This window comes from Danxiaibacter flavus, assembly GCF_041060425.1.
Taxonomy (GTDB): Bacteria; Bacteroidota; Bacteroidia; order Chitinophagales; family Chitinophagaceae; genus Danxiaibacter; species Danxiaibacter flavus.
On the sequence record NZ_JAULBC010000001.1, the window covers coordinates 1,200,621 to 1,315,963 of the forward strand.

Consider the following 115,343-nt stretch of genomic DNA (forward strand, 5'->3'; position numbering starts at 1 on the left):
AGATCGCGGGTCGATAAAGACATTCTTTTAGATCAACGTTAGTGGTAGGATAAAAGCTGAAAGCTTATGTAATCGTTCCTGAGGCGATTGCCTTATTCTGCGGCTTGTTGATGTCCTACGGACAAGAAGGGCTAATAGGTTGTTCGCTCTATTGAGCTTTATGCCCTACGGGCAAAAATTAAGGCCGCGGGTCGATAAAGAAATTAGTCTGGATGCAACGTTAGTGGTAGGATAAAAGCTCAAAGCTTATGTAATCGTTTTTGAGGCGATTGCCTTATTCTTCGGCTTGTTTATGTCCTACGGGCAATAAGGGCTAATAGGTTGTTTGTTCTATTGAGCTTTATGCCCTACGGGCAAAATTAAGATAGCGGGTCCATAACGAAATTAGTCTGGATGCAACGTTAAACAGAGTGGCACTAAAAGTTGAAAGCTAAATGATTATAAAATCGTGCCTGAGGCTTTCTCTGTGCAACTCAGTGGCTCCTCCGTGCAACTCCGTGTAACTGTATTTTAAATTAAAAAAGCGGAGCTTTTCAAAAAACTCCGCTTCAATCATTTTCAATTATCCATTATCAACTTTCAATTACTTACATTCTCTCCGGAACAGCTATTCCTAACATATTCATGCCTCTCTTAATTGTCTGCGCTGTTAATGCTGCAAGTTGCAAACGCAATGATTTTTTTTCTTCACTTTCAGCATTGCCAATAGAATGTTTTGTATAGAAGGAATTAAATACTTGCGCCAGGTTGAAAATATAAATAGCTATTTTGGATGGATCGTGCTCTTTTGCTGCTTCCTGAATTGTTTCAGGGAACTGCTCCAATGTGTTGATCACACTTTTTTCAAGCTCCAGCAAAGATCTGTCATTCACCAGCGGTTGTGCATTGCCGCTGAATGATTCCTTACGCAAGATACTTTTGATCCTTGCATGTGTGTATTGAATAAAAGGACCGGTAAAACCGTGGAAGTCGATGCTTTCCTCAGGATTGAAGATCATTTTCTTTTTAGGATCAACTCTCAGTAAAAAGAATTTAAGCGCACCAATGCCGATCGTATCGTACAAGCCGGTTAATTCATCTTCATTAAAGTCTTTCACCTTTCCAAGCTCTTCAGTTTTTTGTTGAGCGATGTTTACCATTTCATCTACCAGGTCGTCAGCATCAACAACAGTTCCTTCACGGCTCTTCATCTTCCCTGTAGGAAGTTCAACCATGCCATAGCTTAAATGAAAAATGCCGTCAGCAGATGGTAAACCTAATTTTTGAGCAATCAGCTTCAATACTTTAAAATGATAGTTCTGTTCGTCACCCACTACATAAATGCTCTGATCGCATTTATATTCTTCGTATTTGTGAACGGCAAGACCAATGTCCTGCGTCATGTATACGGAAGTGCCATCTCTTCTTCTTACAATCTTTTGATCCAGGCCATCTGATGTAAGATCGATCCAAACGCTGCCGTCTTCCTTTTGAAAGAAAACACCTTTGTTCAGGCCGGTCTCAACAAGGTCTTTACCTAACAGGTAAGTCTGACTCTCGTAATATATTTTATCAAAATTACTTCCTATGCGTTTGTAGGTCTCGTCAAAACCCTTGTAAACCCAGCTATTCATGTTGCTCCACAATTCAATCACCTCAGGTTTTCCTGCTTCCCAGTCAACCAGCATTTGTTGAGCAGCTTTCATGATCGGTGCTTCTTTTTCAGCATCATCTTTTGACATGCCGGAAGCAATAAGCTCTTCAACTTCTTTCTTATAAGCATCGTTGAATTTTACATAATAATCCCCAACAAAATGATCGCCTTTTACGCCGGTACTTTCCGGCGTGGCACCATTCGCAAACAGTTGCCAGGCTATCATGCTTTTACAGATATGGATGCCCCTGTCGTTCACGATACAAGTTTTTACGATGTCGTAACCGGCTGCTTCCAGCACAGAGGCAACACTCCATCCAAGAAAATTATTTCTAAGGTGCCCCAGGTGCAGTGGCTTGTTGGTGTTGGGCGAAGAATACTCAACCATAACTTTTTGCCCGGTTTTAGGGAGCAGGCCAAATGATGGGTTAGCATGTTCCTTTTGAAGGAAATCAATCCAGTATGCATCTGCAACAACAAGGTTCAAAAAGCCTTTTATGATATTAAAACCGTAGTAAAAATCAGGGTAGTTTTCCTGCAAATAGCTGCCAATTTCGTTGCCCAGTGCCTCCGGCGACTTTTTCAGTTGCTTTACAAAAGCAAATAATACAATGGTGTAGTCGCCCTCAAATTCCGGTTTGGTGGCATTTACCAATATGGTATCGCTTTGTATATCAATATTATATAATGCTTTGATAGCCTCGGCAGCGGACTGTTTTATTTGCGCAACAACACTCATTTTTAATTATTTGGGTGGCAAAAATAACAATTGCAGGGCTACAATAAAACTCTAAATACGGGTGCCGCCAGGCAAACGAGAATAAAAGACAAAATTGATTTATCTTAGGTAAGAAATTATTCATGCTGATTTTCGACCCTCGACTGTAAATGGAGAGCTGAGTGAGATGGGTAAACATTTTGAAACGGGAAGAAGCTAACAAAGACCGGAATGTTCTACTTTTAATGACAGGCGTATGAGATTAAATTTTTACAGATTAACTACACTTATCGTATTTTTTTTACTACTGATAAATAACGGGGTTGGATTTGCGCAGAAAAAGAAAAGTACCAGTCCAAATGTAATAACCGAACCCGCCAGGAAAAAATATACCAGCCTTTTATGGGAAATAACAGGGAATGGTTTATCCAGACCGTCCTATCTTTTTGGAACAATGCATATAAGCAACAAGCTGGTGTTTAATTTAAGTGATTCCTTCTATTCCGCCATTCGAAATGTTGATGTTGTTGCACTTGAACAAAATCCCGAAGTGTGGCAGGAAGAATGGTCCCTCAGTAACAATAATGATGACAATGCGTCTTTTTTAAAAGGAACAGACTACTCCAGCATAGCAGACGACAGACTTACCATACAAACATTTGCCATCAATAATTATGATGCAAAACTAAAAGCAGCCCTCGCTTCCGAAGCGCGGCTTGTAAACGGTATGCTTTACCGGAACAATGTTGGCATGGAGGATTTTGAAGAAGAAACCTATCTGGATATGTATATATACCGGTTGGGCAGGAAGTTGAATAAAGTGGTGACTGGTGTAGAAGATTACAAACAATCCAACAAGCTTGTGCGCGAAGCTTATGTGGCCCTGTATAAAGACAAGAACAGGAAACAAAGTTCGTTTAATGGTTACAGTGACAGGAAGCGTATGGAAGACGCCTACAGAAGGGGTGATCTTGATGTGCTTGACTCCCTGCAAATGCTAAGCATTGTATCGGAAGCTTTCCAGGAAAAGTTTATGTACAGGCGGAATGTGATCCAGGCAAATTCTATTGATACAATCATAAAACACAGATCCCTTTTTGTAGGCGTTGGAGCGGCGCATCTTCCCGGTGAAAGGGGAGTGATCGAACTGCTGCGCAAGAAAGGTTATACGCTAAGACCTGTTTACACAGGCAGGCGCGACAGCGACGAGAAAGAACGCGTAGAAAAGATCCGCGTGCCCGTAGTTTTTACACGTCAGTATGCTGAGGACAGTTTGTTTAGCGTGGAAATACCCGGCAAAAAATTATACCGTTACAATAGTTATGGTAATCTGAATATGGTGCAGTATGCTGATATGGGTAATGGAAGCTACTACATGGTTACACGTGTTAAAACAAACGCCGTGCTGCTGGGCCAGCAGCAGTCAATAGTGCTTAAAAAAGTAGACAGCCTGTTGTATGAAAATATTCCCGGCAAAATAGTAAGCAAACGTGCAATTGTTAAAAATGGCTACAACGGTTTTGATATTACCAACAGAACACGAAAAGGTGACGAACAACGGTACAATATTTATATACTTCCGGATGAGATCATCATCTTCAAAGTGAGTGGTATTAATGACTATATTACTGATGGTAAGGAGGCCGATCAGTTTTTTGCTTCCGTGAACATAAGAACGACGGACAATTCGATTGCAAATAATTTTCAACCATTGTACGGTGGTTTTAAAATTGATTTTCCCGTCAAACCGTTATACGTTCCTGACGAAAGAAACAATAAAAAGAGAAGTGAGTGGCTGGCATCTGATAAAAATGGCAATGCATGGTTTGTTTATAAAGCAAACCTGCATCAGTATGACTATGTTGAAGCCGACAGTTTTGAGCTGGGCCTGATGAAAGAAAGTTTTAGTACAGCAAGGGTAATTAAGAAGAATATTAATAGCATAGCCGGCAACTTGAATAAATATCCATTTTACGATAATGTTTATTTGCACGAAGATGGATCCTTTGTTAAAGTCAGGTTTCTTATTCAGGGCAATAATTATTTTGTTATTGGTTCGAAGTACAGGAATGATGAAAAAACAGCGGATGCATTCATCAGGTCTTTTGCTATAACTCCATTTGTGTACGTACAGGCGACGGAAAGAAAAGATACAGCGTTGGGCTTTACGGTAAAGAGTCCGTTCTTTTATAAGATAAATACCGATACCAACAACGTTTCCATTGCAGATCTATATGGTTCGGGCGATGACGATGATGAGTCTGCGACTGTTAGTGAAGCGATGAGCAATTTTTCGATAAAGGTTGTCGAGAATGATACAACAGGAGAACATGTCGCTGTTCTTTCCTTCAAAATGCCTAAATACATGTATCTGAAAGACTCCGCTGATTTCAAAAAAACAATGAATTTTTTCTCTGGCAGGGATTCAACTTACGTCATCCGCTCTAAAACCCAACGCCTGACAAGAGACAACTGGCTGGTAAATAATCTTGTATATGGCGATACTGCAAGCAGCAGGATTTTGACACTGCAGTCTTATTACAAGAACGGAGTGTACTTCTATTTGGCAAACCAGGGCGACACCATTTCAGCCCCCAGCAGTTTTGTAAAAGAATTTTTTGATACGTTCACGCCTGCAGATACATTTAAAACGTTCAATGCTTTTGAAAAGAAATCCAAACTCTTTTTCTCAGATTATTATAGTACTGACAGCAGTGTGGCAAAGAAAGCCAGGCGTTATATTAAAGGACCTTTATTTGATTCTTCCGATCTGCCTCAAATAAAAAATGCTATTGCCAGACTATCGTGGAAAGACAAGAATTATATCTATCTGAAAAAGAAATGGATCGATGTCGTCGGAAGTTTTGATGATACAGCTTCCGTTAATTACCTGGCTTCATTATATACTGCAGTAAAGGATACAATAGATCTTCAGAACGGAGTGCTTGATGCATTACTGGACATGAAGACAAAGGCTTCTTTTGAGACATTTAAAAAGCTTGTGCTGAATGATCCTCCTGCCATACTTTCATCTGCAGATGATGATTATTCTTTTAATTATTCAAACCGGAGTATTAAAAGCAAAAGAGCCTACCTTAATTACAAGTGGAATCAATTGTATGATACTTTGTCTCTTTCTGCTGCTATAATACCAGACTTGCTGGATTTAATGGTGCTTGAAGATTATAAATATGATGCAGAAAGATTACTGCGTTATGCTGTTGATAGCGGGTACATAAAAGCCGCGCAATACAAACAATACCAGACAAAATTTTTGCTGGAAGCCAAACAGGCATTGAAGAAACAAATAGCTAAGGAGGATAAGGCTGAAATGAGCAAGCTTAATGACCGGAATTATAATAACAGGGATGATGACGATGCTTCCGATTATGTAAGGAGTGCCACAAGCAATGCTTTAAGTAATTATATAGGTCTGTTGATTCCGTTTTGGGATCAGTCACAGGATGTGCAATTATTTTTTGATAAGCTGTTACATTTAAAAAACAAGCGGATAAAAATGGACGCCGTAGTTGCCATGATAAAAAACAACCGGCCGGTGAACGATAGCGTAACGGGTGCCATTGCCGCTGATGATAAACTCAGATTAGCTTTTTATAAAGCAATGAGCAGTCTTAATAAACTACAGTTATTTCCTAAAGCTTATAAGGCGCAGCCACAAATGGCGCTTAGTATACTGAAAAATGCTTCGGTTTATATGAGTGCAGATTCAATTGTGTATTTAGACAGGATAAGCGTTCAGCAGGGTAAATATAAGGGATGGGCATACCTGTATAAATACAAGAAAGATAAAGGCGATACCGAATGGCAAATCGCCATATCCGGGTTGCAACCTGCTGACACAACAAAGATCAGCGTTGATGAAGATATGCTTACAAGTGATGAAATTGATACTGACAGGATTTTTATCCGTTACACTGACGATATTGTTAGAAAGGAAGAGCCGCTTGCTCCTCAGCTGCAGAAGGTTGTCAAAAAATCGTTGTATGCGCTGAAGCCCAGTTCGGCAAGATTTTTACAAAATTCCAATGATAGCGACGATGAAGACAGCTATGTTGCTGATGCGGTAAAGGCGAGGAGATATGAGTGAATGGGCGACTTTGCAAATGTGCGAATGAGTAAATGTGCAAATGTGCAAATGTATCGGGTTGGAGGATAATGTTTCAGTGACGTTTCGCGAAGCCTTTGGTTTCGTGGATTACTCAATCGCCTCTGGCGATTGCAATTAACGCGAATTATGAATGGGCTTAAATAATACAGGAAGCCTTTAGACCTTGGGGATAGCACTTATCAATTGTTGTGTGTAAGCCTGTTGCGGATGGTTGTAAAGATCTTCTGCATTGCCCTCTTCAATAATGCTGCCTTTGTGCATTACAAAAATTCTGTCGCTGGTGTACTTTACAACAGACAGATCATGCGAGATGAAAATAGCTGTGAATCCGAAATCTTTCTTTAAATCATTCAACAGGTTCAGAACCTGTGCCTGCACACTAACGTCAAGTGCAGAAACACTTTCATCACAAATAATAAATCTTGGTTGTAAGGCAAGTGCCCTTGCAATTACAATGCGCTGACGCTGTCCTCCGCTGAATTCATGCGGGTAGCGGTGATAATGCTCCGGCTTTAAGTTTACTTTTTCCAACAACTCAATTACTTTTTCTTTTCGGATTGCTTTCGTTGGATAAATATTGTGAACCCGGAGCGGCTCTGCGATGGCATCACCGATTTTTTTTCGTGGATGCAGCGATGAATAAGGATCCTGGAAAATGATCTGGATATCTTTTCTAAACGCATTCCATTGAGATTTGGATGCAGTAACAATATCGGTACCGTCAAAAAAGATTTTGCCTTCATCAGGTTTTATTAAGCCTGCGATACTTCTTCCAACAGTTGTTTTGCCACATCCGGATTCACCCACAAGTCCAATGGTCTCGCCTTCAAAAACGCTACAGCTAATATTGTTTACCGCTGTATTGTATTTCAGAACTTTTCCGAGGAAGGTCTTTTTAGTGGCGAATCGTACTGTGAGATCCCGGATGTCCAATATTTTCTTTTCCGGTTTTGGTTGATGTTGTTCTGAAATTGCCGGCACTCCCCGGATGTTAAACTGTTTTTCGAAGATATTTCCTTCGGCATCTACTTCCATGAAGTCACTGACAACGGGAAGTCTTTGTTGCTTTTCATATAACGCGGGGCGACATGCAAGAAGTGCTTTTGTGTAGGGGTGTTGCGCATTGTTGAAAATCTGTTTGCGCGTTCCTCGTTCTACAACGCGGCCTTTATACATTACAACAATCCTGTCTGCAATTTCTGAAATGACTCCAAGATCATGCGAAATAAATATCACGCCCATATTGTTCTGTAACTGCAGCTGTTTGATCAGCTCCAACACACTTTTTTGAACTGTGACATCCAGTGCAGTGGTCGGCTCGTCGCATATAAGCAGGGTAGGAGAACAGCTCATAGCCATGGCTATCATCACGCGCTGTTTCTGTCCACCGCTTATTTCATGCGGATATTTGGTGAAAATGCCTTCCGGATCTGGTAGTTTCACTTGCCGAAAAAGTCCGATTGTTTCTTTTTTTGCTGCCTCTTCTGTTAGATTCTTGTGGAGTTTAATCGCTTCCTTCACCTGGTTGCCGCATGTGTGCACAGGATTTAGTGATGTCATTGGTTCCTGGAAGATCATCGCTATTTTATTTCCGCGAATGTTCTCAAGCTCATCCTCACTGCATTTCAATAAGTCAATTGTAGCATCCCCTTCCGTAAACACAATTTTACCGCTGGTAAAAACGGCAGGCGGTGTGGGCAATAATTGCAGAACCGATAATGAAGTGACAGATTTTCCTGATCCGGACTCTCCAACAATTGCAACCAGCTCGCCCTTGCACACATCAATAGAAACATCATGCAACGCCTGTGTAGCCGCCCCATCCTGTATAAACTCAACGCTCAGATGCTGTATAGATAAAAGTGGCTTCATGCGTAATTGATTGGACTTTTAAGTTATGCTTCCGAAACCTATAACGTACAACTTATAACGTACAACGTAGAACTTCTAAAATTGCAAATGCCTAACCGTTAGCCCATTGTTGATGAGTTGCTTCAATGAGTCTATTCCGATTTTTAAATGTTGCTCCACATATTGCGTAGTAACTTTTTTATCGCTTTCTTCAGTTTTTACACCTTCCGGTATCATTGGCTGATCGCTTACCAGCAGCAAGGCGCCTGTTGGAATTTTATTGGCAAACCCAACCATAAAAATAGTGGCGGTTTCCATATCTATAGCATACGCTCTGATGCGTTGCAGGTATTTTTTAAACTCCTCATCATGTTCCCAAACCCGTCTGTTAGTCGTATATACGGGACCTGTCCAGTAATCAACTTTATACTCGCGTATTGTTGTGGAGATCGCCTTTTGTAAGGCGAATGCCGGCAGTGCCGGAACTTCTGGTGGAAAATAATCGTTGGAGGTACCTTCGCCTCTTATCGCTGCAATGGGCAATATAAGATCTCCGATATTATTTCTTTTTTTCAAACCACCACATTTGCCAAGAAATAAAACCGCTTTAGGTGAAATCGCAGCCAGTAGATCCATTACCGTAGCCGCTCCCGGGCTTCCCATTCCAAAATTTATAATCGTGATACCTTCGGCGGTTGCACATTGAAAAGGTTTATCTTCACCAACAATCTGAACATTGTTCCATTCTGCAAACATGTGAACATAATTGCTAAAGTTGGTAAGCAGTACATATTTTCCAAAATTGTTCAGTTTTTCCCCGGTATATCTCGGCAACCAGTTGTTTACAATTTCATCTTTCGTTTTCATCCTTTTATATTTTATCAGTTATTCAGGGCAATACTAGCCTCCATTTTATCAGCAGCCTGGGAAAGGGGATGACGTCTGGTTTGTAAATATAGATAAAAGGGGCATAAGGTGAGGTCTGAGGTGGCAGGTATCAGGTATCAGGGATAAGGTGTAAGGCATAAGATGCGAGGTATGAGATGTAGGGTAGGAATCAGGTTTGAAGCGTAAGTCGAGTATAAAGAATGAGGTGCCAGTGTCAGGTATATTTTCGAAACACCGTACACCGTACACCGTACACCGTACACCGTACACCGTACACCGTACACCGTACATCGTACATCGTACATCGTACACCGTACATCTTACATCATACATTGTCCTAAATTAACATTGCTGAGAAGAAATACCTGATAGCTGACCGCTGATAGCTTACAGCTACCTACTTTTGTCGCATGTTGCAAATACTGTATCCGGATCATCCGTATAAAATAAAACAAGAGGATAATAAAGAATGGATATTTGACGAAGTGCGCAAAAAATGGCTTCGTTTAACGCCGGAAGAGTGGGTAAGGCAAAATTTTGTTCAGTACCTGATACAGCAAAAAATGTATCCCGCGTCTCTTATAGGGATAGAGAAAGAACTATTGTTGAACGATATTAAAAAGCGTTGCGATATTCTTGTCTTCAAGAACGGACTGCCCTTTATGCTGGTAGAATGCAAAGAGATGAATGTGCCGCTCTCAGATAATGTGTTGCAGCAGATACTGGCGTATAACGTAGCCATGCCAGTGAAATATTTATGTGTTACCAATGGAACATATTGTTACTTGTGGTTGTTAGATAACGGGACTGTGACTATGCTGACCTCATTTCCGGGATGGAATGAGCTGTAAATACTGTATCCCGGTCGTCAATTGAATTTTTTGTAAATCACTTCCATTTTTGAGAAAAACTTTACAATTTCATGGTCCAATTGTTACTACATTTAGACGATTATTAAAATACATCAATATGAAAAAATACATGCTTCTTTGTTTCCTGCTCGCAGCTTCGTTTGTGCAGGCCCAAAATCCTATTTTTTATCTCCTCATAGGGACGTACACAAAAAATCAGAAGGATGGTATTTATGTATATCGATTTAATCCCAACAAAACAGAGGCTACGTTTGTAAGTAAAACTTCAGGTGTAGAAAATCCATCTTATCTCGCTATCTCAAAAGACCAGAAATTCGTTTATGCTGTAAATGAAAATGGCGATGATAAAGGCGCCGTAAGCTCTTTTGCGCTCGACAAAAAGAAAGGTGAGCTTACTTTTTTGAATAAACAATCCAGCGGTGGGGATGCTCCTTGCTATGTGACTGTTGATTCAACCGGTAAAAATGTGATCGCGGCAAATTATAGCGGGGGTAATTTTTCTGTTTTTAAAACGAACGCAGACGGCTCTTTGCAGCCATCAACCCAGGTGATAGCTCATGAAGGATATGGTGTGAATGTGAAAAGACAGGAGCAACCGCACGTTCATAGCGTGGTTCTTTCACCGGACCAAAAATTTTTATTTGTAGCAGATCTGGGTAACGACAGGTTATATCGTTATTCATTTGATGCAAGTGATGCCAAAGAGCCGGTTAAGCCGCTTGATCCCGCTTATTATGAGTTGCCCGACAATTCCGGTCCGAGACACCTGGCGTTTCATCCCAATGGAAAATTCGCTTATTTAATGACAGAATTAAGCGGTAAAGTGGTGGTTTACCAGTATGACAATGGTAACCTAACCGAAATTCAAACCGTAAATTCCGACAATAGTGGGAGTAAAGATGATAAAGGCGGCGCCGATGTCCACGTTACGCCGAACGGAAAATTTGCGTATTCGTCCAATCGTGTTACGGCAAATGATATTACTGTTTACCGGGTAGGTAGTGATGGAAAACTAACTGAAGCCGAGCATAAGAAAACCGGTATGCATCCGCGTAATTTTATGATCGATCCTACAGGGAGATTCCTCCTGGTTGCAAATAAGGACAGCAACAATATCCAGATCTTTGTGATCAATAAAAATTACGGTCTGCTGGAAGATACCGGTGTTACGATTAATGTAGATCAACCGGTTTGTCTTAAGATGGTTCCGGTTAATTGATTGATACTGAATTAAAATATATATAATGTAAAAGCATATTTATCCGCGGAGCTGGTTAAATATGCTTTTTGCTTTCTTTTGCGTTATAGTGCAGAGAACGCTTTTTATTCATTACATGGCAACATTTGGCCATTTTTTGGGGTCTTAGTAAGCAATATGTCAAGATTTTTGGTGCTCATATGTCTGTTTGCCGTAGCAGTATCATCGCTACGGGCGCAACAAGTCTGTTCGGCACTTGGTCAAAATTCATCCAGCGCTTTTCCGGTTTGCGGTACCGCTGTTTTTAAACAGACCTCTGTGCCAATTTGCGGAGGCAAACCCGTTCCCGGCCCATGTATATTTGATCATCTTACAGATAAAAACCCATTTTGGTATAGATTCACTTGTTTTAAGGGTGGAACATTGGGGTTTCTTATAACGCCAAATACATTGAGTGAAGATTATGACTGGCAACTATTTGATATAACAGGGCATGATCCTGTTGATGTTTTTCTTGTCCGCTCCCTGTTTGTATCATGCAACTGGAGTGGAGAACCGGGGTTGACGGGCGCTTCTTCAAACGGCACACAAAATGATGTTTGCGCCGGTTTCGGGAAGCCTAAATTTAGTTCAATGCCCAATCTGATTGAAGGACATCAATACTTGCTGCTTATCAGTCATTTTAGTGATAGTCAAAGCGGATATAGTCTTTCTTTTGGGGGAGGGACTGCAAGTATAATCGATCCGCTTGATCCGGCATTGTCTGAAGCTACTGCCTATTGTGGCGGATTAACCATACGAATTAAAGTAAACAAAAAAATGCGTTGCACATCTTTGGCCGCAGACGGAAGCGATTTTTCTGTTTCTACGGCAGCAGGCAAGATTGTAAGCGCAACCGGTGTTAGTTGTACTACCGGCTTTGATATGGATTTAATTGACCTCAAATTAAGCAACCCGCTACCTCCGGGAGATTATACTATTAATATGAAAAGGGGCGCGGATAATAATACTTTGCTCGACTATTGCGATAGGGAAATTCCAGAGGGAAGTAGCCTTAAAGTTACTGTCTATCCGTTGGAGCCTACGCCAATGGACAGTGTAAAGCCGGTTGTTTGTGCGCCTGATCAGTTAGAACTTGTATTCAGAAGTCCGATGCTATGTAGTAGTATAGCCAAAGATGGAAGTGATTTTGTTGTCTCCGGTCCGTCGGCAGTAACTATAAAAAGCGCTGCGGGCGTTTGTGACGATCAGGGGAGCACTACAAGCATTAAGCTTCAGTTATCCGAAGCAATAAAGGTCGGAGGACTTTATACGATTAAACTGCAGCATGGAACTGATGGAAATTCCATTTTTGACGTCTGCTCTAAAGAAACGCCCGTTGGATCATCCATCGATCTAAAAGTTGCAGATGTTGTTAATGCAAGTTATACGATGAATGTAAGTTATGGTTGCAAGCAGGATACTGTGTACTTAATTAACGATGGCAGTGGCGGTGTAAATAAATGGAACTGGTTTATTGATAGTACATCTTTTAGTCAGCAGCAATCACCGGTAATGTTCTTTTCTGATTTTGGTGATCATTCTATTACCCTTGCAGTTTCTAACGGAGTTTGTAGTGATACTGTCTCCGGAATGTTGCAACTAAACAATAAACTAAAAGCAGTTTTTGAAGCACCGACAGATGTTTGTCCGGGTGATCTGGTTACGATAAAAAACAACAGCATCGGCAATATAACTTCCTTTACCTGGGACTTTGATAACGGAACAAGAAGCACGCAAAGCAGCCCGCAGCCGCAATCTTTTGCACCTCCTCAAAGAGGGTTGGAAAAATGGTATACCTTAAGCCTGGTAGTACAGAACCAATACAATTGTTTTGATACGGCAACACAGAAAATCCGCGCACTCGCAAGTTGTTTTGTTGCTGTGCCTACTGCATTTACACCCAACAATGACGGATTAAATGACTTTCTATACCCATTGAATGGTTACAAAACAACCGACCTGGAATTCAAAGTATACAATCGTTTGGGGCAGTTGGTATTTGAAACAAGAAACTGGACCAACAAGTGGGATGGAACCTACAAAGGCAATCCACAACCGACAGGCACTTATGTATGGATGTTGACCTATACAGATGTAGAAACCAAACAGAAGTATAGTTATAAGGGGACTTCGCTGCTGATGAGGTGAGGGAAGCTTAAAGCCTAAAGCTTAAAGCTTAGAACCTGGGTGATGACTTGAATGTTGTTTTTTCTTCTTTTTTAGTAATTAATACTGATTGAAGGGCATTTGAGGCGTCTCTGTGGCAAATAGAAGAAGGCTTAAAGCCTAAAGCTCAAAGCTTAGAACCGGGGTGATAACTGCGATTAAATATCTTCTCTTTTTTGATAACTAAAGTCTGCTGAACGCATCTGGTTTTGCAAATATAAATTTGCTGTATTTTATAAAACAAAAAACTGCGGAACAATCATTCCGCAGTCTGTATATATCATCAGGCGACAAGTTTTAAGTTTTAAGCTTTGAGCTTTAGGCTTTAAGCTTAACGCATCATCCACTCTTTCAATGCATCAAATCCTGCTTTCATTTCAATACTTTGTTTTGATTTGCCCTGCAGGTATTGCACACTTTCAGGAAATTCAATTTTTGTATTGGTTGACTGCTCCACTACTTCAGGGAACTTTACAGGATGCGCAGTCTCAAGGAAAAATCCTTTTTGATCGCTGTGTTCAGAGAGATATTCGTTCAAAGCATAATAGCCCACTGCGCCATGCGGGTCCAAAGTATAATGATGCTCGTTGTATACTTTTTTTATTGTGGCAGCAGTTGTCGCATCATCAATGCTGGTACTGCTGAATATCTTTTTCAGATCAGAGACTTCCTGTCCGAATAATTCCATTATACGCACAAAGTTGCTTGGATTACCCACATCCATTGCATTAGAAATGGTTGCGATAGCAGCCTTTGGCTTATATTCTCCGGTTTGTAAAAAGTTGGGAACAACATCATTTACGTTGCAGGCAGCTATAAAATGCTCTACAGGTAATCCGGATTTATAAGCGATCACGCCGGCGCAGATGTTTCCAAAATTACCGCTGGGTACGCATATAACGGGTGCGCCACTATGCTGCCACTGCTGATATGCAAAGAAGTAATACAATTGCTGTGGCAGCCAGCGCGCCACATTGATGGAGTTTGCAGATGTTAAAGAATACTTTTCGTTAAGATCAGTATCAGCAAAAGCCTGCTTTACCATTGCCTGACAGTCATCAAATGTACCTTCAACTTCAAGAGCAGTGATGTTTTGTCCGAGTGTGGTAAGCTGAAGTTCCTGGATTGGACTTACTTTTCCCTGAGGATAAAGTATAACTACATCAACGCCCTCAACCCCTAAAAAGCCATTAGCCACAGCTCCGCCGGTATCACCGGATGTTGCCACCAGTACTGTTGTGTGTTGATTGCTGTTTCGATTAAAATAACCCAGGCAGCGGCTCATAAAACGTGCACCTACATCTTTGAATGCAAGTGTTGGTCCGTGGAAAAGTTCCAATGAAGAAATGCGTTCTGTAACAGGAACCAATGGAAACTCAAAATTGATCGTCTCGCTTACAATTTTTTGCAAAACTTCATCCGGAATGCTTCCTGCAACATAAGGCTTCATTACGGTAAAGCCAATCTCATCTTTTGAGTAAGACTTTATGTTGGCAACAAAATCTTTTGGTAACGAAGGAATACTTTCAGGAAAGTATAAACCTTTATCGGGAGCCTGTCCTTTAACTGCAGCTTCAGCAAAGCTTACCGCGGGTGACTGTTTTTGTAGACTATAATAGTTCATTGTTAGTTGGATGATGAAAAAAGTGAATGGTGAAAAGTGAATGGTCAATAGTGAATAGTCAATGTTGTTCTTAACGTACAACGTATAACTTATAACTTCTCTACGCTCCTCACTCTCACACCTTCAGTATTAATGCTTGTTACATGTGTATGGAAATCGATACCGATGCGTGTGTAAACCTGCTCCATTGCAAGAGATACTTGTTTCGCTGTTTCCGCATCTTTACTAAGCATAAAAATAGAAGGGCCGGAGCCGGAAATACCACCGCCCAATGCGCCTGCTTCTTTGCTCAGTTTCTTTACTTCGTCAAAACCAGGAATCAGGATACTGCGTACCGGTTCTATAATAACATCTTCAAGTGAACGGCCGATCAGATCATAATCACCTTTAATAAAACCAGCTACGAGACCTGCAATATTGCCCCATTGTCTGATGGCATCACGCAGCAATACATTTTGCCTGAGGATTTGCCGTGCATCAGCCGTCCGCACTTCAATCTGCGGGTGCACAACTGTTACATGCAACGGCGGAGCCTCTATGCTCACAATATCAAGCGGGTGTATCGATCTGATGAGTGTAACGCCGCCAAAAATGCAAGGTGCAATATTATCAGCGTGTTTCACACCGCTGGCAACTTTTTCACCAAACATCGCAAAGCGAACAAGGTCATCTTTTGAAAAGCGATTGTCGAGGAGGTGATTGGCAGCAACAACGGCACCAGCCGCGCTTGCTGCGCTGGAACCAATACCACTGCCTGGTTTAATGATCTTTTTGCTTACTAACGTAAGACCCTTTACGTCCGGAGTTTCATCCAGCAACGCCAGTAAAGCAGCGCCGCTTACATTTTTTTCAGCTTCAGTCGGAAGGTCATAATCATCATTGTTGATAATATGAACGCCCGGTTCATCGCTCAGGTAAACGGCAAGCTCGTCGCAAGGTTCATTCAATGCAAAGCCCAGTATATCAAACCCGCACACAACATTCGCCACAGTTGCAGAGGGATAAGCAACAGCTCCCGCACCGGTTATATTCATCATGGTTGTTACTTGTTGGTTGTTTGGTAACATCGGTTAAAATTTAAATTCAAAAGTCAAAATTCAAAAGCCAAAATCAAGGCCGCCTAAAATGACGTGTGATCAAGTTATGTGTTTTTAACTTTTTAATTTTGACTTTTTACTTTCTACGGTGCTGCAATTCTTAATATATCCGCAAACACACCGCTGGCAGTTACATCTGCTCCGGCACCTGCACCTTTAACCACCAAAGGCTGGTCAGTATAGCGCTGGGTATAGAATAATACTATATTATCCTTGCCATACAGGTGGTAAAAATCAGAGTGTGACGGTATATGTTGCAGGCCAACATTCGCCTTGCCATTTTCGAAAGATGCAACAAATTTCAGCTTGCAATTTTTAGCGGCTGCTTCTTCGTATAAAGCTTTGAAGTGTGCTTCCTGGTTGGCCATTTCTTTGTAAAAATCATCTACACTTCCGTCAAAACAGCTGGCTGGCAAGAAGTAATTGTTGGTAATATCATCCATTTCAATTTGTTCCCCTGCTTCACGGGCAAGTATCATTATTTTACGCATCACGTCAGTGCCGCCAAGATCAAGTCTTGGATCCGGTTCTGTATAGCCTTCATCCTGTGCCTGCTTAACAACTTCGGCAAACGGACGGCTTCCATCATAATTATTGAACACAAAGTTCAGTGTGCCCGATAATACCGCTTGTATTTTATTCACCTGGTCACCACTTCTTCTCAAATCGTTCAGCGTTCCTATAACCGGTAATCCTGCTCCAACATTTGTTTCGAAACGGTATTCAGCGTTAAATTCTCTTGCCGTAGATTTTAATTGTGAATAATTGCTATACGGTGATGACGCTGCAATTTTGTTACACGCAACAATCGAAATACTTTTTTCAAGCAGCCTGTTGTAAACCGCAGCTACATCAGCGTTTGCGGTAACATCAACAAATACTGAGTTACGTAGATTTTTATCTATAACAGTATCTACAAAGCGCTCCAACTCCATTGGTTGTGCATTTTTTAAAGCCTCTTTCCAACTGCGGAGATCAATCTCGTTACCATTATCGACAAACAGCATTTGTTTGCTGTTGGCAATACCGGTAACGCGCACTTGCAGGTTAAGATGTTCCAGTAAGAATTGTTTCTGCTGGTTGAGTTGTTCCATCAGCTTGCCACCAACATTGCCAACTCCAACTATAAATACGTTTAACTGTTTGTGGACAGATTCGAAGAATGCTTCGTGTAAAACGTTCACACCTTTCTTCACATCAGCAACTGAAATCACTGCTGAAATGTTTCTTTCAGAAGATCCTTGTGCTATAGCTCTTATATTGATACCGTTTCTACCAAGGGCGCCAAACATTTTTCCGGCTATGCCCGGATGGCTTTTCATTTTATCTCCAACCAGTGCAATGATTGCATGGCCCTCTTCAACCTTTAATGGATCAACCTTCTTCTGATTCAATTCTGTTTCGAATGCAGCATCAACAACATTTTTTGCCTTGGCTGCATCTGCGGCATTGATCGCAACGCAGATAGAATGTTCAGAAGAGCTTTGCGTGATAAGGATCACATTGATCTTTTCATTAGCCAACGCTTCAAACAATCTTTTTGAAAAACCCGGAATACCTACCATGCCGCTACCTTCCAGGCTTAGTAATGTAACACTGTTTATGCTGGAAATGCCGGTAATGATTTCGCTGCCATCATGCTCGCCGGCGCTTTCAATCACAGTGCCGGCTTCATTTGGTGCAAAAGTGTTTTTAACCCAGGTAGGTATATTCTTTTGCATTACAGGTTGTATAGTAGGAGGGTAAATTACTTTGGCACCAAAATGCGAAAGTTCCATCGCTTCCTGGTATGAAGTGCGGTTGATGGTTTTGGCGTTGGCCACCCATCTTGGGTCAGCAGTCATCATACCTGTTACATCTGTCCATATTTCAAGAGCGGAAGCATCAAGGGCTGCTGCAAAGATGGCGGCAGTGTAATCAGAGCCACCTCTTCCTAACGTAGTAGTATTGCTGTTGGCGTCAGATGCTATAAATCCGGGAGCGAGAAATGCCTGTTTTCCGGAAGCAGCAACTGTGGAACTGATGATTTCATTTGTATCCTTAAAGTTAACTGCTGCAAAACCGAAGTTATTGTTGGTTTTGATCAGTTTACGGCTGTCCAGCCATTCATGTTGAATATTGGCTGAAGACATGAATGCTGAAATGATCTTTGAAGAAAGCAGTTCACCAAAGCTGATGATACGGTCTTTGGTGCGAAGTGACAGTTCTCTTATATAGAATACACTATTGCATATTTCGTCCAGCTCATTAAAGTGCTGTTTTACCATGCTAAGGCAACTGCTCTGATGTGTAACCGGCAGTAAAGCTCTGGCTGTGTCGAGATGCTTGGTTTCTAAGGCCTGAAGCACTTCTTTATAACTTTCGTCGCCCTTTTCTGCAAGGGTTCCCGCATTGATCAGTTGATCCGTAACGCCGCCCAATGCTGATACTACAACTACTTTTGGTTGTTGTTCATTTTTTACTATCTGAACAACTTTCTGTATGTTTTCCGCATTGGCAACAGATGAGCCGCCGAATTTTAATACTTTCATATAGATGCTCCCCGAAGATGGAACAGGGTGATTTGCGTTTGGAAATAAGATTAGTTAGTTTGCACTTTTATTTTGAAATACCAGTAAAACAAAGGTTTCTTTTCAAAAGTCAGCTTAAAAAAGCCCCGATGGTGATATGATGAATTGCAACCCTTTACAGGGTTGTAATAATAATTGTAGTTGTAGCTGAAATAGCTACAGGCGTTGATGAGAAGATATGGTAGTTAGAAGTTGTCATTTTTTTATAACGGTGGTGAAGTTAAGCGACCGTATTTTTATAACAAGCGTTAGTATCAATGTTTTTTGCTTTTAAACAAAATATCTGCTGAATTAGCCGTTTGCAGGTTGAATTAAAAAATCAGCCGGAATTACACCGATTGCATCAATTACGCAATCGTTTGATATTATTTTTTGGGTGAACAATGAGTAATATAGCAAACGATTATTTGCGCCGTGACTGAAAACAATACACCACAGCTTTTATTCCAGCAACTTGCCAACGGAGACCAGCGATCGCTTGAAATGCTTTACAAGATGTATTATTCACGCCTGACCGGATTTGTTACAGGGTTTGTAAAGAACAAGGAATCTGCTGAAGAAGTTGTGTCTGATGTTTTTGTAAGCATCTGGCAGCAACGGGAAAAACTACCATCCATAGAGCATCCATCTACTTATCTTTTTACCTGTGCAAGAAACGCAGCACTCAATTACATCCGCAAGTTTGGTAACAGCAGGGTTGTTTTTATGGAAGATAGCGGCTGCGCGGTATTAACCGAAAATACCGATCCATCAAAAGAGCTTGAAAAGAAAGAGCTCATGATAAAAATGGATCGTGCTATCGAGTCCCTTCCACTGCAGTGCAAAACAATTTTCAGGCTCGTCAAAGAACAAGGCTTTAAGTGCCGCGAAGTCGCAGAAATAATGAATCTTTCTACACGTACTGTTGAAACGCAAGTATACAAAGCTGTTAAAAAGCTGGATGAAGTACTATCCGAACGCCACACGTCATCTAATAAGCCATCGAACAAGGGCTCTTTTTTCTCCCTATTATTTTTTTTCTCTTTTTTTTAATTCCGCGTACGTAGTTTTTCAAAAACGCGTGTCTGTATAGTTGCGCATAACAATCAACAACGTTTTCTGAAAGGGGCAAACATCGCCTGTTTTAGAGTAACAAGATTGAATAACCTAATGCCCAAGGGCAATTATCAGACTGATATGGACAATGATCAATTTTTGCTACTTGTGAGTAAACACATGGCCGGAACCATTCTTCCTGAGGAAACTGAGTTGCTGCAAAAAACAATTGAGACGGATAGCAATTACAAAGAGAAGTTTGTTCTGCTGGAAGAATATTGTTCGCAGAACAAGCAGGAAGAAGCGATGGCACAATATGCCTTTGACAAGATATTGGCGAGAATAAAAAATGCAGACCTTGTTGAGACAGCACCTGTGCGCAGGATGTCTACGTGGCGAAAAATCGTGATAGCCGGCGCGGCAGCTGCAGTTGTCATCATGGTGGTATTGGTAACTTTTTTAGTAAAACACAATACACTACAGCGCGACGTGGTGCTTGCTAACAAAGAGATACATAACGATGTTGGGAAACAATCAATGCTTACACTGGATGATGGCACAAAGATCTGGTTGAATGAAAGAAGCAAGGTTTCTTATAATGATGCGTTTGGTAAAACCCGCAGGGAAATATATCTGAGCGGCGAAGCTTTTTTTGACGTAGCTAAAAATGAGCATGTGCCATTGGTTATTCATGCCCGGAACATTGACATCAGGGTTAAGGGAACGGCCTTCAATGTTTCAGCGTATAATGAAGATGATGTTATCGAAACATCTTTAATACGTGGCATTGTAGAGGTTGTAAACAAAGCCGACGCTGACAGGGCTATTATTCTAAAGCCAAATGAAAAACTGGTAATAAAAGCAGTGAACTCGTCGGGTGGAGAGGCTGTGAAAAAGCTGCAGGATGAGGCAGTAACCCAATCGTACACAATTCAATCATTGCATGTAGAGCCTACGAGTTCACTTGTGCCCGAATTATCCTGGATGAATAAAAAGCTGGTTTTTTACAAAGAGAGCTTTGATAAACTGGTCGAAAAAATGGAACGCCGCTACCTTGTTAAAATTCATATTGTTGATGCAGATCTAAAGCAACAAAAATTCACCGGTGTTTTTGACACGGAAAGTCTTGACCAGGCGTTAAAGGCGCTGCAATACTCGTACTACTTTAAATATTCAATAAAAAACAAAGAAGTATTTATCACCAAAAACTAATGCATTAAAAATCTACTGCCTATGACGTAAGGAGATACATAAAAAAGGGAGAACTGACTTCTCCCTAAGCCGGTAAATAAAGCGGAAAGCGGTTTACAGATTGGCGTCTACACCTCTTTCCTATTACTTAATTAACAGCATTTAAAATTATGAAGAAAATCGCTTTGCTTGATCATCTGCCCCAAAAAAGGCAGGTGGTAAAAATTCTACTGCTTATGAAACTGGTAATGTTCCTGCTAACTGTTGTTTGCCTGCAGGCATATTCCAAAGGAATTTCCCAGGAAAAGATCAGCATTTCAGTTGAGAAAAAAAATCTGAAAGAAGTGCTGGCAATTATTCAGCAAAAAAGTGCGTACCGCATTTTATATAACGACAATATTGTGGGTAATGACTGGCAGGTTACACTGTCTCTAAAGGATGCAAATGTTGCGGAAGTGCTCGAAAAAGTACTGGCCAATACATCGCTTAACTACAAATTGTTAGATAATAACCTGATTGTTATCAGCCAGTCTGCTTATGTTGCCAGGAATGTAATAAAGGGTTCTGTTGCGGACGACAAGGGTAATCCGTTAGCAGGGGTGTCTGTTACTATTAAAAATTCACAAAGGGGCGTTGTTAGCTCTGCGGATGGCCTTTTTTCGATTGAGGCAGATAAGGGAGATATATTGGAGTTTTCGCTCATCGGTCACAAGACCGTCACAATCGAAATTAAAAATGACAACGATCTGGCTGTTACACTCGCACAGGAAGCAGCAAGTCTTAATGATATTATAGTTGTTGGATATGGTACACAAAAGAAAGGCGATCTGACCGGTTCTGTAGGTGTTGTTAAGACAGAGCAGGCTTTGAAATCAAGACCGGCAACAAACGTTCAGGAACTGTTTGCAGGGTCTGTGCCCGGTTTGAATGTTACGAAAAGTTCCGGTGCAGTGGGGTCGGGAGGAAGCCTGAATATTCGCGGCGTATCTACAATAGGAGGCAGTTCCGGGGTATTGGTATTGATAGATGGAACACCCGGAAATATTTACACCCTAAACCCTAATGATATAGAAAGTGTTTCGGTACTGAAGGATGCTGCATCTGCTGCTATCTATGGATCGCGAGCTGCAAACGGCGTATTGCTCATTACTACCAAAACAGGCAAAGGCGTTATTAACAGTAAGCCGGTAGTTGAGGTAGCGTCAAGCGTAGGTTTGCAAAGCCCCCAATTTAGATTGGATTTTGTTGGTGCGGCTGATTATATGAAGTTGTGGGATCAGGCACTGGTTAATGATGGCAAAGATCCATTGTATGGAGAGCAGGGGCTTGCAGACCTTAAGGCGGGCAAGTATGCCGACAATAAATGGTACAAAGAGATCTATAAAAAGAGTACCATCATCAACAATAACTACATGTCAGTTTCGGGTAAGGCGGATTACATCACCTATAGAATCTCCGGTTCTTATGATTACCAGGATGGAACATTGCCTAATAATAATTACAACCGGTACATCATCCGTCCCGATCTCTCGATAAAGCTTGCAAAAAATCTTACACTGGGTGCAAATGTGCAGTACACTGAAACAAAAATTAATCAGCCCCAGGGTGGAACAGAGATCTGGCAAACGCAGTCGGCAAGAGTTTCTCCCATCAGCTTTATCTATAACAAACAAGGTCAGTATGGTGCAGGATCAGCTATGGCGGGCAATCCCATTGCCGGCGTGAACGAAGGTGGTTATAATCTGCAAAAGGTGAAGGAGCTGCTGAACATTTTTGATCTCACCTATACACCTGTTAAAAACCTTAACCTGAAAGGAAGCTTTTCATCTTATTCATTTGATTCACGTACAACAAATAAGGTGAACACGTACAACCTGTATAATGATGACGGCACCATTTATTCCGTGCAAAACCAGGTAAACAGCCTTAGTGAAGCATCTGGCAATAACAGGCGCAACATGCTGCAATTAACAGCGGATTATGGCGTTCAGGTTAATCGTCATAGTATAAAAGCGCTTGTAGGCTATTCGCAGGAGTATTACAAACAAACTTCGTTCTCCGCCTCCAGGGACAATATGCCGTTTGATGGTATAGATGTGCTTGATGTAGGTATAGCAAACAAGCAAAATAACGGAACTGCAAGCGATGTGGCTATTCAGTCGGTTTTTGGAAGAATTAACTATGATTATGACGGAAAGTATTTGTTGCAGGTTAATGCAAGAGGAGACGGATCGTCACGTTTTGCTCCTGGTCACAGGTGGGGTTATTTCCCCTCTTTCTCGGCAGGATGGAATATGCATCGTGAAAAATTTCTTAGTGATGTTAAGTGGCTTTCCCAGTTAAAGCTTCGTGCATCGTGGGGTACATTGGGCGATGCTGAAAAAGTGGCGTATTATCCAACAGCCGCGGTGCTGGCTTTTTCACCAAATATCTATGCTTTTAACGGGGCAATCGTGCCAGGTGCATGGAACAATGTTGCGGTAAATCCAAATATAACATGGGAAAAAGCAGAAGTAACCAACTTTGGTGTAGACGCGGGTTTCTTTAAGCAGAAACTGCAGGTAACCGTAGAGTATTTTATCAATAAGCGCAGTAATATTTTGTACCAGGCACCCGTACCAACGGAGTTTGGCTTGCCGGCGCCGTTGAGCAACCTGCTTAAAATGCAAAACAAAGGGCTTGATGCATCTGTAAGTTACAATGACAGAAGCGGTAATTTTTATTGGGGTATTGATGCCAATGCAAGCTTCTCCCGTAACAAGGTGCTTGACCTGCATGGCACTGGTCCATGGATAGGTGGCAGCACTTATACGGCTGAAGGATTGCCTTACAATCTTCCTTATGGCCTACAGGCCGTAGGTTTGTTCCAGAGTGATGCTGATGTTGCAAAAAATCCTTCACAGGGAACCAACGTGTTTGCAGGCAACATCCAGTATAAAAATCAGAATGGAGATAACCAGATTGATGGCAGCGACAGGATTATTCTCAATAAAAATGTAGTGCCCATTAACTACGGTTCTAATTTAAGTTTTGGATGGAAGAATATTGACTTATCTATGAACCTGTATGGTGTATATAATCAATATCGATACATGCAGGGATATGAAGGATGGGCATTTTATCTTTCTCAGAATGCGCGCCCTATGCACATGGATGCGTGGACTCCGCAAAATCCTAATGCATCTTACCCGAGATTGTCTATCCAATATACGTCCAATGATACAAAGTATTCAAGTTACTGGTTGAGAAAAGCATCTTACCTCAAACTGCAGAACCTTCAGGTGGGCTATACGCTGCCAAGGCAGGTATTGAGCAAAATGCATGTGAACTATGTACGTTTTTATGTGTCAGCGCAAAACCTGGCCACGCTCACAAATTACCCGGGGTTTGATCCGGAAGGTAATTATTATCCAATCTCAAGAACGGTATCATTTGGCGTAAATCTTAAATTCTAACTACCATGAAGAGGCTTTTATATATCATCATACCTGTTGTAGGTCTGTTTGCAGCAGGATGCAACAAGTTTTTAGATCGCCAACCGCTGGCGCAGGCATCAGAGAGTACATTCTGGAAAACCGCAGCTGATGCAGATAAAGGATTAAATGCGGTCTATTCTACACTTCCTGACAGCCGTGATTTCTGGCGCGATTGCCATAGCGATAATTCTGTTATGACGAATGCATGGGGTGAAGGAGGAATGGGTTATATCTGCCAGGGTACACAATCCCCGACAGATGGTTATATCAGTGAGGAATGGGCATATAGCAAATTGCGAATGGCACTTTATTTTTTGGACAAACTAAAAGGTATGTCCATTGATGAGAATTTGAAAAAACGTTATGAAGGTGAAGCGAGATTTATTTTGGCCATCCGTTATTTCCGTATGGTGAGATTGTTTGGCGATATTCCGCTAATCAAGGAAGCTCCAGTCAGCCTGGAGGACGCAGCACTACCGAGAAGTCCGGCAAGTGAAGTGTTGAATTATGTAATTAGCAATGTAGAAACTGCTGTGGCAAATTTACCCGTTACTTATCCAAATAACGATGCGGGGAGAATAACGAAAGGTGCTGCATTAATGCTCAAGGCAGATGTTTACCTGTACATGGCGAGCATTAAGAAATTTCATCAGAACCAGGACGATGCCAGTCTTTGGAAACAGGCAGCAGATGCAGCACAGACGGTAATTGATCTTGGTGCAGGGTATGATCTGGAAAGTGATTATTCTTATCTCTTTAAACACGAATCAAATAACAATAATAAAGAAGTGATCCTGGCTTATCAGTATGTGAAAAACGAGATCACCAATATGTTGCCGGTACTGGCTTCTCCAACTGGAACCGGTATAACAGGAGAGGGCTGGGCTAGCTTTTGCCCCACAAGAGATCTCGTAGATTCTTATTTGTGTACAGACGGTAAGTCTATTAAAACATCTTCGTTGTATGATAAGAATAATCCGTGGGCAAATCGTGATAAACGCCTGCAGCAGACATTCCTTTTGCCGGGTGTGCCATGTCTCAGACCAGACGGAACATATCAGCCTTATCAGCCACATCCTTCTTACGGAAATCCCGAGCGCATGAACAACGAAGGTGGAGGCCTTACCGGATACATGTATTTGAAGTTTGCTGAGCCAACCAATCCTGATCCGGAAAATGCGTATATGAACTTTCCTTTGTACCGCTTTGCTGAAACTTATCTGATGCTGGCAGAAGCATTAAATGAATACGAGCCGGGCAATGGAAAAATTGCATGGGCAATGGATAAGGTACGTGCGAGATCTGGTCTTCCGGGAGTAGATGACCTGCAGGGTAATCAATCTGCAATGCGTGATGCTATTCGTGAAGAACGTCGCCATGAATTTGTTGCTGAGCATAAACGTTATTTCGATATTCTTCGTTGGAAAATTGCAGAGAATGTATTGAATAAGCCGGCCTACGGCATTAACAGTAATGTGAATGACCCGATCGGTGACTGGTCAAAGCCGCAGTTTATGGCCCAGAACCGTGTCTTCGATCCCAATAAGCATTACCTGTGGCCCGTACCCCAAACGGCGCTTGATAAGAACAAGAACCTGACACAGAATAAGGGTTGGTAATAGTGAATTGCGGCAAAGGAATGGTGAATATCAACTAATGTTGATTTGTGCGTCATTGCGAACTTGCAGAGGTGGCTAAGCCGTTGGATGAGTAAGTTGAATTTTTAATTCATTCAACGGCATTAGTCAGAAATACTTTGAACTTATAATTGCCTAACTCTGAATCTTTAAGAAATGATCCTAAAACCGAATGTCACTAAACCGAATGTTGCAGCGCAGCAATCCTCGCCGTTTCACAAAATCATTAGCTGGAGTTAATGAGGATTTGCTATAGATGATTGATTCCGGTTCATTGACAAAATAAATACTATGTTACGTGTAATAGCTTTTCTGCGTATTGTTGGCGTCGTTTGTTTGATGGTTTTTATTGGTTGTAAAATCCTGGGTTATCATCAGGTGGCAAATTATGTTATCAGGGTAACCCTGGTTAGTTTTTCAGTAATTATCGCTTTACAGTTGTACTATAGGTATATCCGTGATTATTTTGGAAAAAAGGATGTTGATGCAGATGAATGTAATGTAAGTTGACTTTAATTTGAAACTCAATAGAAAAATATGAAGCGTAGGTCTTTTTTAAAACAAGGCAGCCTGGTTGTAGGTGGCGTCATAGGCGGCACTTCCTTCCTTAAAGGTTTTGCAACACCATTTGTTGCAGATTATCCTTTGCACAATATCCCTGTGAACAAAGGACTTGATGCAAAATGGATTAAGTCGTTATACGAAACGGGAAGAGCAAGCACCTATTGCAAAACAAAAAATGAATTGAAATACATCGGTATGCCCGCCGGTGGTTTGCATAGCGGCACGTTGTATATGGGTGGAGACGGACGTTTGTGGCTTTGGGGTATTTATAATGATGACCGTGAAGGTGTGGATCCGCGGGAAGTGTATTGGAATGATGGAACAAAGGAACGCAAGATTCGCCCGCGTGATGGGGCGAACTACGTTGAGCCAACGTTGGCCAGTAATAAAAGAATACTGGAGCAGGGAATTGCCGTTAAGATAACCTACGGAGGTGTTACCGTTATAAAGCAACTGAATGAAGATGATTGGGATGATGTGATCTTTGAAGCAACCTACCCATTGGCAACGGTGAAGTATGTTGACAAGAAATTGCCCGTTGAAGTGGTGTTAAAGGGCGGTGCTTTTTTTGTGCCGCTAAATACTGATTACAGTGAGTTGCCTGCTACTTTCCAGGATATTGAAGTTAAAAATATTTCTTCTTCTAATGTGGAGATAGTTATTGCCGGATGGTTAGAAAACGGAGCTAACAAGATAACCGCTAAACCCGGTGACGGGCGACGCAAGAACGAAGTGAAGCTGCAGGCCCGATATTCCTCGATACTATCTTCCTTCATTGCATCGAAGGAGGACGCTAATACACAGCGCGATGCAGGAACCATGTGCTTTTCAGTAATGAATCAAAAAAGCGTGGTAAACACTTCAGCCGATCCCTTCCCTGTTAAAGATGCATTTTTCTCTGAAAGTAAACAAGATGCTTCGGAGAAGGATATTGATGAAAAACTGGTGGCAAGTATATCCGTACCCGGAACAATTGCGCCGGGAAAGACATTTTCCGCCAGTTTTGTTATCGCCTGGCATTTTAATCATTCCCTGAAGAAATTGAATGGCCGGATGCCGGAAAGTAAAGATGGCTATTACTACGCTACCCGTTTTAAAGATGCAGGGGAAGTGATGAATTATGTTGCCAGAAACTTTAAAACCATTCATGACAATACTTTGCTGTGGCAAAAAACATTTTATGATTCCAGTCTGCCAAAATGGTTTCTCGAAAGAACTTTTTTAAACATCGGAACGATAGCAACGGCCAATACCTATCGCTTTGCAAGCGGACGTTTCTGGGGATGGGAAGGCGTGAATGCCTGCGAGGGAACCTGTACGCATGTGTGGCAGTATGGTCATACGCTTGGCCGTATGTTTCCATCGCTGGAACGCGATACCAGGGAGCGTGTTGATCTTGGTGTTGCGATGCAGCAGGATGGTGGGATCATCTTCCGCGGAGAATTCGAAGAGCGCCCTGCAATAGATGGACAAGCAGGCACAATATTGCGGATCTATCGCGAGCATCAGATGTCTGCTGATAATTCTTTCCTTAACAATAACTGGAACAAGATAAAAAAAGCTGTAACCTTTATGTTGCAGCAGGATAAGAACGGTGATGGATTGACAGATACTCCAATGGAAAATACACTGGATGCTGTTTGGGAGGGTGAAATTGCATGGATTGCCGGACTTTGCATTGCTGCAGCCAAAGCTGCACAGTTGATGGCGGAAGAAATGGGTGATACTTCTTTTGCAGAGACATGTAAAGATTATGTATCAAAGGGAGGAAAGAATATGAGTGAGCTGTTCAATGGAGAATATTTTATTCACCGGCCAGATGCCAAAGAGGGACGTAAAAAATTGGGCTCTTATAACACGTGTCATATAGACCAGGTTTACGGACAAAGCTGGGCTTTCCAGGTTGGGCTCGGTAGATTGTGGGATAAAGAAAAAACATTGTCGGCTTTACGAAGCCTGTGGAAATACAATTTTGCGCCTGATGTTGGTCCGTATATTAAGACGCATACTGGCGGAAGGCCTTATGCATTGCCAGGAGAGGCAGGCCTGATCATGAATACAAACCCACACAATGAGCCGAAGGCATACGGTGAAGATGTGACCTGGCAGCTCGGTTATTTTCATGAATGTATGTCCGGCTTTGAACACCAGGTTGCGGCGCACATGATGGCTGAAGGTATGACGGATGAAGCGTTGGTGCTGACAAAGTCAATCCATGACCGGTATCATGCTGCAAAAAGAAATCCGTATAATGAAATTGAGTGCAGCGACCATTATGCCCGTGCAATGGCCAGCTACGGTACGTTTATAACAGCCTGCGGATTTGAGTATCATGGCCCGAAAGGTTATATGCGGTTTGCGCCGGCATTTAATGCGGCAAACTTTAAAGCGCCTTTTACTGCTGCGCAGGGATGGGGTACATATGAACAAAGCATTGGTGGTGGTATACAAAAACATAGCTTTAATGTGAAGTACGGTGAGCTTGTATTGCAGACAATAAGTATTCAGAAAAAAGATGCATCGCCGGTTGCAAAGGTTTCAGTATTTCTTGGTTCGCAGAAAATACCTGCAAGGTTTAAACAAAATGGCAAGGATGTAACTATTGAGTTAAGCAATAAGATAACTATACAACCCAATCAAACACTGGCGATTGTTGTATAATTTTTTGTTACACAGAGAAAATACAGGAGAAGACACGGAGTTGCACAGAGAAAAGCCTCTGTGTAACTCCGTGCCTTCTTTGTGTAACTCCGTGTAACTGTATTCCTCTAATATTTAAACCTTTTGATGCCATTCTTTAATAACAGCACATTGAAATTTATCAGTAGTCCTATCGGTTTGTTTGCAAACTTCATATAAGTCAATATTTGCGCTTCGTGAACGGGTGCCAGAGCATCTACAGATTTTAGTTCCAGGACCAGCGTCTTCTCCACTAAAATATCAATTCTGTAACCGCAGTTTAAGTGTATTTGCTTATAGATGACCGGGACCGGTGCCTGCCTTTCAATTTGTAATCCAGCCTTCATTAGTTCAAATGCCAGACATTCTTCGTGTGCAGATTCTAATAAGCCAGGCCCGAGACTTTTGTGTATTTCAATTGCACAGCCGATCACTTTGTTTGTTATGGCGTTTATGTCCATGATAAAATGAGTTTAAGGTGCGCGCAATATAATTGAGCAGTTGCGTTTAATCTATGATTAAGGTTCCCTTTTTTGATTTGTCACCAATATCCGATAACTTAAGTGTATCAAAACTGAACGAGGTATGACCATCCATCTGCCAACTAACCGTGTCGCTGCTATTGATGTCACGCGGGCTTTAACCATGCTCCTGATGATCTTTGTAAATGATCTTTGGTCATTAAGAGATATCCCCGGTTGGTTGGAACATGTTGCAGCAAAAGACGACGGAATGGGTTTAGCAGATACTGTTTTTCCTGCATTTCTTTTTATCGTGGGATTATCCATTCCATTTGCGATTGCGGCCAGAATAAAAAAGGGAGATGATAATCCCCATATAGTCAAACACATACTTTCGCGTTCGCTTGCATTGCTGGTGATGGGTGTTTTTCTTGTGAACGGAGAAGAAATAAACGAAGCAGCTACCGGTATGCCAAGGGTTGTATGGAACATCATTTGCTGTACTTGTTTCATTGTACTTTGGAACGTTTATCCCAAATCAGCTAATAAACGAATGATTAATGTGGGCAAGTCTGTTGCCCTTGTTCTTTTAGTTGTGCTTGCTATTTTTTATCGTGGCGGCAAAGCGCCCGATGTTCATTATTTTTCAACCTCCTGGTGGGGAATATTGGGTCTCATCGGATGGTCTTATTTAGTGGGAAGTTTAGCCTGTTTTATAGCTCGTGAGAAAATTATCATAACAGTTATTTTTTGGCTGCTTTTTCTCGGTTTATGCATTGCGCGGCATGCACATGTTTTACCTCAAAACCTGGTGTTGCACGCGATTGTTGGTCCGCTCGGAGAGGGTGGCCTCGCTGCATTGGTTTTAGGAGGAGTAATAACAGGACAAATATTCCGCTACTTTATGTCAGGACAGCAATGGCAAAAGATGTTACTGACTTATTTGGTGCTTGCTATCCTGTTACTGGTTGCAGGTTTTGGCGTGCGGCCGCTAGACGGTATATCCAAGATTCGCGCCACACCAAGCTGGGTACTTATTTGCAGCTCAATTACGTTGTTTCTTTTCATAGTAGTATTCCTTGTTGCAGATGTTTGGGGTAAAGCATCCTTGTTTAACCCAATCAAGCCTGCAGGAACAGATACCTTACTGTGTTACCTCATGCCTTATTATGCCTATGCGATTGTCGTTTTGTTCAATCTGGGTTTGCCGGGGCCATTGCTCGTCGGAGCCGTTGGATTGTTGAAATCTTTCTTTTTCTCATTAATCATGATCTGGTGCGCTGGCGGATTGAACAGGATTGGCATCAAGCTCAAACTTTAATTTAATTGATAATGGAAAAGAGAAAATTGAAAATGAATATGCGAATGAGTGGATGTGCAAATGGGTAAATATGCGAATGTGCGAATGAGCTATGGAAATTGCCTGGTTCTAATTTTGTGTACACTTCGCTACGATCATTTTCAATTTTCCCCGCCTGAATGACATCAGTCGGGCAGGAACTTTCAATTATCCATTATCTAAAAACCATTCCGCAGTTTCTTTTATTGCTTGCTCATACGAAGTCGGCGTAAAAGCAAATGCTTTCTGGAATTTGGATGAATCAAATTCAAATGGATAGTCGTTCTGACACATCATTTCATTCATCTCTTTCATAAATCTGTTAAACAGGCCTGAAACAGACAGCAGCCATTTGGGTACAACCTGTACGTTGTTCTTTGCTTTCATGTATTTAGCAGCCAGATCAACAAATTGTTTTCCTGTAAGCGCCGGCGATACGGCCGGAAGATGCCAGGTTTGACCATAGGCTTTTTCGCTTGTCGCCAGCATATATAAGGCCTTTGCTGCATCCGGTGTATAGTTAAATGATCTTGGAACATTTGCATTGCCCAGCCATTGCGCGGTTTTTCCGTTCTTCATTCTTTCAAATACCATTAGTCCTGTAGCGCTTTTATCAATGCATCTTGGTCCGTAGAAGTCAACTGCTTTTGCTATTGCAGCTTTAATTCTGCCTGCATTCATTTCATCTAAAAGCATCTGGTCAATTTCGGCTCTTAATGCGCCTTTTTTACTTATGGGTTTGAAAGGCGTTTCTTCGGTGATCTTTCCATCAACGCGGCCATACATATAAGCATTGTCAAAGAAAACAAGTTTGGCTTTGCACGCCTTACATGCTTCAATTACATTTCTCATTATAACGGGCCAGCTTTTGCGCCAGACATGAATGTTATATTCCAGGCCGACTAATAAATAGACTATATCAGAACCATTCACGGCTTTCAATACCTGTTGATAGTTTAAAACGTCTGCAGCCATGGTTTCTGCACCGGCTACGGCTTTGGGATTCCTTGATACGAGGCGGATGTTTTCTTTGTTTGCCAATAATACAGGAACCAGTTCTGTAGCGATTGTTCCATTTGCGCCGAGAAGAGTATGAAGTGCCATAGTTTGTTTGTTTTGTTAACACAAAGCTATGGCCGTTATGAGGCGGAAATCGTTGACTTTGGTTAAGAAAAAATCCGCTGCATTCTTCTTTTTCTGATGCGGCTGAGCGATTCAGGCGTGATGCCCAGGAATGATGCAATGTAATGTTGGGGAATGCGATGGATATGTTCGCCATTGTCTTCAATGGCTTTAATATAGCGCTGCTCAGGAGTTTTTAACAGCATGCTGTGCAATCTTTCTTCAAGACATGAAACAAGATATTCAGCAATGTATCGTCCAAAAAGCTCAATTCCTGGATGATGCTTGTAAAGCCATTGCAGATCGTTGTATTGAATAGCAAGGATCTCTGAATTTTCGATTGCCTCAACAGTAGCATATGATGGCGCTTGTTTAAGAAAGCTGTTATATGAACTTACCCAGTTATTTTCGAACGAGAAATATGTGGTGATCTCTTTTCCATCGATGGTCTGGTAATACCTGAAACTTCCGCTAAGTATAAATGCTACTTCCTTGCATACCTTTCCCTCGGTAACAAATTTCTCTTTACGGCGGATGGTTTTATGTTGCAGCCTTTCTTCAAGATCTTTCCAGGCTTCATCATCAATGTTAACCATCTTCTTCAGGTATTCGTATAACGGAGCTGTATTCATGCTTCAACCAGATTGGTAATAAATCAACTACAATAGTTAAAAGATAAAGAAAAAAAACTAGATGCCCAGCACCTCTTTCATTCGCGCATAGCCTGCTTTACTCACTGGTAAGCGGGCGCCGGTATTCAGCAGCACAAGGTGACTGTCTTTCTCGTAAGGATCGATACGTGTGATCAGTTGTGTGTTTACAATGTATGAACGATGAACGCGAACGAATTGCTGCGACGGCAAACTTTGTTCAAAAAAAGTCATCGTTTTCTTTTTAAGAAAGGAGCCTTCTGCTGTATATATTTTTACATAATCATCGGCGGCCTCAAGGTATTGGATCTGTGCAACGGGAATAATTTTGATCTTCCCGCCGTCTTTTAAAACGATGCGGCTGCTTTGTGTTGGAGAAAGGGATGCTGTTTCAAGAATAGCTTCAGTTTTTTCAACAGATGGTTTCGCCTGTTGCAATAACTTCTGCATGGCTTTGTCAAATCTTTCTTTACTAAAGGGTTTGAGAAGATAATCTACGGCGTGCGCTTCAAACGCCTTGATTGCATATTCTTCGAAAGCAGTTGTGAAGATAACGTTAGGCGGAGTTTCAATCAATTCCAGCATTTCAAAGCCGTTTATCTTCGGCATTTGGATATCGAGGAAAATCAGGTCCGGCTGGTGTTGCTGAATAGCCTTTACACCTTCGAAACCATCATTGCATTCCTGCACAATTTCTATTTCAGGATATCCTTGCAAATATTCTCTTACAATCACTCTTGCCAGTGGTTCATCATCTATTAATATAGCTTTCATCTGTGTTGTATTTAAAGCGCAAAGCTTAAAGCGTAAAGCTCAAAGCTTAGTGCCAACCGTTAAAATAATATGCTTCAACTACTAGTTTTTCGTCCTTTTGTGTTTGTCACTTTCTTTTTCTTGAAAAAAAGAAAGTAACCAAAGAAAATTCAAGGCAAACCCGATCCCTCCGGGCGTTTTGCCGGGCCATCTCCTCCCCATGTGCAACTTACATCACGAATTAAGTCAGCTTTTGTTGTCCGTCATTGATTGGATGAGGTTTTTCGCTAAAGTCAGAGACGCTTGCCAAAACCAAACGACCCGCATTTTCAATTGTCAACTTTCAATTGTCAATTATAAATTCTCAATTCTCAATTCTCCATTCTCACTCATCTGCGGCACTACTATCGTTGTTATAAATGTGTCATTATGTTTTTCTGTCTGCAAAAGGTCCTGTCTTGCATACAGCAGAAATAATCTTCTTTTTATAGAGGCAAGTCCGAAGCCTGTTCCCTGTAGTGGTTGAGAAGTCTCAGGATCAAAAGGATTACTTACAGAAATAACCAGGTGCCCGTTTTCGCTTGCAGCATTAATGCGGATGATTACTTCTCCTACAGTATCATACAACCCAAATTTAATGGCGTTTTCCACAACCGGTTGCAACAGCAGGGGAGGGATCTTCATTTGAAGTGAAGCTTCATCATGTTTTAATTCTGTTTGTAACCGGTAGCCAAAACGTACTTTTTCAATATCCAGGTATAGTTGCAGGTATTCCAGTTCTTCAGAAAGATTGGTTAGCTGCTGATCATCCCTGCGTAATGTTCCCCTCAAAAAATCGCTCAACTGCTGTATCATATGCCTCGCTTTTTCCGGTTGCATTCCGGTAAGCGCACTTATTGAATTTAAGCTGTTAAACAAAAAGTGAGGTTGCAGCTGCTGCCTGAGTTTAAATAATTCAGCTTCTCTTGTAAGTCTTTCCGCTTCAGCATTCCGGGCGTCAATACGTTTCTGTTCTTCCTGTGTGTACCAAAGCAGGCTGATAAATGCCATACAGCTTACCATTGAGAATGCAATGGCAAAACGGATTGGCAATGATTTGCTGTACAATGTTAAATAATGTTCGTCATCAGGAAACAAATGAACCAAAATCAGCCTTGAGATACACAGCCAGACAGAACTTATGCCTATACCCACGATCAGCACATACCAGTATTTTTCCCGCCTCGGCAGGTAATACTTCATGTTATTAAAAATAAGCAGGCAGCCCGCTGAGAGCAGCACATTGCTAATAAGGCTGTCAGTAATAACCTGTACGTTAGTCAGTTCAAAGTTGGTTAACGCAATCGCGTGGATGATACTTATTGTTGTCCACCAGATTGCGTTAATCAGCAAAAGTCTTTTTTGTGACGAAGCGGTAAGTGTGTTCAAATGAATGTTAATTTAACCTGATGCACTGATGCGTACTGTTCTCCAGTAAGTGTGTTGCTTTCAGTTTCGTTACACGAATATAAATATCGGCATCGTCTTCTTCATGAATGCGGGAATACATTTCCGCGCCGTCAATAAGATCATCCAGTTTAAATACTTCAGGAACATCAATAAACTTCCAGTGAACCGGTTTTTGTGAAGCGTTCAAAAAGTTGTCCTGCTCTCTTTCGCCAATCTTCCTGGCTTTATAAAAAGCATGTAGTTCATCATCGGCCATTACAAGCCTGAGTTGTTCATCAAACTGAGGAGTGTGAGAACCATCTCCACAAATTATCCGGTAAACGAGTTTGGCGAGATACCATTGCATAGCTTGGAATTTTTGTAGTCAGACAATTGAATTATGAAGGTGTTATATGCTTAGAAAAGCGCTGAAAACAGTCTTTTGAAAAAGCCCGGTTTCGGCATAACATTATTGTGCAGTGATGTTATTTTCCATTCGCCATCCTGCAGTATAAGAACATGGGTGTGATAAGCGTACGTTGAGCTGGCAACCTTTGCCTGCCATCTGTTGTATAAAGCAAGCTTAACATGAACTATGGCAGTGTTGCTGTTCAATATTTTCACTTTGCTTATATCGGCAGAAAGTGTAGTGCCGTCATCATTGTGATTGAGCAATTTATCATATTTGGCGGAAGCGCCTGAGCATCCTGAAACCTGGTTCTGAAAATTCACAAAATCACAGTCGTTTGTAAAGCAGGAAGTAAAGCGTGCTTTGTCGTTATTACTCCATGCCTCTCTGAGTGTCTCATACACTTTGCGAACATTCCTTTCATCTGCGGACATGACCATTTCATTTACAGTCACTGCATAATACCTGTCAACAGGTGCTTGTACTGATGATTGAAGGGAGATTGTCATAACGTCTACTTTGTGTGTTAGCAATAATGGCTTTTACAGGGATGTTGGGTTGGTATGTTACCGATTAGTAGCTATTGATTTCAATACCTCCAAAGACGCATGTGCCTTTTATGATAAGGATCTTGTTGCTGTCAATCTCGGTGTTAATAAACTGTCTTTTGTCCTCGATTCCGCCAAATACAGCTGCCATTTCGCTTTTCACATCCCAGTTGGAAGGGACGATCAGTTTTGTGCCGCCGAATATGTTGGTTACGTCTATGATCACTCTTCCCTGGATATCTGCTTTTGTAAGATCAATTTCAGATCCGCCCATAAAGCTGGTGATATCGCCGCCTTTAAAGTTTTTTGAAAGGATCACTTTTTTTGTTGATCCGAAGACCGCTGTTGCGTCCAGGTATTCACCATCGCCGGAATTGATTACATCTGCCGCCGTTTGATGGTGCTGCTCCATTTTTTCACGCCATTCATCACGCCATTGTTGTTTAAAACGGTCTTTCCATTCGTCTCTGTGACGGAAATGTTTCGGGCGGAAGATAAGCACGAGACCCACTGCCATAATACAGATCGGCGCAATGTAGTTGTGAAGGTTAATGTCCTGCACATATTTATCAGCAATAAATAAACCGCCGATAAGTAACAGGATATATCCGCCTATATTTCTGAAACGATGTTTTATAAGTGTTATAAGTCCGATAACCACCAGGATCATTGGCCATTCAAAAATCCAGCCCGGAATGCCAGCGCCCATCTTGTAAGCCAGTAATAAGGCGCCACCAATGAGAAAAAATATGCCGACTAATGCTCCACCGCCTCTGCGCCCTCTTAGTCTATTAGGTTCCATACAAGTCATTTTTATTTTTTTGTTTGATAGAACAAAGCTATTACGCTGATAGCCACCGACAAACGGCTAATAGGGCGTTAAGCTGAAATGGTAGGTAAATGGCGGAAAATGGTAGGCGAAAGAAGAAGACCGTAAGAGAGGAAGACGTGTAAGACCGTAAGACCGTAAGAGAGTAAGACGTGTAAGACGTGTAAGACAAGAAAAGACCCGTAAGATAGTAAGAGAGTAAGACAGTAAGAGGTGTGCCGTGTGTCTCAAGCCTTAAACCTTACGCCTGACACCCGAAAAGAAAAACCTGCCTACAAAAAGTAAACGGCTCTGGAATATGGAAAAGCTGATAGCTGACTGCTGATAGCTGACAGCTATTCTGATACCTCAAAAAAAAGCCGCCTACCAAAAGTAAACGGCTCTCAAATATGGAAAAAGCTGATAGCTCACAGCTAATAGCTGACAGCTACTACACGCTTACATTAAAGTCTCTCAACGCGTCGTTGAGGCTGGTTTTAAGATCGGTGCTGGGCTTGCGCTGACCAATGATCAGGGCGCAGCTAACGCCGAAGGAACCAGCAGCAAAATCTTTGTTGTAAGTACCGGGGATAACTACGCTTCTTGCCGGAACATGTCCTTTGTATTCAACGGGTTCGCTGCCGGTTACATCTATGATCTTTGTTGATTTTGTTAATACCACGTTGGCGCCCAATACAGCTTCTTTTTCAACAACAACACCTTCAACAACTATGCAACGGCTTCCGATGAAACATCCATCTTCAATAATTACCGGGGTTGCCTGTAATGGCTCTAAAACGCCTCCAATGCCTACGCCGCCGCTCAGGTGAACGTTTTTACCTATCTGCGCGCAGCTTCCTACTGTTGCCCATGTATCAACCATTGTTCCTTCGTCCACGTAAGCGCCGATGTTTACATAGCTTGGCATAAGAACAACATTGCGGCCCAAAAATGCGCCATAACGCGCTACTGCGTGCGGTACGGCACGTACACCAAGGTCTTTGTAATTATGTTTTAATTTCATTTTGTCATAGAACTCAAATGGAGGTAGGTCCCAGGTCCTCATCTGCTGAATACCAAAGTACATCAGTATCGCCTGTTTAACCCATTCGTTTGCCACCCAGCCGTTTTCAGTAGGTTCTGCAGTTCTCAATCTACCCTTATCCAATTCCTCTATAACGGTTTTAACAGCCTCGGTATAGTCATTTTCCTTCACCAGCTCCCTGTTTTGCCAGGCTTCCTGTATTAGTTGTTTCAATTCCATTATGCAAAATTTTTTGCGAAAATAAGGATTATGAGGATGTGGGGATGGGTAAATGTGCGAATGGGGAGGAATTGAAAATTGAAAGTTGAAAATTGAAAATGAATGTGCGAATGGGTGAATGTGCAAATATGCGAATGGAATTGAAAATGTGAACTTTGCCTTCAAATTGTTCAGATATGTTAAGAAGACTAAAATCCTAAATTTCAAATCTCAAATTCCCACCTGATACCTGACGCCTGATACCTGATACCCCGTGGTTCATAGCTGATAGCTCATAGCTCAAAGCTCACCGCTAATAGCCTTTCATTCCGTAATATTGTTCCCTAAATCGCTAATCATGAGTTTGGATTTTATGATGGATGTAGAAAAATGTATCGAAGTGTTGTCTGCAGGCGGAGTGATATTATATCCTACTGATACAGTCTGGGGACTTGGCTGCGATGCAACAAATGAGGCGGCTGTTGATAAAATAATGGCTATTAAGGAAAGACCGGCAAATAAAAGTTTCGTTGTTTTAGTGGCAAGCGAAAGACAGGTAATGCAACACGCTGCAAGTGTAGATTTGGCTGTGTTTGATTATTTACAAAGCGTTAATCACCCAACAACTGTTATTTATGAACATGCACTTGGTATCGCTGAAAATGCGCTTGCTGCAGATGGCTCAGTTGCCATGCGTATATGCAATGAAGAATTTTGCAAACACATGATTAAACGATTTAGAAAACCCATTATAAGTACCTCTGCAAATATAAGTGGTGCGCCTGCGGCAGCAACATTCCCAGAGATAAGCGACGTGATTAAAGAGCGTGTGGACTATATTGTTGAATATAGACGTGATGATGTTTCAACTAAACTTCCATCTGCTATTATAAAATGGGAGAATGGTAACATAATAAAGCTTCGATAATTTTCTGAAAATGTTTATACTGAATGTATTAGAAGATGTGTGAAAATTTCTCACTCAAATTCAGCAATATTTAACTTGCATTATTGGCATTCTGGTTGTAGATTATATTTAATTTAAACAGACATGCCGAAAATCATTCTCGATATTCCCGTTAATAAAATGCATCCGGTGTTAAGCCTGATCGCAGAGATGGGATTAGAACCAAAGGGGACTGACAGCGGTTATGAGACCTACAAGTGGAACAGTAAAAAAAGTGAATCAGTTTTAAACAATAAGCTGAACACTTTTGCTCTGCTGTTTGACTGGGAGTTTTTTGAAAACGAGCTGGAGTTTGAGTAGACCAGTAAGCACTTGTTGCCGGTGTTTAAAACATTAAATCCACTCCGAACTATCGTTTTTTAATTACAACAGTATCTCTCATAAATCAGTACGCGTAATACTGGTGCCGGTTATCACTGCTTCTCTTTTTCTGATCGTATTTACTGTGGCATTAGGTGTAGCATCAATTTTTTGAGTGCGCCTTTCAAACCCTTTGCGGTTCCGGAAATCTTTGTCCACATGCGCACATAAGGTGTTTCAAAACCGGACATAGTAATTTAATTTTACTATGTAATCTACCTATTTTCAATAAAGTGCATAATGGCTTATAGTTGGTAGTGTACAACGAACTAAACAGCATTTTATGTTCGGTAACTACTTTAAAATTGCATGGAGAAGTCTAATTCGAAATAAAGCATTTTCTTTTATAAACATCTTCGGGTTGGCACTTGGTTTAATGTGTAGCATACTCATCATGTTATGGGTAAATGATGAGTATAGTGTAGACAGGTTCCACAGCAACGGGGACTATCTTTACCAGATTTATGAACGTCAGTATTATGATGGAAAAATTAATGCAGGTTATTCTACGCAAGGTCTGCTTGCGGATGAACTAAAAAAGAATGTTCCTGAATTGCAATATGCAAGTGCTATGGATCGGGCTGCAGCACCGGGTGCGAGCTCTACATTCGAAGCCGGTAACAAAATAAATAAGATGGACGGCTATTTTGCAGGCAGTGATTTCTTCAGCATGTTTAGTTATCCCTTATTAAAAGGTAAAGCAGATGCAGCGCTAAGTTCTCCGTCAGCCATTGCCATTTCACGAAAAATGGCTGATATGTTTTTTGGTGATGCTGCTAATGCAATAGGCAAAACAATCCGGTATGAAAACAAAGAAGATCTTGAGGTTACAGCAGTATTTGACGATCTCCCGGCTAACTCTTCCATGCAGTTTGATTTTGTCAGAAGCTGGATAGCCTACGTTAGAGACAATGCCTGGGTAAAAAACTGGGGCAACACAAGCCCGTCTACATATATCCAGCTCCGTAAGGATGCTGAGCCCAAAAAAGTAGAAGCGAAGATCAAACACTTTATTTATAATTATCGACAGAAAGATCCTGCATCGCGCACTGAACTTGCACTACAATCATATCCTGATAAATATCTGCATTCAAACTTTAGTGATGGTCAGATCAATGGCGGCCGGATCGAATATGTACACCTGTTTACATTGGTTGCAATTTTTACGTTGCTTATTGCGTGCATTAATTTTATGAACCTTGCAACAGCGCAATCAGGTAAACGTGCAAAAGAAGTGGGGCTGCGTAAAGTAATAGGCGCAGTCCGTTCTTCGTTGATAGGTCAGTTTATTGGTGAAGCAGTGCTGCTTACCCTGGTTTCTATTTTCATAGCGATACTATTGGTCGTATTGCTTTTGCCTGCCTTTAATAGTGTAACGGGTAAACAACTTTCATTGCCATTTAATTATCCAATGTTCTGGATCATTTTGGCCGGACTTATAGTCGTAACGGGTCTTACTGCAGGGAGCTATCCTGCTATCTTTCTGTCATCAATGAATCCTGTCCAAGTATTTAAAAGTGGTATTAAAGCAGGATGGGGAGCAGTATTTTTCCGGAAGGTTCTTGTCGTATTTCAGTTTTCGCTTTCAGTATTACTTATTGTAGGGATGATTGTCATCTATCGCCAGATGAACTACATACAGAGCAGAAACCTTGGGTACGATCGCGATAATTTGATCTATGTTCCGATAGAAGGAGATCTTGTGAAAAATTATAGTGTGTTTAAAAATAAGGCTGCTAATGTGCCCGGTATTATAAATGTTTCAAAGATGCGTAATTCTCCAACGATCATTGAACATCACACAGGCAGCATTTACTGGCAGGGTAAAGATCCCAATCTTGAAGTGTCTTTTGCCGACGGTGTTGTAGGATATGATTTTGTAAAGACGATGAAACTTGAAATGGCTGCGGGAAGAGATTTTTCAAAAGAATTCAGCAGCGATTCAACTGCCTATATCATTAATGAAACTGCAGCAAAAAGAATAGGTTACCAGGATCCTGTGGGACAGACAATCAAATGGGGCAACCATCCTGGGACAATCATTGGCGTTGTAAAAGATTTTCATTTTAACTCACTGCATCAGGCAATTGATCCGCTGATCATGCGTCTCGATGAAAATTGGTCGTGGGGCACTATTCTGATTCGTGTGCAAGGTGGAAAAACGAAAGATGTACTGACTCAATTAGAAAAAATATGCAAAGAGTTAAATCCCAAGTTTCCATTTGCATATCAATTCTCAGATCTCGAATATGCCAGGCTGTATAAGAGCGAGCAAGTGGTAAGTAAACTTTCTGGCTTCTTTGCATTCCTTGCCATATTTATTTCGTGTTTAGGCTTGTTTGGACTGGCTACTTTTACAGCTGCGCAACGTACAAAAGAAATTGGTGTGCGAAAAGTGTTAGGCGCATCTGTTGCGAATATAGCAGGAATGTTGTCCGGTGATTTTTTAAAGCTGGTTGGTATAGCTTTTATTATTGCATTTCCTGTCGCATGGCTGGTGATGAATAACTGGTTGCAGAATTTCGCTTATAAGATCAATATCGAATGGTGGATGTTTGCTGTGGCAGGTTTTGCTACTGTTTGCATTGCGCTGCTAACCGTCTCTTATCAGAGCATTAAAGCAGCCTTGAACAATCCGGTAAATAGCTTGAGGACTGAATAGTTAATTGGCTGATGCTGCTAAAGTTTGATGGCAGTATCAGCTTCTCTTTATACATTTTTTCTAACAAGCCCTATCCCTAAAACAAGCAATCCGAAAGCCAGTATAACAGCTCCTGCAAAAGCCAGGTATATAAAGCCGTTTGGTTCTGTGGCATCAGGTTTTAAAACAGAAAAGAAGAACGCCGCAGGAAGGAGTATTGCAGACGCCGGAATGCAGCTTCGTACGATCGTTTTCCAGTTTTCAGAAAGTGCAGTTTCATCAACATATATGAGTGCTACCAGCGAGAGGATCAGCAGTACACCGGCATGTGCATGGCCTGCTCTGAATAAATTTTGCCTCAGCTGGTTTTGCATATAACGTGGATCATTAATGAGAAAGTTCAAAAGACTTACTCCTCCATAAATCACTGTAGGAAGTACAATCAACAAAATTCCTGCAGTGCGTTTTGATCTTGTAGTCATAACTATATTTTTGAAGCATGGAAATTCTTTGATACTCCGGATGCCGCATCATTTCTTTTCTGCAAACTTTTCCAGTGCCTTTCTTTCTTTGGCTGTCAGACTGGCCATTCCCTTTGTATTTATTTTGTCAAGGATCCGGTCAATTTCCTGTTGTGTTTCATGTTTAGCTATGTTGTATTTCTGATCGATGGTAACGTTCCGGTAATGACGATTAAAGAAGTTATTGTCAACAAAAAGCAAATGCGGCCGTGTTATAATTATGTATAAAAAAACTGCAGCCGGCGTTATGATCAATAATATCGGACGATAGTTTTCCATGATGGATGACGGATGCATTAGTATTGCAACGACCATTCCAATGATTGCTCCTCCGAGATGAGCGTCGTGCCCAACATTGTCTTTTCTTGAGCGAACGGCATAGATGGAAAATAACACATACCCAAGTCCGTAAACCCATGCCGGAAAACTGATAGGTAATAAAAAGAAACCGATCTGCATTGAAGGGAACAATGCGATGCTTGCAAATATAACGGCACACACGGCGCCCGAAGCTCCCACTGCGGAATAATCATCGTGATACCTGTGAATAAATAATGACAAAAGATTACCGCCTATTAAACCTGAAAAATAAATGACCAGAAATTTAAAGCTGCCGAGATACGCTTCTACGTTGTAACTGAAAATGTACAGGGAAAGCATGTTGAAGATCAGGTGCATCCAGCTGATATGCAGGAAGCCTGAGGTAATAAGTCTCTTATAATCCTTGTAAATAAGAATTTTATCGATTTCAAATGTGTACTTGTAATAAAAAGACTGGTCTTTAAATCCCCTGTAAGAAATTACAAAGGTCAGCGCAATCAGAAGAAACGTTATAATGCCGATGTCACTCATTGGATAACAAATTGTAAAAAATTAATAGCTCAGACAGCCCGATTTCCTGGTTATAAATTGTTTTTAAATTTAAAAATGAAAAGGCAATATTCGCGCGAAAGACAAGAAAGTTTTATGATTTTTTGAACAGAATGTTTGTGGGTTGTAAATGGGTTTCTTTGACTTTGCCGGGTTACGTAATTAAAAGCAATTTTTGATCGGACGCGAGGGGGATCTTACAAATAAAAATTGTGTAATGTGTTGTTGGTATGTTTCGCTCATTTCGTTATCATATATCAACGGCCGGGTGCAAAATGTCAAAAGGCAGAAAAAGTTTCGCGACTTTCCTGCCTTTTGATAACTGTCCTTTTTTAATACTTCAGTAGCTCGGATTAGGTGACATTCATTTTAGTCATTCCAGGTTTTTACATCTCCTTCCATTTTCTTTAATGTCTCACTGTACTGTTTTTGATCAGGACCTGCTGCGGCCACAGCTTTTTTCTGCCATTCTATGGCTTCATCTTTTCTACCTAATTTATATAACAGGTTGGCGTAAGTATCAATATACATAGCAACATCTTTGTCTTTAAAAGTCTGTTTGCTCCACTCAAGCGCCTGACGTAAGCAAGCTTCATCTTTACAATTTTGAAAAACGCTCCACGCATATTCGTTGAGATCTTCAATCGTTATTTTGTCGCCGTATTTGCTTACATATTCGGTGATACTTGTTTGATAATTTGCCCAATCTCCCTTAATCCTATAAAATGTGACCCTGATATATGCTAATATTTCGGGTGCTTTATCCTGATATCTTTGACTGATTAGCTCATTTAGTTTTGTCCAGGCGGAATCTTGCACTGTCTTGTTAAAGAGCAACGGTGTAGCCTCCTCCCTGAAGATAACGCGATTAACAACGGACTCTGCCCTGCCTTTGCCAAGTATATTATTTACTTTTTCCGGGTGGTACAAGAAGATGGTGAAACCAGTATCTTTAATAGAATTAGTAAAATCCCGAAGAAACTGTATATTATCTTTGGTGTATAAGTCTTGTTGTGTTTTCAGGTAAGCGTTTGCAAGCATTCTAGCCTTATCTCTGTCAAATGCTTCCATAGCTGCATACGCAACCGACTTAATGGATTCCGGATTCTTGGCGCCATTCTCAAAGTTTTTTAACAAAGTGTAATATTGTTTGGAAGGATCCAGTGCATTTGACGCTCGCTGAATGAATTGATCTGCTTCCCCACCGCCAACCATTCTATGTACTAATGTGCCGTTTGGGGCAAAAAATAAGAACGTGGGAAATGCCTGAATTTTATATTTAGTCATTATATCATGTCCATCTGCATACCATTTTTTAATTTCTTCATTGTCGCTGGCGGTAGTGTCAAGCTGCACTTTTACATTAATAAAATTGGCGTTAAAATAGTCGCCGACTTTTTCCTGCGGGAAGACGGTGTTGGTCATATATCTACACGGGCCACACCACGTGGTAAAACAGTCCATGAAGATGTACTTATTTTCTGCTTTTGCTTTAGCCAGTATCTGCTTCCAGCTATTACCGTGTTCAAAATGAATGCCTTTCTCCTGGGCCAGACATACGAAAGGCAATGAAAGAAGAAAAATAAAAAGCTGTTTCATAATAAAGGGATTTAGTTAAATGGGTGATTAATATCAAGTAGGTGAAAATTGCGTACCTAGTTAAAAGTATTCTGAAAAAGATGATCTGTCAAAATTAGTTATGAAATAAAAAGTTAATGTAATGGATATATAAGCGTGCCTGAAATAAAAAGCGAGATGGAAATTGTTGCCATCTCGCTTTTTACATTTTCAATTTTCCCCGCCTGACTGACGTTAGCCGGGCAGGAATTCTCCACTTTCAATTACTATAACTAACTCCCATGTTATACAACATGAAAGCCCATTTGTCAGCCTGTTCCTCAATGATCTTAGATGTTGGTTTTCCTGCTCCATGACCGGCCTTTGATTCAATTCTTATAATGACAGGATTGTTGCAGCTTTGTGCAGCCTGTAATGTTGCTGCAAACTTGAATGAATGCGCCGGAACAACACGGTCATCATGATCGGCAGTGGTAACCATTGTTGCCGGATAACAAGTGCCTTTATTAATGGCATGAACGGGAGAGTATTTATGCAGGTACTCAAACATTTCCTTGTTATCATCTGCGGTGCCGTAATCATAAGACCAGCCGGCGCCGGCGGTGAATTTGTGATAACGGAGCATATCCATTACGCCAACAGCCGGGAAACACACTTTATAGAGGTCCGGACGTTGCGTCATACATGCGCCGACAAGGAGCCCTCCATTAGAACCGCCTGATATTGCCAGGTAATCTTTGCTGGTATATTTTTCTTTTATCAGGTATTCTGCCGCAGCAATAAAATCATCAAATACATTTTGTTTTTGCAATTTGGTTCCGGCTTTGTGCCAGTCATCTCCATACTCGCCGCCACCGCGTAAGTTCGGAACTGCATAGATGCCGCCATTCTCCATAAACACCAGGTTGCTTACGCTAAAGCCGGGTGTAAGGCTAATATTAAATCCGCCATAACCGTACAGCATTAAAGGATTGTGGCCGTTTAGCTGAATGCCTTTTTTGTGCGTAATGATCATGGGAATTTTCGTGCCGTCCTTTGAAGTATAAAATACCTGTTTGCTTTCAAAGTTGTCAGGATTAAACTGAACCGCCGGCTTTTTATAGAGTTCACTTTTTCCGGTAGCTATATCGTACTTAAATAACGTATACGGATATATGTAGGAGGTAAAGCTGTAGTATACTTCCTTTTCCGTTTCTTTACCGCTAAAGCCGCCTGCAGAACCAAGTCCTGGCAATGCAATTGTATGTTCCTTTTTTCCGGAGAGATCATATTGCACAATTTCTGAAACAGCGTCTTTCAAATATTGGGCAAACAGTTTTTTACCACAGGTAGAAATGCTCAGTGGAAATTTCGTTTCCGGAATCAGATCCTTCCAGTGATCAGATGTTGGTGTTGCTGCGTCTGTAATAACCAGTTTTCTGTTAGGAGCGTTCAGGTTAGTTACAATAAACAGCTCGCCATTCTGCGCGTAGGCAACATGCTGTTCGTTGTCAAAACCCGTAACAACAGGCACTATAGGTGCATCCCTTTTTGAAAGATCTTTGATGTATAGTTCATTTCCGTATGTGGCATTAGAGGCGGTGATTACAAGAAAATGCTGGTCCTCGGTAACATAGCCGCCGATATATCTGCGTGGTGCAGTTTCGCCGCCAAAAATTAGTTGGTCTTCAGACTGTGCAGTGCCAAGTTTATGAAAATACAATTTGTGACGTTCCGTTTTGGCAGAAAGCTGGCTGCCCTTCGGCTTGTCGTAACTGCTGTAAAAAAAGCCTTCATTCTTATACCAGGAAAGGCCACTGAATTTTACATCGATCAATGTATCATCCAGTTGCTTTTTTGTTTCTGCAGTCAAAATAATAACCTTGCGCCAGTCCGAACCACCTTCAGAGATCTGGTAGGCGAGGAGCGAGCCATCATGCGTAAAATCCAGCCCCGCAAGGGATGTCGTGCCATCTGCTGAAAACCTGTTCGGATCAAGAAAAACTTCTGTGGTCCCGTTTTTCTGACGGTACAAAACAGATTGGTTCTGCAATCCGTCATTTTTACTGAAGTAGGTGTAATTTCCTTCTTTTGATGGTGACGAATATTTTTCGTAGTTCCATAAAGTTGTCAGCCGCTTTTTAATAGCCTCTCTGAAAGGTATTTGCGAGAGGTAAGCGTTGGTAACAACATTTTGTTGCTGAACCCAGTCTTTAGTGTCCGATGCTGTATCATTTTCAAGCCAGCGATAAGGGTCGCTCACTTCCGATCCAAAAAAATTATCAGTCTGCTGTACTGTTTTTGTGGCCGGGTAAGCACCTTTAAAAGCGGCCGGTTGTTGAGCCATTGTGTTCATACAAACCATTAAAGCGGTTAAACTGTAAGTAATATATCTCATGCCGGTTAAGGATTTTATTTCGTAATGAGTTCAGCAAAATAGGAAAAATCGCTGATGTCTGATTTGAAGATCGCTGATTTGTTCAGGTGTAGCACCAAAAATAGTCGGGTAATTCTTGATTATTGATTTGCTGATGTTTGATTTGAAGATCGCTGATTTGTTCAGGTGCAACACCAAAATTAGTCGGGTAATTCTTGATTATTGATTTGCTGATGTTTGATTTATGCACGTGTAACATTCAAACCGGAGTGATTTCGGTTTTGATTGATTTGTCGGTGTCGGATTTTTTAATGAACCCCAACTGGCATCCGGTGCCCTGGATCAGCGATCTTCAAATCAGCGATCCTCAAATCTCTTGAAATGTTACCGTCTTACATGTCTAACGCGTCTTACACGTCTTACACGTCTTACCATCTTACGGTCTTACTATCTTATCTTTGCCCGCATGCAGATTGATTGCACAGAAAGGGAATTATTTATTTTTAAGAAGATAGCCAATGCTTCCGAAGCTATTCACGTGCAGAGCTATCTTATTGGTGGATTTGTTCGCGATAAGATTATCGGGCGGGCCACTAAAGATGCGGATATAGTTTGTCTTGGTGATGGCATAGAGCTCGCCAACGCTGTCGCGCAACGCTTTAGCCCGATTCCGAATGTGGCATTTTTTAAAAATTTTGGCACTGCACAGATCAAACTTCCTGACTTTGAAGTGGAATTTGTTGGTGCCAGAAAAGAGAGTTATCGCTATCATAGCCGTAAACCCGACGTTGAACCAGGTACGTTGGAAGATGACCAGAACAGGCGTGATTTTACCATCAATGCGCTTGCTATCAGCCTGAATAAGGAAGATTACGGAACATTAATTGATCCGTTTAATGGTATTCAGCATATCCGGGAACAAAAGATACAAACACCCTTGCCGCCAGCCCAAACCTTCAGCGATGATCCGCTGCGCATGATGCGTGCCATCCGGTTTGCTACCCAGCTGGGTTTTACTATTGAGGAGGAAACATTTGTTGCCATCCAGGAAAATGCAAGCAGGATTAAAATAGTGTCACAGGAAAGGATCACGGATGAGATCAATAAGATCATGTTGAGTCCGAAGCCGTCAATAGGATGGGATCTGCTTTCAAAAAGCGGATTGTTGCAAATTATTTTCCCGCAAATGATGGCCCTGCATGGCGCGGAATATGTAGATGGCATGGGACATAAGGATAATTTTTATCATACATTACAGGTGCTAGACAATGTCGCTGCAAAGTCCGATGATCTCTGGCTACGCTGGGCCGCATTGTTGCATGATATTGGCAAACCCCCTACAAAGAAATTTGAGCAGGGGCATGGCTGGACTTTTCATGGCCACGAGGTAGTTGGTGCACGCATGGTGCCTAAAATTTTTGCAAAACTTAAGCTGCCGCTGTATGATAAAATGCGTTTTGTACAAAAACTGGTAGAGCTGCACCTGCGCCCAATTAGCCTTACAAAGGAGAATATTACGGATAGTGCGATACGCCGGTTATTGTTTGATGCCGCAGATGATTTGGAGCCCCTAATGTCGTTGTGTGAAGCGGATATAACCAGCAAAAATAAATTTAAGGTAAAACGCTATCTGCAAAATTTTACGCTTGTACGTGAACGGCTTGCCGCAGTTGAAGAGAGCGACCGGATAAGAAACTGGCAACCTCCTATAACGGGCGAAATGATTATGCAGACATTTGGGTTGACTCCAGGTAAAAATGTGGGCGTTATTAAGGATGCAATTCGCGAAGCGATACTAGACGGTGAAATTCCAAATGAATACGATGCAGCCTTTGCGTTCATGCTTCAAAAAGGGGAGGCCCTAAATTTGAAACCCGTTGAATAAAATGTATTTTCGTAGAGCAGCCTCCCGTTGAATTAGCACTAACCGGTTTACGGGCTTCAGTACTATTGTTTTACGCATAATCAATTCGCCGGGAGATTCAAAAGTTATATTGTTTTTTTATTTAAGTTAAATTACTTTGCTTTGATATTGTTATCACTTTTGTGAATTGCTGTAACTTTTAACAAACAACAACCAACAGTTTAAGAATGGCTATTTTAAAATTCAGAGTGTTTTTCGAGGAAGATGATGCCGTATATCGCGACGTTGTTATAAAGCATACTCAGACTTTTTTTGATTTGCATAACGTTATCTTAAAGGCATATGAATTTGATAACAAGCATCAGGCTACTTTTTACAGAAGCAATGTTAACTGGCAGCGTGGACGTGAGATTAGTCTGCAGAAATATGATAAACCTTACCAGGCAGAGCCGTTGATAATGGAATCCACAACCATTGGCAGCGAAATCCGTGATACCAGCCAGAAATTTATTTATGTGTATGATTTTGCAAAAAACTGGACTTTCCTGGTAGAACTGATTAATGTAAGCAAAGAAGAAAGCAGCAAGGTAACTTATCCTTCATTGAGCCGGGCCGAAGGTATTGGTCCGCAGCAATACGGAACAAGAAGTTTACTGGGTAATAAATTTGCCGATATCGAAGAAAAATATGACCTTGATAAAGGAGCTGAGGGTTTTGGTGAAGAAGGCGATGATGACAATGGCAGTGACGATATGGTTGATGATGGCGGTGGAGAGAACGGAGGTGATGAATATTAAGAAACTGTAAATAATGTATTAAGCTTTTTTTGTTTCTTCAGCATTCTTATATTGAGATGGTAATTTGATCATCAAAAAATAAGAATCAGGGAATGAAAGTTCTGATAACGGGCGGAAATGGATTTTTAGGGCAGCATTTAACACGCTTCCTTTCCGCTCAGAATTTTGAAGTATATGTAGTGAGCCGTGGAGAATGCCGTATTCCTGATGGAGGCAGTTTCACTTACTTCGACGTTGATTTGCGTAACAGCAACGAGCTGGCTGCAATTGTCAACGAAGTTCAGCCCGGCGTAATTATTCATGCTGCAGCAATGAGTAAACCGGATGAATGTAAAAATAACCCGCAAGCCTGCCTGCAATTGAATGTAGATGCCACCAGGGATTTACTGAATGCCTTTAATGCAACACAACAGCCATCTTTGTTTATTTATATTTCAACGGATTTTGTATTTGGTGAGAATGGCCCGCACAGCGAAGATGAAGAAAAAGGACCACTAAACTTTTATGGTGAAAGTAAATATACAGCCGAACAACTGGTAGAGGGAAGTAACCTTCCACACGCGATTGTGAGACCTGTTTTTATTTACGGACCAACATGGAACGGACTCAGACCTTCTTTTTTGCATTGGGTGAAAAACAGCCTGGAACAGAATAAACAAATTAAGGTTGTAAGTGATCAACTACGGACACCCACTTATGTAGTTGATATTTGTAAAGGAATCGCCGAAATTATTAATAGAAAAAAAGAGGGTGTGTATCATCTCGCTGGTAAAGATTTTTTATCTCCATACGAAATGGCGGTAAAAACAGCGGGCATACTTGGACTTGATGCAACATTGATACAAAATGTAACGTCTGAATGTTTTGATGAACCTGTGATCAGGGCAAAACGTTCGGGACTGAAAATTGATAAGGCTATGAAAGAGCTGGATTATGTGCCGGTAAGTTTTGAAGATGGTATCCGTTATACCTTCAATATATAAAAACAATGCACACTCCACTGCAGAAATATTTTGCGCAGCGTGTAAAGAACCTGTTCAATCATTTTCATGATTTTGAATTGAACGGGGATGATGTTTCATTGCACGATCTCAGGGTGGAAATGAAAAAGCTGAGGTCAATTATCAGGTTTCTTCAGCAAATTTACCCCAAACAAAAACTGAAAAGACCCTCCCATTTATTGCGTTCCATTTTCCAGGTGGGAGGAGAGATAAGAGAAGCGCAGTTAATGGCACAATGGTTACAAAAGAATAACGCATACATTATAGAGAAAGAATATTTTCCGCCAGAAAGGCTTAAACACATGACCGAGGCGTTCATGCTGCGGTCAGATGATTACAAGAAAGATCTGAAAGAGGTGGTCGACTCACTCGACGAGTTTGTGAACACAACAAATGAAATTCTGGCTGAACAATATTTTATTGATCTGAATGCACGTGTTGAAAGCATGTGCAGGAAGAACTTATTAAAAACCGACTGGCATGAATTGCGGAAATTGATTAAACTGCGGATCTATGCCTATAACTGGGTGCAGCACGAAGAAGATTTTGAGGATTCAGTTTTTCCTTATTACAACAAACTGCAGGAAGCTATCGGACAGTGGCATGACCTGGAAATAGTGAAAGACAATTTCTCCCAAAAACAGATCTATCTCTCCCAGGATCTTGAAGTGCAGAAAGATTTTAATCTTGTGTGGGACAAGCTAACTACCTCACTAAAACAAAAAGAAAAAATTATAGAAGATTTGTTGTCGAGACAGGTGGTTGCGGATTAGAAGACCGTAAGATAGTAAGACAGTAAGACCGTAAGATAGTAAGACCGTAAGATAGTAAGATCACAAGATAGTAAGATCGTAGGAAAGCAAAACTGCTAATAGCTCATAGCTGATAGCTTACCTGAAAACCGGCTTATGAATAATTAACCTGCTTCACCTTTCACTATTCACTATTCACTATTCACTATTCACCTTTCACTATTCACTATTCACCATTCACCATTCTCCATTCACTACTTGAGCCAATTACTTCCAAACACAATATAATACGCCCAGGTATCCGGTCCTTTAGCCAGATCAATGCCCATGCGTAAATTGAATTTGCGGGCTATAAGATAGCGAAAACCGGTGCCATAGGAGAGAACCCATTTGGCGCTTCCAAAATCACTCCACTCATCAAATGCTTTACCCGCACCGGAATATAGCATGATGCTCCATCGCCGGTAAAAATCCCAGCGAAATTCAAGTTCAGATAAAATATCCGCTTTGCCCTGGTATCGGTTTGCTGCAACGCCACGCATATCGATGTAGGGAAGCAGATAGAAAGGCACATCACCAAAGGTTTGCTGGCCATCTATGCGTAAACCGCCAATGAGTTTCTTCGTTAAAGGTCTGTACATGTAAGTGTAATAGTTCATCCGCCAATAGTTATAATCACTGCCAAAAAAATTGTCAGATCTTATACCATCAATGTGCAGTTTCATTCCTCTGTCGGGCGTAAAAACATTGTCCCGGTTATCCAACTCAACAATCGCTCCCAGCTGGCTCACAATGCTGTTATATTCGATCGGCTTTACAAAAACAGGAGTGTCACCGCCGCCTTTGTACTTAACATCGGTACTTACAAAGAAATATTTGAGACCGGCATACCAATGCGAATAACCAATTCTTCTAATCGCCTGCAGGGTAGCGGTGTAGGCATTTATGTTGAACTCAAACTCCTTCTCACCTTTGTCAGGGATCGTCCGGTAATAGTTCATGTTAATGCTTCCCAGGCCTCCGCCGGCAATATATTTTATCCTGCTTTTTACAAAAGTCCCCGAGCGGAAAAGTCCGGTAAACCAGCTTCCATTAACAGTATACATGCCCGCGCCGCCAGTAATATCCGGAGCTATTGGGGTGATTTTCTGTTCTCCCTTTATTGAGTCTATGTATGGCGGCCTCTTTTTTATAAACACAGGAATAAGTGCTCCGCCAAAGCCGCCCAGCGCCGGCTCAGTAATAATATATGGAACCGGAACAAAACCATTTGCATCAATAATGTAATCACTCAGGTCAAAGGCTCCATCCGTTGAGTCACGCAATGAGATATGTGGCTTTTTATTTTCCTGCGCAAAGCAGGCAGCTGCAAAGAATAGCGCACACAGTAGCAGTAATTTTTTTATATGCCTTTTTCTGTTCATCATAATAATCATTGCAGCTCAGTTTACAGGTGAAGCTGCTGCATGTTCAGCTTTCATTTTTTCGGCCTTACCAGCTCCTATCGGAATAAATACGTTGAACAACCAGCCGGATGAAAGTTGGTTGCCCGCCTGTAATTTGGATATGTCAGTCAACCCGGTAAAGTACCTTAAGCCAAAAGCAAGGCTTGTATTTTTCTTCAGCTTATATACCAGTCCTCCGGCCACGCCCACTTCAAACCGTGTGTATTCATCTTTTATTTGATTGGTATAAGTCAGTTCGTTGTCATCAGCTTCTTTTTTGAAAATATCTTTCACATTAGTGATAAGATCTATTTGTGGTCCGGCTTCAACATACAATAATCCGGCAATCCGGTATCTTACAAGCAGAGGTACACTGATCGCTTTGATGCTTCTTTTTATTGATGCTCCATTCATTAAGGTATCAAGACCAATATTGCCTGTGCTGTAGAAGTCAATGCCTTTTGCACCCATCGCTGATTTAGGTATCGCTTCGGGATGCAGCACCAGCCTGTCGCTTATATTTACGTTGAAGTACAGGCCAAGATTTAATCCCGGCTTTAGCTTGCTGTTGATATTGCTGATCTGTGTTAGAGTAGGCCCGGTCATTAATCCAAACTCCAGCTTGCCCGTATTCAGCTTATTGCCGAATACAAGTGCTATTAATACCTGCGAGGAAGCTGTTTGTGCATTGCAACAAAAAAGCATACAAAGCAGGCCGGTAATTATGGATCTGATTTTATTTGTATGAATGATCTTTTTATGCACGGATCATGATTTATGTAAGTAGAGTTTATTTTCTAACTGGATGCTAGTTCTAATCGTTGTACAACATGCATCATAACTAACGTTATTCAGGGAAAACAAAAGTCAAAACAGCTCTGAAGCCAAATTTTGCTTTGCTTTCGGGAGGGCCTGCCACAGGTATTCTGGGTCCCACTGCCAGCTGTATCGTTTGTGTTCCCAGTTTAGTAACCCCTGAAACTATAGGGTTGATGAATGCTGTGGCATTGCCTGCCTGCCAGTTAGAGGTTATTTCAGCGTTCAAACCAAGCCCGGCACCACTTTTCCAGTTGTGCGTAAAGAATGGCTGAATAAACATCTGGTTCACATCAGTTCTGTCTTTGTCACCTGCGAATGACCATATCTGGTTCATCAAAACACCAAATGTTAATCCCTTCGCTTGTTTTAACACAAGTGCAGTAGGGCCAATACCCCATTTTTTTGTTGTCAAGAAATCATTGGTTCCTATGGGTACAAGAAATGCCGGTCCCACGCCCCATATCAATCCGTTTTTGGTAGTCGATGGAGCAAAGAATGCACTAAGCGTTGCATCGCTTAAGCCGAACTGGTGGGTTTTATCTCCGGTTACATCCCGTTGATCAATTACCGGTACAATATACCGGGTAATCAGGTTAAGCCTTTTATTTAGCTGAATAGGTATAACAGGTTGTACGTTTAATGTGTTTTTTGATCCGTTGAACTCGCCAATACCATAGTCCGTGTTGTTTTGTAGCGGAACGCTAATCAGGCTTGCCACAGGATTGGCCAGTTTGTTTGCCAGTTCTTGCGCACTTTGTGCCTGGGCTGCCGGTTGTTTCTGTTGCCCTTCAACTTTCAATAATGCTATTGCGAGCATAAAGGCTAACAAGGTGTGTTTCTTCATATCGGTTCTTTGGCTCGTATAACAGATCGTCTTGCTCTGTTCGCCGCAATTGGAAATGCAGGGAATAAAAAAAGGGCCGGCTAAAGGGGAGTTGCGTTGTATTGCTCTAACCAGCCCACTCTTGTTTGGCACTACTTAACCTTAGTAACAGTTCCGTCTGGTGTCAGGTAAACTTTCTTCTTTTCGTCGCCTTTGGTAGCAACTATTTCGTAATAAGATTTTGATTTGTCGTAGTTAACCTGGTGGAAGTATGTTTTTGACTGAAGTTTCCAGCCTTTATAGTCTTCTCCTGCCATTTTTTTCAATGTGGCTTTAACTGCGTCTGGTAGTGCAGCATCTGTTTCCTGCATTTTTGACATAATTAAAGTGCCATCTGCCTTATAGAGTCCGTAATACTTCATGTTGTCTCTCTTGAAGCTTATGGTGTATCTGTCTATGCTGGAACCTGGATCCAGGTTGTCTTCTTCTGTAACGGTCCAGCCTCTTTTAACAACATTTGAGTCAACTTGAAAATATTCTACTGCTTTGGCATCCGGAAAGCGTTTATGTAGTGAGTCTACTACAGCTTTAGGGGCAAGTTCTTCGGTTACTTTTTTTGTTCCCGTAATAACTATGTCGTTTTGAGCAAAGGCTATTGCAGAACTGATCATAGTGGCGGAAAGTAATAGCAACTTTTTCATTGTGTTTTTTTTATGAAGTGATTGAATGGTGTGAGTAATTTTGTTTTATTTGAAAAGCGAAATAATGTCAGATGTACGGTGTACGATGTACGATGCGGTTAAGCGTTTTTTTACATCGTACACCGCACATCTTACATCGTACATCAAAAAATGGTTTTCCAGTCGTCTTTCATACTTATAACCGTCCAGTTGTATTTTTTTGCCCAGTCCAATGATTTGTTGTCCTTTTCCTGGTAATAGGTTTCCCTGTCTTTGTCATCGTGGTTCACAATAAGCTGCAGCGAGGAGTATTGGTTTCCTTGCGAAAAGCGCAGCATATAGATATCTCCGGCTCCTCCTTCATTGCCACAAGCAAGTATGGGACGCTTGCCTATGTGATACTGAATGTTCACCGGCTTCTCCTGTTTGTCGTTAAAAGAAAGCATAGAAGGCATACGTACAAGATCGTTAATGCCTGCGCTGTCTTTATAAACATATTTGAATTTGGTGCCAATAACCTGCTCGGGAGGAATGCCATAATACAGTTGCGTTACAGGACGCATAAAGTCTATATCGCCGCCGCTGCAAATAAATGTCTTGAAGCCGTTTGCACGCAGGTATTGTAATAACTCCACCTGTGGCTTATAAACAAGTTCTGCAATGGCTTTTCCCGAAGGAGATTTTGCTGTGGCAAAAAACGCTGCTGCACTTTTGTCGAACTCACCTGCGGTCATACCGGTATGTGTAGCAACAACCAGTTTTATCAGGTCCTGTTCACTCAGTGTTTTCAGGTATGCCATGTCGTTTGCGGCGATGGCCTTATACGGCTGCTTTTCTTTTAATGCGGGCTTTTTATCGATCATTTTTTTTGCCAGATAAAAGGCAAATAATCCCTGTATCAATGGCTTTTCGCACCATAACGTACCATCATTGTCGAAGGTGGCAACGCGGTCTTCTGCCGGAACAAATTTTGGTGAACCTTCAGTAGTTACATTCTTTACGAAGTCTATAATTGACTGTTTGGTTTTACCATCATTCCATGAAGGCAGCGGGTCCTGCGCATGCAAGCCACGTCCGAATGCAGATGCTACAATTGTAAGTGCAATAATTAGAACGTATCTCATAATGTCATGTTTAATACTTGCGCATCAAAACTTAAAGCATGATACACATGAGCCTGCCGAAGGTTGCTTTGTTATGCCGCTAATGACTAACTTGTAACCCTGGTTGCAGCAGCGGTTGTTGAAGCTTGTCATCTTTTTTGCAGTGCCGGTCTGCTGTTATTTATTATGTGACGTGCCCATTTTTTTCAATTGTTCATTTTTTAATTCGATCTCCAATGCTTGTTCGGCAATAATTCTCTTTAACCGTACATTTTCTTCAGCTAATTGTCTTAGCTCGGAACGTGCACGGTTTGGAGAATAAGATGATGATGAACTATTTGAATTAGGCACGAATTTCTTTTTCCATTTCGCAAACACACTGTAAGAAAGATTATGCTCACGCAATACAGCAATTACGCCCTGCTGGCTGACCTGCTGTATTATGTCCAGCTTTTGTTGATCAGTAAATTTTCTTCTTTGCGTTGCCATAATGGTGTTTGAATAGTGTTGCATTATTCATTCTGAACGGGCATGAGGAGCTGTATGCTCCTGAAATTATGTTAACGCTTATTTTGCCGGCTTCATGGCAACACCTGCATTGGGAAAGCTTTCCATTATTTTGCCCATTGCTTCGCCTATAGCTGCGTCAGGATCTTTTGATGGCTTATCAATTTCTTTGTTGCCAATGCCCTGCCAAACCAGCTTTTTGGTATTTGCATCTATTACGTCTACTATTATTGAGCCGTCTTTATAATGCTGTACATCATAAGTTGTGGTAGAAGATGCTCCAAAACCACCACCATATGCATATGGTCTGTAGTATCCGCCATAGCCATAATAGTTGGTGTTTGCGCTAACAGATTTCATGTCTTTCAGAATAGCTGTGGTATTAACCCATACATCAGGAGTAGAGCTTTCTGTGTAGCCTTTTTGGGTCATTTGCGCTTTAACGGCATTGATAATGCGATCCTGGTTTAAGGAACTGATCGAGCTCTTGATGGTATCATTATGGTAGATGGCGAAAGTCTTGTAGTTTTGAAAGCTTACATTTTTATCATAGTCCGAAGTAACTTTCAAACTTGGTGCACATGATACCAAACTGATTACTACGAAAAGCAGCATTGCTGCATAGATAGATGTTTTCATACGTGATGTTATTTTGGTGATGTTTAAAACGTTATAAAAATGGTTTCTCACAGTCAAATCAGATCGTTCTCCAATTGTAGTTCTCAATAAAAGAAGTTTAGAATATTCCGGCTATGCCGATGTTTACACAGAATTGTTTAAGGCCATTAATATCGAATTCGTCGTTTTTATTGGTTGCTATATTATAGCTTACACCAACAAGGCCTGCAACACCTCTTCCAAACTGCAACAATGCGCCAACTTCAGGCCGTGCAACAAAGCCCCAGTTGTTACTTGTTAAGCCGTAAATGTTGAAGTAGGCATTTTGTTCCGCATATTGACCGCCAAGACCAATGCCAACATAAGGTTTAAATATTTTGTTGTCTGTTTGAAAATAATAGTGCCCTGTAAGTGTTATTGGCAGCGTATAAACCTCCCGTATCATATCAGTGGTTACTGCCCCGCGATGCCCATCGTCGTAAGTTTTAGTGCCAACGTACTGCTCAAAGGAATTCCAGCTGATTGCAGCGCCGATGGAAAATTGTTTATTGACCATTCTTCTGTACTCAACTCTTCCTCCGGCCCAACTTGTTTTGTCGAGGTAGTTGCTGTTTGTTGGAAATGCTACCTCCCATGAGATCGCGGCTATGTTCGGATGCGTTTGTGCATGGCTGGATGCAAAACTTACCATTCCCAGCACAAACAATAATAATTTTATCTGCTTCATATCAATGAGTTTAAGTGTATGTGGTTAGTTTGCATTAATGTATGGTGATTGTTTAAATGACGTGTTGATGGCATCAACTCCTCTTTGAACGTTTGTGCCTACGTCAGAACCCACTGCTCCGCCCATATAGCCGTTCCATAATACACGAAGCTGTTGTTTACTGTTGGCGTCTTTAAGGTCTACCATGTCTAAAATAACTGTGCCTGTAGTAACCACATAAGTTATTGACCATGGATAGTAGTAAGGGTAATACCATCCCCAATACCAGGGATCCCACCAGCCGGGATATCCCCACCACCAGCCAGGATAGCTCACGCCAACGTTAAGCGTTTTAACAACGCCAAGGTTAAAACCAATGTCAGGATGGTTGTTTTTTGCCACGAAGGAATATCCCCTGGCATTCATGTTGTCCTTTACTGCCTGTACAAGTTTCTTTGCATTATCATCAAACAAAATGGTATCTTTTGACGAACTGGATAAGTAGGTTATAGTATCCGAAATGTAATAGGTTTTAAACGAATTAAAAGCAACAGATGTATCCGCATTTGTAATAACAACAAAGTTGGATGAAAGCTGGTCGTAATCAGGGGACTTTCTGCACGATGCCGTTAAAAGTCCTGCAGCAATAAGAAAAATTAAAAGGTTTCTCTTCATAACAAAGATTTAATGTGAACGAAAAATCCGACGCGTTTTTTTAAGCCGGGTTTGATGTTTTTTTATTTATGACATTGACAATGCCTGTATTAACCTGTTTTAGCAGCCGGTCTGTTTAAGATCATCAGCTAAGAGGTATCTCTGCTTCCTCACTATCTCTTCCATTGATCTTCTTACGCTATATCGGCCGGCTATTGGCTGCATCATTCCGAATTGATTTTGAGCATCCGGAATGACCTCAATTGCCAGAACGATTACATGCTTTGTTTAACCGGTACAGAATACACCGTTACAGCTTTCGATAAGGGGGATTAGCCATGTGGTTGTGAAGAGGGGTAGAATAAATACACTATTTATCCTGGTCGCTATACTATCTCTTAGTATCTCTGAGAATTTTATAGCTATCTCTATTTAACAAAAGAGTTTTTCTTTTGTTTAATTAGGAAGGAATTTTTTATCGCCGCAACAATTTTTAATCTTTTTGATGAATATAATAAGGTTGACCCTGATAGTCTTTTATCTTTTCTGTGTCTGTTCTATTTGCGGGCAGTCCAAAGATTCCCTGTATTTAAATAATGGACAGATACTCGTGGGAGATATAAAAGGGATAGACCTGGGGGTACTGACGATTGATGATCTGGATCTGAAACTGGTTAAGATTAAATTGTATAAGATCAGGCGTTTGCAGTCAATGCATGTTTTCAGAATAGAGACCAATTCCCGGAAGGGTTATTATGGCAGGCTTATAAGCGATTCCGTCGCCGGCAAGGTTGTTATTATTTCAGCTGATGAACGGGAATCTGTTTGGTTAACAGATATTAATGAATTGATTCCGTTGGACAGAAGTGTTTTGGGAAGGCTGGATGGAAATCTTACTGTTGGTTTCAGCTATTCAAAATCAAGCGGTATAGGACAGGTTAACTTAAGTTCATCAGTGCTTTATTTGTCAAGAAGATTTGAGCATCAATTAACGGCAACGGGATTGTATTCAATTGATTCGGCAGGATTGTCCCGCGATCGCGAAGATGTAGCATTGTTCAGTACATATAGTTTTACACCAACCTGGTTTGCCGCCGGTGCGGTTAATTATCAGAGAAACCTCGAACTGTCAATTGCAAGAAGATTCCAGGAAATGATAGGCGGCGGCAATAAGATAATTCTAAAGAAAGAGCTTCAATTACTGCTCATAACAGGCTTAACCTTTACGCAGGAAACGAGTACGGAAGGGGTTTCGCGGGGACTTTTGCTGGAATGGCCGGTTATGTTCCGGTTTAATTTTTTCAGGTTCCGTAATCCGAATATTCAGGTCAGTACTTCACAAACATTTTATACGGGAATAACGGAGGCTGGCCGCTTTAGGTTTGATGGATCTACAGGCTTCTCATGGGAGCTTGTTACAAACTTTTCGCTGTCCTTAAACTTTTATAACAACTATGACAGCAGACCGCCGGGCAACACCAAAAGCAACGCAGATTTTGGTACAGTGGTAGGTATTACGTATAAGTTTTGAGTTAAAAAGTTTCAACAAGATTAAGGTACAGTCCTTTTGATTTGTTCAGCCCCCATGCATAGTCCGCAGTAATGTTTGTTCCTGTTTTTTTATCCAGCAGGATACGCACACCAAAGCCATAACCCGGATCTATATATTGAAAAAGTTTGATGGACTTATCGTCTTTTGATGCAGTGGTAGCATTGATGAACCAGACGCCGCTGAGCAGGCCATTGCGATTGATAGGAAAACGATGCTCCATTTCCAGGTACATCATGTTTGGTCCGCGAAATCTTCCCTGTACATATCCCCGGCCGGAACGATTATAAGTATCCCATGTTATTGAAGGAGTGGCGAGATAAGGTAATTTGCCATTTAACAACAGAGAGGTCCAGTACCAGAATGCAAGTATATTGGTCGGGGTTTTATGGGATAAGCTAATATATTTTCGTGCATCAAAAAATAATTGTGTAGCGCTTCCAGAGCTTGTTAAAAAAGATGGGTAGAAATTAAAAGCAAGGTTTGTATAATAGCCTTTTGTGGGGCGTATGGTATTGTCCCTTCCTTCCTTTATGGCGGTAATGCCAATGCCGGTTAGTACACTACTGCTGGTAGATGTAATGCCGTTCCGCGTATTGTATGCTGCGTAGTTGGTTGGATGACCGCCCGAATCGGCATTTGCTCTCGAATCATCAATAGCGAAATGGTAATCCAGGTTGAGTGAAACACCTACATAGGTTTTATAGGCAACTTTTTTTAGTATGGAATTGTACAATCGCATGTATTTATACTTCATGTTTTGGGCGTAGGTTATCGCATCATTTTTTACGCCGTTTATGTCAGTTTCAGCACCGTTGCCATTACTGTACGGATCTCCTGTTCCCAAACCGTAAGTGTTCTGGTTAAAAACCATCAGTCTCCAGTCTGTCTTAACAAGCCAGCTATCTTCTTTCAGGAAAAGATTGCTTTTTGCCTGTAAGATGATTTGCTTGTTTGTTGTGAGGTTTGCGCCATAATTGATGGTAGATAAATGCACTTTGTCAGGATTGCCCAGCGATATAGCCTGTGCTACAGCAATGCCCAGCATAAATCCCTGGGCAGGGTTGTAGCCCATAAATGGTAATATGTTGGTGTACATTTTATGTGGTACAATGGCCGCATTAGCACCACCCCCGCCAGGCTTTTTAAGAAATTTTACATAGTCTGACAGATCTTTTATTCCGCTTGTATCCCTGGGTTTTATAGTGATAGTATCCGTTATCGGGCTGGTATTTTGCGCTGAAGCAATATAGGCCGGCAGACAGGCTGCAACCAGCAGTAGCGGCTTCATAACATATTTGAGAATGAAATAGCCGATACCTGCATCAGGTATAATTGAAGTAGTGTTTTGGTGCATGAAACGCATTATTTGTTCATTGCAAATGGCGTAATTTGATTGTGCAGATTGCACAGAATAAAAAGGCCGCATGTTATTGATAACATGCAGTTGCGGAAATTGTTTTGAAAATTTATAATTAAGGCATTAAAACTGTGTCAATTACATGTATAACACCATTGCTTTGATATACGTCCTTAATCGCGCCCCTGGCTTTATTTCCCCGGAATCTTTCAGCCATGAATTTTTCCATCCATCACAAAACCGATCCTTTCTCCCCTGACAGTGGTCGCGGGTTGCAGTTTTTATTCTTTGAATTCTGCTCCTTAAGCATTTTGTTGTCCCATTTGCCTGCAATCGCATTGTTTAGCAGTGCCTGGTGTTGGTTGATTTTTGTCGGATGAGATCATTTGCGGGAAAAGCATCTTCGCCGATTCGGTTGTGAAAAATTTTTGGAGCGCAAACAAAAAGCGCCCTTATTAAAGGGCGCCTTTAAAAGTATCGAATAATAATGTTTGATTACTTTTTGAACAAGGGCATGATAACAAACCGGAGTATCATAATAATTAATGCAATGAGGAACATGAAAATGGAAATGCGGTTCATGCCATGCATATATTTTACATAACGATTGGGTGGCGGTGTGCCAGGTTCTCTTTTCCTGATGTATAAATATTCTGCTATTTGCCTGAAGAAACCCATGGTGTTTTTTATTTACAAAGCTAGGATTTTTTCGGGGAACCACGGAGACAGGGCGACACGGGCGAAACACGGCTTTTTGCCACGAAGCCGCAAAGCCGTAAAGTAGCACAAAGAAAGCGGCGGAAGAAATTGTTAAAACAGGTACGCCTGATTAAGCAACGACGAGCATATTTTATTATGAAATCCGGTCACATTTCACCAAGGGCGATTGTGTAAACGTAAATGCATGTACACATTGTCAATTTTCAATTCTTCAATTGTCAATTAATTAACGGGGGCACATGTTTTGTAACAATTTAGGCGGGCAACCTTAATCGCAGCCTTTCAAATAATGGATCATGAGAATGTACAATTTCATATTCCTACTGTTAATTGTGCCACAGCTTTCAATCGCACAGTTAAAGGATAGCCTGCCGCCGCCACATGCGACCAAATCGCATATGAACTTCAGCCACGTCACAGGATGGAAGAACGGGAAGAAGCCTATGGCTCCCGAAGGTTTTGTTGTAGAGCTATATTATGAGGGTTTGCAAAACCCGAGATGGATGTATGTTTTGCCAAACGGAGATGTACTGGTAGCTGAAGCCAATTCTCATCATAGCTTTTTCGAAAAAATAGGTGCAGCTATTGTCGGTGCAAACCAATCCAACAGCATGAAAAAAAGTGCTGATCGCATTACACTGCTTCGTGACGAGGATCATGACGGAAAACCGGAAATAAAAACTACATTTTTAAGTGGACTCAATCAGCCATTCGGCATGTTGCTTATAAACAACCATTTTTATGTGGGCAATACCAATGCAGTGATGCGTTACACTTATGAAATCAATGCTACTGGCATCACCTCACAGGGAGAAAAAATAACAGATCTGCCTGACGGCAAAATAAACAGGCACTGGACAAGGAACCTTATTGCTAATAAGAACAATACCAAAATATATATTGCTGTAGGTTCAGGAACTGATCACGGTGAAAAGGGATTGGAGCATGAAAAGCTAAGAGGAAATATATTAGAGATCAATTCTGATGGAAGCGATTTGCGTGTCTATGCAAGCGGTCTTCGTAATCCTGTAGGCATGGGCCGGGCGCCTGAAACCGGAACATTATGGGCCGCGGTAAATGAACGTGATGAGCTGGGTGATAATCTTGTGCCTGATTATATTACCAGCATTAAGGAAAATGGCTTCTACGGCTGGCCCTATTCTTACTATGGGCAACATCCTGATCCACGCGTGGATCAAACAGCTCCTGACCTGGTTCAGCGGGCAATTGTCCCCGATGTTTCCCTGGGTGCTCACACGGCTTCGCTGGGACTGGCATTTTACGATAAAACGGCTTTCCCTGAAAAATACCGTAATGGGGCATTTGTTGCACAGCATGGTTCGTGGAACCGCAAGCCTATTGCTGGTTATAAGGTTGTATTTGTTCCTTTTAAAAACGGTAAACCTTCCGGTGATCCCGAGGATTTCTTAACAGGGTTTATAGAAAATCCAGGCGGTAAAAAAGTGCATGGGCGCCCTGTAGGCATTGTCGTTTTACCGGACGGCTCAATGCTTATTGCTGATGATACCAGTAATAAGATCTGGAGAGTAATGTATAAAACAAATAGGAATTAGCAATTCAATATCGTTTAGTTAAGAATGCATAGTCAACTTTGGGAGATATTTCCTGTTGTGCAAGACAACAAATTTTACAACAAACACCGCATCGTTGCCCCTCTGCGTTCGCCGCGTGAAACCAAAAACACATACATTTTGATTAATTCGCATAAAGTTTCAGCCTTCTGGCAAGTCGCTGCGTCTCTGCCTCTTTGCGGTTCGCCCGCGCTAGACTGCAAATACAAGCTTTTTTCCTTAACTCCTATAAAGTTCAGCTTTCTGGTAAATCGCCGCGTCGTTGTTCCTTTGCGTTCGCCGCGTGAAACCCTAACCTCTGAACCCGTGGCCGCCGCGTGAAACCAACAAACTCATGCTTCGTCCTTCGTCAAGCGTATGCCGTTATCTTCAAATGCGATCTTATGCTGTTTGTATAAGTTGCCGGTGGTCATTTTAAATGTCTTTTTGCTCATGCCAAAAAAACTATAGATGTCATCCGCGGGTGATTTATCATGATAAGGCAAAAAGCCATTGTTCTCATTTAACAGCCGCATGATCTTTGCGCCTTCATCTTCAACTCTTTTGTACCCTGAAGTTCCTGCAGCTACATCAATTTTGTTATCCTCACGGATCTGCTTGATAAAGCCTTTGAATTTGTCACCGATCGCAATATCCCGGTACACTTCATTAAAATGAAGTAAGCCAATGTGTTTGTTATTGATGATAACTGCATACCCTATTTCCGTGCGACGGTATACAGTCAGCTCCACTTCATCCATTTCTTTCACAGTGAGATCATCGTTGCTGAGAAAGAAATCAATCTTTTCAGTTGCTGCTGCACGGCCGGTTTGTTCATCAATGTAAATCTTAACCAGGTAATCCGCACCAGGAAGCATGCGGCTTTTCTGTTTTGATTTAGGAACAAATAAGTCTTTCATCAGGCCCCAATCCAGGAATGCGCCTTGTGGTGTGCTGGCCACCGCTCTAAGCAGCACAATATCACCCACTACACCTTTGGGCTTTTGGGTTGTTGCTATCACCCTGTTCTCGGAATCATGATACACGAATACTGTAAGTATGTCGTCAACCTTAACATTCTCAGGAACAAATCTCTTGGGTAACAGCACATCTTCCTTGCCATCTGAAAGATAAGCGCCAAAATCGAACATGCGTTTTACCTGTAGCTGGTTGTATTCACCTATGTTAATCATGCCGCGAAGGTAGAGAAAAGCTGCGAGCTGTTAGCTATTGGCTTGGGGTATCAGGTGTCAGGTGTCAGGTATCAGGTGTTAGGAATAAGGTATGGGGTATGAGGTTTGAGGAGTTATATGTTAGTTTGAAGGATCTGATAAGGAAGTAAAGACGTTGCGCCGCTGCTCCGTTGCGCTCGCCGCGTGAAACATAACACCCGTGGGGGAAACGTCGCGTCGTTGCCTCTTTGCGCCCGTTGCGTGAAACATGGCACCCAGTGGAGAAAACATTGCGCTGCTGCTTCTTTGCCTTCGTTGCGAGAAACATAACACCGGTGGCGGGAAACGTTGCGCCGCCGCTTCTTAGCGTTCGCCGCGTGAAACAAAGCCCGTTTCCTGAAACAGGGCTCTAGCGTAGCTATTGCGAGAAACATAACACCGGTAGCGGGAAACGTTGCGTCGCTGCTTCTTTGCGCCCGTTGCGTGAAACAAAGCCCGTTTCCTGAGACAGGGCTTTAGCGTAGCCATTGCGGGAAACATTGCGCCGCTGTTTCTTAGCGTTCGCCGCGTGAAACTATCCGTTGCCTGGAAACATAATACCGCAGTCAGCCCCGGCGTCCTATCTTTGCTTTATGCAGAAAAAGATTAAGCTGAGTGTGCTCGATCAGTCTATTGTTCGTAAAGGTGCCACAGCAAGGCAGGCAGTACAGGAAACCATCGCCACTGCAAAGCTCGCGGAAGAATTAGGCTACTACCGTTTTTGGGTATCAGAACATCATAACTCAAATGTCATTGCAGGATCAACACCGGAAGTATTGATCGTTAAACTGGCTGACGAAACCCAGCATATCCGCATTGGCTCTGGTGGTATTATGCTCCCTAATCATAGTGCGTTAAAAGTGGCAGAGAATTTCCGCATGCTGGAAACATTGTTTCCCGGTCGTATAGATCTCGGAATGGGTCGTGCGCCAGGAGGCGACAGGGTTACGACCACATTGCTCAATCCATCCAACGATTTTAAGGAAGAAAGCTATCTGCGCCAGCTTGAACATTTGCAGGCTTATTTTCAGGATGCAGCTGCAACCAGTTACGGACCGGTCCTGGCCGTTCCGGTTTCAGATACCATTCCCGATCAATGGATCTTAAGTTCTACCGGCGGTAGTAGTCATATAGCTGCTCAGTTTGGCATGGGACTCGCCGTTGCACGTTTTATAAATGGGTTTGCACAACCCGATGTTGCAGACATCTACAGACGCAATTTTAAGCCGTCACTACACATGAAAGAACCGCAGGTTTTGCTTGCGATAAGTGTATTGTGCGCTGAAAATGAAGCAAAGGCCAGGCAGTTAAGAAAACAAACCGATTATTTCTTCCTGCAGTTTGAAAAAGGTGTTTTCGCACCTCCACCCGATTACGAATCTATCCGCGATTACGATTTTTCATCAACAGAACTGGAAATTATTAAACGCAACAGCGGCCGAATTGTTTCAGGCACAAAAGACGAGGTTAAAGAAAAATTAACACAGCTGGCAAACGATTTTGATGTAGATGAAATCATGATCACCACAATGACGCATTCGGCCTCCGATCGCATCACTTCTTTCAGGTTGCTGGCAGAGGCGTTTGAGTTGTGAGGAGTAGGTGTAAGGTATCAGGTATCAGGTGTCAGGCTTGAGGCGTAAGGCTTGAGGTTAAGCTATCAGCTATTGGCTATTAGCTGTCAGCAAAGCCAATGTCTTGTTATTTTTTTTTCTTTCTTTTTTCTCTCTTGCAATATTACTACACTCATTTTCCCACTCCTCTTACGATCTTACGGTCTTACGATCTTACTGTCTTACATGTCTTACCGTCTTCTCTTGCACTTTCAAACATTCATTTCTATCTTTAATAAACAAACACCTAAGCTATGGGCTCACCATCTATTCCAACCGGTTATCATGTGGATACACATCTCGATGGCGGTGTTGCGACGCATCTTGATGGCAACCTCACAACTACGCTTGCCGGCGCGGTACACACAGATCTTGGCGGAAATCTCACAACTGATTCAACTGCAAAAGTGATCGGCGATCCCGCTCAGCCTGTTGCTACATTGCTGATAGGAGATCCGGCTAAACCGATTGCTACCGACAGTAAAGTCGAGTTGCTTAATCTGCCGCGGTTTACTTTGCAGGATATAAAGGATATGATGAAAGTGCGTGTTCGCATTCCCAACTATTCGCAGGTTTGTTTTAAGCTGTTTGGGCAGGAGATCTTTTCGGTTTGCGTAAGTGGTGAAGGCCAGGTGATAACTGAGCCTTATGTGCCAAATTCACTCGAGCGCTGTGAGAATGATTGTTGCGAGCCTGATACCCGTCCTTTCCCGGGTGATGAAACAAGGGGTGATAATCCGCCCGGTACACCGCCTCCTCCAGTTCCGGGATCTAACTCCTGAATAGACCGGTTTCCTCACTTTAAAAAGTGTGATATGATTACCGTTACAGCCAATGCTTTTCATGAAAAGCTGCATATTGAAGAAGATGAGATTGTACTTAACGGACCTCCTGCATTTTTATCCGGTTATGTATTCTTAAGCAATAACGAAAACGAGACATTGTTTATAAGAGATTTACCTGTACTAAAAACTGCAGCGGCAAAGGGTGCGGCACCTATGCCGGAAGCTATAAGGTTCATCACTTCATTGCTGCCGGGTGAACAGAAAAAACACCGGCTTCGTCACCAGTTGCCGCGCACCACACCGCCCGGCGTTTACGAAAGTGTGGTTAATGTAGGAGGCAAGGAGAAAAAGCTGAGGCTGATTGTTCAGCAAAATATTGAAATAGAACTTAATCCTACCGATTTGTTCTTTCAGGGTGTAAAACCCGGGCAAAAGTATAGCACGCTGTTATCCTGCAGCAATATTGGAAATGTTGCTTTTGCCATTCCTGATATAAAACACGTAACAACCCTTGATGCTGATTATTTGTGCCGTGCAGCTTCTATTGCTATGCGGGATAAAGGCTCGGAAGGATTTAATGCCATGATGGATGAACTTACAAAAAATGTATATAAAGACATGGCCGGCTGGGCGGTCGTTGATATTGAAGAAAGTGGTAAAGTGCTGCAGCCCGGAGAAAGTATTCAATTGCATTTTAACATAACCCTGCCTGATAATGTAGATCCGAAAAGAGACTACCAGGGTAACGTACGCTTTTGGAATAAAACAATTTCATACAGCATAAAGTCGCACACCGTAGAGCAGCCGAAAAGTAAATAATGTAAAGACACTGTTTTGATTAAAAGGCTGGGTTGACTCATGTTGTCAACAGATTTTCTGCATATATAATTTTCAAACTCCGCAATATGGAAAATAAAGCTTCTAACCAGCGCCTCCAGCAAAGCATAACCGATAATATGCAAAAGCTGGCAGATCTTTCTATTGCCACGTTAAAATCTTCTGTTGAAAATGTTTCTACTAATGTGAGCGAGCTTGGCAAAATGGCGGGAAATCTTGGTATTGGTCCGTTTAAGCTGCCTTTTATGAAGACTGGCGGCTCTTGCAATTGTTGTCCGCCGGAACATGACTGCCCACCGCACTGCATTCTGGAATTGGTAAGGCATGCCGTAGCGGGTGAGCGGATAATAGTGCCTTTTGCGATAAAAAACACTTGTGGTGCAGCAAAGAGATACAGGGTTGGTATAAGAGAATTGAAGAGCCTGGATGGCAGCCAGGCACCTGCGCAACCAGTTTTGAATAAAAAGGATGTAAGCCTGCAACCTGGCGAAACCCAGGAGGTTGAAATGACGCTGGATCTGGCGAATTTTTCCGCCGGCAACACATACGCAGCGGAGATTGTTGTAAGGGAAAAAGAGATCAATCAGAACATTTGCTTTACGCTTATTGTTGATGGAAATAAAAATGTACCTGTTGCCCTGCCCCTCGATGAGAAAAAATATCACCTGCGCTGGCAAAGCTGGCAAAGTCATTTTTATTGCGAGGGAAAATAAGTCGTAGCGAATTGGAGTAATCAGATCAATCGTGGAAAATAATTTGTAACTCAAGACAGACTTCCCAATGAACGAAAAACAACCAACCATAACGCAGGAGCTTGAGCAGCTTTTTCAGAAAACTGCAGAAGCAAACAAGATCTTCTTTAAAGAAAGTACCAGGTTCGTACAGCAACTGGGCTCTTCAGGCCAGTCTGGTGAAGACCTGTTTAATAAACAAAAACAATTATTCGGTGATGCCCTCAAATCGCTCGTGCAACTGAATATTCAGCATGCCTCCAATTTGTTGGATCTGGGCATTGCCGTGGCGAAAAGATTTAATCAATCATCAAATACTTCAGGAGCTGACGTTTCATCAACAGATGAGAATGCGGTGGTAACGGAGCCCGCATTTGTATTAACTGCTGTAACCTCTCCCGGAGAAACGGCTAATGTTCAGTTTATGCTTGACAGCAGCAAGGCAGAGCCCGTGTCTTGCAAATTGATTAAAAATAAATTTATCCTTCAGGAAGATCGTTCTGTGCAAGCAGATTTTGAAACACTGTTTACGCCACAGTCATTTCAGTTGTTACCGGGCGAACAGCAAAGAGTAGAAATATCAGTACAAGTGCCCGGCGATGTCCGTCCGGGAATTTATATAAGCGATATACGTGTTGAAGGCTTTGAACATATTTTCTTTCAATTAAACCTGACCATCAATCCTATTGCTAATCCTGACAAATAAAAGCCTGGCATGAAAGACTCCCGGACAAGTTCATCAAACGGTAATAAGAGGAAACCTTCAGACAAAAAATGGTTCACGGGCATAGATCCCAACGGCGTTATGAATAATGCGCAGCGCATCCTGAATACAGCGGTTGAAGTGCTGGAAGAAGAGATTGCTGCAGGAATACTTGCAGCAAAGAAGATAGAGAAAAAAGTAATTGACGTAGATGAGGTCCGTAGTGGCAATGCAGAGGAGTTAATGAGCCGTATAAGAAGAGATACGCATGATGCGGTTGATATATTTCTTGATGCGCTATCGGTGATTGCCAATTATGTAAACGGCCTCTCGGAAACAATAGAAAAAACAAAAAAGAATGGTGTCGCAAAAGAAGCACCCAACCCTGTAAGTGGTTACCAGGTGCCTACTGTTAAAAATGACCTGCCGGTTAAAGCAGGCGAGTCAATGGATATCACAATAGAACTGAGTAATGATAATGAAAAACCGATGGAGGTTTCCCTGAGAAAAGCTGCGCTTGTTGGTCCGGATGAGAATAAGATTGCTGCCAAAAATATTATCATTTCGCCGCAGACATTCACCTTAAAGCCACTTAGTAAACAAAAAGTGCATATTGCAGTTAAGGTGCCGGTAATATGTAAGCCCGGCAGCTATTCGGGCTTGTTTATTGATAATAAAAATACCCGCATTTGCACCGTTGTAGTTGTTGACGTAATTAAATAAAATGCTATGCAGGATGCTGTTATGAAATCAATGCTTTCCGAATATGCCGGCTATGCGTTGCAGGGCATCATGCATATTATCCCTGATAAGGAACCCAAAAAATATTTGTACGATCTTATAGCCGATTATCCCACCCGCGGCGGTAAAGGCTTCCGGCCGGGACTTTGCATTGCAACGTGCAGAGCCTTTGGGGGAAGGTTGGACCAGGCGCTGAATTCAGCTACCGCCCTGGAGCTTTTTCACAATGCTTTTTTAGTGCATGATGATGTTGAAGACGTGAGTTATGTTCGCCGCAATAAGCCCACAATGCATCAGTACAACAATATGGGTATAGCTGTAAATGTGGGAGATGCAATGAATGTGCTGAGTCTTAAACCTCTTCTGAAAAATAAAGAAGTATTGGGGCCGGCGCTGGCTATGAAGATATTCGAAGAAATAGAACATATGGTAGCGGAAACAGTAGAGGGGCAGGCAATAGAGCTGGGTTGGAGAAAAGATAACGTATGCCGGCTTGACGATGCTGACTATATGCGTATGATACTTAAAAAGACCTGCTGGTACACCTGTATTCATCCTGTAAGAATAGGAGCGATGATTGGTAGCTGCGGAAAGGTGGCCGTAGACAAGTTCAACAGGTTCGGCTATTTTATGGGTACAGCATTCCAGATCCAGGATGACATCTTAAACCTGGTTGCAGAAGAAAATAAATATGGTAAAGAGATTGGCGGAGATATTATTGAAGGCAAGCGAACCTTAATGCTCATTCATCTCTTTAAGACATGTAATAAAAAAGAGCTGGAAAAATTAGCGTTGTTTTTGTCAGACACGCAGGCCGATGGCAACCATGAAATTGCCGCATGGATAATGCGGCTAATGGATAAGTACGGAAGCATTGACCATTGTCGCAAAGTTGCAAAATATATGGCTGGTGCGGCATTGAAGGAATTTTGTTCTGTATTTGCGGCTTTACCTGATTCGAAAGACAAAAAATTTATTGAAGAGCTGATTGTTTATATGATAAACAGGGATTATTAAATACCATTGCAATGATTAATATCCAGGTTGTTCATCCATATGATTGTGACGTGTTAATAGCGGGCGGAGGCCCGGCTGGAAGTGCATTGGCCAGTCATCTTGCACAAAAAGGGGTAAATGTTATTGTTATTGAAGCTCAACGCTTCCCGCGCGACAAAGTGTGTGGTGATGGTGTCAGTCCCATTGCCTTAGCAGAATTGCATCATATTGGTATTACAGGGTTGGATGGGTTTGCCGAGGCGAATGAGATCAATAAGGTAGGGTTGTTTATTCGGGAAGATAAAGTCTACATAGATCTTGAAAAAGAAGATCACCTGCCTTATCATGCAAGAATAATTCCACGGCTGCAACTGGATAACTGGATACATGAAGCTGCACTTAAAAATGGCGCAGTTTATTGGGAAGAAGCAAGAGTTGCTGATTACTTTATTACGGATAATATGGTTGTTGCAGAAATTAAGCGCAACGATACAACCGTGCGGGTAAAGGCGAAAGTTATCGTAGGAGCCGACGGTAGTAACAGTACCATTGCACGGATACTTAACGGTTCCAAACCTTCTGATGAATACCAGTTGTTAGGCTTGCGTGCTTATTATGAAAACGTAAATGGCCCTCGTGATCGCGTAGATATTTTTTTTAGTGATGAAAATTATCCTGGTATTTACTGGATGTTTCCGCTGGGACAAAATGAAGCCAATATTGGTTTAGCCATGGTGGCATCAACGCTGCCAAAAAAAGAAGTGCATGTAAAAAAGTTGCTGACAGATCATATTGAAAAAAATAAGTGTATACGTGAGAGAATTGGCAACGGAACAATTAAAGGAAGAATCTATGGGTGGCCGCTTAATTTTTTTAATCCGGCAAATCGTATAACCGCAAACAGGTTATTACTTGTGGGTGATGCGGCAGGACTCATCAATCCGCTAAGCGGTGATGGTATTCAATATGCAGTACTTAGCGCAAGACGGGCAGCCGAAAGCCTTTTGAAGTGTTTTGCACAAAATGATTTTTCTGCAACTGCATTATCTTCTTATCACTCCAAAGTGAAAGATGAACTTGCGTACGATTTTTCGCTGTCAAATTTGCTGATACAGTTTGCCCGCAATAAAGCACTCACACCCTTGTGGATGGAGATTATGGTTGTACTGATAGAGCGTGCAAAGGTTGATAAAAGTTATGCGCATATTATAGCAAGTATATTTGAAGGAACTTATCCATCATACAAAGCACTTACTCCTTCTTTCATAGGCAAGTCCGTTTTACAGGGCGGCTTGCATGTTGGCTTAAGCACCGCAACAGGCATGCTGCAGGGCCCTGACTACTGGATGAAAAAAGGAAAAGATATCAGCCGCATAGCCGGAGATATTGCAAACAGCATAAAGCACAATCCGTCAGGTAACATAAAATGGCTGTCCGGCCTTTTTAAAAATGGAGCCGGCGTAGCAGGTCATGTAATCAAAAGCATGAGGAAAAGTGGTTAGTCTGCAAACTAAAATACTTTTTCCCCTGTGAGGTTACTGGTCAGGTTGCCTGCATAATATCGCATGATTAGCACTACTCGTGCAGCAATGGTTAAACCCTGATTTGCAAAATAAATTTTCAAAATACCGTTGAACTACTGCTTTTGCTTTTTTATTTGATATCCGGGCAATCTTTAATGCGCTCTATTAGAAACAGTGATGGCAGACGGCTGGTATACCATAGTTTAGCCTGGAAAAGTAGAAATTTCTACAGCGTGTAATTAATTGCCAATAGACCCTGCACGATCACAATTTCATAAATGAGCAGTTAATCCAAAACAATTTATCGTTTGTTCATTGTATCTGATTGTTTATCAAATCTGTTTTAATAACCATACATGCAAATTCAAGGTGTGGCACAACATCTGCATTTTCCTAAATTACTTACGCTCAAAGAAGATATATGATTAGACGTGATTCTTACACAACAAGTATTTGGCAGGCCAATGTAGATCCTTACGTTAGTACCTCATCGCCGGGAAAAAATGAATTATATGACGTTATTGTCATTGGGGGCGGGATTACCGGAATTACTACTGGGTTGTTGTTACAGGAAGCAGGAAAAAAATGTTTGCTGCTGGAAGCGGAAAATATTTGTTTTGGAACTACGGGAGGAACTACTGCACACATCAATACATTACTTGATACCCCTTATTCAGCAATTCAGAAAAATTTTAATAAGAGTATTGCAAAACAAGTGGCAGATGCCGCCCGGGATGCCGTTAATCTCATCAAAAACAATATTGATAAGTATAAGATCGACTGCGATTTCAATAATGCGGCGGCATATCTTTTTGCGAAAAATGATAATGAGGCTAAAGAACTACAAACGATTTATGAAGCCTGCGAGCAGGTTGAATTGAATGTTAGTTATGTTGATGAAATGCCGATTCGGGTTGCTTTTGCCCAAGCTATACGTGTTGAAGGGCAAGCGAAATTTAATCCTTTAAAGTATGTATATGCATTGGCTGCTGCCTTTGAAAAAGCTGGCGGCTGTATTATGCAACATTGCAGGGTTACATCGTTAAAGCCTGATAGTCCGCTAGAGGTTGAAACCAGTTGTGGTATTTTCCATGGAGGTAGCGTTATATATGCAACACATATTCCGCCGGGGGTAAACCTGCTGCACTTACGTTGTACGCCTTATCGTACTTATGCAATGGCCGTGAAGCTCGAAGACGATACATATCCTGAAGATCTGACCTATGATATGGAGAATCCTTATCATTACTATCGTACACAAGAAATAAATGGTGAAAAATATTTGATTGCTGGCGGTAAAGATCATAAGACCGGACAGGAAGAAAATACAGAATACAGATTTACCATGCTGGAAGCAACCCTTCGCGAAAATTTCAAAGTAAAGGACATACCATACAAATGGTCTTCCCAATATTTTGAACCTACAGACGGGTTGCCTTATATCGGTCATTTGCCCGGACACCCTGAAAACATTTTTGTCGCTACCGGTTTGGGCGGAAATGGAATGACGTACAGCCATGTTGCTGCAATAACACTCAAAAGTATTCTTACAAACGATCATCATCCCGACATAGAATTGTTTAATCCAAACCGGGTTAAACCTGTCGCAGGTTTTGCTAATTTTTTATCCCACAATATTGATGCGGTTAAAAATTTTGTAGGAAGATTATTTCCGGGAGAAAAGTTGCATGAACTTGCCGGTCTTGCTCCGGGCGAAGGAGAAGTTGTTAATTATGACCATGAAAAAATTGCGCTGTATAAAGATGAAGACGGAATGTTGCATGCAGTTAGTCCTGTATGTAAACATTTGAAATGCGAAGTAAAATGGAACAGTGCAGAACGTTCCTGGGATTGCCCCTGCCATGGTGCAAGATATGATTATGACGGTAACGTATTAACGGGGCCGGCAGATCATTCTCTCGAAGTAATTTCATTAGATACCAGCGCTGAAAATAAGTCTTAGCGCTACATGCGTTTTATTAAGTAAAGAAAAATGTGACTGTATGAACAGTAAGAAAAAAATGAACAAAGTATTTGCGCGTAAGTTTGATGCGTTTTCTACAAGAGTTACCAAAATAACAGGAAGCCCCCGGGCTTTTTTTCTTGCATTGCTGGCCATTGTGGTATGGGGGATCACCGGACCGGTCTTTCATTTTTCAGATACATGGCAGCTGGTTATTAATACCGGAACCACCATTATAACTTTTCTGATGGTGTTTATCATTCAACAATCGCAAAATAAAGATACTATAGCTATACACCTAAAGTTGAATGAGATTATTGCTTCACTGGACAGGGCAAGTAACCGCATGATTGATGTGGAAGATCTTACAGCTGAAGAGCTTGAAACGGTAAAACGGTATTATATAAAACTTTCTGAACTGGCGGAAAAAGAAATCGGTCTTAAAAAATCGCACTCAATAGATGATGCAGAGAAACTACATCACATGAAAATGCATGCTTACGATAAATCATCAAAGCTGTAAATAGTCCTGCGGATTTTCTTTCCAAAGCTATAAAATATTTGTTGGCGATTGTAAATGCGTATTTTTATCGGAAATGCTGCCGAATGAATAAACGTAACGGACTTACATTTGCTTTCTTACTTTGTTTTATTCTTTTTAGTTCGACCAGTTTTGCCCAATCTCTCGACTCGATAAAAGTTGTTGCACGCGGGGCTGAAGTAAAACATGTCGCCAATAATTTCGGATTTACAGAAGGACCAGCCGTGGACAAATCCGGTAATATTTACTTCACCGATCAGCCGAACGATAATATCTGGAAGTACGATACTGACGGAAAACTTTCGCTTTTTATGCATGGCGCCGGGCGGTCCAATGGTTTGTATTTTGATCATAACGGAAACCTGATTTCTTGTGCAGATGAGCATAATGAACTTTGGTCCATCAATATGCAAAAGAAAAAAACAGTATTGCTCACAAATTTCCGTGGGCATTTAATGAATGGCCCAAATGATCTTTGGATAGATGCAAGCGGTGGCATCTATTTTACAGACCCATATTACCCACGTGATTACTGGACCCGTAAGAATTCTGAAATCAAAGAGCAGGTGTATTATCTGCCAAAAGGAAGGAAAGATGCAGTGATTGTAGATAGCACTATTGTGAAGCCCAATGGAATTGTTGGGACGCCAGACGGGAAACATCTTTTTGTTGCGGATATTGGCGATAGTAAAATCTACAAATACGATATCGGTAGCGACGGAAAGTTGCTCAACAGACGGCTTTTTGCCCCGCAGGGTTGTGACGGTATGACACTGGACAACCAGGGTAATCTATACCTGGCGGGTAACGGAGTGACCATTTACGACGCAGCAGGTAATAAAATAGGCAATATACCTGTGCCATCTTCATGGTCGGCTAACGTATGCTTCGGGGGGAAAAACAGAGATGTTTTGTTGATCACTGCTTCTGAATCTGTGTATACCGTAAAGATGAGTGTGAAAGGAGTAGAGTAGTTTGGAAATTCGCCGCGCCTGAAAAAGCACTGCGGTTTAGCAAGAAAGACTGCAGCGCAATTAATACTACAGGAGGGTATTTTAATAGTCAGATTTTAATTTTATATTTAATACCTGTCCTGGCTGTGAAAATTGATCCGCAGGGCCTGGGATGAATTCCTAACTCTAAAACTTTTGGAAAAGCTTTATGAAAATACTCCTGATGTTAGCCTTCCTGGCGCCGGCCATCAGTTGCTGTGCACAACCGGAAGATGAAAAAAGGTCAAGGGATCAATGGGAACCCTTGGTGTACATTGATTCGCTCAAGCTGAGCTACGGTCAGTTCCAGTCGTTGTATTTTAGCCCGGACAAAATTTCAAATATCGATCTTGTTAATAATTACTATGATTCAGGTAGCCATGTGCATGGAAAAATTGTTATCAGGACAAAAAATCCAAAGGAATTAAAATTGCTGACGCTGGAGGATATTGAACGCAGGTATGCACTTTCTAACGCAGAGCCTACGCTTGTTATGGTAGATAATGACATTGTTAAGGATGTAAGCACAGTTCGGGTTGATTCGTCTTATATACTTCGTGTTGAAGTTCTGCATGCAGATGATCTTGACTATATGAAAGACTCCGGACAGGAAGTTCGTGTAGTGAAAATATGCACTAAGGCGTTGACGTATTCAAACAAAGAAGCCAGATTCTATATAAAAGAGGATGTGGCCGGATCTGAATAATGTTACAAATAAACTCCGGCTGCTGATAATTTGAAAAAATATGAAACCAAAACATTATTTAAGTTGCCTGTTGTTACTAACGCTCTCCGCCTTTATGCAGCCTTGTTTATATGGACAGTCTTCTTCTGTAAAAGATATCTTTCCCGAAGGCACCGAAATTCACAGTGATATTCCCTACGCAAATGATACAGTCAGCAAACACCTGCTTGATATTTATTTACCGGCAAAAACGACAAAAGATCTTCCGCTCGTTGTCTGGATTCATGGCGGTGCATGGATGTTAAACGATAAGCATGCTGATATGAGTTATATGCGGAACACCGTCAGGGAATTTATTGAGAATGGGTATGCATTGGCTTCTATAAACTACCGGTACAGTACAGAGGCCATTTTTCCCGCACAACTTCAGGATTGTAACCAGGCCCTTGAATTTCTCTACCAACATGCGTCGCAATACCATATTAACAGAAGCCGGATTGCATTGATTGGCTTTTCTGCCGGCGGACATCTTGCATCTTTGTTGGGTTTATCTGCGAATAATAATGTGAAAGATTTTTATCCCGGCGGAAACAGTCCGCATTTTAAAATAAAATGTGTGCTTGATTTTTATGGCCCGTCAGATCTGATTGCTATTGCAAGCATGCCGGATACTTCGGCAGCTCCCGCCGTGAGTCCTGTTTCAATATTGCTTGGGCATTCGCCAATAGAACGGCCTGATGTGGCGCGTAAAGCCAGCCCCGTTAGTTATGTGGATAAGGATGATCCACCTTTCTTTATAGTGCAGGGTGAAAAAGATGAATCTGTGCCTAATACCCAGTCGAAGTTGTTGAGTTCCTGGCTAACCATCACAGGCGTGAAAAATCAACTCATTATTGTTCCTGGTGCACCTCATTTTGGTAAGATGTTCGACGCGGATGATATAAGACTTAAGTTGTTTAGTTTTTTGAATAGCTATATGAAATAGAGCAAACTGTCAACAATACCGATTCATTTAATGGATAATTGAAAATTGATAGTTGAAAATGATCCGCCTTGTCTTTCAATTGTCCATTGTCAATTTTCAATTGTCCATTAAGCTATTTTAGGCGTCACATTGCGTTTGTTTAAATAAAACGGTATTTTGGAATCGACGTTGTTTTCATTCATCACAAAACAAAAGTCGATGGAAGAACGAAGTAATATTCCGCGGCATCTGTCAGTAGTATTGCTTTATCCTGCAGTTTTGGGTTATTTTTTCTTTGAAATAGTTCAGTCTGCAACGCTTGGCAGCCATCTGCAGGAAATGGATACCATCTTTCGCGGAAAATGGATGCTGGAATTGGGGAAATGGATATTGATCATTGAAACGTTTCTGTTCTATTGTTGTGATTTTTTAGGGTCATGCTACGTGCCGGAATATACCAGGTGGAACTTTATCAGCGATATAGCATTTTTAACAATGATCATTGTTACATTACACTCGCTCAGTGTGAGTGAAGAGGTTGGCGGCGATTATCTTGATGTTCACATTTTCAGCACTTGTTTTTGTTCGTTTATGCTTATCTATTTACTGCGTTATTTTGCCAAGAACAGATACTACACAGAGGCGGAAAAAAGAAGGTACCGGCGACTTGCAATTATTGAAGCAGCGTTTTTACTTTTTTTTCTGGGGTTGCTTATGTGGAGTCCCGTTGGCTGGTTATTGTATCTGCAGCTCTTACTACTCATACTTGCCATAGCTTACCTGGTGTACGAGTACGCCAAAGAAATACGGAGCATGCTTGCAGGTTAAAGTTGAGCCCGGCTTACTAACGATGTACCTTTTATGTATTTTACATTAATGTTGATTTGCCAGGAAGTTTTTTATTCTTTCTTTTTGCCTGAGATGATGGCGCAAGTGCATGTCTGCAAATTGTAACCATTCCGGGCCACTAAAATAACCAAGACCGGGATGCTGCGTTTTACCTGTAGCAGTAGTATTAACCAGGGATTGTGCCGCGCGATTCATTCGTTGTTTTAGTGCAAGCATGTCATCGTGCAAACCTGTCTTGCTTTGCGGTTGTTGTATTTTATCTGTAGAGGCGGGGTCTCCTTTGATTTTGACTTCCGGAAAAGCATTGCTGCGGAACATTGACTTGCCAATATCTGTCATCTCTTGTGAAAGATTTGCATTATTGTTGGTGGATGCTTCTATCTGTTCTATGTAATAATCAGTTTCGTTGATCAGGTGCATATAAACCTGTCCGAGTGACCAGCTTTCGGCATCAGGCTTTGTGATCAGTTTTTCAAAATCAAATGTACCCAGTTCGGCAATCCATGCATCAATGGTATTGTTGAAGTCGTTAATAAGTTTAGTTAAACATTGCATTGACGATAAAGATAGCCATATTTCTTTTTTGTGACGTTGACTGATTACATAGTGTTAACTACCCCATTTCAGGTTACGCATTGAATTGCCGCAGATGATGATCTGTGTGCTTGTATGCAAGATAGCCTGTCTGTTCCATATTCATTTTCCCGAAGAAAGGATGCATGAGCTCAATGTTGGAGATATGGGCATATTCTTCAATGAGCGCGATCCATTTCTTTTTTTCGTCGGTAACATCACCGGTTTCTTTTATTACCAGTTCAGGAATAGTGGGGGAGTTGCGCCTTATTGGCTGCTCATCCTTCAATAAACTTCTCATCGCCATTTTGCCAAATATCCGGCCCATTAATACACGTTTGTATTGTGTTTTGCCCAATGCCATTTCTTCCCATAACCGGCAATGCTTTATCATCTGGTACACATTCATTTTTCCCCATTGAGCTGTGTTGCTCTCCGAAAGCGTGTTTATGCGACGGATTAATTCATTTCTTGTATAGTTGTCAAATACTGTTTGCATGTTATATAATTTGTTGGTGATGAGCTTAGCCCAATTGTGCGAGAGAGAACCAGTTGCCTGAATCATCCTTAAAAATGGCTTCGGTTCCGTAGAATTCTTTCCTGGGAGGTTTGGTAAACTCTACACCTTTGGCCTTCAATTCTTCATAAGTGGCGAAAATATCTTTGCTTGTAAATAAGCCCACACCAAATGTTCCTTTGGAAACAAGCTCTTTCAGCATCTCTGCAGTTTCACTGCTGTACATGCTTTTTGATATTGGCGAAAGAATAATTTCGAATCCTGGTTGATCCGGCGGACAAACGGTGAGCCATCTTCCGTCTTCACCCATTGGTACATCAGTTATTACCTTAAAGCCGAGTTTATTTGTGTAGAAATCGAAAGCGCTGTCCTGGTTAAGTACATGGATGCTAACATGTGTCATTTTTGTGATCATACTTTGCAAATTGAATGTTATGCAAAGAAAAAATGATAGCTAGGCTTTTGCTTCTTCAAAATTGCTATTTTTCAACCATCCGTTTTTTTCGGCGAAGCAACCTGGAATAAACGTGAGCGGTGCTTTATTGATTTGTTTTTGTAGCTGTTGCTGCTGGGCAAGATATAAGGATGGAGAAATGCCTACGATGCGTTTAAATAATCCGCTGAAAGAACTAAGGCTTTCAAATCCTACTGAATAACAAACATCAGATACCGGCTGCAACGATCTAAGCAATTGTAATGCTTTTTCAATTCTCACAGCTATCAGGTATTGATGTGGTGTTTTGCCGTAGATCCTTTTAAAAAGTCTGATGAAATGAAATTTTGAAAAATATGCCTCATCTGCAATGTTGTCCAGTTCAATCGTATCTGCATAATTATTGTCTATAAAAAGCTTCGCCTGGACAATCCGCCGGTATAAGTAAATATTTGGATATTGCTCTGCAAACATTTTGAACGGTGTTGACGGTTAGAAAACCTGGTGGTAATATCAGTTAAAGATATAAAAAATATGACGACGATTCCTGGGAGATTGAATATATGTGTTTTAAATAAGAGCATGCGGACCAGCCGTCTTTTTCCCTATTAGAAATACACTTATAATCAATATCCACAAAAAGAATAGTCCGGCTGCAATGGGTATGTTCCAGCCGTTAACGCTGTAAAAATCCAGTGGCGTCGTCATGAAGAAAATAGTGGGCACAAATGCCAGGTTATAAACGGCGAATATATAACCGAGAACGGCCGTCCATTTGGGGAACAAATTCGTTTTTATAATCAGTGTACTGCCTGTGAAGAGAATGATGGTATTAAGTAACCGGTTAATTGGCCCGTAGATCAGTAATGCACCTTCGGCTCCATAGCCAACCCAGGTTGGATTTACCGGCTTATTATTGGCGATCCATATGCTTCCGCTTTGTATAGCATCTGCAATCAATGATACTATTGCAAATGCAAGCCCGCAGGAAAATAAAAAATCGCCAATTCGAATGTGATCGGGGTGAAGTTGTGCTACAATATATTTGAACTGGCTAAAGAAGCCAATGAGGCCGGCGCAGATAAACAGGTCAAGAAGAATACGTATAAGCACAGTGTTCGGCGGCGGAGTTCCCTCCGGAGTTGGTGTGTAAACAAAGTATAAATGTATTTCCGCAAGTACAAGAAGGTACAATACAATTCCGGTAACTCCTGTGTTGCGCAGTAATGTTGACTTAATCATGATCGTATGTTTTGTCAACAAGTGTATTCATTTTGTGAGAGACATTTGTTACATTAGAAGGAGTATTAGTTACAAAATACGGAGCAATGTCTTTTGAAGTAAAAGGGATTTCAGATAATCATTTTCATCACCTGAATCAATTTTTTAAGAATGGTTTTGATGGTAATGAATTGTTGGAGCAGTCACAACAAATCCAGCATCCCCTTGTAGACGGGTATTCTTCAGAGTGGTATTTTGATGGCATACGAATGGGGTATTCTGACTGGCATTATAAGAAGCCGGTGGCGCTTGCATGGAATTATGATATTGACGTAGAATTGGTGACTTTTCAGGCGAATCTCAAAGGATCTGTATTAATGGGAAAGGACAGTGCAAATGCCGTTCCGTTATTTAATAATTTGCAGCACAATCTTTTTTATGCGGGAACAGGGGATGTCAATGAAGGTGTTTTAAAGGGCGATCGCTTAGCATCAAGCATGTTCTTTATCCAGTTTACAAAAAATGCTTTTTTGCGCCTTGCAGCAGATGGAAATGATACCTTGAACCGTTTTAATGAACATGTTCAAAATGGAAGGTCTGCTGTGTTGACGCCACATAATCTGTATGTCAACGCAAATATGTTAAGCCTGATAAAAAGTATTGTTCATTGCAAGTATAAAAATAATTTGAAGAAAATGTTCCTTCTCTCCAAAGCTATAGAACTGCTGGTACTTCAGGCAGAAGCTGGTAGCGAAGCTTTGAATCCTTCTTACAAATACATCAGGAGCAGTTATGATAGGGAACGCATTATGTACGCACGCGAATACATAATGAGTCATTTGGATGTGCCACCCAGCCTGACTGAACTTTCAAGGATCGTCGGTATAAATGAGTACAAGCTAAAGCGCGGTTTTAAAGAAATGTTTAGCAATACCGTATTTGGCTATTTAGCTGATGCTCGACTTGAGCTTGCCAAAAACGATCTTTTGGAAAACAGGCAGTCCATTGCAGAAATTGCATTTGCCCTTGGGTACTCATCACTTCAACATTTTAGCTACGCATTTAAAAAGAAGTTTGGGATGTCTCCAAGTAAATTGAGGCGGTGATTTGTTATGCTGCGTTCCCCTGATTCTTTATAGTTGAAAACACATTGTCCTGCGAAAAGGAAGAATTAGTTTGATGATAAATATTTTTCTTTGATGACAGCTACGTGATGCTGCTCATGACCGACGGTTGCTTTTAAAAATTCTTCTACTGTAAGCTCGAACTTCCATGCCATGCCAGTGAGCTTCAGTTGTTCCGGCGACAGAGACTGAATAAAACTCAGTGTTGCATTGCGAACATTTTCAAAGTCATTTAATAGTTGTGACAAACTTAGCTCATCGAACCGGCTATTTTCAACAAGCAGATTCTGATCATAACCAGGTAAAGTGGTTTTGTCCTTTCTGCTAAAGCGGAGGGCCCTGTAGGTCATAATTCTTTCGTGGTCTGTCATATGACCAACAATTTGTTTGATGCTCCATTTGTTTGGTGCATAACGGTAGGTGGCTTTGCTTTCTCTTAGTGATTTAAGAAGGTCAATTGCTTCTTTGGATGCAAATAATTGCTGGTAGTCTTTCCCTTCCACCAACTCGATGTAGTAGGGGAATCCGTCATTTACAGTGTGCTTCATTTGTGAAATGGTTGGTTGAAAAGTTGTTTACATTTTGGTGAGGCAAAAATATAATAATTGATAATTGAAATTTGAAAATTGAAAATGAAACCCCTGTGGATCTCCGTGTCTACTCTTGTCTTTTCTCAGTGTAACAAAAAGTTTTTATTGTATTCATTATCAATTTTCAAATTTCAATTGTCAATTAGTTTCTACATATTTTGCCAGTTTTTCAAGCGATGAAATTGTACCGGCTTCATTATCTGCCGGTTTTATTCCAGCGGGAATACCGGTAAATAAAAACGTGACACGTGTGCCCATTTCAACAGGCTCAAATGTTATTTCAATCATCATCTCGCCAGCAAAATCAGGATCGGTTGTATTAAATTGAACAGCTTCAACTATTTTCCGATTAGGGATCAGTTCAATAAATCTGGCTGTATATCTATCTTCTTTGTCTGCGGTTTTTCCTGCATGTATGGTTGCTTTATCAGGATAAAACAGGGACATTTCGTAGCCTCCTCCAACCCTTAGATCAAAGTGGTGAATCTTCGCAGTCATATCACCGGGCGCCTGCCAGATTTCCAAAGCCGAAGGGTCAGTAAAAGCATTGTATAACTTTTCCGGAGTAGCGTTAATGTCCCGATAGTTTTTAGTTGATTGTTTCATTTATGAAAGACAGTTTTTTTAAGCTAACAATATGTATAATAGTTTTGCTAATTACGATCTTAATCTTTCTCAACATAGAAACTCGCAACCTGTGTAATTACGGCTAATGCTGCCATTGCAATTGCCATTGTTTTCAGATCAAGCAAAAATAAAAACAGTGCAGCAGTTAGAAACATTCCACATCTGAATAGTCCAAGGTAAGGCATGTTAAGTCTTTTTGCTGATTTCGGCGCAGCAAATACTCCCCATAAAATGATACAACCTGCGGTGAGCAGGATCGCCAAAGTATAATGTGTAAGCGTATTAGATCCGGCTTTATAGGCGAAAAAACCGAAAGAATATAACATCACTAATTCCATTATGAACACAATAACCTGGAAGATTGCCTTTAGCATGCGCTTTTGATGAGTTTGATTAACTGATCAAAAATATTGTTTTTTGAATATTGCAGATGCCAGGGAGAAGAAAGAATATCGATTGTTAAGCTTATTGATGGCATTATAGCAAAAAATTATAACGCCCCGTAGTTGCAGTACGCTTTCGCTATGATGCAAAATTTAGAACCTGGCGATTTATAATTTACGCGGTCTGTAAATATCTGTAATGAGAAATTTTATAGTGGTATTGCCAATATTTGTTCCGGAGTCAATCAGCGGGCCACTAATCAAAGCCATGCCAGTCGGGAAAGTAAGTGTATCGCGCCTGCCTGTAGCCTTTGTGTACAATGCAACCTTGCCGCCTTGCAAAACATAAGCTGTGTGATCAGGATGGGCATGCAGCGCGCAAGTCTCGCCCGGCTTTAGTGTGAATTCATAGACTTTAATGCCTAGCGTGTCGCCCAGTTTTTTAACAAAAGTTCCTCCCATTATATAACTATCCATGGCAGGGTTGTAGTTGGGCATAAACGCTGTATCTACAGTAGCAACAGCTAAAGTGTCCTTAGTCTCTTTTCGTAAGGTGTTAGCAGTTTCGCCGCAGCCATTCAAAAACAAGACTGAAGCCAGTAAATTTAGCATTAAGAAAGTTTTGATTAGTTGCATGGCTGTGATTTTAGAAATGATCAATTTGCCATTCCAGGTACGATCGCAGCGGGGGACGTTCGCGTTCTGTATTTTGGCCTGGCGGAGTATGGAATGCTTTAGTAACTTGCGAATGGCAGATAAAGGTACAAAAGTTTGTTGTTGGCGAATAGCTGTTTTTATGCCCGCGTCGCCCGTTCTCTCATCAATTGAGCCCCAAAAATGTTGGAATAAGTAGTTGTCGAAATGATTGTATTGTCAATTTCGATCCATCCAAAAACATCGTATATTCATTCTGTTAATAAATGCCTGAAACCTCATACAGATTGTCTTGCCATGTTTCATCAAGTATATCGCAATTATATAATCGTTTTTATAATCTTTTTCATTCCTCTGGCTATCTATTGTCAAAAAGATAAAGATCTCTACTCGCCGGATAGTCTTATAAAGGTTCATTTAGCCATTTCAAATAAATGCAGCTATGCTATATTTTATAACGGACAGCCACTTATGCTTCCTTCAGCAATTGATTTGGAGCTGGGAGACGGCACGCGGTTGTCCAGTCACCTGGAAAAACTAAAAATCTCATCACGAAGTATCCATGAAGAAATTATTTCTCCTGTTCCGGAGAAGCGAAGGCATATTCCAGATGTGTACAATGAACTAACTGTTCATGCAGGTGATAAGTTCTCGATTATTTTTCGCGCTTACAATGATGGAGTTGCATACCGCATAGCCACGAAATTCAAGGACAGTATTGTTATTAAGAGCGAAAGGGCTGAATTTAATTTTACCGCTCAAACAAACGCATACTATCCCGAAGTGAAAAAGCGTAATAACCAGGATATCTATCACACCAGTTTTGAAGAACCTTATCAATATAAGCCACTGGATAGCATCTCCAATAAAATCCTTGCATTTAGTCCTGTGCTGGTAGTTCCATCAACTGGTCCGAAAGTATGTATCACAGAGTCCGATCTGGAAGATTATCCCGGTATGTTTATCGCCGGTACGGGAAGCAATTCGTTACGTGGTGGTTTCGCACCATATCCTAAAAAGGAAGTGATATTAAAAGGTGAATATTCGCAGGTGTATGTTTCTGAAAGAGAAGATTATATCGCCAATACCAAAGGTACGCGCAGCTTTCCCTGGCGTGTATTAATGATTGCGCCTCATGATAAAGATCTTCCGGCAAATGATCTTGTCTACCGGCTTGCTTCACCATCAAAAGTAAAAGATGTTTCATGGGTTCGGCCGGGAAAAGCGACTGATGAGTGGATCATTACCGAGAATTTGTTTAACGTGCCTTTCAGGAGCGGCATTAATACTGCGACGTATAAGTATTATATCGATTTCGCAAAACGTTTTGGGTTTGACCGGATCATGATGGATGCCGGTTGGAGCGATAACAATGATCTGTTCGCCGTTACGCCATCCCTCAACATGGATGAAATTGCTGCTTATGCAAAACAACAAGGTGTTGGTTTAAGCATGTGGACACTTGCCATGACGCTGGATAAGCAGCTGGAACCAGCGTTGCAGCAGTTTAAGAAGTGGGGTGTTGATTTTATCATGACCGATTTTATTGATCGTGACGATCAAAAAGCTGTTCAGTTTTATTACAAGATTGCCGAAGCCTGTGCAAGGCATCAGATCATGATTATGTTTCATGGTGCTTTTAAACCTGCTGGTTTTAATCGCACGTATCCGAATGCAATTACAAGAGAAGCAGTATTGGGTTCAGAGTACAACATCTGGAGTGATAAGGCTAATCCACGTCATAACCTGCTATTGCCTTTTATCCGCATGACCGCTGGTCCGATGGATTACGAACCTGGAATGCTGGATAATGGAACGGAAAAAACATTCAGACCAATAGCTGAAAAAGTAATGTCGTTGGGAACGCGTTGTCAGCAACTGGCAATGTTTGTCGTGTATGATAGCCCGATGCAATTCTTCGCAGGAAATCCTTCCCAGGGTTTGCTTGAACCTCAGTTTATGGAATTGTTGGGAAGTATACCAACAGTGTGGGATACAACAATTGTACTTGAAGGAAGGGTAGGTGAGCACATCGTTACCGCGCGGAGAAAAAATAATGATTGGTATATCGGAGCAATGACGAATATGCATGAAAAGACGTTCGTCATTCCATTAGATTTTCTTGATAACCGAATTTACAATGCCACTATTTGTGAAGATGGTGTAAATGCAGACAGGTATGCGTCTGACTATAAACTGTACAGCAAGGAAGTCTCTTCAAATGATTCGCTTACTATTAAGATGGCTCCCGGAGGCGGGTACATGGTGAGGTTAAAGAGGAAATAAATAACAGAAAATGAATGCCGAGATTTTTGCCTCTGAAGCACCGAAGCGCAGGATTTTTACCACAGAGGACACAGAATTTTTTTTCACAGAGTTACATTGAGAAAAGTTTTGGAGGCATTAATTTTATATAGATTGCAATATTGGGGATATAATAGTTTTGAAGTGCGTCGTCGATGAAGCGCTGAAATCCGCACAGATGTTTTATTCCAAATCAGTCCCCAATTTACTGTGCTCTCTGTGAAAAAAAACTCCATGTCCTCTGTGGTTAAATGTTTTACACTAATAAAGGCTCTTTGCCTGTTTCTTATTCCATAAAATACCTGCCAGCACAAAGAAGATGCCTGCGAACGTGAACGATTCACATAATCCCATTCTGTCGCTTGCATCTGTTGGGTGTGCAATAAGCCTTGGGATATGTAACAATAGAAACCATCCGGTCAACATAATACCCGAAAGCAATGAAGCCCACTTACTAATACCCGGAACAAAAATTCCAATGCCGCCGGCAATAAGACAAACTCCGCAGAAATAAGCCCAGAATGTGCGAAAAGGAATATAGGCAGGAATGAAATCTGTTACAAATCCGGCGAACTTAAAATGTGCATAACCTGATGCAACGAAAAATGTAGAGAGAAACAGTTTTCCTGTTAAAATAAAAATGTTCCGCTGGCTTTGGGTGTTGCCTGTATAACGCTGCGGATCGTCCAATATAAAAGTGCTGCCAACAATAAGTGCACCGCCAAACAGCGCCACAGATTTATAAGTGTTTAGCCAGTCATTCATAAATTGCGGTATATGCCGCAAAACAGAAAATATAAAGATCAGCGCAGCAATTGCCATTGATGCCCTTGCGCCTTTTTTGTTTATTATAATTGCTACAGAGGCTGTGATAAGAATTGCACCTGATATATACGCAACGATTGAAGTTAAATTGAACGGCAGACTCCATGCAGGCGGACGTCCCACAATAAAGTCTTTATAAACAAAACATAGAATAGCCAATCCGGCAATGCCTATCGCAAACATAACACGTCCAGGTAGTATGAGTTTATTCATTCTTAATGGATTTAGTGGAAAAGGCTAGCGAAACATAAAGTACGTATTTTCTGTTAGTAATGCAAGATGCAGAAGGCGAGAGTGTGTAAGATGTTAGATGTACGATGAAACCAATGTACGATGTGCGGTGTTAGATGTACGATGTGGGTGGATGAAATTACAAGTACGAATTATGAAGTACGAAGTACGGATGCCGCAAAGTTTTACCTGAACAATTTTAAAGTTACCACGGTTGACGTTTTTTTGTCTGTAGAAAATTAAAGCCTCAATTTCAAAAGACCAATGGCTAATAGCTCATAGCTGCCTGAAACCTTACGCCTCACGCCTCACCCCTCATCTATCCCTTCAACAACTTAAAGTAAGGCGACTTCTTAACCTGTAACACCAGCTTGGCTACGCATTCAGATTTTTTCTTTCTTGCATAGCCATAACTGATCTTAAAAATGCGGGCGACTTCTTCCATGGAAATGCCACTCCAGCAAAGTTGTAAGAACTCTTTGTTGCTTTGGCCGATCGTATCCAGCTTTTCAGTTAGCAGATCTCTGCGTGCTTGCTGCATAAGACATTCATCCGCCAGTTTATTGCTATTGTCGTCGATGTTTTCGTATTGGGTAGTATCTGTCAATAACAGTTTTTGCGCTTTTCTTTTGTGAAGCTGGCTCAGCCAAAGGTTTTTGCAGACCATATAAAAATAGGCATCGAACGGACAGGTTAAGATAAAACCTTTCGTTTTAGCTCTGTGATAAATGGATAAAAGTGCATCCTGGAACACATCCGGAATATCAGCTTCCGTGCCATTGTTCTGAAGAATCATCCATTTGATCTTTCCGGAAAATCTTTGATACAATTCATTAAGTACTTCAGCGTTGTTGGTGAGTAATGCGTCAATATATTTTTGATCAGGGTGGGGAGCAGGTTGAGTATTAGTCTTTCCAGGCAGGCCTGCGTCTTCTTTAAAAGTAGCCTGGGGAGAATGACCTCCGGTGACGTTTAGTGTGACTTGCATACGGCGGTTTTTATAAGTTTTGAACTAAAAAGCAAGATGATGGATCGTGCAATAATCAGGGTGTAAAAGTAGCGCTGTGAAAGCCCGTTGAACAGGGGGAAATGACTGTTTTTTGAGTGGGAAATAACCGTCAAAGAGCAGGTGGTATTTCACAATTTAAATGGTGCAAAACACACAGTTTTTCCTGGAAAATAAGGTCAATTATCCCGGCCAAAATCGTGTCTTAACTTAGATTAGAAAGAATATTATTTATTATCAGGGAGTTAGCTTCCAAATTTTCACGGACGGAGGTATAAACGTTTTTTTGGTAATATGGAATAGACGCTTATTTTTGCATCCCCGCGAGGGAAAGTTCCTGGTTTAATGGGGAATTAGCTCAGCTGGCTAGAGCGCTTGCATGGCATGCAAGAGGTCACCGGTTCGACTCCGGTATTCTCCACAGACTTTTAAAAGCCTTGGTCATCAAGGCTTTTATTTTTTAATGTAATTTCGATCTCCCGCAGAGTGCCAATGCTATTGTGACATAATTGAAAACGATTATTGCTACCAGCACTTAGAGAACAGCATAGCTCTTAAAACTTAACCTGGTTAGATTTTTTGTCAAAAAAATAAGATTGCAAAAATTGTAATGCATCCGAACATGCAAGCTTTCAACGCATTCTTTTTTCGCCGAACCAACCTGCGCAGATAGAAATGAACCAGGGACCATATTAATCTTCCAGGAACACTTAACATGTACAGTAATTCGTAATTGGCCAACTGATTCGCGTTTTTACAAAAGGGAAAAAGTCTTCATTTATTCAACAGCAGAGCCATATTCATAATTTTCTTTTACTCATGGGCGTTTACCAATAATCAATTATCAAAAGCCTCAAAGCATATTAACAGAATAATTTTGCTGCTTGTACTGACCCGGTGTTAAACTGGTTTTTTTCTTGAACACTTTTGAAAAATAAGGAAGGTTATCAAAGCCTGTTTCCTCCGCAATTTGAGCCAAAGGCATGTCAGAAATTGTTATCAGATATTGAGCTCTTTCGATTCTTTTACTGTGAATATAGGAAAGCGGTCGCTCGCCAGTAAGTTGTAAAAACAACCTGGAAAAATAGTCAGGATGCAGGTTTACTTTTTCTGCCAGGTTAGTAACTGTAAGTCTTCTGTTTAAATTAAGCTGAATAAAGCCTATTAGATTTACAACTTTTGATGGTATAGCACTAACATCTTTATGCAGGAACATTTTCGAACTCAAAAACCTGGAAAGCAACTGCAAGATAATGCCCTGTGTTTCCAGAAATGCAGAATCACTTTGCATGTTATTCAGTTCTTCATATTCTTTGTAAAAAATGTTCTTCTCATAAACTTTCGGGTTATCCGAACGATTGATTTTTCTGAAAGGATTAATCTGTAAGAGTCTCTTATAATTAGTAATATCCATATCAGCAGCTTTTATTTTTATAATGGTTCGGTTATTATGAAAAAGTGAAATTCCATCAGGTGAATCTTCAAAGAAATGAATAAAATACTGGCTCATATAAGCGGGGCACTTCAAATTGCATAAAGTGAAGCTTGGTATAATATACATATACCCAGGTTCTAATAACCAGGTTTCTTTTTCGTTGTAAACATATCCCGTTCCTTCATCTATGAGATACAATCGAAAATATGGACTAATTACATTTTTGTAATTCCATTTTGTGTTCAACTGTACATGATCAACGTTAAGTAATGTGAACGAATGTTTTAAAATCCTTCTGCTCATTCAGCTTAATAATAAAAGATTGTCAATAATTAAAAGTCGGATTTGTATAATACAAAGTCGAATCTATAGAATATTTTCCGCATCTCGCCAACATAAGTTTGCGTAACGATTGTTAATAGCAAATACTGAAAAATGGTTGTTGTAAAAAGAAACTGTAAGATATACGACTATCTCTGAAACTCTTGCTATAAAAGGATGCCCTCTGGATTTTCTGAATGGAATTATAAAAGAAGTTCATAAAACAGGATACGAATTACTAACGAAAATTGTTATAGCTCCTCAGCATAGTTAAGAAGGAAAGGCAACGAAACATATAAAGCCTGATATAACGGTATTATATAATGGCGTTTGCAAATCAAAAAATACAGCTAAACACTTTATCCTGGTAAAAGCCGGGAAGTGTAAGAGAACTTATTCTTTCACAAAAATATTAGTATGCCATCATACTTTATTGTTAGCCCGAAATTATTATATTATCTAACAAAGATTTACCATACAAAATGTAATGAATGGTAACTCAATTTTCCTGGTAGTAATTTTATTAATAACAACAGCCTTACAGGTTATGAATAGAAGAAAGTTAATTAAAAACGCTGTGGCCTTGATGCCTGCTTTATGGTTAAAGAATCAGAACCTCAATGCCGGCTTTCTATCGTCATCACATGCTTATACAGAAGGTCCTTTTAAACCGGACTGGGCATCTCTTGAACAGTATCAGACACCTGACTGGTTTCGGAATGCCAAGTTTGGCATCTGGGCCCACTGGGGGGCACAATGCCAGCCTGAATATGGTGACTGGTATGCCCGCGGCATGTACCAGGAAGGTAGCGAACAGTACAAATACCATCTTAAAACCTATGGACATCCTTCTAAATTCGGATTTAAGGATGTAATTCATGAATGGAAGGCAGAAAACTGGAATCCTGAAGAGCTCATTGGTCTATACAAAGCAGCAGGTGCAAAATATTGTGTGGCGATGGCCAATCATCACGACAATTTTGATAATTACAATAGCCGGTATCAGCCCTGGAATTCGGTTAAGCTCGGGCCCAAAAAAGATATCATTGACGGTTGGGCGAAAGCTGTGAAGAAAAACGGTCTTCACTTCGGGGTCAGTGTTCATGCCGCCCACGCATGGCTTTTCTATGAGGCCGCCCAGCGCAGCGATAAAGACGGTGCTATGAAAGGTATTCCCTACGATGGTACTTTAAAAACGCCAGCTGGAAAAGGTAAATGGTGGAACGGTTATGATCCCCAGGATTTATACGCACAGAATCACCCTTTAAGTAAGGATAGTTTCAATGATGGCATCATTGGAAAACAATGGGATTGGGGTAATGGGGTTACACCACCATCAAAAGAATATATCGAAAACATATATAACCGCACAATTGAACTGATTGATAACTACGAGCCCGATCTCGTGTATTTCGATGATACTGCACTGCCATTCTATCCCATCAGCGATGCAGGCTTGCACATAGCCGCTCACATGTACAATACCAATATTAAAAAGCATGGCACATTGCAGGCTGTTATCACGGGAAAAATATTAAACGAGCAGCAACGCAAATGCATGGTGTGGGATATTGAAAGAGGCCAGAGTAATAAAATAGAGCCGCTGCCGTGGCAAACAGATACCTGCATCGGGAATTGGCATTATGACAAGCGTGTGTTTGAAAACCATAATTATAAAACGGCAACAACGGTCATTCATACACTCGTTGATGTAGTGAGTAAAAACGGCAATCTACTGCTAAATATTCCTGTAAAAGGCGATGGTACGATAGACAGCGATGAAAAAGAAGTTGTAAAAGGAATTACTGCCTGGATGAAAGTAAATAGCGAAAGTATTTACGGTACTCGCCCTTACTCCGTAATGGGAGAAGGTCCGGCAATGCAGCAGGCAGCCGCTTTGACAGACCAGGGATTTAATGAGGGAAAAGGAAAACCATTTACTGCAGAAGACATTCGTTTTGCGCAGAAAGAAAATCTTTTATATGCTACAACATTAGGCGTTCCACAAAAAGAAGTATTGATCAAAACCTTAGCCGGAAAGCCTGTTGATGATGTAAAGTTGATTGGCTATCCTGATACACTAAATTGGAAAAATACACCAGGCGGCTTATTAATCTCAACTCCAGACAAAATGCCTACTGATATATCTTCTGTATTTGTAATTACTGGTGTGGTTTAACTACGCACGATCAAACATCATCAAAAGCAGTTTAAAACTATGAAAAGATATTGCCTTGCGCTTGATTTAAAAGATGATCCACGGCTGATAAAAGAATATGAGCATTGGCATAAAAAAGAAAATAGTTGGCAGGAAGTGAACGATAGTATCCTCAAGGCTGGTATTGTTAACATGGAAATTTATCGTACCGGTAACCGGCTTGTGATGATTATGGAGACAGATGATTCTTTTGATCCCATAGTGAAAGCACAAATGGATGCCAGCAACCCAAAAGTGCAGGAATGGGAAGCGTTGATGTGGAAATTTCAGCAGCCGCTGCCCTGGGCAAATGATGGCGAGAAGTGGGTAGAGATGAAAAGAATTTTTTAAATTAATTAGTGTGTCCTGAAGATTGATCCGGATCAGCATTTCTGAATTGTGATCTCTTTCGCTATGGTTTTACCATAAGAACATAACAGTTGTATTGATGCCAGGATTTTCCCGACAACTAGGGGCATGCTTATGTGCTTGAGGGGGCAATTGACGGGAAAGCATGTCGGACATGAAGATACAAAGTTACAATCGCCACATACCGATGATGTAATGAATAAAAGCGCTCGTTATCTTAGAATTAAGGTGCTGAAAGGAATTCCCGGAATCTGGGAATTTATTAGTTGTAAAAGCAAAATCGTGATGAAAAATATATTGGTCATAATCTGTTGTTTGCTTATTACCATTTGTTCTGTTGGTCAGCAGCAGGTTGAATGGGGGAAATGGAAAATTTGGGGCGACCAGGGTAACGGAATTTACGTCAATCCGATTATCCCATCAGACTATAGTGATATTGACTGCATTCGGGTTAGTAATGATTACTATGCAATATCATCTACATTCCAGTTCTCTCCCGGTATGACCATTCTGCATTCCAGGGACCTGGTAAACTGGGAAATAAGCGGAAACATCATAGACGACTTAACGCAAATAAGCAATGAACTGAGCTGGACACACATGAATCGCTATGGCAAGGGAGTATGGGCCGGGACCCTTAGATACCATAACGAACGTTTTTACCTGTTCTTTGGAACACCCGATGAAGGATACTTCATGACATCTGCTCCCACCGTCAAGGGACCGTGGGAACCACTGACGCAGCTCCTGTCGGAAGCAGGTTGGGATGATTGTACTACTATGTGGGACGATGACGGGCAAGCGTGCTTCATAGGAACTCATTTTTCAGATGGGTATAAGACGTATATGTTCAAAATGTCTGTGGATGGAAAAAGTATAGATCGGAAATCTGCTGTTTTAATTAACTCGGGGGACGGAAGAGAGGCTAATAAGCTGATAAAAATAAACGGATGGTATTATTTGGTTTTTAGTGAGTATAAAGCAGGATTGGGACGTTATGTGATGGCAAAACGTTCCCGGAAAATGATGGGACCTTATTACGAGGAGAAACAACTGGCTTTGTCAAATCGTGAGGCTATGGAACCAAATCAGGGGGGTATCATACAAGGTATGGATAATAAATGGTATTTCTTGACACACCATGGAACAGGCGACTGGAGCGGCCGGATTGTGAGCCTGTTACCTGTTACGTGGGTTGATGATTGGCCAATCATAGGCGAAGTTCTTCCGGGGAGTATTGGAAGGATGAAATGGAGCGGCGCTATGCCTTTTATAGACAAGAAAAAATTAAATATTAATCGAACTGATGACTTTGGCGATGGAAAACTTTCTCCGCAATGGCAATGGAATTACCAGCCGCGACAAGAAATGTTCTCTCTGTCGGTACGTCCGGGATGGTTGCGTCTGAAAGCTTATACGCCTTTAAAGGTCAATAAATTGATGACTGCCGGCAATACACTCACTCAGCGTTGTTTTAGAAAACAGGACAATGATGTTATTGTCAAAATGGACATTACAAATATGGCAGACGGGCAAAAGAATGGCCTGTGCCATTTTTCTTCGCAGCACGCAGCCCTTGGTATAGTAAAAGAAGGGAAAAACAGCTATCTCGAATACAGGAAAAATGACAGTATAACAAGGGGACCTCAAGTCCATTCGCCATTTATTTGGTTGAAGTCTCAGTGGGGATTAGACGGTAACTCACGGTTCTTCTACAGTCTCGACGGAGATAATTTCATAGCCTTTGGTGAATCTTACCAATTGGTATGGGGAAATTATCGGGGTGATCGTCTTGGAATTTATTGCTTTAATGATAACAATGAAAAGGGATTTGTAGATATTGATTATTTCCATTATCAATAGATGAACAAGTTTGTATACTTGTTTAGAAAGCTACTCTTATCGGTTAAGGTATAAACCAATTCAGCATCCCAAAACTTGCATGGCATGCAAGAGGTCACCGGTTCGACTCCGGTATTCTCCACAAAAAGGCTGTAAACGAATAGTTTGCAGCCTTTTTTTTTGGTGCTCGATGCATGGCGAGCAAGGGTGTCCACTTTGAAGTGGAATCTGAAGGAAGCTTAAGGCAAAGTTCCGGCCCGAGGAACAGGCTGGATATGTGTTTCTGACAGACCGTTACCTGAATGCACGGAAACTAAATTAAGAAACCGCCGTATACCGAACGGTACGTACGGTGGTGTGAGAGGACAGAAAAACAAAATAGATTCCGGTGATTAGATAATCAACAACTTGTAACGCTAATTTCTTATAGTTTCGACAGATTCTTAATATAGGTACCTTTTATGCGCATGAAATTTAAAAAGCGATAGCACAATTTGTTTAGCATAAAACGGTGAAAATATTATAAGGAAGCTCGTAAATCACGTAAATTAGTTTCCGTTTGCTGCTATAACCGACACAGGAGTTGGACAAGCGCTTTTAAAGTCAAAAAAGTAATAGCATTCATTTTACTGTAATAAAATATCTTAAGACTGATTAATGGATTTCTTCAAATTAGAACAACATCAATCTGAGTTACTCCGCCCATTTCCCGAGATTTTTGAATTCGGTTACGAGAAGTATAGTACGATACGTTTAGGCTCATTGGAGCGACATTTGAACCCGGGCATTGAGATTTGTTTCATCAAAAAAGGCCGCTATAACTGGGTTATTGAAAACGAACAATACCTGCTTTATCCTAAAAATGCATCGGTAACAATGCCGTGGGAATATCATGGCAGTAAAGAAGGCTTTTTAGATATAGGTACCTTGTTTTGGGTAATTATTACGCCCAGGTCCTTTACCCCTGACGGCAAACTGCAGTTAAGCAACTCATTTTCTCAAGATCAACATCTCACAGAGGCAATTGGGAAAGTATTCGTCTCACGTAAACAACCCGTACTTCAGAATGGATCTGCACTTGGAAAAATTTTTGAAGAAATGGCCATCGAAATTACCCAGCAACCGTTGGGATTTAAAACGAGAGTATATTACTTGCTATATGACCTAATGCTTACCATGGCAAGAAATCTTCTTGAGGAAATGCCGATGAAAAAACATACGGCAACAGACCTGCAGAAGCTAAACAGCGTTTTGCATGAAACTCTTGATCACGATTGGAGCGTGGAAGAGATGGCTGCAGTGGTTGGCAAGAAAGTTACTTCATTTACCTCCTTTTTAAAAAACAAAACCGGGCTTACTCCGATCAATTATCTGATAGAACTTCGTATACAGGAAGCCAAAAAGTTATTGCTTGATGAAAAAAATAAAATTTCTGATGTGGCGTGGGAATGTGGGTTCTCGTCAACACAGCATTTTTCAAACACTTTTCGTCAAAAAACCGGCGTTTCTCCGTCTACATTTATTAAGGATAACCATAAAGTTTGAAAGTCATCTGCGTCGTGGGTCTGAAACATTCCAATGGAATGACAGTTTCTACATGCAGAGCAAGGTGTATTAATGAATGGCAGTTCAATAGACTTCCCGGGCAAAGCAAAAGATCAATAGACGAGAGCCATTACCTGCGTAATTTTCCCCTGCCCCTCACTTAAAAAAGGGGCAAGGATAAAATTATTTTTGGTCCGTCAACCTGGTCTGGAACTACATACTTAAAAGTTCCCTGAAGCAGAATGTACTTTTAGATAGAAGTATAAAGCCCAATCCTGGTCATTAGCGTAAGGATCATAGAATTTGCCCTGTATTCCATCCACCGTAGCCGGGTATATATACGCACAACTTGCGCGGCCATCTTCTTTGAAATTGAGAAAATTGTTATCAAGGATCTTTAATGCCATTTCCCTATATCTCTTTTTTCCTGTACACTCATAATAAAGGAAAAATGCATCAGCCGAAGTAGTACTCCAATAATGAGGCATAACATCTCCCCACATCTCCCGCTTGCCGAACCAATAGCCATCCCAATGGCGTATACCAATTTCATTTAAATGAACATCAGGTTGTTTGCCTCCAAATGCCTCTAATGAAGGCATCTGCGCTTCCGCTCCGTGTAAATATTTTTCATCCCTGGTTACCAGATATAGTTCACATAGAAAGGCGACAGAGGGGCCGACAATTGATTGTTCATAATTCACCTCGTGCTTTGGGTAGAATATTCCGTTTGCAATATTGTGATCGCCCATTAATTTGAAGTCATTCAAAAGAGTATCATATTCAGCTTTTAGCCCTTCTTTCAGAAGTGCATTTAAACCTCTTCGCGGTTCAATACAAAGCGCATAAAACTCATGTCCAAATTCTTTATAAAATCTCCTGAGTGTTCCATAGTAGTCCATTAAGTAAGACCTGTTCCCCGTGAGTTGATAGGTTTCAAGATACAAAGCAGCGACAAAAGGATAGTTGTAACCACGGTGCCTACTCGTTTTAGTAGCATTTGAAAAAACCTTGTAATCAGGCGTCTGAAGACGCTGCCGGACAAATTGAGTGTACTTCATCAGTGAATTATACACCGCTGAATCCTGATGAGTTTGCAGCCATTTTGCAACTACCGCACCCATTGCAAGTCGCTCGGCTCCTTCATCGTGATCTGCGGATTCTGCATTCAGGAGAATTTCATTCGTTTCATTGTCATAAACCATGTATGCCCCATAGCGCTTGTCATTAACATCATTCATTTGCTGGCGGCTTACAATAAAATGAACCCGTTTGCTGATCAGATCTTCCGGCTTGCTGATGACCAGGTAGTTTAACCATGTGCTCATCCCTTTGCCATACGGGATTGTGAAGGTTTGCTCACCCGGGGTTTCCGCAGGAATTTTTAATACCTTCTGCTCTTTGTCTGATGAGACTGTTGCAACCAAAGTATCACCCAGGTTTACTACATATTTTGAAGCTTCCACCTGCTGAAATCCCAACGATCTTGCTTTTGCAAAAAAGTCATTCCAGTCATTGTGCCAAAAAAGCTTCCATTGCAAAACATATTCTTCACCGGCTGGTATTGTAGTATCTGCAATGTTCAAAACTATTGTACCTCTTACATTACTCGAAGAATATGCACCTCCGCCATCTTTACCTCTATTTTCAATTGAGTAACTCTTCAGTGCACCTTGCGTCAACACCAAACCCAGGTGCGGCCCAATGCCATCCATTCTTACTGCGTTGACGTATGATGAATTCATTCCGGGCCATATATGCGTGTTGCATCTGTTGGTCGCACATGTTTTGGCGTCCGGATAGTTGTCATTATAAGGCGTATAGATTCCGAACTCACTTACATTAATTGCGTTTTTGGAAGTGTTGGTAAATGTATATGTTTCGTTAGCCAGCGTACCGCTCCAATTTCGTTCCACTTTTATTCGCAAACCCTGAACTTCATAAACAGCATTTGAAGATGTTTTATGAATTGATAACGATTTTGGGTCGGCCCAGGAATATTTCTGACCATTCACTGTAACTTTCCCCAAACCCCAGTCTTCATACGGCTGCTGCCAGGTGGGAATCGAATCCCGGGATGACATGATCCAATTCATGTTATTTTTATCCCTGGCGGATGAAATGTTTGTAATGGCGCCGGAAGTGGAGTCTACATGAATGGAAAACTGGCCATAGCCGAGAATACCAAGGAATGCCTGCGTGATAACCAGAACTATATACTTCATCGTTTGAAATCTTTTTTTAATTATATCCCGGATTCTGTTTAATAATACCATTACTTTGATTTACAACATTTCTTGGGAGCGGGTATAGTAACACATGCTCATCAACGTTAAACCCGTCATCTTTTGCACGCTGGATATACATTCCCCAACGGATTAGATCGTCCCTTCTTACTCCCTCCGCCCACAATTCGAACAGACGTTCATTTTGGATCGCAGTTCTAAATGTCCCGTTGTTGAACGCGGTTATTGAATAAGGTGGCAATTTACCATGCGTAACATGCACGTCGTTTAATAAGTTCAATGCCTCTTGTGTCGGTCCGTTATTCTGTTCATTAAGCGCCTCTGCTAAAAGTAACTCCACATCAGCATAACGCATCACAACATAATTAACACCGCTGTTCTGTTGATCCGCATCTGAAGGATCGGGGCCGTATTTTATCATTGCGGCTCCGATATCTCCGGCAGCTTCTGCGTCCTTGTGAGTTGTCGCGCTGGTTGGATAGACTTTCAATACATATTTTAGTCGATAATCTGACGGATCAAATTTATGATATGTTTTCCATGGCATCCGGTATCCTCCCCACTGGTAACTATTACCTCCTGTAGTATCATAATAATCCGACGGGAGATAGTGCGGCCGGTAGATATTGACATAGTCTCCGCCAGTTGGCGAGCAAACTATTGCGAGTATAATTTCGCGAGGGTCAGTATTCTTGTTATTAATATTAAACAAGTCTCCGTATTGAGGTTCCAAACTATAACCCATTGCCTGTACTGCTTTTCCTGCATTTATTGCATCGCTCCATCTTTTCTCCTGCATATATAATTTCATTAAGCTGGTGTAGCAGGCTGCCTTAGAAAATCTTCCATAATTGTCGCCGGTAAATTTGTCCGGCAATACAGCAATTGCGTCTTTAAAGTCCTTTTCAATATATCCGATCATTTCCTCTTTTGTGGGTCTTGCCAAAACAGGTGCATTTGGATTGTTCACCTCATCTGCATTTAGCCTGGCCGGCACTGGCCCATAGTAGAGATAAAGTATTTGCATATAATAGGCCCTTAAAGCTTTTAGTTCGCCTATATATTGAGCTTGCAAAGACGCATCCATCGAAATACCCGGAATTTTTGAAAGGCTTACTGTTATCTGAGATATATATTGAATTAAGCGGCTGTAGTGCCCGGTAACCGAACCGAAATCTGGTGTAAACTCAAGCCTGTTCAATGCTTTCCACGAACCACCATCATCCCAGTTACACACCGCTTCATCGGTGGTTTGCCCGGCCTGTGTTGAGAATGAGCCTTGTGCCGAGCCCCAACCAGAGCCCCAGGCGGACATCAACCCCGGATATGCTGCATTTACTGCAGCTTTTGCATCATTCGCTGTTTTATAAAAGTTTGTCTCAGATAAAGATCCATAAATCTCTGGCTCTAATTTTTTGGAGCACGCAGTAAATAACAGCGGGATAAAAATCATCAAAAGACAACCGGTAAGCAGTTGTAGCCTATTTAAAATGCTTTTCATAATTTCTAAAAATTTTTTCTTTTAAAAAGGGCTAGAATGTCATGTTAACTCCTAAAACATAGCTCTTTGCAAGAGGATAATAATTGCCCTGGTCTAATTCAGGATCTAAGCCCGGATATTTTGTGATAGTAAAGGGGTTTTGTACATCAAATGATACCCTTAGTCCTGTAAAAACATGCTGTTTTTGTGTTATTGAGTTTGGCAGAGTATACCCAAGCGTGATATTCCGGCAACGCAAAAAGCTCCGGTCAATTATCCAATAGCTTGCACTGTTTTGAAATTGCGCATATTTTGGATCGCTTAGTCCGGTTGGAAAATCTCCATTAGGATTCGCAAAGCTCCATCTTGTAAGGCTCACCGGCATCGTGTTCCAACCATATGTACCCATAAGCGCTGCCAGGCTGGCTATTCTGTATTGGCCATTTGGTGAGTAGGGGCTAACTCCTTTACCAGAAAGACCCGAGAAGAAAATGGTGAAATCAAAATCTTTATACCTAAGCGTATTTCCTATACCAAAATTAAATTTGGGATCTCTGTTGCCTAAAAGTGTTTGGTCGGCACTTGTTATTTTACCATCGGCGCCGGTAAGGTTGCCAGCTGCATCATACCCGTGAATATCTTTAATAACCAGTCCTCCCGGAATCATATCAGGCATGAGTGCCGACTTCTCTCCATTGCCCTTGTATATGCCCTCAGAGAGGTAACCATATATTCCATTAAAAAGAGCATTTTTGCCTGTTGGCTCTTTGAAGCGCTCCAGGACAGCCAATGCTTCCGGAGCTCTTTTTATCCAATAATTAAGATAGTGCGAAAAGGTAATATTCGTGGTCCATGTAAAGCCGCCCGCTTTTTTACTTACAATGTTTCTTGATTGTAATCCTATATCATAGCCCACAGATCGTGTGGTGCCGGCATTGCTCCAAACTCCTCCAACTGTAAAGTCGGCAGGAAATGGTACGTACGATAACAGGTTCCTGATAGTTTTATTAAAATAATCAAGCGATCCTGAAAGTCTGTTATCAAATAACCCAAAGTCTACTCCCACGTTAAGATCACTTGCAGTTTCCCATGTTAAGTTTGCGTTATTCGCCTGGGTAAGGGAAATAGCTGTATTTGGGACGTTATTGCCAAACAATGGGCTGGAAACAACACCGTATGCTGCAAATGCATTATTTCCAATATTACTGTTACCCAGTTCACCATATGAAACTCTGAGCTTTAGTAAGCTTACAGGTTTTACCGCTGACATAAAGTTTTCATCTGAAATCAACCAACTGGCAGCCGTACCAAAAAAGTTACCCCATTTCTTGTTGTCTGCAAATTTATCTGAGCCATCTCTTCTAAAGCTTGCCTGCAAGGAGTATTTATTTTTTAGCGTATAAATAACCCTGCCTACATAGGACGCCCAAATATTCTTGTATTTTCCTGATCCTACGGTGGGTTTGGCGCTTTGTCCGGCCCCCAGATTATAATAACTGAAAACGTCTGATACAAAATTTTGGTTTGATCCGGACAGGTTATCCCCACTCAGTACGTTATAAGAGTATCCGGCAAAAGCATTCAAAGTTTGGTACTTGCCTAAATCGCGACTGTAGCTTAAGGTATACTCCGTGAGGGCTATATTAGAATTATTATTTGCCCTGCTGGCCGAGCCGCCATTGGCCGCTGATGCCGAAAATGTAGATGGCAAATAGGCATCCCTGTTAGCAACAGATTGGTCATAACTGAAAAGGGCCTTTGCTTTTAAATTCTTTATAACCTCCCACTCTATAAACCCTGAAGTTAGCAAACGAGAAGTATGCACTACGTTGTCCACCAGCTGATAAGACAATGGGTTGGGAACAGAAGTATACCGTGGATTAAGCGGAAAACTTCCGTCAGGGTTTTGCAGCGGCAGATGAGCGGGATAATATAATGCCGCACTTATTATCCCTCCATTTTCATATAACCCCCCGGTACCTGTGGTATGGGAAACAGAATTAGATGTAATTAAATTGACCCCTGCTTTTAGCTTATCAGAGATCGCCTGATCAATATTGATTCGCGAATTATACCGCTTATAATCGGTACCAAGTAAGACACCTTTTTGATCCAGGTAGTTTCCTGAAATGAAATAGGAAGTTTTGCCATTCCCGCCGGATAAGGATAAGTCATACTGAGTAATATAGCCATTGCGCTGAATTGCCTCCATTGCATTGGGCCGCATAGGTGTTGTGTCGATTTCATGTTGGCTGAACCGAGGTGTAAATCCCGGGGAAACAGCATCGGCGGGTACCGCTCCATAGTAAGGAGCAACATTATTTGATTGCATCCATCTTTCCAGATCTATAAGGTTTACCTGGTTCATGTATGTTTTTGTATCCAGTACTTCAAACATTTTCGCGGTCTTTTGTACCCCGTAATTCCCATTGTACTGTATCCTAACCTTTCCCGATTTTCCTTTCTTTGTAGTAATAAGAACTACACCAGCACCCGCCCTTGCTCCATAAATTGAGGCTGATGCTGCATCTTTTAAAAATTCAATTGATTCAATATCATTAGGGTTGATAAAATTAAGCTCACTTTGATCCGTTCCTCCAAAGTTTCCTGAAGGACCTTCCGGAATACCGGCACCGCCATTAACAGGAACACCATCAATAACATATAAGACCCCAGCGCTTGCATTGGAGGGATTGCTTCTTATTTGCACACTTACGCCCGCTCCGGGTTGCCCGGTAGATTGCACAACCTGAACTCCGGCGGCTTTTCCCTGAAGGCTCTGTGCAAAGTTCGTCGAAGTAGTAACGTCTAAGTCTTTCCCTTTTACCGAAGCAATAGCCCCTGTAATATTCTTTTTCTTCATACTTCCATATCCAATTACCACTACTTCATCTACTACCTTCACTTTGTCCTTTAACGAAATATTGAGGCTTTGAGAAGCGGTTATATGAATTTCGTAATCCTCATACCCTATGTATGAAAAAACCAATATCCCTTCTTTTTCAGGGATGATAAGCGAAAATTTCCCCTCCTCATTGGTTGAGGAAGTAACTGTTGTATTTTTCAAGGTTATTGTGGCTCCGGGCAAGAGATCACCTTTTTCATTTTTTACTATTCCGCTAACTGTAAGCTGAGTTTCTACTTCACTTAAACCGGTTGCCGTTTTTAGGTATCTGCTTTTTGCATCGGCCTGCAAGCAGCTGACCGTTAAAAATATCATACTCAACTTAACAATTAATAGGAATTTTCTCCTCAGCAGTTTTCCTGCTAAGGCAATAGGCTTATTTCTTTTTTTCATGGTTTGCAAGTACTTTAATGTGGATAATACAGTAGTTTGTTAGATGTTGGCGCGTCATTTTTTTAAATTCACCCTGGGTTACGAATTTTTTTATGATAAATCTGTTAAGTTCAAGACTTGGATATTTTAAGCCGGTCTTATATCAAAAGCGCTATTATTTGCATATATTCTAAATTGACAATCGCCCACCCTGGACTCCATTTGCACTGTAATCAGTTGAAAACGATTGTTTGTAAACATTTTTTGCGGCCCAATAATTTTGGAAATGCCCGCTTACTTCTCTCTGTTCTCCGTAGGTATATTTTTAAAACATGTTTCATCTAGCCTATCCTCTTGTAGCTGATTCTTTTGGCACAAAATGCCTTGCATTACGTAGATCACAACTTTCCTTTCCAGTAAAGGTTAATTCAACTTAGAAATGTGCGCAATCGTTTTATGCTATATCAGTCAAATAAAATTATTCGGATTATCAGAAGTCTTAGTGTAATAAATCACGACAAAAAAATTTACAACATCTTAATAGGGGGAACACAGAACGATTAAAGCGTTGATAAAAAAATATAGACTAACATCGCCAGGGATGTAGCAGCTTAAATTTGAGACAATCGAAGTGATTTAAATTATTAGGGAATGACAGGCATTTTACAAGAAGATCATTTGATTTATTTTTTATGTCTGGAACGGAAATAATGTCAACTACTTTTTTCAAAAGAAGTTTAATTTCAAAATCAATAGCTTCAGTTAAATCTCCTGTTTTTTAAACAATCGGTTTGAGCTTAGGATGAATTGGGGCAATCATCTTGTTTGTCCCAATCATCAACAGTTGATATATATCGTGCAGAAAGGTGCACTGCTTCCTTATAAAGTGTAAGTCTCAATCCAACATTCCAAGGTCATTAGAGGACAAGGCTAAAAAAGTTACAAATTAGCCGGAAATAAAGTCGACTAAATTAAGCCGGTTTACATCACAAATGTTCCGAAAACATCGCGAGAGACATACAAGCTGTTAGTTAATAGTACAGATCAGTGAACAATAAAGTATAGATGGAATAGCTCCTCATTACTGAGCACTAAAACACTAGTAGGATTTCACGAATAAAGGATCATCACCAGAAACACAAACTCAACTTCCGGCATCGGCACCTTAGAATAAGCATTTAGCTGTTGTCGTGTTATAAAATATTCATGCCTGTTAAAAATAGATTTTATATTTGGTAGTAAAATTACTACCTTAGCCTTTTCGGAAAAAAACGAAAAGCTCTTTCACATGAAGTCAAAACAGTTCCACAAAATGGTTAGAAAGAATGGATGGCGGCTTTTAAGATGCGAAGGAACAAGTCACTACATTTACGAAAAGGACGGGAAAGTGGAAGTGATTCCTTATCACGGATCAAAGGAAATGGGTGAGGGTTTACGAAAAACACTAATTAAAAGGATGGGGCTGAAATAACCCCTCTTTTCAATAAAGAGATTAAATAACTAATTAGTCATGAAAAAAATCAAAGTTATTATAGAGCGGGCCGGCGATGGCACATTTAGTGCTTATAGCGAAAAGGTTGACGGTATATATGGCATGGGGGACACACCGAACAAAGCCAAGGAGTCTGCGTTAAAAAGCTTGAATCTTTTTATCAAAAATAACAACATTAAATACATCCCTAAAGAGTTGCAGGGGAAGTACGAGCTTGTATTCAAGTTTGATACTGAAAGCTTACTGAATTATTACAAAGGAATTTTTTCCAATGCCGGCTTAGAGCGATTAACAAATATAAATCAGAGGCAATTGCAACATTATTCTTCTGGCTTAAAAAAGCCATTACCCAAGCAACGGAAAAAAATTGAAACCGCCTTGCATCAGTTGGGAAGAGAGCTTTTAAGTGTAGAGCTTTAGGGGGGACTTTTTGTTTGACGCGCTGGTGAACATATGATGACTTCTCACCGGCACACCATTTAATAGCTCACTATACTTGGCGCATAGCTACTTAGAACAGCTGAGTAGCTATTTTTCAAGTTCTAATGCATTCTAATGCAGGTCAGGGTTGTAAAAAAAGGTTCATATTTCTCCTTACCCCCCGTGTCTCCGCGGTTTTTAAAACCTTTGAGCTTCTTCCCGTCTTACCGCCTTAGCGGCAAAAAAACGTAGTGTTTCTCCCTGCCGTTGTGCCTCCGTGGTTTTAAAACCTTTGAGCTTCTTTCCGTCTCACCGCCTTAGTGGCAAAAAACGTAGTGTTTCTCCCTGCCGTTATGTCTCCGTTGTTTCAAACCTTCGTGCTTCTTTCTGTCTTAGCGCCTTTGCGGCGAAAAAACTCCGTGGTTCAACCCTACGGCACATCCTCCCGTTTCAACAGCGGCGCAATAAAATACCTCGCACAAACCAATCCCACCAAAGAACCAAATACCAGTACAAGTATCAACGTTTGTAACGGAATATTAATGCAGTCTTCATCCGGCTGACAATTTTTACCTGCACTAACAGTTTGTGTTAAAGGAGAGCTGAGTGATGCCAGTGCTGTTGAATCAGCTTTTGCATAAACAGCGATCTTTTGCGTTTGTGCTGCAGATACCCCAAAATACGGAATGTAATCATTTGTGAATATGCAGGTGATCACGGAGAAGCTGAATAACAGCACCAGCGCAGTAAGCGCTACACCCATAACTTTTTTGTATCTCCAGCTTTCTGTTTCCGTTCTTATCTTGTACACATAGAAAACAGCTGCGCCAATGCTTAATACAAGAAATACAATGGTAAGTACAAGCAGTAGTCGGTTGAGTTCGTTATTAATATAAGAGAAGGAAGTAAGCAGCGGCACTTTTTTGCCTTCAGGCAGGCTGAGATTATTCAGCGCAATCATCGAATTCTGTGCATCAACAATCGAATCAATCTTCAGGTCGCGCAGGTAAACAGGAATTGAATCCCATTTCTGCGCATCATTGGCTGCATTTTCAAAGCATACTTCACAAGGATTGCTAAGTATATATCTATAAAGAAAAAGTTTTCTTATAATTTTTTCTGTGTAAGTCAACGGTCTGGGACCCCACGTACTATCAGGCAAAGCAGTGGTATCAATAGCAAGCACTTTGTATGCGAGAAGGTCAGTCAACTCCCCATACTTTTTATCGTAACCCAGGTAGTCAATGCCAATACCGCTAACGCCGCTTGCGAGTATGTAGTCATATTTCTTTGGTAACGTATACTCGTCATCAAACCATATTCTCCGTGTTATGTTTGCTTTTTCATACAGCGTATCCATATACGCTGAATTTGTTGCATCATCATACGTAACCGGCCAGCCATACTTAGTTCTTACATCACTATAACTAACATACTGTATAAGGGAGTCTTTGTTTGTATTGTTAAACATGGCCCATTGCACACCTTTATATGGAATGTTTATGATAAGTTTTGATGATGGAATTTTCTGATTGAGGTAAAAAGAGATAGAAGTTGTTAAGTTGGTGTTTTCTTTCCCGTCGAGTGCTGCAAGTGGCGCTTGTGTTGTAGCGTAATTAACAGCAAAATCAACAACAAATTTATCGGCGATGCTGTCTAATGCCTTTACGTTGTAAATGTTTGTTGGATCTGTAGGCGGAACAGTGACGAACAATTTGAAAGCAGGACGAAACAGTTTAACTGATTTCGAAAGCATGCTGAGAAAATCAGTAAAGAGATACTGGTCACTATATTGAAGATATCTGAAGTTAATATTCAAACCATTAATGTTATTTGTCTTAAGCATGTGAAGAATGCTTTCAATAACACCCTGAACTTTCTGCGGGCTTCGTAAAAAAACACTGGTTGATCTGTCTCCAAAAATTGTGTAATACAATTCACATCCTGCTTCTTTGGTATATTGAGTAACCTGGTATGTTTGCTTCACATCTGCGGTGCGTATATTACCTGTACTGCCCTCAAGTATCAGGGCATCATAAATAACGCCATTCAGTAAGTTAAAAGGAAGTGTCTGCGGCGTGAAGTTATAGAAGCTGTTATAAAATCCGTATACGTCTGCGCGCTTATAAATGGAAAGCTTAGATCGTTTGAATAATTTACCATCAGTAGTAGTTGTAATCGTGTCATTGCCTGCTGCTATCTTTCGAAGTGCAAGTAGTTGTTTGGCTTTTTGCGTGTCTTCAGTAAGGTTGTTATTTTTTGCAGCAAGCATAAGCGTAAGCTTATCAGTTAACGCCTCAATGTTTGCTGCAATCAATTCTGCAGGGCTTGTGGTGTCTGGCTTTATGCTCGGGACAGGTGTGCCTGTGGGGCCTGGTTGGTTTTTTTTACCGGCGATTTTGTTCAACGAATCTGCTGATCTTAAGATAAGACTGAGCAATGTATCAAAATGATGTTTTTCTGTAGTAGAAAGTTGGCTGACAAGTACCTTCAGATTGTTATTTACAGCTGCTATGGAATCTGTAATACCCATGCCATTTACAATGCCTATTACCCGCTGTTGTTCTTTTGCGCGTGAATTTTTTCTGAATTGAAAAGCTGCTCCTATATTTTGAAAAAAACCTTTTACTTCTTTCTCTGCACCCTGGGCTTTTTTTGCTGCATCCTGTGCCGATTTTTGTGCAGCAGTTTCAGCAGCTTTTGCTGTTGAATCCTGGAAGTCTTCAAACGCTTTATAATAACCGGCCGAAGCAACGTGGAAGATGTTGTTCAGGGTTAGTAGTAAGAAAAGCAGCAGGCATTTTTTTGCATGCAATTTCAATTGGGGCTTCATAGTAATTGATAAAGTAAAAAGAAAAAGTTGAAATAAAAAGTTGCAAATTATAAATATTATTATTTACCTTCCCATCACAAGTTACCCTAAACTATAAGGTAATGATTGCCGAAACGCTTATATGCCTAACCGATGAAATAAATGAATTCTTCAGAACCAAACTGAGAGTTACCGAGGATAAGGTAGTTATTTCACCTATAGTTAATTTAGAAGGGAAACCTGCAATTGTGGGAGAGAATAAAATATTTGTTACACTGCTCAATATTGAGAAGGAAACAGTAATAAGACCTGGACTCGCTGCAAACAGTATTAATAACCGTACATCTAACAATGCTGCTTTAAATATTAATCTTTACGTAATGGCAGGTGCTTATTTCTCAAGTGCCAACTATGCGGAAGGGTTAAAACTATTGTCCCTCGTAATTTCCTTTCTGCAACAGAAAGGCACGTTTACAAAGGACAATACCACTCGGCTACCCAATGAAATCGATAAGCTCATTTTTGAAATGGAAAGCCCTGGTCTTGATAAGCTCAATAATATCTGGGCAATGTTAGGAGCCAGGTATGTGCCTTCTGTTATTTACAAAGTGCGCATGCTGACCTTCGATTCGTCTGTTACCACTGAATACAGGCCGCAGATCGGATCGCTCTCAAATGACACCAATGCCTGACTCTCTATAGAGTCATATTTACTTGTTATAACGTGTGGGCAATTTACTTGCTGATTAACTGATCTAAATCTAACGGATGAGGCAGGATTATACTGTATTGTTCAATGTTTTGTGGCAGCATGATTTCTATGCGGGCTCAATGCCCTCTTTGTTTACTGTGAAGCCTGATGAAGAAACACTTCATTTAATGAAGCGGTATCAAGTTGTGTACAAAACCTATGCCAATAGCCTTTCAGTTCTTTTTGATCAGTCGCTTATTCAAGCTGATGACGCCCGCGAAACCTTTCTGCAACAACCTTTGCTGTTTACGTTTTTTCTGTATTGTAATGATCCGTATTTGTTGAACTATACGGATGGCTTGCAAAATTTTCAGGTTGGACGGCAAGTGTTGCATTTCTATAATAATAATGATTTGCTACATAAAGCCACCTCCGTTAGTGACGCGGATATTGCAGCCGCCGAACTTCTTTTGCCGGATTTGTTTGGCGCCGCACCAATGGCTGTAGTTGAAATAAGCTTGAAACCGGGTATGCCCCTGGATTTGCAGATACGGTTTAAAAGCCTGGCAACCATATGGCGGTATGTGGTAGTAACAACACATCTTAAACAGCTTAACGCACCTGCTGTTATAAACAAAGAAAGCAAAGAACTTTTTATAGGACCAGAGCCGTTGGTGTTACCCGATAACAAGCAGGCGCTATGTTTCAGGTCGCGAGCGCCTATACAGCTTGCGTACAGGTGTTCGCAGAGTTTTCAGCTGGTGGATAATTATGATGAAGTGACGAAGAAGTATAAAGTCGTTTTGCAATCACTTCCGGTACCGGATGTGACCAAGCTTTCGGTGATAAGCCGCGAACGGTATTCAGAAATCATTATTTAATCATTTAAAATACAATTGAATTATGGCCACATCATACATGACCCCGGGCGTATATATTGTAGAAAAAAATGCCTTTCCGGGTTCTGCTGTAGCAGTTGCTACAGCCGTGCCCGTGTTTGTGGGTTATACACAAAAAGCAGAGCGTAACGGTAAAAGCTTGCTGCATGTGCCTACGCGCATTACATCATTCGCTGAGTATGTTGAAAATTTTGGTGGTGGATTTAAGCCGCGTTTTAAAATAGCTGAGGCTGATCCTACAAAAAAACAGGAGACCTTTACCATCAATACAAAGAAGTATACGGTCGACATCAATGCGGGTCATAAGGCGCTTTTTTATAATTGTATGCGTCTTTTTTATGCAAACGGAGGCAGTAATTGCTATGTTATGTCCATAGGTACTTATGGAGACAAACCAGATGGTTTCACAATTGCATTGGAAGATTATATGGGTAATGATACAAAACCCAATGTTTTCGAAATACTAAAAAAAGAATTTGAACCTACACTAGTTGTATTACCTGATGCTATTGCAATGGATAGTGTTGAGGATTGCTACAGCCTGTATGGTAATGTACTGACACATGCAGCCAACACACAAAGCCGCTTTGGTATTTTTGATGTTGCCTATCAATCGCCCTCCGAAAAAATGGACGATGTGATAAAATTGTTCAGAGATAAAATTGGTATCAACGAACTGAATTATGGTGCCGCATATTACCCCTGGTTAAAAACTTCCATTGTTCAGGCTTCTGAAATTGATTTTCAAAACCTTGACGTAAGCGTTGATCTTTCCGCCTTGCTGCCTGAAGATAAAGCCAAAGCCGTGGTTGCAGCATGGGTTGCTTTGACTGACGATAAGAAAGATGATGCCGCAAAAACAAACTATCATCAATCTCTTAAAGCGTCAAGTCCAACTTATGTAGCAGTTCTTGAAGAAATAAGAGCAAGGCTGAATGAGTTGCCGCCAAGCGCTGCAATGGCGGGTTTATATACATTTATTGACAACTCAAGAGGCGTTTGGAAGGCTCCGGCTAATGCTTCGCTGAGTATGGTAAATAGTCCATTGGTAAATGTTTCGAGCGAAGAGCAGCAGAACCTTAATGTAGATGTTTTGGGCGGCAAATCAATTAATGTGATCAGAACGTTTCCGGGAATCGGAACATTGGTATGGGGTGCAAGAACACTTGATGGCAATAGCCAGGATTGGCGATATGTGAACGTTCGCAGAACACTTATTATGATCGAGCAATCACTCAAGCTAGCTACAAGATCCTATGTGTTTGAACCAAATAACGTGTCCACATGGGTTACTGTCAGCAGCATGATCAATAACTTTCTGTATAACCTCTGGAACCAGGGCGCACTTGCGGGTGCTGTGCCTGCACAGGCTTACAATGTCCAGATCGGCCTGGGGTCAACCATGACGCCAACAGATATACTGGACGGAATTATGCGGATCAACGTTGGCGTGGCCATCGTTCGCCCTGCAGAATTTATCATCATCACATTCCAGCAAAAACAGCAGGAGTCATAAAACAGCTGCATTATCTGAAACAAAATAATTCAATTTTAAAAAAATAATTTATGGCAGACGATAACGGCGCCAAACAATCAGCCGCCACTTGGCCCCTTGTAAAATTTCAGTTCCAGGTAACTATTGGAAGCGACGAGATCATGTTCCAGGAAGTTACGGGACTTACATCAGAAACCCAGGTAATAGAATACCGCGTTGGTAACAGCAAGGCATTCACCAATGTTAAAATGCCCGGTCTTAAAAAGTATGGAAACGTTACTTTGAAGAAAGGTATTTTTAAAGATGATAAGAAACTATGGGATATGTACAATAAAGTAACGATGAATACTTTTGAACGCGTTACTGTAGTTATCAGCCTGCTGGATGAAGCAAACGGTGTTGCTATGTCCTGGAACCTAACCAATGCCTTCCCTGCAAAAATGACCGTGACTGATATGAAAGCAGATGCCAATGAGCCCGCCATAGAAACTATGGAGCTGGCACATGAAGGTCTAACGCTTGCAGCCAAGTCATAAACAAAATTGATAAACTGAAGTGTAGCAGTACAAAGATGAGCACATTTGCATTTGCAGGAATTGATCGATAAATAAACCTGTAGCTGCATGTGCTCATTACTGCATGATATGCATTAATAAATAAAGCATGGCTTATCCGTATGATGTTCCGGTAAGTTTTCGTTTCAATGTAAAAATTCAGGATGCCGGCGGAGAGTATGAAGGCAGTTTCCAGGATGTAAGCGGCCTTAATGTAAGTATAGAAATGGAGACTATTAATGAAGGTGGTGTGAATGATTACTCATACAAAATTCCTAAACGGGTTAAGTATGATAACCTTGTCTTGAAACGTGGACTTTTGAAAAGCTCATCTCTTGTTACATGGATAAACGATGCTGTTCGGAATTTTAAATTTTCAACGAGGAAAATAGATGTGCTTCTGCTTGATGAAGAAATGAATCCGTTGGTTACATGGTCTTTTTTTGATGCTTATCCTGTGTCAGTGAAAGTGTCTGATCTTAAAGCAAAAGAGAACGAACTGGTATTTGAAAGTCTTGAGTTTGCATACAGCTATTTTGAAAGGAGTTAAATGTTTTTACCATGCCGTTAGAGATTAGAGAACTGGTTATTAAGGTAACCGTTGAAGAAACAACCGCAAAGCCCGTCGCTGGCGCGGAACAGTTAGCAAGTGTGAAGGCTGACATTGTGAAAGAATGCATCGAAAAAATTATGCGCAAGCTTGAGCAGTCCAACGAAAGATAATTGTTATGGCATTAGTAAAACTAAAACTGCAATCGTTTGAAAGCCCTGTGTGTTCAGGTAATCCCCTTAAAACAATTTATGCAGTTGTTAATCCGGAGAACTACTCAAAGGACTTTGCAATTAATTACGGGAAACCCAAGGTGCAGGCGAACTCTGCACAAACACTGTTTTTTTCAGATATTGGCGATGATACATTAACACTAAATAAACTGATCATCGATGGCACAGGGGTTATTCCATTGGAAGGAGCCGACGATGTGGATGATTATATTCAAATGCTTGAAGCTGTTGTGTATAAATACAACGGCAACATGCACAGTCCGCCTTATGTAAAAATTACCTGGGGTAACCTGATCTTTAAAGGGGTATGCACTTCATTCAAAACAAATTATCAACTGTTCAGGCCCGACGGTAAAGCGTTGCGTGCTACAGTTGATATTGTGTTTAAATCCACGGTTGATCCTAAAACGAAGGCACAGCAGGCAAATAATAAGTCTGCCGATCTAACGCATGTGCGCACTGTTAAAGGCGGTGATACGTTGCCCTTAATGACATACAGGATTTATGGCGACAGCTCGTTCTACCTCGAAGTCGCAAAAGCAAACGGATTGGATAATATTCATGCGATAAAGCCTGGCGACCAGATCTATTTTCCTCCATTAAAAAAATAATTATGCCTGCACAGGTGCCGGGACAAAATATTGTAGATCCTTTAGTTCGCGTGGTTATTATGGTTAATGGGTCGGCCATTGATGAAGCCTTTGCGGTAGTATCTATTTATGTTCAGCATGAAATCAACAGGATTTCGTTTGCTGAAATTGTACTTGTAGGCGATCCCAAGCCGGATGGAAATGGCTTTGATTTTACCAATGGAGAAACTTTTAACCCCGGGAATGTTATAGATATAAAAGCCGGTTATGGTGAAGACGCACAAGACAGCATTTTTACGGGTTATATTGTAAAACATATCCTGGAAACAAATGAAGGCGAAGGTTTGTTGTTGCGTCTTGTGTGTAAGCATAAGGCAGTAGCAATGACCATGAGCCGCAAGGACAATCAATATGAACAGAAAACTGACAGTGATATCATTAGTTCTATCATAGGGCAATATGGGCTAAGCACTCAGGTTGATAGTACCACTGAACAAGGAGAGCTGTTCTACCAAAAGTTGGCAACAGATTGGGACATTATATTATCACGGGCAGAAATAAATGGTTTCCTGATTTTTTTAGATGGAACTGATGTGGTAGTTGGCAAACCTAAGTTTTCCGCGGACGCAGTTCTTAGAGTTGCTTATGGCGAGTCGATCATAGAATTTAAAGGCGTGCTCAATGCAGAAAAACAGGCAACATCTGTGCAGGCAAGCGCATGGGATATTAAAACACTGGAACTGATAAAATCTACTGCATCTGAACCTGCACTCAATAGTCAGGGTAATGTAACTGCAAAGTCTCTTTCAGAGCAACTAGGTCAGGGAGAAGCATATTTAAGCTCCGCAACGCCACTCACGCAGGCTGAAATAAAGGCGTG

The 115,343-nt window shown here is 41.2% G+C and carries 98 protein-coding genes and 2 tRNA genes (1 of these 100 only partly in view); 52 read left to right on the plus strand and 48 right to left on the minus strand.

Annotated elements, in window-relative coordinates:
• Nucleotides 1-587: 587 nt before the first annotated feature.
• Nucleotides 588-2,372, minus strand: coding sequence for an arginine--tRNA ligase (gene argS / locus QTN47_RS04570; protein ID WP_369328144.1), 1,785 nt, complete (start codon nucleotides 2,370-2,372; stop codon nucleotides 588-590).
• A 235-nt stretch (nucleotides 2,373-2,607) separates the two neighbouring features.
• On the opposite strand from argS, the gene QTN47_RS04575 reads away from it, so the two are divergent.
• Nucleotides 2,608-6,459, plus strand: coding sequence for a TraB/GumN family protein (locus QTN47_RS04575; protein WP_369328145.1), 3,852 nt, complete (start codon nucleotides 2,608-2,610; stop codon nucleotides 6,457-6,459).
• A 177-nt stretch (nucleotides 6,460-6,636) separates the two neighbouring features.
• On the opposite strand, the gene QTN47_RS04580 is transcribed toward QTN47_RS04575, so the two are convergent.
• On the minus strand, nucleotides 6,637-8,352 hold the full coding sequence (locus QTN47_RS04580) for an ABC transporter ATP-binding protein (protein ID WP_369328146.1): 1,716 nt from the start codon (nucleotides 8,350-8,352) through the stop codon (nucleotides 6,637-6,639).
• 75 nt (nucleotides 8,353-8,427) lie between these two features.
• Entirely contained in the window at nucleotides 8,428-9,198 is a 771-nt protein-coding gene (locus QTN47_RS04585) for an AMP nucleosidase (protein ID WP_369328147.1), read from the minus strand.
• 431 nt (nucleotides 9,199-9,629) lie between these two features.
• On the opposite strand from QTN47_RS04585, the gene QTN47_RS04590 reads away from it, so the two are divergent.
• The 3 genes from QTN47_RS04590 (at nucleotide 9,630) to QTN47_RS04600 (ending at nucleotide 13,479) form a co-directional block, all read left to right on the plus strand.
• Nucleotides 9,630-10,070, plus strand: a complete 441-nt coding sequence (locus tag QTN47_RS04590) for a type I restriction enzyme HsdR N-terminal domain-containing protein (RefSeq protein WP_369328148.1) — start codon at nucleotides 9,630-9,632, stop codon at nucleotides 10,068-10,070.
• 118 nt (nucleotides 10,071-10,188) lie between these two features.
• Entirely contained in the window at nucleotides 10,189-11,310 is a 1,122-nt protein-coding gene (locus QTN47_RS04595) for a lactonase family protein (RefSeq protein ID WP_369328149.1), read from the plus strand.
• A 297-nt stretch (nucleotides 11,311-11,607) separates the two neighbouring features.
• Nucleotides 11,608-13,479 carry a T9SS type B sorting domain-containing protein gene (locus tag QTN47_RS04600; RefSeq protein ID WP_369328150.1) on the plus strand — a complete coding sequence of 624 codons (1,872 nt, stop codon included), beginning with the start codon at nucleotides 11,608-11,610 and terminating at the stop codon, nucleotides 13,477-13,479.
• 349 nt (nucleotides 13,480-13,828) lie between these two features.
• Here QTN47_RS04600 and thrC read toward each other — a convergent pair whose 3' ends face one another.
• The 3 genes from thrC to thrA all read right to left on the minus strand — a co-directional run bounded on the left by thrC (nucleotide 13,829) and on the right by thrA (nucleotide 18,749).
• Entirely contained in the window at nucleotides 13,829-15,121 is a 1,293-nt protein-coding gene (gene thrC, locus QTN47_RS04605; protein ID WP_369328151.1) for a threonine synthase, read from the minus strand.
• A gap of 89 nt (nucleotides 15,122-15,210) precedes the next feature.
• On the minus strand, nucleotides 15,211-16,188 hold the full coding sequence (locus QTN47_RS04610; protein ID WP_369328152.1) for a homoserine kinase: 978 nt from the start codon (nucleotides 16,186-16,188) through the stop codon (nucleotides 15,211-15,213).
• A 113-nt stretch (nucleotides 16,189-16,301) separates the two neighbouring features.
• Nucleotides 16,302-18,749 (minus strand): bifunctional aspartate kinase/homoserine dehydrogenase I, encoded by a 2,448-nt coding sequence (gene thrA / locus QTN47_RS04615; RefSeq protein WP_369328153.1) that lies wholly within the window; start codon nucleotides 18,747-18,749, stop codon nucleotides 16,302-16,304.
• A gap of 453 nt (nucleotides 18,750-19,202) precedes the next feature.
• Between thrA and QTN47_RS04620 the strand changes: the two genes are divergently transcribed.
• The 6 genes from QTN47_RS04620 (at nucleotide 19,203) to QTN47_RS04645 (ending at nucleotide 29,352) form a co-directional block, all read left to right on the plus strand.
• The gene (locus QTN47_RS04620; RefSeq protein ID WP_369328154.1) at nucleotides 19,203-19,820 is read left to right on the plus strand and encodes an RNA polymerase sigma factor; all 618 of its coding nucleotides are present in this window, start codon (nucleotides 19,203-19,205) and stop codon (nucleotides 19,818-19,820) included.
• 117 nt (nucleotides 19,821-19,937) lie between these two features.
• Nucleotides 19,938-21,035 (plus strand): FecR family protein, encoded by a 1,098-nt coding sequence (locus tag QTN47_RS04625; RefSeq protein ID WP_369328155.1) that lies wholly within the window; start codon nucleotides 19,938-19,940, stop codon nucleotides 21,033-21,035.
• A 149-nt stretch (nucleotides 21,036-21,184) separates the two neighbouring features.
• Nucleotides 21,185-24,469, plus strand: coding sequence for a TonB-dependent receptor (locus QTN47_RS04630; protein ID WP_369328156.1), 3,285 nt, complete (start codon nucleotides 21,185-21,187; stop codon nucleotides 24,467-24,469).
• Nucleotides 24,470-24,474: 5 nt separating this feature from the next.
• On the plus strand, nucleotides 24,475-26,109 hold the full coding sequence (locus tag QTN47_RS04635; protein WP_369328157.1) for a RagB/SusD family nutrient uptake outer membrane protein: 1,635 nt from the start codon (nucleotides 24,475-24,477) through the stop codon (nucleotides 26,107-26,109).
• A 309-nt stretch (nucleotides 26,110-26,418) separates the two neighbouring features.
• Complete coding sequence (locus tag QTN47_RS04640) at nucleotides 26,419-26,637, plus strand: hypothetical protein (protein WP_369328158.1); 219 nt, start codon at nucleotides 26,419-26,421, stop codon at nucleotides 26,635-26,637.
• Between the two features lie 27 nt (nucleotides 26,638-26,664).
• Entirely contained in the window at nucleotides 26,665-29,352 is a 2,688-nt protein-coding gene (locus QTN47_RS04645; RefSeq protein ID WP_369328159.1) for a GH116 family glycosyl hydrolase, read from the plus strand.
• A 107-nt stretch (nucleotides 29,353-29,459) separates the two neighbouring features.
• On the opposite strand, the gene QTN47_RS04650 is transcribed toward QTN47_RS04645, so the two are convergent.
• A complete protein-coding gene (locus QTN47_RS04650) occupies nucleotides 29,460-29,831 on the minus strand; it encodes a GxxExxY protein (RefSeq protein ID WP_369328160.1) in 372 nt (123 codons plus the stop codon).
• Nucleotides 29,832-29,955: 124 nt separating this feature from the next.
• Here QTN47_RS04650 and QTN47_RS04655 point away from each other — a divergent pair, with 124 nt between their 5' ends.
• Nucleotides 29,956-31,152 (plus strand): heparan-alpha-glucosaminide N-acetyltransferase domain-containing protein, encoded by a 1,197-nt coding sequence (locus QTN47_RS04655; protein ID WP_369328161.1) that lies wholly within the window; start codon nucleotides 29,956-29,958, stop codon nucleotides 31,150-31,152.
• A 186-nt stretch (nucleotides 31,153-31,338) separates the two neighbouring features.
• Here QTN47_RS04655 and QTN47_RS04660 read toward each other — a convergent pair whose 3' ends face one another.
• The 8 genes from QTN47_RS04660 to QTN47_RS04695 form a co-directional block, all read right to left on the minus strand.
• Nucleotides 31,339-32,274 carry an NAD-dependent epimerase/dehydratase family protein gene (locus QTN47_RS04660; RefSeq protein ID WP_369328162.1) on the minus strand — a complete coding sequence of 312 codons (936 nt, stop codon included), beginning with the start codon at nucleotides 32,272-32,274 and terminating at the stop codon, nucleotides 31,339-31,341.
• A gap of 62 nt (nucleotides 32,275-32,336) precedes the next feature.
• Nucleotides 32,337-32,924, minus strand: coding sequence for a Crp/Fnr family transcriptional regulator (locus QTN47_RS04665; protein ID WP_369328163.1), 588 nt, complete (start codon nucleotides 32,922-32,924; stop codon nucleotides 32,337-32,339).
• Nucleotides 32,925-32,981: 57 nt separating this feature from the next.
• Nucleotides 32,982-33,716: a LytR/AlgR family response regulator transcription factor gene (locus QTN47_RS04670; RefSeq protein ID WP_369328164.1), complete on the minus strand. Its 735-nt coding sequence runs from the start codon at nucleotides 33,714-33,716 to the stop codon at nucleotides 32,982-32,984.
• Nucleotides 33,717-34,049: 333 nt separating this feature from the next.
• Entirely contained in the window at nucleotides 34,050-35,123 is a 1,074-nt protein-coding gene (locus QTN47_RS04675) for a sensor histidine kinase (protein ID WP_369328165.1), read from the minus strand.
• A 7-nt stretch (nucleotides 35,124-35,130) separates the two neighbouring features.
• The gene (locus QTN47_RS04680) at nucleotides 35,131-35,490 is read right to left on the minus strand and encodes a DUF4288 domain-containing protein (protein ID WP_369328166.1); all 360 of its coding nucleotides are present in this window, start codon (nucleotides 35,488-35,490) and stop codon (nucleotides 35,131-35,133) included.
• 50 nt (nucleotides 35,491-35,540) lie between these two features.
• Nucleotides 35,541-36,041: an SgcJ/EcaC family oxidoreductase gene (locus tag QTN47_RS04685; protein WP_369328167.1), complete on the minus strand. Its 501-nt coding sequence runs from the start codon at nucleotides 36,039-36,041 to the stop codon at nucleotides 35,541-35,543.
• Nucleotides 36,042-36,105: 64 nt separating this feature from the next.
• Complete coding sequence (locus QTN47_RS04690) at nucleotides 36,106-36,882, minus strand: LiaF transmembrane domain-containing protein (protein WP_369328168.1); 777 nt, start codon at nucleotides 36,880-36,882, stop codon at nucleotides 36,106-36,108.
• A gap of 457 nt (nucleotides 36,883-37,339) precedes the next feature.
• A complete protein-coding gene (locus tag QTN47_RS04695; RefSeq protein WP_439100175.1) occupies nucleotides 37,340-38,152 on the minus strand; it encodes a 2,3,4,5-tetrahydropyridine-2,6-dicarboxylate N-succinyltransferase in 813 nt (270 codons plus the stop codon).
• Between the two features lie 337 nt (nucleotides 38,153-38,489).
• Between QTN47_RS04695 and QTN47_RS04700 the strand changes: the two genes are divergently transcribed.
• From QTN47_RS04700 to QTN47_RS04710, 3 genes are all read left to right on the plus strand, one after another.
• Nucleotides 38,490-39,059 carry an L-threonylcarbamoyladenylate synthase gene (locus tag QTN47_RS04700; RefSeq protein ID WP_369328169.1) on the plus strand — a complete coding sequence of 190 codons (570 nt, stop codon included), beginning with the start codon at nucleotides 38,490-38,492 and terminating at the stop codon, nucleotides 39,057-39,059.
• Nucleotides 39,060-39,182: 123 nt separating this feature from the next.
• Nucleotides 39,183-39,398, plus strand: coding sequence for a hypothetical protein (locus QTN47_RS04705; RefSeq protein ID WP_369328170.1), 216 nt, complete (start codon nucleotides 39,183-39,185; stop codon nucleotides 39,396-39,398).
• 343 nt (nucleotides 39,399-39,741) lie between these two features.
• Nucleotides 39,742-42,120: an ABC transporter permease gene (locus tag QTN47_RS04710; protein ID WP_369328171.1), complete on the plus strand. Its 2,379-nt coding sequence runs from the start codon at nucleotides 39,742-39,744 to the stop codon at nucleotides 42,118-42,120.
• Nucleotides 42,121-42,167: 47 nt separating this feature from the next.
• Here QTN47_RS04710 and QTN47_RS04715 read toward each other — a convergent pair whose 3' ends face one another.
• From QTN47_RS04715 to QTN47_RS04730, 4 genes are all read right to left on the minus strand, one after another.
• A complete protein-coding gene (locus QTN47_RS04715; RefSeq protein ID WP_369328172.1) occupies nucleotides 42,168-42,581 on the minus strand; it encodes a hypothetical protein in 414 nt (137 codons plus the stop codon).
• Nucleotides 42,582-42,629: 48 nt separating this feature from the next.
• Complete coding sequence (locus QTN47_RS04720; protein ID WP_369328173.1) at nucleotides 42,630-43,472, minus strand: rhomboid family intramembrane serine protease; 843 nt, start codon at nucleotides 43,470-43,472, stop codon at nucleotides 42,630-42,632.
• A 387-nt stretch (nucleotides 43,473-43,859) separates the two neighbouring features.
• Nucleotides 43,860-45,089, minus strand: a complete 1,230-nt coding sequence (locus QTN47_RS04725) for a thioredoxin fold domain-containing protein (protein WP_369328174.1) — start codon at nucleotides 45,087-45,089, stop codon at nucleotides 43,860-43,862.
• Nucleotides 45,090-45,327: 238 nt separating this feature from the next.
• Nucleotides 45,328-47,445 carry a prolyl oligopeptidase family serine peptidase gene (locus QTN47_RS04730; RefSeq protein WP_369328175.1) on the minus strand — a complete coding sequence of 706 codons (2,118 nt, stop codon included), beginning with the start codon at nucleotides 47,443-47,445 and terminating at the stop codon, nucleotides 45,328-45,330.
• A 445-nt stretch (nucleotides 47,446-47,890) separates the two neighbouring features.
• Here QTN47_RS04730 and QTN47_RS04735 point away from each other — a divergent pair, with 445 nt between their 5' ends.
• From QTN47_RS04735 to QTN47_RS04750, 4 genes are all read left to right on the plus strand, one after another.
• Nucleotides 47,891-49,309, plus strand: coding sequence for a CCA tRNA nucleotidyltransferase (locus tag QTN47_RS04735; RefSeq protein WP_369328176.1), 1,419 nt, complete (start codon nucleotides 47,891-47,893; stop codon nucleotides 49,307-49,309).
• A gap of 206 nt (nucleotides 49,310-49,515) precedes the next feature.
• The gene (locus QTN47_RS04740; protein ID WP_369328177.1) at nucleotides 49,516-50,085 is read left to right on the plus strand and encodes an IS1096 element passenger TnpR family protein; all 570 of its coding nucleotides are present in this window, start codon (nucleotides 49,516-49,518) and stop codon (nucleotides 50,083-50,085) included.
• 92 nt (nucleotides 50,086-50,177) lie between these two features.
• Nucleotides 50,178-51,068, plus strand: a complete 891-nt coding sequence (locus QTN47_RS04745; protein WP_369328178.1) for an SDR family oxidoreductase — start codon at nucleotides 50,178-50,180, stop codon at nucleotides 51,066-51,068.
• Nucleotides 51,069-51,073: 5 nt separating this feature from the next.
• Nucleotides 51,074-51,859 (plus strand): CHAD domain-containing protein, encoded by a 786-nt coding sequence (locus QTN47_RS04750; RefSeq protein ID WP_369328179.1) that lies wholly within the window; start codon nucleotides 51,074-51,076, stop codon nucleotides 51,857-51,859.
• A 233-nt stretch (nucleotides 51,860-52,092) separates the two neighbouring features.
• Here QTN47_RS04750 and QTN47_RS04755 read toward each other — a convergent pair whose 3' ends face one another.
• From QTN47_RS04755 to QTN47_RS04795, 9 genes are all read right to left on the minus strand, one after another.
• Entirely contained in the window at nucleotides 52,093-53,274 is a 1,182-nt protein-coding gene (locus tag QTN47_RS04755; protein WP_369328180.1) for a BamA/TamA family outer membrane protein, read from the minus strand.
• A gap of 6 nt (nucleotides 53,275-53,280) precedes the next feature.
• On the minus strand, nucleotides 53,281-54,048 hold the full coding sequence (locus QTN47_RS04760) for a porin family protein (protein WP_369328181.1): 768 nt from the start codon (nucleotides 54,046-54,048) through the stop codon (nucleotides 53,281-53,283).
• A gap of 82 nt (nucleotides 54,049-54,130) precedes the next feature.
• The gene (locus tag QTN47_RS04765; protein ID WP_369328182.1) at nucleotides 54,131-54,946 is read right to left on the minus strand and encodes a hypothetical protein; all 816 of its coding nucleotides are present in this window, start codon (nucleotides 54,944-54,946) and stop codon (nucleotides 54,131-54,133) included.
• A 131-nt stretch (nucleotides 54,947-55,077) separates the two neighbouring features.
• Complete coding sequence (locus QTN47_RS04770; protein WP_369328183.1) at nucleotides 55,078-55,626, minus strand: hypothetical protein; 549 nt, start codon at nucleotides 55,624-55,626, stop codon at nucleotides 55,078-55,080.
• 143 nt (nucleotides 55,627-55,769) lie between these two features.
• Nucleotides 55,770-56,729 (minus strand): HAD family hydrolase, encoded by a 960-nt coding sequence (locus tag QTN47_RS04775; RefSeq protein ID WP_369328184.1) that lies wholly within the window; start codon nucleotides 56,727-56,729, stop codon nucleotides 55,770-55,772.
• 156 nt (nucleotides 56,730-56,885) lie between these two features.
• Nucleotides 56,886-57,197, minus strand: a complete 312-nt coding sequence (locus QTN47_RS04780) for a transposase (RefSeq protein WP_369328185.1) — start codon at nucleotides 57,195-57,197, stop codon at nucleotides 56,886-56,888.
• 78 nt (nucleotides 57,198-57,275) lie between these two features.
• A complete protein-coding gene (locus QTN47_RS04785) occupies nucleotides 57,276-57,854 on the minus strand; it encodes a DUF4136 domain-containing protein (RefSeq protein WP_369328186.1) in 579 nt (192 codons plus the stop codon).
• Between the two features lie 97 nt (nucleotides 57,855-57,951).
• Nucleotides 57,952-58,560 (minus strand): OmpW family outer membrane protein, encoded by a 609-nt coding sequence (locus tag QTN47_RS04790; RefSeq protein WP_369328187.1) that lies wholly within the window; start codon nucleotides 58,558-58,560, stop codon nucleotides 57,952-57,954.
• 24 nt (nucleotides 58,561-58,584) lie between these two features.
• Complete coding sequence (locus QTN47_RS04795; protein WP_369328188.1) at nucleotides 58,585-59,214, minus strand: DUF4136 domain-containing protein; 630 nt, start codon at nucleotides 59,212-59,214, stop codon at nucleotides 58,585-58,587.
• 589 nt (nucleotides 59,215-59,803) lie between these two features.
• On the opposite strand from QTN47_RS04795, the gene QTN47_RS04800 reads away from it, so the two are divergent.
• The gene (locus tag QTN47_RS04800) at nucleotides 59,804-60,724 is read left to right on the plus strand and encodes a DUF481 domain-containing protein (RefSeq protein ID WP_369328189.1); all 921 of its coding nucleotides are present in this window, start codon (nucleotides 59,804-59,806) and stop codon (nucleotides 60,722-60,724) included.
• 1 nt (nucleotide 60,725) lies between these two features.
• Here the strand turns inward: QTN47_RS04800 and QTN47_RS04805 are convergent, their stop codons facing one another.
• The 3 genes from QTN47_RS04805 to QTN47_RS04815 all read right to left on the minus strand — a co-directional run bounded on the left by QTN47_RS04805 (nucleotide 60,726) and on the right by QTN47_RS04815 (nucleotide 62,780).
• Nucleotides 60,726-62,099 carry a BamA/TamA family outer membrane protein gene (locus QTN47_RS04805; RefSeq protein ID WP_369328190.1) on the minus strand — a complete coding sequence of 458 codons (1,374 nt, stop codon included), beginning with the start codon at nucleotides 62,097-62,099 and terminating at the stop codon, nucleotides 60,726-60,728.
• A 118-nt stretch (nucleotides 62,100-62,217) separates the two neighbouring features.
• Complete coding sequence (locus QTN47_RS04810; RefSeq protein ID WP_369328191.1) at nucleotides 62,218-62,331, minus strand: fasciclin domain-containing protein; 114 nt, start codon at nucleotides 62,329-62,331, stop codon at nucleotides 62,218-62,220.
• A gap of 266 nt (nucleotides 62,332-62,597) precedes the next feature.
• A complete protein-coding gene (locus QTN47_RS04815) occupies nucleotides 62,598-62,780 on the minus strand; it encodes a DUF6728 family protein (protein ID WP_369328192.1) in 183 nt (60 codons plus the stop codon).
• A gap of 338 nt (nucleotides 62,781-63,118) precedes the next feature.
• Here QTN47_RS04815 and QTN47_RS04820 point away from each other — a divergent pair, with 338 nt between their 5' ends.
• Entirely contained in the window at nucleotides 63,119-64,396 is a 1,278-nt protein-coding gene (locus tag QTN47_RS04820) for a PQQ-dependent sugar dehydrogenase (RefSeq protein WP_369328193.1), read from the plus strand.
• Nucleotides 64,397-64,746: 350 nt separating this feature from the next.
• Here QTN47_RS04820 and QTN47_RS04825 read toward each other — a convergent pair whose 3' ends face one another.
• Nucleotides 64,747-65,586, minus strand: coding sequence for a CvfB family protein (locus QTN47_RS04825; protein WP_369328194.1), 840 nt, complete (start codon nucleotides 65,584-65,586; stop codon nucleotides 64,747-64,749).
• A 611-nt stretch (nucleotides 65,587-66,197) separates the two neighbouring features.
• Between QTN47_RS04825 and QTN47_RS04830 the strand changes: the two genes are divergently transcribed.
• The 14 genes from QTN47_RS04830 (at nucleotide 66,198) to QTN47_RS04895 (ending at nucleotide 79,506) form a co-directional block, all read left to right on the plus strand.
• Entirely contained in the window at nucleotides 66,198-67,199 is a 1,002-nt protein-coding gene (locus QTN47_RS04830) for an LLM class flavin-dependent oxidoreductase (protein ID WP_369328195.1), read from the plus strand.
• A gap of 272 nt (nucleotides 67,200-67,471) precedes the next feature.
• Complete coding sequence (locus tag QTN47_RS04835) at nucleotides 67,472-67,999, plus strand: hypothetical protein (protein WP_369328196.1); 528 nt, start codon at nucleotides 67,472-67,474, stop codon at nucleotides 67,997-67,999.
• A 33-nt stretch (nucleotides 68,000-68,032) separates the two neighbouring features.
• Nucleotides 68,033-68,821: a hypothetical protein gene (locus QTN47_RS04840; protein ID WP_369328197.1), complete on the plus strand. Its 789-nt coding sequence runs from the start codon at nucleotides 68,033-68,035 to the stop codon at nucleotides 68,819-68,821.
• A gap of 86 nt (nucleotides 68,822-68,907) precedes the next feature.
• Nucleotides 68,908-69,552 carry a hypothetical protein gene (locus QTN47_RS04845; protein WP_369328198.1) on the plus strand — a complete coding sequence of 215 codons (645 nt, stop codon included), beginning with the start codon at nucleotides 68,908-68,910 and terminating at the stop codon, nucleotides 69,550-69,552.
• Between the two features lie 67 nt (nucleotides 69,553-69,619).
• The gene (locus tag QTN47_RS04850) at nucleotides 69,620-70,276 is read left to right on the plus strand and encodes a COG1470 family protein (RefSeq protein WP_369328199.1); all 657 of its coding nucleotides are present in this window, start codon (nucleotides 69,620-69,622) and stop codon (nucleotides 70,274-70,276) included.
• A 9-nt stretch (nucleotides 70,277-70,285) separates the two neighbouring features.
• Nucleotides 70,286-70,996, plus strand: a complete 711-nt coding sequence (locus QTN47_RS04855; RefSeq protein WP_369328200.1) for a hypothetical protein — start codon at nucleotides 70,286-70,288, stop codon at nucleotides 70,994-70,996.
• 6 nt (nucleotides 70,997-71,002) lie between these two features.
• Nucleotides 71,003-72,031 carry a polyprenyl synthetase family protein gene (locus QTN47_RS04860; protein ID WP_369328201.1) on the plus strand — a complete coding sequence of 343 codons (1,029 nt, stop codon included), beginning with the start codon at nucleotides 71,003-71,005 and terminating at the stop codon, nucleotides 72,029-72,031.
• Nucleotides 72,032-72,042: 11 nt separating this feature from the next.
• On the plus strand, nucleotides 72,043-73,512 hold the full coding sequence (locus QTN47_RS04865; RefSeq protein ID WP_369328202.1) for an NAD(P)/FAD-dependent oxidoreductase: 1,470 nt from the start codon (nucleotides 72,043-72,045) through the stop codon (nucleotides 73,510-73,512).
• Between the two features lie 442 nt (nucleotides 73,513-73,954).
• Nucleotides 73,955-75,496 carry an FAD-dependent oxidoreductase gene (locus QTN47_RS04870; RefSeq protein WP_369328203.1) on the plus strand — a complete coding sequence of 514 codons (1,542 nt, stop codon included), beginning with the start codon at nucleotides 73,955-73,957 and terminating at the stop codon, nucleotides 75,494-75,496.
• Between the two features lie 40 nt (nucleotides 75,497-75,536).
• Nucleotides 75,537-76,019: a low affinity iron permease family protein gene (locus QTN47_RS04875; protein WP_369328204.1), complete on the plus strand. Its 483-nt coding sequence runs from the start codon at nucleotides 75,537-75,539 to the stop codon at nucleotides 76,017-76,019.
• An 83-nt stretch (nucleotides 76,020-76,102) separates the two neighbouring features.
• A complete protein-coding gene (locus tag QTN47_RS04880; protein ID WP_369328205.1) occupies nucleotides 76,103-77,011 on the plus strand; it encodes an SMP-30/gluconolactonase/LRE family protein in 909 nt (302 codons plus the stop codon).
• 187 nt (nucleotides 77,012-77,198) lie between these two features.
• Nucleotides 77,199-77,735 carry a hypothetical protein gene (locus QTN47_RS04885; RefSeq protein ID WP_369328206.1) on the plus strand — a complete coding sequence of 179 codons (537 nt, stop codon included), beginning with the start codon at nucleotides 77,199-77,201 and terminating at the stop codon, nucleotides 77,733-77,735.
• Between the two features lie 40 nt (nucleotides 77,736-77,775).
• A complete protein-coding gene (locus QTN47_RS04890) occupies nucleotides 77,776-78,699 on the plus strand; it encodes an alpha/beta hydrolase (protein WP_369328207.1) in 924 nt (307 codons plus the stop codon).
• 198 nt (nucleotides 78,700-78,897) lie between these two features.
• Nucleotides 78,898-79,506, plus strand: coding sequence for a hypothetical protein (locus QTN47_RS04895; protein ID WP_369328208.1), 609 nt, complete (start codon nucleotides 78,898-78,900; stop codon nucleotides 79,504-79,506).
• A gap of 45 nt (nucleotides 79,507-79,551) precedes the next feature.
• Here QTN47_RS04895 and QTN47_RS04900 read toward each other — a convergent pair whose 3' ends face one another.
• The 5 genes from QTN47_RS04900 to QTN47_RS04920 form a co-directional block, all read right to left on the minus strand.
• Nucleotides 79,552-80,082, minus strand: coding sequence for a DinB family protein (locus tag QTN47_RS04900; protein ID WP_369328209.1), 531 nt, complete (start codon nucleotides 80,080-80,082; stop codon nucleotides 79,552-79,554).
• Between the two features lie 73 nt (nucleotides 80,083-80,155).
• Nucleotides 80,156-80,599: a DUF1569 domain-containing protein gene (locus tag QTN47_RS04905; RefSeq protein ID WP_369328210.1), complete on the minus strand. Its 444-nt coding sequence runs from the start codon at nucleotides 80,597-80,599 to the stop codon at nucleotides 80,156-80,158.
• A 25-nt stretch (nucleotides 80,600-80,624) separates the two neighbouring features.
• On the minus strand, nucleotides 80,625-81,032 hold the full coding sequence (locus tag QTN47_RS04910; RefSeq protein ID WP_369328211.1) for a VOC family protein: 408 nt from the start codon (nucleotides 81,030-81,032) through the stop codon (nucleotides 80,625-80,627).
• Nucleotides 81,033-81,071: 39 nt separating this feature from the next.
• Nucleotides 81,072-81,524 (minus strand): helix-turn-helix domain-containing protein, encoded by a 453-nt coding sequence (locus QTN47_RS04915; protein ID WP_369328212.1) that lies wholly within the window; start codon nucleotides 81,522-81,524, stop codon nucleotides 81,072-81,074.
• A gap of 96 nt (nucleotides 81,525-81,620) precedes the next feature.
• Nucleotides 81,621-82,292 carry a hypothetical protein gene (locus QTN47_RS04920; RefSeq protein WP_369328213.1) on the minus strand — a complete coding sequence of 224 codons (672 nt, stop codon included), beginning with the start codon at nucleotides 82,290-82,292 and terminating at the stop codon, nucleotides 81,621-81,623.
• An 86-nt stretch (nucleotides 82,293-82,378) separates the two neighbouring features.
• Here QTN47_RS04920 and QTN47_RS04925 point away from each other — a divergent pair, with 86 nt between their 5' ends.
• On the plus strand, nucleotides 82,379-83,377 hold the full coding sequence (locus tag QTN47_RS04925; protein ID WP_369328214.1) for a helix-turn-helix transcriptional regulator: 999 nt from the start codon (nucleotides 82,379-82,381) through the stop codon (nucleotides 83,375-83,377).
• A gap of 65 nt (nucleotides 83,378-83,442) precedes the next feature.
• Here QTN47_RS04925 and QTN47_RS04930 read toward each other — a convergent pair whose 3' ends face one another.
• From QTN47_RS04930 to QTN47_RS04945, 4 genes are all read right to left on the minus strand, one after another.
• The gene (locus QTN47_RS04930) at nucleotides 83,443-83,943 is read right to left on the minus strand and encodes a DinB family protein (protein WP_369328215.1); all 501 of its coding nucleotides are present in this window, start codon (nucleotides 83,941-83,943) and stop codon (nucleotides 83,443-83,445) included.
• Between the two features lie 180 nt (nucleotides 83,944-84,123).
• A complete protein-coding gene (locus QTN47_RS04935; RefSeq protein WP_369328216.1) occupies nucleotides 84,124-84,591 on the minus strand; it encodes an SRPBCC family protein in 468 nt (155 codons plus the stop codon).
• 59 nt (nucleotides 84,592-84,650) lie between these two features.
• Nucleotides 84,651-84,986 (minus strand): YrdB family protein, encoded by a 336-nt coding sequence (locus QTN47_RS04940; protein WP_369328217.1) that lies wholly within the window; start codon nucleotides 84,984-84,986, stop codon nucleotides 84,651-84,653.
• 177 nt (nucleotides 84,987-85,163) lie between these two features.
• Nucleotides 85,164-85,631, minus strand: coding sequence for a cupin domain-containing protein (locus QTN47_RS04945; RefSeq protein ID WP_369328218.1), 468 nt, complete (start codon nucleotides 85,629-85,631; stop codon nucleotides 85,164-85,166).
• Between the two features lie 315 nt (nucleotides 85,632-85,946).
• Between QTN47_RS04945 and QTN47_RS04950 the strand changes: the two genes are divergently transcribed.
• Nucleotides 85,947-87,935 carry a glycoside hydrolase family 97 protein gene (locus QTN47_RS04950; RefSeq protein ID WP_369328219.1) on the plus strand — a complete coding sequence of 663 codons (1,989 nt, stop codon included), beginning with the start codon at nucleotides 85,947-85,949 and terminating at the stop codon, nucleotides 87,933-87,935.
• Nucleotides 87,936-88,214: 279 nt separating this feature from the next.
• Here QTN47_RS04950 and QTN47_RS04955 read toward each other — a convergent pair whose 3' ends face one another.
• Both QTN47_RS04955 and QTN47_RS04960 read right to left on the minus strand, forming a co-directional pair.
• Nucleotides 88,215-88,991, minus strand: coding sequence for a DoxX-related protein (locus QTN47_RS04955; RefSeq protein ID WP_369328220.1), 777 nt, complete (start codon nucleotides 88,989-88,991; stop codon nucleotides 88,215-88,217).
• A gap of 337 nt (nucleotides 88,992-89,328) precedes the next feature.
• Nucleotides 89,329-89,997 carry an RNA polymerase sigma factor gene (locus QTN47_RS04960; protein WP_369328221.1) on the minus strand — a complete coding sequence of 223 codons (669 nt, stop codon included), beginning with the start codon at nucleotides 89,995-89,997 and terminating at the stop codon, nucleotides 89,329-89,331.
• Nucleotides 89,998-90,362: 365 nt separating this feature from the next.
• Here QTN47_RS04960 and QTN47_RS04965 point away from each other — a divergent pair.
• Nucleotides 90,363-90,436, plus strand: a tRNA-Ala gene (locus tag QTN47_RS04965).
• A gap of 432 nt (nucleotides 90,437-90,868) precedes the next feature.
• On the opposite strand, the gene QTN47_RS04970 is transcribed toward QTN47_RS04965, so the two are convergent.
• Nucleotides 90,869-91,753 carry a helix-turn-helix domain-containing protein gene (locus tag QTN47_RS04970; protein WP_369328222.1) on the minus strand — a complete coding sequence of 295 codons (885 nt, stop codon included), beginning with the start codon at nucleotides 91,751-91,753 and terminating at the stop codon, nucleotides 90,869-90,871.
• Nucleotides 91,754-92,318: 565 nt separating this feature from the next.
• Here QTN47_RS04970 and QTN47_RS04975 point away from each other — a divergent pair.
• From QTN47_RS04975 to QTN47_RS04995, 5 genes are all read left to right on the plus strand, one after another.
• Nucleotides 92,319-93,950, plus strand: coding sequence for an alpha-L-fucosidase (locus QTN47_RS04975; RefSeq protein ID WP_369328223.1), 1,632 nt, complete (start codon nucleotides 92,319-92,321; stop codon nucleotides 93,948-93,950).
• A 39-nt stretch (nucleotides 93,951-93,989) separates the two neighbouring features.
• Nucleotides 93,990-94,319, plus strand: coding sequence for an L-rhamnose mutarotase (locus QTN47_RS04980; protein ID WP_369328224.1), 330 nt, complete (start codon nucleotides 93,990-93,992; stop codon nucleotides 94,317-94,319).
• Between the two features lie 303 nt (nucleotides 94,320-94,622).
• The gene (locus QTN47_RS04985; RefSeq protein WP_369328225.1) at nucleotides 94,623-96,200 is read left to right on the plus strand and encodes a glycoside hydrolase family 43 protein; all 1,578 of its coding nucleotides are present in this window, start codon (nucleotides 94,623-94,625) and stop codon (nucleotides 96,198-96,200) included.
• A 43-nt stretch (nucleotides 96,201-96,243) separates the two neighbouring features.
• Nucleotides 96,244-96,321 (plus strand) — tRNA-OTHER (locus QTN47_RS04990).
• A 515-nt stretch (nucleotides 96,322-96,836) separates the two neighbouring features.
• Complete coding sequence (locus QTN47_RS04995; RefSeq protein ID WP_369328226.1) at nucleotides 96,837-97,724, plus strand: helix-turn-helix transcriptional regulator; 888 nt, start codon at nucleotides 96,837-96,839, stop codon at nucleotides 97,722-97,724.
• A gap of 221 nt (nucleotides 97,725-97,945) precedes the next feature.
• Here the strand turns inward: QTN47_RS04995 and QTN47_RS05000 are convergent, their stop codons facing one another.
• From QTN47_RS05000 to QTN47_RS05010, 3 genes are read right to left on the minus strand one after another with little or no spacing between them, the layout of a single operon-like run.
• Nucleotides 97,946-99,949 (minus strand): hypothetical protein, encoded by a 2,004-nt coding sequence (locus QTN47_RS05000; RefSeq protein WP_369328227.1) that lies wholly within the window; start codon nucleotides 99,947-99,949, stop codon nucleotides 97,946-97,948.
• A 16-nt stretch (nucleotides 99,950-99,965) separates the two neighbouring features.
• Nucleotides 99,966-101,471: a RagB/SusD family nutrient uptake outer membrane protein gene (locus QTN47_RS05005; protein ID WP_369328228.1), complete on the minus strand. Its 1,506-nt coding sequence runs from the start codon at nucleotides 101,469-101,471 to the stop codon at nucleotides 99,966-99,968.
• Nucleotides 101,472-101,502: 31 nt separating this feature from the next.
• Entirely contained in the window at nucleotides 101,503-104,748 is a 3,246-nt protein-coding gene (locus tag QTN47_RS05010; RefSeq protein WP_369328229.1) for a SusC/RagA family TonB-linked outer membrane protein, read from the minus strand.
• Nucleotides 104,749-106,015: 1,267 nt separating this feature from the next.
• Between QTN47_RS05010 and QTN47_RS05015 the strand changes: the two genes are divergently transcribed.
• Nucleotides 106,016-106,198, plus strand: a complete 183-nt coding sequence (locus tag QTN47_RS05015) for a type II toxin-antitoxin system HicA family toxin (protein ID WP_369328230.1) — start codon at nucleotides 106,016-106,018, stop codon at nucleotides 106,196-106,198.
• 39 nt (nucleotides 106,199-106,237) lie between these two features.
• Nucleotides 106,238-106,639 carry a type II toxin-antitoxin system HicB family antitoxin gene (locus tag QTN47_RS05020; protein WP_369328231.1) on the plus strand — a complete coding sequence of 134 codons (402 nt, stop codon included), beginning with the start codon at nucleotides 106,238-106,240 and terminating at the stop codon, nucleotides 106,637-106,639.
• Nucleotides 106,640-107,069: 430 nt separating this feature from the next.
• On the opposite strand, the gene QTN47_RS05025 is transcribed toward QTN47_RS05020, so the two are convergent.
• Nucleotides 107,070-109,472 (minus strand): glycoside hydrolase family 18 protein, encoded by a 2,403-nt coding sequence (locus tag QTN47_RS05025; protein ID WP_369328232.1) that lies wholly within the window; start codon nucleotides 109,470-109,472, stop codon nucleotides 107,070-107,072.
• 101 nt (nucleotides 109,473-109,573) lie between these two features.
• Between QTN47_RS05025 and QTN47_RS05030 the strand changes: the two genes are divergently transcribed.
• The 8 genes from QTN47_RS05030 to vgrG all read left to right on the plus strand — a co-directional run.
• Nucleotides 109,574-110,143 carry a Pvc16 family protein gene (locus QTN47_RS05030; protein WP_369328233.1) on the plus strand — a complete coding sequence of 190 codons (570 nt, stop codon included), beginning with the start codon at nucleotides 109,574-109,576 and terminating at the stop codon, nucleotides 110,141-110,143.
• 76 nt (nucleotides 110,144-110,219) lie between these two features.
• Nucleotides 110,220-111,023 carry a hypothetical protein gene (locus QTN47_RS05035; protein WP_369328234.1) on the plus strand — a complete coding sequence of 268 codons (804 nt, stop codon included), beginning with the start codon at nucleotides 110,220-110,222 and terminating at the stop codon, nucleotides 111,021-111,023.
• A 22-nt stretch (nucleotides 111,024-111,045) separates the two neighbouring features.
• Nucleotides 111,046-112,557 carry a phage tail sheath family protein gene (locus QTN47_RS05040; protein WP_369328235.1) on the plus strand — a complete coding sequence of 504 codons (1,512 nt, stop codon included), beginning with the start codon at nucleotides 111,046-111,048 and terminating at the stop codon, nucleotides 112,555-112,557.
• Between the two features lie 50 nt (nucleotides 112,558-112,607).
• Nucleotides 112,608-113,072, plus strand: a complete 465-nt coding sequence (locus QTN47_RS05045; protein WP_369328236.1) for a phage tail protein — start codon at nucleotides 112,608-112,610, stop codon at nucleotides 113,070-113,072.
• Nucleotides 113,073-113,199: 127 nt separating this feature from the next.
• Complete coding sequence (locus QTN47_RS05050; protein ID WP_369328237.1) at nucleotides 113,200-113,640, plus strand: phage tail protein; 441 nt, start codon at nucleotides 113,200-113,202, stop codon at nucleotides 113,638-113,640.
• A gap of 11 nt (nucleotides 113,641-113,651) precedes the next feature.
• Nucleotides 113,652-113,813 carry a DUF5908 family protein gene (locus QTN47_RS05055; protein ID WP_369328238.1) on the plus strand — a complete coding sequence of 54 codons (162 nt, stop codon included), beginning with the start codon at nucleotides 113,652-113,654 and terminating at the stop codon, nucleotides 113,811-113,813.
• Nucleotides 113,814-113,818: 5 nt separating this feature from the next.
• Complete coding sequence (locus tag QTN47_RS05060; protein ID WP_369328239.1) at nucleotides 113,819-114,484, plus strand: CIS tube protein; 666 nt, start codon at nucleotides 113,819-113,821, stop codon at nucleotides 114,482-114,484.
• A 2-nt stretch (nucleotides 114,485-114,486) separates the two neighbouring features.
• A protein-coding gene (vgrG, locus tag QTN47_RS05065; protein ID WP_369328240.1) for a type VI secretion system tip protein VgrG crosses the window boundary here: on the plus strand, nucleotides 114,487-115,343 show its beginning. The gene runs 946 nt beyond the window's last position; the window shows 857 of its 1,803 coding nt (coding positions 1-857); its start codon is at nucleotides 114,487-114,489; its stop codon lies off the right edge, out of view.

What these genes read in the sequence shown, in the direction of transcription:
- QTN47_RS04805 (WP_369328190.1), bottom strand. Translation starts at nt 62,099, where the DNA reads ATGCACCAAAACACTACTTCAATTATACCTGATGCAGGTATCGGCTAT.
- QTN47_RS04970 (WP_369328222.1), bottom strand. Translation starts at nt 91,753, where the DNA reads ATGAGCAGAAGGATTTTAAAACATTCGTTCACATTACTTAACGTTGAT.
- QTN47_RS04985 (WP_369328225.1), top strand. Translation starts at nt 94,623, where the DNA reads ATGAAAAATATATTGGTCATAATCTGTTGTTTGCTTATTACCATTTGT.
- QTN47_RS04710 (WP_369328171.1), top strand. Translation starts at nt 39,742, where the DNA reads ATGTTCGGTAACTACTTTAAAATTGCATGGAGAAGTCTAATTCGAAAT.
- QTN47_RS04915 (WP_369328212.1), bottom strand. Translation starts at nt 81,524, where the DNA reads ATGTTTGCAGAGCAATATCCAAATATTTACTTATACCGGCGGATTGTC.
- QTN47_RS04785 (WP_369328186.1), bottom strand. Translation starts at nt 57,854, where the DNA reads ATGAAAACATCTATCTATGCAGCAATGCTGCTTTTCGTAGTAATCAGT.
- QTN47_RS04640 (WP_369328158.1), top strand. Translation starts at nt 26,419, where the DNA reads ATGTTACGTGTAATAGCTTTTCTGCGTATTGTTGGCGTCGTTTGTTTG.
- QTN47_RS05045 (WP_369328236.1), top strand. Translation starts at nt 112,608, where the DNA reads ATGGCAGACGATAACGGCGCCAAACAATCAGCCGCCACTTGGCCCCTT.
- QTN47_RS04575 (WP_369328145.1), top strand. Translation starts at nt 2,608, where the DNA reads ATGAGATTAAATTTTTACAGATTAACTACACTTATCGTATTTTTTTTA.
- QTN47_RS04750 (WP_369328179.1), top strand. Translation starts at nt 51,074, where the DNA reads ATGCACACTCCACTGCAGAAATATTTTGCGCAGCGTGTAAAGAACCTG.
- QTN47_RS04850 (WP_369328199.1), top strand. Translation starts at nt 69,620, where the DNA reads ATGAACGAAAAACAACCAACCATAACGCAGGAGCTTGAGCAGCTTTTT.
- QTN47_RS04670 (WP_369328164.1), bottom strand. Translation starts at nt 33,716, where the DNA reads ATGAAAGCTATATTAATAGATGATGAACCACTGGCAAGAGTGATTGTA.
- QTN47_RS04895 (WP_369328208.1), top strand. Translation starts at nt 78,898, where the DNA reads ATGGAAGAACGAAGTAATATTCCGCGGCATCTGTCAGTAGTATTGCTT.
- QTN47_RS04935 (WP_369328216.1), bottom strand. Translation starts at nt 84,591, where the DNA reads ATGAAACAATCAACTAAAAACTATCGGGACATTAACGCTACTCCGGAA.
- QTN47_RS04740 (WP_369328177.1), top strand. Translation starts at nt 49,516, where the DNA reads ATGGCTATTTTAAAATTCAGAGTGTTTTTCGAGGAAGATGATGCCGTA.
- QTN47_RS05000 (WP_369328227.1), bottom strand. Translation starts at nt 99,949, where the DNA reads ATGAAGTATATAGTTCTGGTTATCACGCAGGCATTCCTTGGTATTCTC.
- QTN47_RS04840 (WP_369328197.1), top strand. Translation starts at nt 68,033, where the DNA reads ATGATTACCGTTACAGCCAATGCTTTTCATGAAAAGCTGCATATTGAA.
- QTN47_RS04920 (WP_369328213.1), bottom strand. Translation starts at nt 82,292, where the DNA reads ATGATTAAGTCAACATTACTGCGCAACACAGGAGTTACCGGAATTGTA.
- QTN47_RS04790 (WP_369328187.1), bottom strand. Translation starts at nt 58,560, where the DNA reads ATGAAGCAGATAAAATTATTATTGTTTGTGCTGGGAATGGTAAGTTTT.
- QTN47_RS04830 (WP_369328195.1), top strand. Translation starts at nt 66,198, where the DNA reads ATGCAGAAAAAGATTAAGCTGAGTGTGCTCGATCAGTCTATTGTTCGT.
- QTN47_RS05005 (WP_369328228.1), bottom strand. Translation starts at nt 101,471, where the DNA reads ATGAAAAGCATTTTAAATAGGCTACAACTGCTTACCGGTTGTCTTTTG.
- QTN47_RS04975 (WP_369328223.1), top strand. Translation starts at nt 92,319, where the DNA reads ATGAATAGAAGAAAGTTAATTAAAAACGCTGTGGCCTTGATGCCTGCT.
- QTN47_RS04900 (WP_369328209.1), bottom strand. Translation starts at nt 80,082, where the DNA reads ATGCAATGTTTAACTAAACTTATTAACGACTTCAACAATACCATTGAT.
- QTN47_RS04885 (WP_369328206.1), top strand. Translation starts at nt 77,199, where the DNA reads ATGAAAATACTCCTGATGTTAGCCTTCCTGGCGCCGGCCATCAGTTGC.
- QTN47_RS04825 (WP_369328194.1), bottom strand. Translation starts at nt 65,586, where the DNA reads ATGATTAACATAGGTGAATACAACCAGCTACAGGTAAAACGCATGTTC.
- QTN47_RS05030 (WP_369328233.1), top strand. Translation starts at nt 109,574, where the DNA reads ATGATTGCCGAAACGCTTATATGCCTAACCGATGAAATAAATGAATTC.
- QTN47_RS04715 (WP_369328172.1), bottom strand. Translation starts at nt 42,581, where the DNA reads ATGACTACAAGATCAAAACGCACTGCAGGAATTTTGTTGATTGTACTT.
- QTN47_RS04795 (WP_369328188.1), bottom strand. Translation starts at nt 59,214, where the DNA reads ATGAAGAGAAACCTTTTAATTTTTCTTATTGCTGCAGGACTTTTAACG.
- QTN47_RS04815 (WP_369328192.1), bottom strand. Translation starts at nt 62,780, where the DNA reads ATGGGTTTCTTCAGGCAAATAGCAGAATATTTATACATCAGGAAAAGA.
- argS (WP_369328144.1), bottom strand. Translation starts at nt 2,372, where the DNA reads ATGAGTGTTGTTGCGCAAATAAAACAGTCCGCTGCCGAGGCTATCAAA.
- QTN47_RS04960 (WP_369328221.1), bottom strand. Translation starts at nt 89,997, where the DNA reads ATGCAAGTCACACTAAACGTCACCGGAGGTCATTCTCCCCAGGCTACT.
- QTN47_RS04930 (WP_369328215.1), bottom strand. Translation starts at nt 83,943, where the DNA reads ATGAAGCACACTGTAAATGACGGATTCCCCTACTACATCGAGTTGGTG.
- QTN47_RS04820 (WP_369328193.1), top strand. Translation starts at nt 63,119, where the DNA reads ATGAGAATGTACAATTTCATATTCCTACTGTTAATTGTGCCACAGCTT.
- QTN47_RS05020 (WP_369328231.1), top strand. Translation starts at nt 106,238, where the DNA reads ATGAAAAAAATCAAAGTTATTATAGAGCGGGCCGGCGATGGCACATTT.
- QTN47_RS04610 (WP_369328152.1), bottom strand. Translation starts at nt 16,188, where the DNA reads ATGTTACCAAACAACCAACAAGTAACAACCATGATGAATATAACCGGT.
- QTN47_RS04870 (WP_369328203.1), top strand. Translation starts at nt 73,955, where the DNA reads ATGATTAGACGTGATTCTTACACAACAAGTATTTGGCAGGCCAATGTA.
- QTN47_RS04810 (WP_369328191.1), bottom strand. Translation starts at nt 62,331, where the DNA reads ATGGAAAAATTCATGGCTGAAAGATTCCGGGGAAATAAAGCCAGGGGC.
- QTN47_RS04695 (WP_439100175.1), bottom strand. Translation starts at nt 38,152, where the DNA reads ATGGAATTGAAACAACTAATACAGGAAGCCTGGCAAAACAGGGAGCTG.
- QTN47_RS04775 (WP_369328184.1), bottom strand. Translation starts at nt 56,729, where the DNA reads ATGAGATACGTTCTAATTATTGCACTTACAATTGTAGCATCTGCATTC.
- QTN47_RS04650 (WP_369328160.1), bottom strand. Translation starts at nt 29,831, where the DNA reads ATGGACATAAACGCCATAACAAACAAAGTGATCGGCTGTGCAATTGAA.
- QTN47_RS04845 (WP_369328198.1), top strand. Translation starts at nt 68,908, where the DNA reads ATGGAAAATAAAGCTTCTAACCAGCGCCTCCAGCAAAGCATAACCGAT.
- QTN47_RS04875 (WP_369328204.1), top strand. Translation starts at nt 75,537, where the DNA reads ATGAACAGTAAGAAAAAAATGAACAAAGTATTTGCGCGTAAGTTTGAT.
- QTN47_RS04890 (WP_369328207.1), top strand. Translation starts at nt 77,776, where the DNA reads ATGAAACCAAAACATTATTTAAGTTGCCTGTTGTTACTAACGCTCTCC.
- QTN47_RS04580 (WP_369328146.1), bottom strand. Translation starts at nt 8,352, where the DNA reads ATGAAGCCACTTTTATCTATACAGCATCTGAGCGTTGAGTTTATACAG.
- thrA (WP_369328153.1), bottom strand. Translation starts at nt 18,749, where the DNA reads ATGAAAGTATTAAAATTCGGCGGCTCATCTGTTGCCAATGCGGAAAAC.
- QTN47_RS04940 (WP_369328217.1), bottom strand. Translation starts at nt 84,986, where the DNA reads ATGCTAAAGGCAATCTTCCAGGTTATTGTGTTCATAATGGAATTAGTG.
- QTN47_RS04950 (WP_369328219.1), top strand. Translation starts at nt 85,947, where the DNA reads ATGTTTCATCAAGTATATCGCAATTATATAATCGTTTTTATAATCTTT.
- QTN47_RS05015 (WP_369328230.1), top strand. Translation starts at nt 106,016, where the DNA reads ATGAAGTCAAAACAGTTCCACAAAATGGTTAGAAAGAATGGATGGCGG.
- QTN47_RS04910 (WP_369328211.1), bottom strand. Translation starts at nt 81,032, where the DNA reads ATGATCACAAAAATGACACATGTTAGCATCCATGTACTTAACCAGGAC.
- QTN47_RS04660 (WP_369328162.1), bottom strand. Translation starts at nt 32,274, where the DNA reads ATGGCACTTCATACTCTTCTCGGCGCAAATGGAACAATCGCTACAGAA.
- QTN47_RS04745 (WP_369328178.1), top strand. Translation starts at nt 50,178, where the DNA reads ATGAAAGTTCTGATAACGGGCGGAAATGGATTTTTAGGGCAGCATTTA.
- QTN47_RS04780 (WP_369328185.1), bottom strand. Translation starts at nt 57,197, where the DNA reads ATGGCAACGCAAAGAAGAAAATTTACTGATCAACAAAAGCTGGACATA.
- QTN47_RS04980 (WP_369328224.1), top strand. Translation starts at nt 93,990, where the DNA reads ATGAAAAGATATTGCCTTGCGCTTGATTTAAAAGATGATCCACGGCTG.
- QTN47_RS04700 (WP_369328169.1), top strand. Translation starts at nt 38,490, where the DNA reads ATGAGTTTGGATTTTATGATGGATGTAGAAAAATGTATCGAAGTGTTG.
- QTN47_RS04665 (WP_369328163.1), bottom strand. Translation starts at nt 32,924, where the DNA reads ATGAATACAGCTCCGTTATACGAATACCTGAAGAAGATGGTTAACATT.
- QTN47_RS04685 (WP_369328167.1), bottom strand. Translation starts at nt 36,041, where the DNA reads ATGACAATCTCCCTTCAATCATCAGTACAAGCACCTGTTGACAGGTAT.
- QTN47_RS05060 (WP_369328239.1), top strand. Translation starts at nt 113,819, where the DNA reads ATGGCATTAGTAAAACTAAAACTGCAATCGTTTGAAAGCCCTGTGTGT.
- QTN47_RS04925 (WP_369328214.1), top strand. Translation starts at nt 82,379, where the DNA reads ATGTCTTTTGAAGTAAAAGGGATTTCAGATAATCATTTTCATCACCTG.
- QTN47_RS05040 (WP_369328235.1), top strand. Translation starts at nt 111,046, where the DNA reads ATGGCCACATCATACATGACCCCGGGCGTATATATTGTAGAAAAAAAT.
- QTN47_RS05050 (WP_369328237.1), top strand. Translation starts at nt 113,200, where the DNA reads ATGGCTTATCCGTATGATGTTCCGGTAAGTTTTCGTTTCAATGTAAAA.
- QTN47_RS05035 (WP_369328234.1), top strand. Translation starts at nt 110,220, where the DNA reads ATGAGGCAGGATTATACTGTATTGTTCAATGTTTTGTGGCAGCATGAT.
- QTN47_RS05025 (WP_369328232.1), bottom strand. Translation starts at nt 109,472, where the DNA reads ATGAAGCCCCAATTGAAATTGCATGCAAAAAAATGCCTGCTGCTTTTC.
- QTN47_RS04945 (WP_369328218.1), bottom strand. Translation starts at nt 85,631, where the DNA reads ATGCAACTAATCAAAACTTTCTTAATGCTAAATTTACTGGCTTCAGTC.
- QTN47_RS04595 (WP_369328149.1), top strand. Translation starts at nt 10,189, where the DNA reads ATGAAAAAATACATGCTTCTTTGTTTCCTGCTCGCAGCTTCGTTTGTG.
- QTN47_RS04585 (WP_369328147.1), bottom strand. Translation starts at nt 9,198, where the DNA reads ATGAAAACGAAAGATGAAATTGTAAACAACTGGTTGCCGAGATATACC.
- QTN47_RS04955 (WP_369328220.1), bottom strand. Translation starts at nt 88,991, where the DNA reads ATGAATAAACTCATACTACCTGGACGTGTTATGTTTGCGATAGGCATT.
- QTN47_RS04690 (WP_369328168.1), bottom strand. Translation starts at nt 36,882, where the DNA reads ATGGAACCTAATAGACTAAGAGGGCGCAGAGGCGGTGGAGCATTAGTC.
- QTN47_RS04905 (WP_369328210.1), bottom strand. Translation starts at nt 80,599, where the DNA reads ATGCAAACAGTATTTGACAACTATACAAGAAATGAATTAATCCGTCGC.
- thrC (WP_369328151.1), bottom strand. Translation starts at nt 15,121, where the DNA reads ATGAACTATTATAGTCTACAAAAACAGTCACCCGCGGTAAGCTTTGCT.
- QTN47_RS04855 (WP_369328200.1), top strand. Translation starts at nt 70,286, where the DNA reads ATGAAAGACTCCCGGACAAGTTCATCAAACGGTAATAAGAGGAAACCT.
- QTN47_RS04625 (WP_369328155.1), top strand. Translation starts at nt 19,938, where the DNA reads ATGCCCAAGGGCAATTATCAGACTGATATGGACAATGATCAATTTTTG.
- QTN47_RS04630 (WP_369328156.1), top strand. Translation starts at nt 21,185, where the DNA reads ATGAAGAAAATCGCTTTGCTTGATCATCTGCCCCAAAAAAGGCAGGTG.
- QTN47_RS04765 (WP_369328182.1), bottom strand. Translation starts at nt 54,946, where the DNA reads ATGAAGAAACACACCTTGTTAGCCTTTATGCTCGCAATAGCATTATTG.
- QTN47_RS04645 (WP_369328159.1), top strand. Translation starts at nt 26,665, where the DNA reads ATGAAGCGTAGGTCTTTTTTAAAACAAGGCAGCCTGGTTGTAGGTGGC.
- QTN47_RS04735 (WP_369328176.1), top strand. Translation starts at nt 47,891, where the DNA reads ATGCAGATTGATTGCACAGAAAGGGAATTATTTATTTTTAAGAAGATA.
- QTN47_RS04755 (WP_369328180.1), bottom strand. Translation starts at nt 53,274, where the DNA reads ATGATTATTATGATGAACAGAAAAAGGCATATAAAAAAATTACTGCTA.
- QTN47_RS04880 (WP_369328205.1), top strand. Translation starts at nt 76,103, where the DNA reads ATGAATAAACGTAACGGACTTACATTTGCTTTCTTACTTTGTTTTATT.
- QTN47_RS04770 (WP_369328183.1), bottom strand. Translation starts at nt 55,626, where the DNA reads ATGAAAAAGTTGCTATTACTTTCCGCCACTATGATCAGTTCTGCAATA.
- QTN47_RS04730 (WP_369328175.1), bottom strand. Translation starts at nt 47,445, where the DNA reads ATGAGATATATTACTTACAGTTTAACCGCTTTAATGGTTTGTATGAAC.
- QTN47_RS04720 (WP_369328173.1), bottom strand. Translation starts at nt 43,472, where the DNA reads ATGAGTGACATCGGCATTATAACGTTTCTTCTGATTGCGCTGACCTTT.
- QTN47_RS04590 (WP_369328148.1), top strand. Translation starts at nt 9,630, where the DNA reads ATGTTGCAAATACTGTATCCGGATCATCCGTATAAAATAAAACAAGAG.
- QTN47_RS04865 (WP_369328202.1), top strand. Translation starts at nt 72,043, where the DNA reads ATGATTAATATCCAGGTTGTTCATCCATATGATTGTGACGTGTTAATA.
- QTN47_RS05010 (WP_369328229.1), bottom strand. Translation starts at nt 104,748, where the DNA reads ATGAAAAAAAGAAATAAGCCTATTGCCTTAGCAGGAAAACTGCTGAGG.
- QTN47_RS04995 (WP_369328226.1), top strand. Translation starts at nt 96,837, where the DNA reads ATGGATTTCTTCAAATTAGAACAACATCAATCTGAGTTACTCCGCCCA.
- QTN47_RS05055 (WP_369328238.1), top strand. Translation starts at nt 113,652, where the DNA reads ATGCCGTTAGAGATTAGAGAACTGGTTATTAAGGTAACCGTTGAAGAA.
- QTN47_RS04655 (WP_369328161.1), top strand. Translation starts at nt 29,956, where the DNA reads ATGACCATCCATCTGCCAACTAACCGTGTCGCTGCTATTGATGTCACG.
- QTN47_RS04635 (WP_369328157.1), top strand. Translation starts at nt 24,475, where the DNA reads ATGAAGAGGCTTTTATATATCATCATACCTGTTGTAGGTCTGTTTGCA.
- QTN47_RS04680 (WP_369328166.1), bottom strand. Translation starts at nt 35,490, where the DNA reads ATGCAATGGTATCTCGCCAAACTCGTTTACCGGATAATTTGTGGAGAT.
- QTN47_RS04835 (WP_369328196.1), top strand. Translation starts at nt 67,472, where the DNA reads ATGGGCTCACCATCTATTCCAACCGGTTATCATGTGGATACACATCTC.
- QTN47_RS04725 (WP_369328174.1), bottom strand. Translation starts at nt 45,089, where the DNA reads ATGAAACAGCTTTTTATTTTTCTTCTTTCATTGCCTTTCGTATGTCTG.
- QTN47_RS04860 (WP_369328201.1), top strand. Translation starts at nt 71,003, where the DNA reads ATGCAGGATGCTGTTATGAAATCAATGCTTTCCGAATATGCCGGCTAT.
- QTN47_RS04705 (WP_369328170.1), top strand. Translation starts at nt 39,183, where the DNA reads ATGCCGAAAATCATTCTCGATATTCCCGTTAATAAAATGCATCCGGTG.